Genomic DNA, 112206 nt, shown 5'->3' on the forward strand with positions numbered 1-112206 from the left:
GCCTTCTCCGAGACGATGGACGTCCTCTCGCTCTTGGCCGAAGAAGCGGGTGCCCACATCGAGAACGTCGAGACGTGGGGCGTCAACGGCGACGGGACGGGGACCGAGGGAGCCGAGGGCGACCGTGGTATCGTCGGTATCGCCACCATCCGAGAGGGTGCCTACCTCGAATCCGACGACAACCACATCATCGTCGGCACCGCCGGCCACGTCGACCACGGCAAGAGCACGCTCGTCGGCTCGCTCGTCACGGGGCAGGCCGACGACGGCAACGGCGGGACGCGCGGCTTCCTCGACGTCCAGCCCCACGAGGTCGAACGCGGCCTCTCGGCGGACCTCTCCTACGCCGTCTACGGCTTCGACGACGACGGCCCGGTCCACATGGACAACCCCCACCGCCGGACCGACCGGGCGCGAGTCGTCGAGACCGCAGACCGGCTCGTCTCCTTCGTCGACACCGTCGGCCACGAGCCGTGGCTCCGCACGACCATCCGGGGACTGGTCGGCCAGAAACTCGACTACGGAATGCTCGTCGTCGCCGCCGACGACGGCCCGACGCGGACGACCCGCGAACATCTCGGTATCCTGCTCGCGACGGAACTCCCCACCGTGGTCGCGCTGACGAAGGTCGACGCCGTCAGCGAGGAGCGCGTCCTCGAGGTCGAACGCGAGGTCGAACGGCTCCTGCGTGACGTCGGTAAGACGCCGCTGCTCGTCGAACGCCACGGCGTCGAGGCCGCCGTCGACGAGATCAGCTCCTCGGTGGTCCCCGTCGTCCGCACGAGTGCCGTGACGATGCAGGGGCTGGACACGCTCGACCAGCTGTTCGAGCGACTCCCGAAGACGAGTGCCGAAGGCGGCCATTTCCGACTGTACATCGACCGGACCTACTCGGTCACGGGCGTCGGCGCGGTCGCGTCGGGAACCGTCACCTCGGGGTCCGTCGAGGCGGGCGACACGCTCCTCCTCGGGCCGATGTCGAACGGCGAGTTCCGCGAGGTGGAGGTCCGCTCCATCGAAATGCACTACCACCGCGTCGACCGCGCCGCAGCGGGCCGAATCGTCGGCATCGCGCTCAAGGGCGTGAAGGAGGCCGAAATCGACCGCGGGATGGTGCTCGTCGAACCCGACGCCGAACCAGCGTCGGTCCGGTCGTTCGAGGCCGACGTGATGGTGCTCAACCATCCCACACGCATCGGCGACGGCTACGAACCCGTCATCCATCTCGAGACCGTGAGCGAGGCCGCCGTCTTCTACCCGGAGGGAGGCCAGCTGCTCCCGGGCGACACCGGCCACGCCCGCGTCGAGTTCAAGTTCCGGCCGTACCACGTTCAGGAGGGCCAGCGGTTCGTCTTCCGCGAGGGCCAGAGCAAGGGCGTCGGGACTGTGACGAAGGTCTACCGCGACTGAGAGGCAGGGGTTCTCTTTTCGACCCCGAGCCGACTTACCGCGACCGCGAGACTGCGAGCGACTTCCCGACGTCTCTGAGTGCCGTCGCGGCGCGGCTCTCGGGCGTGTGGGTGATGACAGGCTCGCCCGCGTCGGTCGCTTCGGCGACGGCGTCGTCGTCAGGGACCGCCCCGAGAAGTTTGACGCCGACGTAGTTGGCGATGCGTTGTGGCTTCGGATGGTTCCCCGGACCGGTCCGGTTGACCACGATACCGGACGGACGGCTGCCGTACTGCCGCGTCGTCGTCTCCGTCCGGCGAGCGGTGTGGACCGCTGAGAGCCGGGGCGTCGTCACGAGCAGCGTCTCGTCGGCGGCGTCGAACGCCTGAGACGCGCCATATCCCATCGCTGGCGGCGTGTCGAGGAGCACGAGGTCGTACTGCCGCTGGAGCACTTCGACGATCCGCGGGAGCCGGTCGACGTCGCTGACGGCGGCGGCTCGTGGGTCGGAGATGGGGAGGACGCCGTAGCCGTGGGCGGTGGTCGCGATGGCGTCGAACGCGGTCGCCTCCCCGGCGAAGACGTCGTCGAGCGTCGGCCGGTTCGCGACGTCGAGATGGAGACCGTCGGCGACGTCCGGGGCGGCGATACTCGCCTCGACGACGACGACGGAGCGCGACGTGGAGACGAGTGCCGCGGCCAGGTTGAGACTGAGCGTCGTCTTGCCGACGCCGCCTTTGACGCCTGCGATGGCGACCGCGCGGCCACCGGCCACGGTCTCAGCCACCCCCCGCGCTACCGTCGTGTCGCGACGGCCGACAGCCCCGCCAACGGTCCCGCCAACACCCCAGCCGTATCATGTCTACCGTGTTACAAGCTGACAGACATGACTGTTTCGGTGAAATGGGGATGGGCGAGAGAAAATCGGTCGGTACGGGTCAGTCGTCGGCGACGACGTAGCCGTTTTCAGTCTCTTCCGCCAGGTTCACGAGCACCAGCCACTCGAGGATGTCGCCGACGCGCTCGGCCCAGACGCGCTCCCACTCGCCGGGGTTCTTGTAGTGCTCCCAGACGGGGACCCGCTCTTTGAACGCCTCGAAGGCCGCGTCGGCCGTGAGTGAGTCGCCGTGTTCGGTGGCGTCTTCGAGCGCGGCGAGTACGTTCTCGGCCCCGTAGACCCGCCGTTGGATGGCGTCACGCAGATGGTCGGCCGTCGGCTCCGTCCGCAAACGTTTGAACCCCGAGGGGGTCTCCTCGGCGAGTTCCAGCGCGCGGAGGAAGGTGAGCCACGTCCGCGCGACGTCTCTACTCGGTAGGTCGAGCCGCCGCATCAGCCGCGCACAGCAGTCGTCCTCGGTGCCCGGCACGAGCGGGACGGCCCGCTGGGCGTCGGCGACGAAGTCGAGCGAATCGGGCGCGGTCGGGACGAGTTTGAACTTCACGGCGTCAGAGACCGAACGAGTCGGCCAGGAGGTCCTCGTCGGTCTCGCCGTGGACGTAGGTCGGCCCGTTGGCGACGTCGATGGTGACCTGTGCGGGCGCGAAGACCGTCTCCGGCACGTCGTAGAAGTCCCAGTCGGCGGCCTCGAAGATGTCGTAGAACGACGTCCCGTACTCGTCGGCGGCCGTCGAGACGACCTCGTCGAAGCGGTCGAAGTCCTCGCGGACGTGCAGGTAGACCTGCCCGCCGTAGGCCAGCGCGTCGTTCGTCCGGCCCATGGCGACGCCCTCGTCGTAGCTGACGGGCGCGACCGGCGCGGTACCGGACGCCGAGATGATGTCGAGCGGGTCGTAGCCGAGTTCCATCAGCCGGAAGGCCGCGAGTTCTGCGGCCCGAGCGGCGATAGTGACGCTGCCGACCATGCTGCCCGCGGGGTAGGTCGGCAGGAAGACGGCGGAGGGGTTGACCTCCGCGAGGTCCGCGACGTGTTGGGCCACCTCGTCGTCCGGCAACTGGACGCTCTCGATGGCGAGGACGGTCAGGTCGAACTCGTCGTAGTAGCCGAGTCGCTCGAACTCCGTCTCCTGGCCGACGAGCGCGCGGGCAGGACCGGAGCCGAGCCCGTCGAAGCCCTCGAACTCCAGCTCCCAGCCCGCCTTCTGCGACCCGAGGAGGGCGATTCCGGGGTGGTCGGTCGACAGTTCGACGTGCGGGAGGGGTGCACCGGCGACCTCGTCCATCCGAGTTTGGACGGTGGCAAGGCCGGCGGTCTGGATCTCTGCGAGGAGAAGCCCGGCCTCCATGCCGCCGTCGGCCTCGACGCCGAAGTCGAGGACCGTCGCCTCCGAGTCGAGCTCGTAGGCCGCGATGTTGAGCTCGTCGGCGAAGTCCAGGGCCTCGTCGACGAGTTCGATAGCCATCCGGTTGATGCTGTCCATACCTCCGGTTTCGGCGGTTTGGCGTAAAGGGTTTGGCGGTCTGGCCGTGTGCTGGCGTGGCTGTGGTCGGTCTCACGGCCTGCGTCAGAGAAGCACCGACCCGGCGGACGTGGCTTCGTGTTTCGACGTCCGACCTCGAAGACAGCAGCCGAAGCTGTCAACTACCGACTCCGATCTCGAAGGGAAGTGTTGTAGTGCTGGACTGTGACAGTGTGACTAGCATGATGTTCGTTAACACGAGACTAGCTGCCGGCGTTGCGGATACGCACACGGTACCGACAGCCGTCACGTCGGGGTCTCGGTGACGATGGCGACCCTTCTCGAACTCGACGTTCCGATGAAGAGCTTCGAACTGGGACAGGCGACCGGGTCGCTCCCCGGCAGCCACATCGAACTCGAACAGGTCGTGCCGTTGGACGACGGCGCGATTCCGTACTTCTGGGCCGAAGCGGCCGACTTCGACGCGTTCGAGGCGTCGGTCACGGAGTACGATACCGTCGAGGGACTCGAACTGGTCGCGGCCGTGGACGGCCGTCATCTCTACCGCATCTACTGGAAGACACGCGGCGGGTTCGTCCGCGCACTGTCGGAGTCGAAGGCGACGGTCCTCGAAGGGTCGGGCAGCGACCCGTGGCGGTTCCGACTCCTGTTCCCGGCACGGTCGCACGTCACCGCGTTCCGAGACCGCTGTTCAGAAGCGGGAGTCACGTTCGAAGTCGTCCGTCTCTCACGAGTGAACGAACGGACCGGACAGCGGGAGTTCGACCTCACGGAGGAGCAACACGAGGCACTCCGGTTGGCGATCGAGTACGGCTACTACGCCATCCCCCGCGAGATCTCCACCGCCAGCCTCGCTTCGAAGATCGGCATCTCCCAGCAGGCGATGTCCGAGCGGCTCCGTCGCGGGACGGCGAAGGTCCTCACCGCCGCCGTCGACACCGGCTCTCACTCCTCGAACTGAGCCGTCTCGTCCCGTTCCCGCCGTGCCTCGCGGCCCAATTCCCGCTCGACGGCGTCGACCTTGTCGCGGGCACGCTGCTCACTCGTCCGCTTGTCGTCGATCTTCAGAAACGTGCTCACGCGGTCGCCGTCGACGGCCTTGTGTGCGGCAGCGACGGCAGCAAGGAGGGTGTCGATGTCGTCGGCCTCGATGACGGTTCCCATCGGGTTCGTCTCGTAGGCGACGTCGAAGTCGTCGAGCGCGGCGACGGCCTTGGCGACCTCGCCGGACATACTGCCTTCGACGACCGGTGCGACACTCAACATGGCGATGACTGTCATATCCGTGTGGACGTCGGCCGGAGGCGTAACTGTCGGGGTCGGTGGAAGTCCGGACGGCTGTGCAGGCGAGCGACGTCGGCGACGGCAGTCGGTGTTATCCCTCCGCCTGTCGTATCCGGTGACATGAACCGACGAGCCGAACGCGGACTGGAGGTCGGCCGCGCCATCGTCACCGAGATCCGCGTCGAGAAGATCACTTTCCTCGCGGGCAGCATCGCCTACCACGCCTTCATCTCGCTCTTACCGCTCCTGTTGCTCATCCTCGCGGCCATCTCGGCCGTCGGCAACAGTTCGCTGGAGGCGGGCTTCATCCGCCTGCTCGAAGCCGTCCTGACGCCCGGCGCGCGACAACTGTTGCTCGACGAACTCCAGACCGCCGGGGGGTCGACGAGTCTGACGCTCGTCGGCGGCGTCGTCCTCGTCTGGGGGACGCTGCGCATCTTCCGGGGGCTGGACACCGCCTTCTCGGACATCTACGAGACGGAGGCAGAGAACACGCTCGCCGACCAGCTGTCGGACGGCATCATCGTCCTCGTCACCTTCGGTCTCGCCGTCGTCGCCGCCGTCGTCATCCAGTCGCTCATCCCCGTCGGCAGCGACGGTCTGCTGGCGTGGACGCTCTCGCGACTCGCACTCGTCGTCGGACTCTCGCTGACGTTCTTCCCGATGTACTACATCTTCCCCGACACGGACGTGAGCACCGTCGAAGTCCTGCCGGGGACGCTCTTCGCCGCGGTCGGTCTCGTCACCTTCGAGACGCTCTTCGCCCTCTACACGCAGGGCGGCGACAAGAGCGTCGTCGGCGGGATTCTCGTCCTTCTGACGTGGCTCTACTTCAGCGGGCTGGTCATCCTCCTCGGCGTCGTCATCAACGCGGTCCTCTCGAACCGGAGTGCCGACGTCAACATCCGCCCCGTTATCGGTGGAGTCCGTCCCGTAGCGAAGCGTGAGAAGCCCGAACGGGGGACGGTCGTCGCCGCGCTCACCGACCTGAAGCAACTGCTCGACACCGAGGAGGACGTCGTCGTCACCGTCGGCGACCGCTCGGTCACGCTCCCCGCGCCCCAGCGGTACGAGACGGACACCGAGACCGGACGGTTCGGGCTCCTCGACGGTGGCGTCGGCATCGAACTCCGGTGGTCGCCGCGCGACGACGGGGATTCGGAGACGGTCGCCGCCAGCGACAGCCCGGAGTGACCCACGAGCCGCCGATTCCACGGCTTTTTCCGAGCTGACGGCGATGGCTCGGTATGGCCGAACCCTATCTCTCACATCCCGTCCGTCACATCCGCGACGACCCGATCGCCGACGAGTCGGCGTCGCTCGTGGTCGAACTCGCCGCCGACGAGCACTACGACGACCTCGTCGCGACGGTCGCGAACCTCGATGGCTCCGTCGACCGCGATCTCGGCTTCTCCTCACATCTGGTCACGCTCCCGCAGACGGCCGTCGCCGACCTCTGTTCCCTCGACTTCCTCGACCGCGTCGAGACGGCCGACACCATCTCCCTCGGCGTCGAACCCGATGCCACCGAGGGCGTCGGCGACGACGAGTAGTCTGTCACTCTTCTCTGCACGCGACGAGTGCTAACACGGTCCACGAAACGACGACCTCGTCGTCCTGATTGACGCCCGTGACGTGGACGTCGACGTAGCCGCGCTCGGGATTCGATTCTGAGACCCGCATCTCGCCGAGTTCCACCCAGCCCGAGAGCGTGTCACCGGGATAGACCGGCCGGTGCCAGCGGAAATCTTCGAGACCGCGGCCGCAGAGAAAGGCGATCTCGTGGAAGAACGCCCGCGTCGCCATCGCGTTACAGACGCAGTAGGTGTGCAGCCCGCTGGCGACGAGTTCGCCGAACATCGACCGCTCGGCGGCCGCGTCGTCGACGTGAAACGGCTGGGGGTCGTACCGCTCGGCGAAGTCGACGATGGTCTCGCGGGTCAGCGTCTTCTCGCCGAACGTCCAGACGGCGTCGGGGTCGAGATCTTCGAAGTACAGGGGGTCGTCGGTGACTGCCTGTGCGTCCATTGGCGGCACTGGGTCGAGGTGGTCGAAAGGGATTCCGCTTCTCGCGTGCGCGATCGCTCGCGCACGCGTGGGCAAAGGAAGAAACAGTGCCAGCTGTCGGCTGCCATCTGACCGGGATTCGAGCCACGGTCGCTCTGTTCGCCGTGCTCGCGACGCTCCCTGGTTCAAACCTCAGCGTACCACACTCACTACGGTTCGTCGTGCCGAGACGAGACTCGGCACTCAGAACGTAGTAGATGAGAGAAGTGCACTGACTGGGATTTGAACCCAGGTTGTGACCATGGCAAGGTCACGTGATACCACTACACTATCAGTGCGAGCAAGCGGTGTGGGAGTGCACTGACTGGGATTTGAACCCAGGTTGTGACCATGGCAAGGTCACGTGATACCACTACACTATCAGTGCACGTCCGTACCGCGTCGTGCTACAATAGCAGCTAACACGAGATTACTTATTAAGGGTTCCGAAATCTCGGAGAATCGCGGGCCAGCGTGGGGGTAATTCGCACGAGACAGACACTCACGAAAACCCCACGAAACCCCATGTGACGGCCTCACAACAGCGAATCCCATTCGCTACCCTTTTACGGGAGGCTTCGGTACAATCGCTACAGTCTAGTGGCGAGACGCCAAAGGACGGCCATGACAATCACCGTCTGCGTGCCGTCCTCGCTCGTCCGGGAAGCCGAGGACAAACGCGAGGCAACTCGCAAGCTCGGCTACGTCGCCCGCGCGGCGACCGTGTTCCGGGCGGACAGACTCGTCGTCTTCCCCGACCGGGAAGGCGAAGAACGCTGGGGTGGTGAGTTCGTCACCACCGTACTCCAGTACGCCGTGACGCCCCCCTACCTCAAGCAGGAGGCCTGGGACGTCCGCGACGAGCTGGAGTACGTTGGTGTGCTCCCGCCGCTGCGCGTCTCACCACAGACCGGCTCCGAACCAGACGGTTCGGAGTCGTTAACACAGGGAATCGTGACCGAGGTCGGACCTGAAGGCCGCGTTCGGGTCAATTGCGGAATGCAACACCCGATCTCCCTCCTCACCCCCTCCGGAATGGAGGTCGAGGCGGGGGAGCGCGTCACCGTCAGGATCTCTTCGAGAGAACCGGTCCGTGCGCGAATCGTCGATGAGACCCCTCCGGGGTACGTCGTCGAACGCACGGACCTCGCCGAAGCGCTCGACCGGGACGACGCCGGCGTCAGCATCGCCACGTCGCGACACGGGGAGGAACTCTCCGTCCAGCGACTGTCGACGCTCGTCGGCCGATTACACGACGGGATGACTGTCGTGTTCGGATCCCCCGGACGAGGGCTTCCGGACATCCTCGACATCGATGTCGAGGACCTCCCCACCGAACGTGGGGCGAGCGTCGGACCCGGCAGCGGGTTCGACCTCTGGCTGAATACGATTCCGCGACAGGGCAGCGAGGTGGTGCGAACCGAAGAAGCGATGTTCGCCTCCCTCGCCTGCCTGACACTCACGGAGTGAAACAATGCCACAACCAAGCAGACCACGAAAAGGTTCAATGGGCTTCGGCCCGCGCAAGCGCGCGACGAGCGAAGTCCCTCGTATTCGGTCGTGGCCGGATGACGAGGGCTCGCCCGCGCTGCAGGGCTTCGCTGGCTACAAAGCCGGCATGACCCACGTCGTGATGGTGAACGACGAATCCAACTCCCCGCGCGAGGGGATGGAGGAGTCGGTTCCCGTCACGGTCGTGGAGACGCCCCCGATGCGTGCGGTCGCCCTTCGAGCCTACAAGGAAACGGCGTACGGAAAGAAGCCGGTAACCGAGGTTTGGACGACCGAGTTCCACGAGGAACTCGACCGAACCCTCGACCTCCCGGCGGAGAGTACCTTCGACGAGGACGCAGACGAGCTGCGTTCGCTGCTCGACGACGGCCAGGTGGACGATCTGCGGATGATCACCCACACCGTCCCGAGCGCGCTCAAGAACGTCCCGAAGAAGAAGCCCGACGTGATGGAGACTCGCGTCGGTGGCGGCTCCCTCGAGGAACGTGCGGACTTCGCACTCGAACTCATCGAGGAGGGCGGCGAACACGCGATGGAAGACGTCTTCCGTCCCGGCCAGTACCTCGACGTCAGCGGTGTGACGAAGGGGAAGGGGACGCAGGGTCCCGTCAAGCGCTGGGGCGTCCAGAAGCGGAAGGGCAAGCACGCCCGTCAGGGCTGGCGGCGCCGCATCGGTAACCTCGGCCCGTGGAACCCGAGCCGCGTTCGCTCGACCGTTCCCCAGCAGGGGCAGATGGGCTACCACCAGCGGACGGAGCTCAACAAGCGTCTCATCGACATCGGCGAGGGCGACGACGCCTCCGTCGACGGCGGCTTCGTCAACTACGGCGAAGTCACCGGCAACTACGCGCTGATCAAAGGGTCGGTTCCGGGTCCGAACAAGCGGCTCATCCGCTTCCGCTCGGCCGTCCGACCGAACGACCAGCCGCGCCTCGACCCCGAGGTGCGCTACGTTTCAACCGCATCGAACCAGGGATAAATCATGCAGGCAACAATTCGTGACCTGAACGGCGACGACGCCGGTACGCTCGACCTCCCCGAGGTCTTCGAGACGGTTTACCGTCCGGACCTCATCAAGCGTGCCGTCCTCGCCGCGCAGGCAAACCGGAAACAGGCCTACGGCGCGGACGAGTTCGCTGGAATGCGAACCCCCGCCGAGTCGCTCGGCAGCGGCCGCGGTATGTCGCACGACCCCCGTGAGAACGGTGTCGCGCGACGTGTCCCGCACGCCGTCAGCGGGCGCAAGGCGCACCCGCCGAAGGCCGAGAAGGAACTGGGCAAGAAGATCAACGACAAAGAGCGCAAGCTCGCCGTCCGCTCGGCACTCGCTGCCACGACGGACCCCGAGCTCGTCCGCGAACGCGGACACCGGTTCGACGACGACGTCGAACTGCCGCTCGTCGTCTCCGACGACTTCGAAGACCTGCTGAAGACGCAGGAAGTCGTCGACGTGCTCGAAGCACTCGGTGTCTACGCCGACGTCGAGCACTCCGACGAAGGTCGGAAGGTCAAGGGCGGTCAGGGGAAGACCCGTGGCCGCAAGTACCGCCGTCCCAAGTCGATCCTCTTCGTCACCAGCGAGGAACCGTCGCGCGCAGCGCGCAACCTCGCCGGTGCCGACGTCGCCACCGCGGCGAACGTCGGTGCAGAAGATCTCGCGCCCGGCACGCACGCCGGTCGCCTGACGATCTTCACCGAGAGTGCCCTCGCGGAGGTGGCTGACCGATGAGCGTCATCGAGCATCCGCTCGTGACGGAGAAGGCGATGAACCAGATGGACTTCGACAACAAGCTCCAGTTCATCGTCCACGTCGACGCCACGAAGGGCGACATCGTCGAGGCAATCGAGTCCCGCTACGACGTGACCATCGAGAAGGTCAACACCCAGGTCACGCCGAAGGGGAAGAAGAAAGCAACAGTCAGACTGCACGAGGACGACGACGCGCAGGAAGTCGCCTCGCGAATCGGGGTGTTCTAATCCATGGGACGTCGCATTCAAGGTCAGCGTCGTGGTCGCGGTGGGCCCACGTTCCGGGCACCGTCGCACCGCTACAAGGCCGAACTCTCGCACAAGAAGTCCGAAGAGAAAGACACGATCTCCGGCACGGTCGTCGACATCGAGCACGACCCCGCCCGGAGTGCACCCATCGCCGCCGTCGAGTTCGAAGACGGCGACCAGCGACTCATCCTCGTCCCCGAGGGCGTCGCTGTCGGCGAGACCATCCAGGTCGGTGTCTCCGCAGAGATCAAACAGGGCAACACGCTCCCGCTGTCCGAGATCCCCGAGGGGATCCCGGTCTGTAACGTCGAGCGTCAGCCCGGTGACGGCGGTAAGTTCGCCCGTTCCTCGGGCGTTTCCGCCCAGCTGCTCAGCCACGACCGTCACGTCGCAGTCGTCAAGCTGCCGAGTGGCGAGGTCAAGCGTCTGAGCCCCAACTGCCGCGCAACCATCGGCGTCGTCGCTGGTGGTGGCCGGACGGAGAAGCCGTTCGTCAAGGCAGGGAACAAGTACCACAAGATGAAGGCCCGCGGGACGAAGTGGCCTCGCGTCCGTGGTGTGGCGATGAACGCCGTCGACCACCCGTTCGGTGGCGGTGGCCGCCAGCACCCCGGCAAGCCGAAGTCCGTCTCGCGAAACGCACCGCCGGGCCGCAAGGTCGGTGACATCGCATCGAAGCGCACCGGTCGCGGTGGCAAGGCAGGGAACAAATAATGAGCTCGGAATACCGAACCGGCCGTGAAGGTGAGTTCACCTACCGCGGTCACACGCTCGACGAGCTGCAGGACATGGAGCTTGACGAGGTAGCAGAACTGCTCCCCGCACGGATGCGGCGAACTATCAAACGAGGACTCGGCGTCGAGCACGAGAAGCTGCTCGAGAAGGTCCACAACAAGACCGAAGAGGAGACGGCAAACAATCCGATCCGCACGCATCTGCGTGACATGCCCGTCCTTCCCTCGTTCGTTGGTCTGACCTTCGCCGTCTACACCGGCCAGGAGTTCGAGCGCGTCAAGATTCAGCCCGAGATGATCGGCCATTACCTTGGCGAGTTCCAGCTCACCCGTAGTTCGGTCACCCACGGCCAGGCCGGTATCGGCGCGACCCGGTCCTCGAAGTTCGTGCCACTCAAGTAAGCCATGGGTATCAACTACAGCGTCGAGGCCGACCCGGAGACCACGGCCAAGGGTATGCTCCGAGAGCGGCCCATCAGTATCAAGCACAGCAAGGCCATCGCCCGCGAGATCAAGGGCATGACCGTTGCCGAAGCAGAGGAGTACCTCAACGCGGTCATCAACGAGGAGCGCTCCGTCCCGTTCAAGCAGCACAACACCGGTGTCGGACACCGTTCCGACATCGACGGCTGGGACGCAGGGCGCTACCCGAACAAGGCCAGCAAGGACTTCCTCAAACTGCTCGAGAACGTTCGCAACAACGCAAACGAGCAGGGCTTCGACGGCGAGGCCATGGAGATCATGCACGTCGCAGCACACAAGGTCGGCGAGCGACAGGGACGCAAAGCCCGCGCGATGGGCCGCGCAGACCCGTGGAACACGCCGATCTGTGACGTCGAACTCATCATCGAGGAGGCCGAATAATGGCAGACGAACACCAATTCATCGAAGACGGACTCCAGAAGTCCCAGATCGACGAGTTCTTCGCAGAAGAGCTCGGTCGAGCGGGCTACGGCGGCATGGACGTCGCCAAGACCCCGATGGGGACACAGATCGTCCTGAAGGCCGAGAAGCCCGGGATGGTCATCGGCAAGGGCGGGAAGAACATCCGCAAGATCACGCGGCAGCTCGAGGAGAAGTTCAACCTCGACGACCCGCAGATCGACGTGCAGGAGGTCGACGAACCCGACCTGAACGCACGCATCGTCGCGGACCGACTGGCCAACGCACTCGAGCGTGGCTGGTACTTCCGGAAGGCGGGTCACACGACCATCGACCGGATCATGGACTCCGGCGCCCTCGGTGCCGAGATCGTCCTGTCCGGCAAGGTCACGGGTGCCCGCTCGCGCGTTGAGAAGTTCAACCGCGGCTACATCAAGCACAACGGCGAACCCGCCCAGGAAGTCGTCGACGAAGGCCAGGGCGTCGCCGTCATGAAGCTCGGCACCATCGGTGTCACGGTGAAGATCATCCCGCCGGGCGCGGAGCTGCCCGACGACTTCACCATCGCCGAGGACGCCGACATCGAAGCCGTCGAGCAGGACCTCGCCGAGCCCGAGGAGGGCGTCGAGGGGCTGCTCGAGGAGCCTGAGGAAGCCGACGTCGAGGACTCCGAGACCGACGAGGTCTCCGAGACCGACGCCGAGCCTGAGGACGTCATCGACGAGGAAGTCGTCGAAGAGGTCATCGAGGAGACCGACGAGGAGCCGGTCGCCACGGGTGACGTCGACGACGACGAGGACGTCGAGGACATCGAAGAGGAACTCGACGCACTGGACGAGGAGGTCGAGGCGGAAGCCGCCGACCTCGTCGCCGAGATGGAAGACGACGAAGAGGAGGAGGATAACTGATGGCGATTCTCTACCCCGACGAGATCCGTGACATGACCCCCGCCGAGCGTGAGGCCGAAGTCGAGGAGCTCGAGACCGAGCTGCTCAACACGAAGGCCGTGCAGGCAGCGGGTGGCGCGCCGGAGAACCCCGGCCGAGTCAAGGAGCTCAAGAAGACCATCGCTCGGATCAAGACGATCCAGCAAGAAGAAGGCGACAACGAGTAACCAATGGCACTGACACCCGAGACCCTGCTGCGACACGAACTCAACGGCCTCCCGGTGCGGGTCGTTGACGCCGCTAACCCCGACCTCGTCGGGATAGCCGGCCGTGTCGTCGTCGAGACGATGCAGACGCTGCACGTCGACGACGGGACTCGGGTGCGTCAGGTGCCGAAGCGAGGGGCGACCCTCGAATTCGCGCTCACCCAGGGTGAGCCAGCGTCCGTCGACACCCTATCGACGGACCGAACACGCACAGATGAAGCCGCTGTGGGCCGCAAGGCCTCAGGGTCCACGTCCAAACGGGAGTCGGAAACTGCCGGGGTATTACCCGGTCAGTCTGGTTCGACCCGAGAGGGCTCGCCGGAGGTCGACGAACACCCTAGTTCGTCGCACGCCGGTGACTGCCAGGACGTGGTCTACGTTACGGTGGATGGCGTACGACTGCTCTCACGACCCGCCAACCGCACCGAAGTCACAGGTGATTCGAAATGGCGTTAGGATTGAACGTACCAGAACCGGAGGAAGCCTGCTCCGACGAGAACTGCCCGTTCCACGGAACCCTTTCCGTGCGCGGTCAGACGCTCGAGGGCACCGTTGCCTCCACAGACATGGACAAAACCGTCGTTGTTGAACGCGAATACGACGTTCGCGTTCCCAAGTACGACCGCTACATGAAGCGGCGTAGTCGCGTTCCGGCCCACGCACCCCCGTGCATGGACCTCGAGGAAGGCGACACGGTTCGTATCGCAGAGACCCGACCACTGTCGAAGACGAAGTCGCACGTGGTCGTCGCAACGCTCGCTGATGAGGGTGATGCCTGATGGAAGCACTGAAGGCTGACGTCACGCAGGGCCTGGAGAAAGGCTCCCTCATCACGTGCGCAGACAACACCGGAGCCCGCCAGCTGAAGGTTATCAGCGTCTCGGGCTACTCCGGAACGAAGAATCGACACCCCAAAGCGGGAATCGCCGACAAGGTGACCGTCTCGGTCACCAAGGGCACGCCGGAGATGCGGCGTCAGGTGCTGGAGGCCGTCGTGGTCCGCCAGCGCAAGCCCATCCGGCGTCCCGACGGCACGCGCCTGAAGTTCGAGGACAATGCAGCCGTCATCATCGACGAGATGGAAGAGCCTCGCGGGACCGAAATCAAGGGTCCCATCGCGCGTGAAGTCGCAGAGCGCTTCGGGAGCATCGCCAGCACGGCAACCATGATCGTATAGACCATGAGTAAACAGCCACGCAAACAGCGAACCCAGAAGCGAGACGCGCCGCTCCACAAGCGGCAGAATCAGGTTCGTGCGACGCTGTCCGACGACCTCCGCGAGGAGTACGGCCAGCGAAACGTGCGCGTCAACGCCGGAGACACCGTCGAGGTGCTCCGCGGTGACCACGCGGGTACGGAAGGTGAAGTCCTCAAGGTTGACCTCAAAGACGAGGTCATCCACGTCGAGGACGTCACCGTCGAGAAGGCAGACGGCGAGGAGACGCCTCGTCCGCTCGTCGCCTCGAACGTCCGCGTCACGGAGCTCGACCTGGAAGACGACCGCCGGGAGGCGCGTCTCGAGGAGGGTAACGAATGAGTAACCACCAGAAGCGACTCTCGGTTCCGAAGTCTTGGCCGATCGAGCGGAAGGAATCGACGTTCACCGTCAAAGCCGATGCCGGACCGCACGGTGAGGCTGGCGTCCCGCTAGTCATCATCCTGCGCGACGTCCTCGGCTACGTCGACTCCGTGAAGGAGGCGCGCTACGCGCTCAACCAGGGGACGGTTCTCGTCAACGGCGAGAAGTCCGTCGACCACCGTCGCCCCATCGGCATGTTCGACATCCTCGCGTTCACGCAACGCGAAGAGTACTACCGCGTCTTCCCCGGCGAGGGCGGTCGGCTCAGCCTGACCCCCATCGACGCCGACGCGGCCTCCAGCCGACTCGGCAAGGTCGTCGGCAAGCGCCAGGTCAAAGGTGGCGACTTCCAGCTGCAGCTCCACGACGGGACGAACGTCCGCGTCGAGGACGGCAGCGAATACGGCACCAACGACTCGGTCGTCGTCGACAACGAGTCCAAGGAGATCGTCGCCCACTTCACCTACGAAGAGGGCGCGCTCGTGACCGCCGTCGCCGGCGGCCACGCGGGCAACATCGGCACGCTCGACGAGATCGTCGTCACGGCCGGCAGTGGTCCGAACACGGTCCACGTCGAGACCGACGACGGCGAGTTCGAGACGGTCGAAGACTACGTCGTCGTCATCGACGAGAACTTCACGGGTGATGACGAATGAGCGAGGCAGAGTTCCACGAGATGCGCCAGCCGCGCATCGAGAAGGTCGTCGTCCACATGGGCGTCGGCGAAGGTGGGCGTACCCTCGCGAAGGCAGAGGACATCCTCGAGGACATCACAGGCCAGGAGAGCGTCCGGACGCAGTCCGGCCGCGCCGGCCAAGACTTCGGTGTCCGCCGTGGGACCCCCGTCGGCGCGAAGGTCACCCTTCGTGACGACGCGGCCCACGAGTTCCTCGAGACGGCGCTCCCGATCACCGACCTGAAGACGAAGCAGTTCGACGAGAACGGCAACTTCAGCTTCGGTGTCGACGAGCACACCGACTTCCCGAGCCAAGAGTACGACCCGCAGATCGGTATCTACGGGCTGGACGTCACGGTCAACATGGTCCGCCCCGGCTACCGTATCAAGAAGCGTGACAAGGTGACGCGCTCGATCCCGTCGAGCCACCGCCTCACGCCCGAGGACGCGGTTGCGTTCCTCGAGCAGACCTTCGACGTTGAGGTGAACGAATGAGCGAAACCGAAAGCGAAGCCACGGGCGAGCACGCGACACGCCGCACGGGCCAGCAGAACGAGTGTCGTCGATGTGGCCGTAAGCAGGGCCTCGTCGGCAAGTACGACATCAATCTCTGCCGCCAGTGCTTCCGCGAAGTCGCCCGCAGTATGGGCTTCAAGAAGTACCGATAACAATGGCAGGCAACGACCCACTCAGCAACGCCCTCTCCGGTGTGAACAACGCCGAGAGTGTTGGGCATCTGTCGCACACTGTTGAGCCCGCCTCGAACATCATCGGCTCCGTCCTCGAGGTCTTCTACGACCGCGGGTACGTCGACGGCTTCGAGTTCGTCGACGACGGTAAATCGGGCCGATTCGAGGTCGAACTGAAAGGCGCTATCAACGAATGTGGCGTCGTCAAGCCCCGCTACTCCGCGGGCGCAGACGAGTTCGAGAAGTGGGAGAAGCGGTTCCTCCCCGCCCGTGACTACGGGACGCTCATCGTCACGACGAGCCACGGCGTCATGAGCCACTACGACGCCCGCGAACAGGGCATCGGTGGCCAAGTCATCGCATACGTCTACTAACATGAACCGAGTCGAAATCGAAATCCCAGAAGACGTCTCGGCCGAGGTCGACCATCTCGACCTGACCGTGGAGGGACCGAACGGAAGCGTCACGCGACGCCTCTGGTTCCCCGCGGTGACTGTGAGCGTCGAAGACGACCACGTCGTCATCGAGTCCGACGAAGAGGACGCGAAGACGAACGCCACCATCGGTACGTTCGAGAGCCATGTGACGAACATGCTCCACGGCGTCACCGACGGGTGGGAGTACAAGATGGAAGTCTACTACGCTCACTTCCCGATGCAGGTCAAAGTCGAGGGCGACGAAGTCGTCATCTCGAACTTCCTCGGCGAGAAGGCGCCGCGACGCGCACAGATTCGCGGCGACACACAGGTACAGGTCGACGGTGAAGAGCTCTCCCTGACGGGCCCCAACAAGGAGGACGTCGGGCAGACTGCCGCCGACATCGAACAGCTGACGCGCGTCTCGGACAAGGACACTCGTGTCTTCCAGGACGGCGTCTACATCGTAGAGAAGCCCACGGCAGGAGGTGCCTAAATGGCCGACGACATTCAGGAACTCGAAGACATCAGCGGTGTCGGTCCGTCGAAGGCCGACGCACTCCGTGCGGCCGGTTACGAGACGGTCGAAGACGTAAAGGCCGCGAGCCAGTCGGAACTGGCGGAGGTCGAGGGCATCGGTAACGCCCTTGCCGCCCGTATCAAGGCCGACGTTGGCGGTCTCGAAGTCAAAGAAGAAGAGGAGACCGAGGCAGAGGTCGAAGACGAGACCGAAGCCGAGGAAGAAGTCGAAGAGGACGTCGAGACGGAGCTGCGCCCGCGCGGCCACGTCGACAAGACGCCCAACCTGGACGCGGACACGGCTCGCGCACTCGCACAGAAGCACCGCGAGGGCAAGCCGCAGTTCAACCGCCAGGACTACCACAAGAAGAAGCGCACCCCCACCTCGTGGCGCAAGCCCCGCGGCAACCTCTCGAAGCAGCGCCGTGGCATCAAGGGCAAGGGCCCGATGGTCGAGGCGGGCTACCGCACGCCGAAGGCCGCCCGCGGTCTGCACCCGAGCGGCTTCGAGGAAGTCTACGTGCACAACGTGGACGACCTCGAGGGTGTCGACGGCGACACCCAGGCCGTCCGCATCGCCAGCAAGGTGGGCGCTCGCAAGCGCGAGCGCATCGAAGAGGTCGCCGAGGACGAGGAGATTCGCGTCCTCAACCCGACCTACGTCGAAGTGGAGGTTGACGAATGAGCAACCTGAGAGCGCAGAAGCGACTCGCCGCGGACGAACTCGACGTCGGCAAGAGCCGCGTCTGGTTCGACCCCGAGGCACAGGAAGAGATCGCCGACGCCATCACGCGCGAGGACATCCGCGAGCTCATCGAGCAGGGCACCATCAGTGCCAAGGACGCGAAGGGTAACTCCCGCGGCCGCGCTCGCGAGCGAGCCGACAAGCGCGCCTACGGTCACCGCAAGGGACCGGGCACCCGCAAGGGGAAGAAGGGCGGTCGGAAGAGCTCGAAAGACGAATGGATCAGCCGGATTCGCGCCCAGCGAAGCCGACTGAAGGAACTCCGCGACGACGGTCCGCTGAACCGGACGCAGTACCGCACGCTCTACAACAAGGCGAGCGGTGGCGAGTTCGACAGCGTCGACCGTCTCGAGGCGTTCATCCAGAACAACTACGATATCGAACTGGAGGAGAAGTAAATGGCAACTGGACCACGATACAAGGTGCCCATGCGGCGCCGCCGTGAGGTCCGAACGGATTACCACCAGAGGTTGCGCCTGTTGAAATCGGGCAAGCCCCGCCTTGTCGCTCGCGTGAGCAACAAGCACGTCAGGGCGCAGCTGGCCACCCCCGGAACGGAGGGTGACGAAATCCACGCCGCCGCATCCAGTGAGGACCTCGCTGAGTACGGCTGGGAAGCCCCGACGGGCAACATCCCCAGCGCGTACCTGACAGGGTATCTCGCCGGTCTGCGCGCGGTGGACGCTGGTCTCGAGGAAGCGGTCCTCGACATCGGTCTGAACACGGCGACGCCGGGCAACAAGGTGTTCGCAGTACAGGAAGGAGCAATCGACGCAGGGCTCGAAATCCCGCACAACGAGAGCGTCATGGCGGACTGGTCGCGTAACCGCGGCGAGCACATCGCCGAATACGCCGAGCAGCTCGACGAGCCGCTCTACGGTCGGGACTTCGACGCCACTGAACTGCCCGGGCACTTCGACGACGTGCTCGAGCGACTTCAGGAGGACGCATGAGCAGACGCAACAACAACGACGGCTGGGAGCCGCGTACGCGACTCGGCCGCAAGGTACAGAACGGTGACATCACCTCGATGGACCAGGCACTCGAATCGGGTCTTCCCCTCAAGGAGCCCGAGATCGTCGACCAGCTCCTCGGTGGACTGGACGACGAGGTGCTCGACATCAACATGGTGCAGCGCATGACCGACTCCGGTCGGCGTGTCAAGTTCCGCTGTGTCTGTGCGGTCGGGAACCGCGACGGCTATCTCGGCTACGCGGAGGCACGCGACGACCAGGTCGGTGGCGCCATCCAGAAGGCCATCGAAGTGGCGAAGCTGAACATCATCAGCGTCGACCGCGGCTCGGGCTCGTGGGAGGACCGCCCCGGCGGTACCCACTCGCTCACGCGGAAGGCGAAGGGCAAGGCCGGCTCGGTCACGGTCGAGATCATCCCCGCACCGATGGGTCTCGGCCTCGCGGCCGCAGAGACCGTCCGGAAGATCCTCGAACTCGCCGGCGTGCAGGACGCCTGGACGAAGTGTGACGGGAACACCCGGACGACGGTCAACCTCGCGAAGGCGACCTACAACGCCCTGCAGAACGCCTCGCAGTCGCGGACGCCACAGCGCGCCCGCGAGAAGCAGCGTGAGGTGAGCGACTGATGAAAGCAGTCGTCCAGATCCGTGGTGAGGTCGACCAGAGTGCCAAGGTGAACGACACCCTGGGTATGCTCAACCTCCACCGCGTCAACCACTGTACGCTCGTCCCGTGGACGGACACGTACCGTGGCATGGTGACGAAGGTCAACGACTGGGTCGCCTACGGCGAACCCAGCGTCGACGTCGTCGAGACGCTCCTCGAGAAGCGTGCCGAACCCTTCCAGGGTAAGGAAGACGTCGACGAGGAGTGGCTCTCGGAGAACACCGACTACGACGACTTCGGCTCGCTCGCCGAGGCACTCGTCGACGAGGAGACCACGCTGAAGGAGCAGGGTCTCTCGCCGGTGCTCCGTCTGCACCCGCCCCGTGGCGGCCACGATGGCATCAAGCATCCGACGAAGGAAGGCGGTCAGCTCGGCAAGCACACGTCCGAGCAGATCGACGACCTCCTGGAGGCGATGCGATAATGACGAGCAAGAAACGACGCCAGCGCGGCTCGCGCACGCACGGCGGCGGTACCCACAAGAACCGGCGTGGTGCCGGACACCGTGGTGGCCGTGGCCGCGCCGGCCGCTCCAAGCACGAGAAGCACAACTACGCGCCGCTCGGCAAGTACGGCTTCAAGCGTCCCGAGGACGCCCAGACGACGGTGCTCGAAGTCACCGTCCAGAAGCTCGACGAGGACGCCGCGCTGCTCGCCGCAGACGGTCTCGCCGAGAAAGAGGGCGACGCGTACCACATCGACGCACGCGACGTCGTCGAGGACGGCTACGACGCCGACGCCGTGAAGGTGCTCGGCAGCGGGCAGGTCCGTCAGGAACTGCACGTCGTCGCCGACGCGTTCACCGCGGGCGCAGTCGAACTCATCGAAGAGGCCGGCGGTAGCGCCGAACTCTCGGAGCGTGCCGAGGAAGAGGCCGACGAGGCCGACGCCGAAGACGACGAGTAACTCGTCGCACGCCGAACGATACCGCTTCGCACACTTTTCGATTTTTCGACAGCTACCGAGCGACAGCACTCCGCAGCGGTAGACGTGACAGGGGACAGTTCGTTTCAACGAACGAGTAAACGCAGTTCTCAAACCCCGAAAAGGGCTAAAGCGAAGCACCTACAAAGCACGGTGTTGAGTATGTCCGTATATGGGATGGAAAGAAGCCGCTGAACCAGTGCTGACGCGAATGCCGTCAGTCGTCCGTCCGGAGGGTCACGTACCCTTCCGGCGGAAACTCGGCTGGACGGCGGGCATTCTGGTGTTGTATTTCTTCCTGACGAACGTCACCCTCTTCGGGCTGGCATCGGGTCAGAGCAGCGACCTGTTCGGCCAGTTCCGGTCGATTCTCGCCGGGTCGCAGGGTTCGATTCTCCAGTTGGGTATCGGCCCGATCGTCACGGCGAGCATTGTCTTGCAGTTGCTCGGCGGCGCGGACCTCCTCGGGCTGGACACGAACGACCCGCGTGACCAGATCCTCTATCAGGGCCTCCAGAAGGTGCTGGTGCTCGTGATGATCTGTCTGACGGGCCTGCCGATGGTCTTCGCCGGTGGCTTCCTGCCCGCGAGCCAGCAGCTCGCCGGCTCGTTCCCCGGCGGTGAGTTCGGCGTCCAGTCGCTCATCTTCGCGCAGATCGCGGTGGGCGGCATCCTCATCCTGTTCATGGACGAGATCGTGAGCAAGTGGGGCGTCGGCTCCGGGATCGGGCTGTTCATTATCGCCGGTGTGAGCCAGCAGCTCGTCGCCGGGCTGTTCAGCTGGCAGGCACTGGGCAACGTCTCGGGCTTCTTCCCGACGTGGTTCGGCATCCTGTTCGGTGACGGTCTCGGTGTACCCGTGCTCTCCACCGAGGGCATCCAGGCGCTGTTCATCGGCCAGGGCCAGCTGCTCGGTCTCGTCACGACGGTGCTCATCTTCGCCGTCGTCGTCTACGCCGAGTCGGTCCGCGTCGAGATTCCGCTCAGCCACGCCCGCGTCAAGGGCGCCCGCGGCCGCTTCCCCGTGAAGCTCATCTACGCCTCCGTCCTGCCGATGATCCTCGTTCGCGCGCTGCAGGCGAACATCCAGTTCCTCGGCCGTATCCTCGCGAGCCAGCTGGGCGACGGAATGCCCGCGTGGCTCGGGGCCTACGGCCCGAACGGCAACCCGACCGGCGGGCTGTTCTACTACTTCGCGCCGATCCAGAGTCCGGCCGACTGGATGTGGTTCACCGCGCAGACGACCGCCGAAGCGTGGCAGGTGCTCATCCGCGTCGGCATCGACCTGACGTTCATGATCATCGGTGGCGCCATCTTCGCCATCTTCTGGGTCGAGACGACGGGCATGGGTCCCGAGGCGACGGCGAAGCAGATCCAGAACTCCGGGATGCAGATCCCCGGCTTCCGTCGTAACCCGCAGGTCATCGAGAAGGTCATGGAGCGCTACATCCCGCAGGTGACGGTCATCGGCGGCGCGCTCGTCGGCCTGCTCGCTGTCGCGGCGAACATGCTCGGCACCATCGGTGCGGTCTCCGGAACGGGCCTGCTGCTGACGGTCTCCATCACGTACAAGCTGTACGAGGAGATCGCCGAGGAGCAGCTCATGGAGATGCATCCGATGATGCGCAACATGTTCGGCGGCGGCAACTGAACACGCGACCGGTTTCGTTTTCTCGCGGACTATCCCCCCAGTGGCGAGCCGCGCGAGTCGGCCGTACTTACCTGTCTTGCCCACACAAGCGGAACGCTATAACCGCTGGCCGGTGTCGGCTCGGATACGCCATACGGCCAACCGACGATGGTCAGACGAAAGACACTCTCTCCAACCGGGGCGACAGACGACGACGGCCAGTACCGCAACGTCACGATCAACCTCCACGTCGACGAACTCACCGTCGCAGGCATGGACGTCGGCGACGAGGTCTTCGTCCGCGTCCGCGACAACAGGATCGTCATCCAACCGGCGACGAACGCCGTGATCGAACACGACGTCTGACGTGGAACCGACGCTGTTTCTCGCGACCGACGTATGCTGCCGACCGATACCGTCTCAGCGCGCCGACATTGTTACTTCCACCCATGATAGTAGTTACCATACACTTATATGCCTCCAGTTCCGAAGGAACGGTAGGGTGTTGGAACCGCTGGACGGAGCCGAGACGGTCGGCAGCCTGTGGGAAGGGGTCGAGACGCGCGAACGGCACAGAGTCGCGCGCGCTCGACAACGCGGGTTGTCCCGGTCGCGGCGACTTCACCGGCCGCCCTGGACGTGACTACCGATGAGTGCTATCGAACACGCAGACGCAAATGGCAGTAGCGCGCTCGACGAACTCCCCGAATTCGAGCTGACCTATCGGTTCGACGACGAGGCGAACCCCCAGGAGGTCACACTGTTCGTGGAGGACGACGAGGATCTCGCGACCCGGTGGCTGACGATGGACCGCGGCCACGCCGTCTCGCTGGAGACGGTCCAGTAACGACGGCGACCCGTCCGGCGGCCACCGAACCGCGATTTTCCGCTCTACCGACCGCCCGAGAGCCGTGCCGCCGCGGCAAGGGTTTAGCCCCCCGCGGCTGTACGAGGTGGTATGACTGCCGACATGACTGATCTGGAGGCGGAGCTCCGGAGCAACGGGATCAGCGTCGAGTCCGTCGACGTCGACGAGACCGTCCAGCTCGTCTATCTGACCTCGTTTCCCGGCCCGACCGTCCACCACATGGAGATGGGCCGCGCGCTCAACGTCTTCATCGACCTCGCCGAGGACGACGAGTGGGACCCTGCGCCCGTCGAGGCGACGGTCCTCCGGTCGGACGACGACGTCCAGGGGACCTGGCGCGCCGAGCCGGAGTGGTTCGCCGGTCTCTTAGAGTACCGCCTGAGCGAGGAGGATTTCTCCGAGCGCGTCATCGGGACGGTCACGAACTACGACGTCGACGAGCAGGCCGGGGAGGTCGCATGAGTCCGAGTCCCCAGTCGGCGTGGCGGTCGCGACGGGAGAGCGAGCGCGACGACTCCCCGCGTCGCCCCTCCCGGGAGGCGTTCTCGAAGGTCAGCGTCCGCTTCGACAGCGACGGCGACGACTGCGCCGGCTGGCTCTACCGTCCCGACAGCGCGGAGAACCCGCCGGTCGTCGTGATGGCGCCCGGCCTCGGGGCCGAGCGGACCTTCGGCTACCCCCTCGTCGCCGAGCGGCTCGCCGAGGCGGGCTACGCCGTCCTGCTCTTCGACTACCGCCACTTCGGCGACAGCGAGGGCGAGCCGAGAAACCTCGTCGACCCGGCGAAACAGGTCGCCGACTGGCGAGCAGCCGTCTCGAAAGTGCGGGACCTCGACCGCGTCGACGGGAGTCGGGTGATTCTTTGGGGTTACTCCTTCGCCGGGGGGCACGCGCTGAGCGTCGCCGCCGAGGACCCCCGACTCGCCGCCGTCGTCGCCGTCGCGCCCTTCGTCGACGGTAAGGTCGCCGCGAAAGCCCGCGGGCTGAAAGGCGGCGCGAAGGCCGTCGCCGCCGGGTTCCGTGACAAACTCCAGTCACTCGTCGGCCGGCCCTACACGGTGCCTATCGTCGGCGACCCCGAGGAGTTCGCCGTCGTCGACGCTCCCGGCGCGAAGGCCAGCCTCTTCCGCCTGATTCCGAAGGGCAGCGACTGGGAGAACGCCTGTCCCGCGCGGGTGTTCCTGTCGATTCGGGGCTACCGCCCGGTCGAGTCGGCCGAGGACGTCCGGTGTCCGACGCTGTTCCTCGGCGGAGCCGACGACGACGTGGTCTCCTTGGACGCCATCGAGTCGGCGTCGGAGGCCGTCCCCAATGCGACCTTCGTCCGGCTGCCGACGGACCACTTCGGCTACTTCGACGACGCGTTCGAGTCGACGTTCGGCCACCAACTCGCCTTCCTCGACGAGGCCGTCGGGTGGTAGCTGACGGACCTCACTCCCGTTGGGAGATAGGTCGTCGCACGCGCTGTGCTGGCACATTCATTTCAAACGACACTCTCCGGAAAGCTTATATTCTCATAAAGTATACATAGGTCGCTTATGATTCACATAACTTACACACGCGTTGCGTCAGTCGCGCTCGCACTCCTCTTGGTGTTTAGCAGCGTCGGCGGCGTCGCCGCCCAGACCAGCGACTCCGAGTGGAGGCAACAAATAGTCGAGGACACGCGCTCGATGGCGGGCACCTACAATGCAAACATCGACAACGTGGACCTCGGACCCGTCAGTCTCGCGGGCATTTCGAACGTCTACATCACCGATGCGTCTACCGGCGAGGTGGCGGAGCTCCACATCAGGATGGACGAACGTAACCATATAGTCGGTGCAAGTTGGGGGCCCAACTCCGAGGCGACCCGTAAGATTACGACCGACCGTGAGACGTACAACAACGTCATCAACGCGGACAACCCTGCCGCCGCGTTCCGTAATGCAATCGCCGACGACAAGATCGTCATCTCCGGCGACAACGGCAACATCGTCGAAGGCGTGAAGTGGAGAATCATCAACCTCCTGAAGGGCTTCGTGCTCAACTGAGCGTCCACGATATCCGTCTTTTCGCGTACTGATTTCCGAGTACCGTCCACACGTCTGCTACCGACTACCCGGCGTTCGTCACGGACGACCGCGAGGGCTACGACGCCCCACAGAATCACACAGTCGTTCGCCGACAGATGTGGTTCTGATTAGCTCGGACTTCCGCGAACGTTTATATATCGACCGAGCATGTATGGAGTATCATGTTCACTCTCAAGCGGTCACAGTTCGCAGCACTCGCCGTCGCGTTCGTCGTGCTCTTTTCGAGCGTCGGCGGCGTCGCGGCCCAGAGCGACAACCCTGAGTGGGGCCAAGAGCTGTACGAGCAAGTCGAGGGGATGCAAGAGGAGTACAACGCGAACGCCGACCAAGTCGACCTCGGGCCAGTCAACCTCGCCGGGACGATGAACGTCTACGTCAACGACGGCGACGAGCAGGCGACGTACTCGTTCACGATGAACGAAGACAACGAGATCACCAGCATGCAACAGGGTCTCGACCCGGACGCGCCGCGCAAGATCACGACCACCCGTGCGACGCTTGAGGACATCGCCGACTCCGACAACCCTGCCGCAGCGTTCCGTAATGCGGTCATGTCCGGCGAAATCGACATCAGCGGTGAAGACGGCGAACTCATCGAGACCATCAAGTGGGAAGTCGCAAAATTCCTGCTGGACTACATCTGAGCGGCTGACGACGCGGTTCGGACGTTTTGCTGACTCACTTCCAGAGCAGCGACGGCGTTCGCCCGGCACGTCGCACGCTCGTGGACCCGCCTGCACCGGCATACTCACGCAGTCCACAACTCTGATACCCTTCTCCCGCGTGCTCTCGACAATGACTCACTCACGCACCGTCGAGTTGGAGGGCCACATCATCGACTCCGGGATGCTCCAGCAGGCGATGGGACTCGTGATGGACCTCGAGGGGAACTTCGACATCGAGCAGTTCGACGTCGGGACCCACAAGGAGGCCGAGTCCTACTGCCGGATGGACGTCATGGCCGACGACGAGGCCACGTTGCAGGAGATCCTCCACGAACTCCACCAGATCGGCGCGAACCTGACCGACCCCGTCGACGCCGAGCTGGTGGCCGCCCCGGCCGACCAGGTCGTCCCGACGGGCTTCTACTCGACGACGAACCACCCGACGCAGGTCCGCTACGAGGGCCAGTGGGTCGACGTCGAGAACATGGAGATGGACTGTGCCATCGTCGTGGAAGACGGCGACTCCCCGCGGGCGTACACGAAGGTCCTCAACGCCATCGAGGAGGGCGACCTCGTCGTCACCGACGAGGCGGGCATCCGCGTCGACCCGCCGGAACGCCCCCGCGACAACTCCGGTCCGTTCGGCTTCATGCAGGGCGGCGTCTCCTCGGAGCGACCCTCCGAGTCGCTCATCCGGCAGGTCGCCGATGCACTGGAGCAGACGAAAGAAGACGGCGGCAACGTCCTCGTCGTCGCCGGACCGGCGGTCATCCACGCCGGCGCGGGCGACGACCTCGCTCGCCTCGTCCGCGAGGGCTACATCGACATGCTCTCGGCGGGCAACGGCTTCGCCACCCACGACATCGAGCGCGGTCTCTACGGCACCTCGCTGGGGATGGACATGGAGACGATGGAACATCCCCGCAAGGGCCACAAACACCACATCTACACCATCAGCGAGGTCATCCGTGCGGGCGGCATCAGCGAGGCCGTCGACGAGGGACTCATCAAATCCGGCGTGATGTACGAGTGTATCCAAAACGACGTCTCCTACGTGCTGGCGGGGTCCATCCGTGACGACGGCCCACTGCCGGAAACCATCACTGACGCCGTCGAGGCACAGAACGCCATCCGCGAGCAGGCACACGAGGCGGACATGGTGCTCATGCTGTCGACGCTCTTGCACTCGGTCGCCGTCGGCAACTGTCTCCCGTCGACGACGAAGGTGGTCTGCGTCGACATCAACCCCGCGACCGTCACCCAACTGCTCGACCGCGGCAGCTCGCAGGCCATCGGCATGGTCACCGACATCGGGACGTTCGTCCCGTCGCTCGCGGACAAGGTCCTCGACGACGCATAAGCCGACCCCACCCTCTCAGGTTCGAGACTGTCCGGGTGGGTGACGGTCCGGCCAACTATTCACTACACCCGTACGATTCCTCGACATGATATGTCACCAACTAGTCTGTCGGTTTTATACTTCTGTCAACGAATTATCTAGCATGGCCGTGCACTCCTCCACATCCGACACCGCACACGACCAAGGCGTCGCCCGAGAAGCCAAAGAGCTGGTCCGTGCGGGCTGGTCAGTGACCGCGACCGTCGAGGGCTGGGACGACCCCGAACCGGTCGGGCCGGCCGTCCCCGACATCGTCGCGACGAAACGCGGGACGGTCCGCGTCGTCGAAGTGGAGACCGACGACGGCTGCGACCACGAGCGGATGCGGCGGGCCGTGAGCCGTCGCCGGAACGCGGTCTTCTACGCCGTCATCGTCGACGACAACGGTCGGCGAATCCGCTACACGGACGCGGCGTAGTCAGACCTGTTCGCGCGGGACGACCGCCATCGGACGGTTCGAATGCAGGAGGATGTCCTGTGCGACGCTGCCGAAGACGACCTTCGAGGTCGGGTTCCGCTTTCTGATGCCGATGACGATCTCGTCGGCGTCGACCTCGTCGGCGTACTCCAGCACGTCCTCGGCCGGACTCTGCTCGCGGACGAACTGATGCGTCTCCACGTCGGCCACGCCGGAAAGCCGCGACGCCACGGCGTTGAGCGCGTCCTCGCCGTCGCGAATGTCCTCGGCGGAGGTGTCGTCGCCCCCGCGGTGGGAGTTGACGGCGTGGACCGCATCGCCCTCTCCGAGTCGGTCGTCGAGGTAATCACACAGCACGGCACTCGTGTGGACGGAGTTCGTCGCCAGTACGAACGTTGTCATATCACACAACGCGACGCCGAGATACATAAATGACTCCACAAAGTACTTGCCACGGACGCATCTTTTGCGTGACATGAACCGCGAAACTGCCCTGACGGCGGGTGCCGTCGGCATCGTCGCGGTCGCCCTCCTCGTCGCCGGAGTCGTCCCCGGCGTCCTGGCGGACCCGACCGACCGCGGCCCGCTCCCGCCGGGCCGCGTCGACATCGCCGACGGACTCGCCATCCAGCCGAACGAGGTGAGTGGAGAGACCACGACCCTCCGCGTCGAGACCAGACTCAGCCACCGCGGCAACACCGCGGAGAACGTGACCGTCCGCTTCCGCGCGGTCGACGCGGAGTCCGGTTTCGTCGAGACGACGGAGACCGTCGCGCTCGGCAATCTGACCGAGGACGGTGAGATACCCGTCCGGGCCGACCTGACCGTCGAACGCGAGGGCGGCTACCGCATCGAGACCACCGTCTTCCGCGACAGCGAGCGCGTCGACTCCGGGCGGACGACCGTCAGCGGTCTCGACGCGTTGACTCCCGCGTACGCGCGGACGAGCGTCGGCTTCACCGACTCGGACGTCCTGCCGCCCGTCGCCGTCTCCGTCGCCGACGCGGGCGACGAGCGGACGACGCTCAGACTCGGTGCCTCGCTGACCAACCGTGGCGACGAACCCTCCGAGGACCTGCGCGTGACGGTCGTCCTCCGTCAGGCCGAGTCGAACCTCGTCGCCGGCCGGACGACGGTCGACGTCGGGACCATCCGCCCCGGGCGGACCGCCACCGTCGACGCCGAGGTCGCCGTTCCCTCCGACTACAACTACTACGTCGACGCCGTCCTCTGGAAGGACGACGTAATGGTCGACACCGCACGGACGACGGCCAACCTCGACCCCCAGCGACGCATCTCGGTCGACGAGACGACCGAGGACGTCGAACTCCGCGTCGAGGACTTCGAGTCCGACGACGGCCGTCCACAGCCGACCAGCGAACCCGAAGCCACCACCGATACCTCCTCACCCGGTCTCGGCGTCGCCGTCGCCGTCGTCGCCCTGCTCGTGAGCGCGCTGGTCGCCCGGAGGCGGTCGCGATGAACGACACTGACCCGAACGACCCGAACGACCCGAACGACCCGAGCGACGAGACGCAGAACGACCCCGACACCGAAGCTATGCCCACAGACTCCACCCCCACGACCGACGACCGACAGACCACGGCCGACAGCCAGCCGACCACCGACGGCGGCGAGACGGCGAGCACGTCGACACCGTCGACGGCCGAGTCCGGCGAGACCGGTCGCAACGTCGCCCGATACGTCAACTACGCCGTCCTCGGTGGACTCTGCCTTCTGGCGTTCATCGCGGCGATACAGTTCTACCTCAGCACGTCGCAGGCGATCAACACCTGGGTGACCCGCGAGTACCGCTCGCTGTTCCAGGCGGCGTTCAATCTCGTCGTCGTCCTCCTCGCCGGGACGGGCATCGCGTTCCAACTCCGGCGGCTCTACGGCGAGTAGGCCGAGGGCCGTGTTGTCACGGCTCTCCAAGCGTTTATTGGGCTGCTGGCCGGGATTGGTATATGGCTAATTTCTTGTTCGTCTCCGCCGACGCCGCGCTGATTACGGACCTCGCGTGGCAGGTCCACCGCGAGGGTCACGACGTCAAGTACCACATCGAGGCCGAGAGCGACAAAGAGATCGGCGACGGCTTCGTCCCCAAGACCGATGACTGGGAGGCCGAGGTCGACTGGGCCGACGTGATCATCTTCGACGACATCTGGGTGGGTTCGGACGTCGGGACGGGCCAGTTGGCGCAGGACCTCCGCGCGGAGGGGAAGGCCGTCGTCGGCGGCACGCCGAACACCGACCGCCTCGAAGAGGACCGCGGCTACGCGATGGAGATTCTCGAAGACCACGGCGTCAACACCATCGAACACCACGTCTTCTCGGACTTCGACGCGGGCATCCGCCACGTCGAGGAACATCCCGCCCCGTACGTCATCAAGCCGCTCGGCGAGGTTCAGAACGTCAAACGGCTGCTCTACGTCGGCAACGAGAACGACGGCAGCGACGTCGTCGACGTCCTCCGGGCGTACAAGAAGGCGTGGGGCCACCGGATGAAGGGCTTTCAGCTCCAGCGGAAGGTCGAGGGGGTCGAGATCGCCGTCTGTGGCTTCTTCAACGGCGAGGAGTTCATCGACCAAGTCAACTTCAACTTCGAGCACAAGAAGCTCTTCCCGGGCAACATCGGCCCGTCGACGGGCGAGATGGGGACTTCGATGTTCTGGGCGGGACACAACCAGCTGTTCGAGGAGACGCTCGGCAAACTGGAGGGCTGGCTCGCCAACGAGGGCTACGTCGGCAGCATCGACATCAACTGCATCGTCAACGCCAACGGCATCTATCCGCTGGAGTTCACCCCGCGGTTCGGCTATCCGACCATCGCGCTACAGGAGGAATCCTTCGAGTCCGGCACGGGGCAGTTCTTCTCCGACCTCGCGCACGGCAAGGACCCGGAACTCGAGGTCCACAGCGGCTACCAGGTGGCAGTCCGCGTCGTCCTCCCGCCGTTCCCGTTCGACGACGACAAGACCTACGCCGAGAACTCCCGGAACGCCGCGGTCGTCTTCGAGACGGAGAGCCGCGAGGGCATCCATCTCGAAGACGCGAAGAAGGTCGACGGACAGTGGCGCGTCGCCGGGGAGAACGGGATGCCGCTCGTCGTCACCGGGAAGGGCGAGACGATGCAGGAGGCCAGAGAACAGTGTTACGGCCGCATCGACGACATCGTCATCCCGAATATGTACTACCGCGACGACATCGGCGAGCGGTGGGTCGACGGCGACGGCGACCGCTTGCTGGCGTGGGGATATCTCGGACCGCAAGCAGAGTAAAAATCAGGCGACGAAGACCCAGGCGACGAAGACAGCGAATCCGCCGAGGGCCGTGCTGGCGACGGCGTGGAGCCGGAGTCGGTCGAGCAGCTGGTGGGCGTCGCCCTCGACTTTCAGCACGTCGTGAATCTCGCTGCCGATCTCACAGCGCGGGAGGAAGTCCATCGCGACGTGGAGGAAAACGCCCGCGGCGAAGCCGAAGACGACACCGCGAACCGCGCCGGACGCGGGAATCGCGACCAAACTGGAGAGGATGGCGGCGATGCCGACACCGGCCGCCGGGAGAAGGAGGACGCTCCACCCGCGGCCGTTGCGAGCGAGGCGGTTGGCGGCGGCGTAGCCCGCGGGACCTTTGTGCGAGATGATGGCGAGTCCGAGCGTCAGCCCGACGTCCATGTTGCCGTAGATAAGACCGATGATAGCCCCCGCCGAGAGCGCGTGCGCGGAGAGTTCCGCGACGGTCCGGTCGAGCGGGAGGTCCATATGCGCCAGTCGGTGGCCGATGGTGTGTGACCCGAAGCCGACGACGAGACCGAGCGCGATGCCGAAGCCGCCGTACTGTGGGGTCCCACCGGAGACGCCGATGGCCTGCGGGACGAGGAAGACGGCCGCGCTCGTGATCATCGCGCCGCTGGCAAGTCCGTAGCCCCAGACGAGCGACTGGGCGTGTTCTCGGTGGGTGTAGACCGCGAGGACGCCCGCGCCCGCCATCGCGGCGAACGCTGCCCACGAGATGACGAGCAGGTCCCACGTCTCCGACTGGAGGAGGGTCGCCGAGAGAACGACCAGGGCGACCAGGCTCACGACGCCGACCGTCGACAGCCCGCGGAGGCTGTCGAACGGTCCGGCGACACTGTTTCGGCTCATGTTATTAATCCATTTGCTGAGGTTAATAGGGCTGTCGATGCGCCCGATTCGGTTGGCTCGACGGGGTCGTCGCTGGATTCGGGATATCAAGGGATACCAAAAGAGACCAAGGTGTGGACATCATGCCACGCGAGTCCGGTCAGGTGCCGTTCAGGGCGTCGGGGCGGCCTTCTGCAGGGCGGTCTCGGCGATGTTGCCGCCGTAGTCGGCGCTGCGGGAGATGGAGTCGACGATGAGTCCGAGCATCTGTGCGCGCGCCGGGTCGAGATCGCGGAGGAGTTCGTCGATGGCGCGGGCGTGCTCGTCGATCTCCTGGACGGCCTCGCGGGCCTTGTTCGCGAGCTGGCTCGCCTCGACGGAGTCCTCGGTGAAGAGCGCGTCCATCCCGTCGTCGATGACGGCGGCGGCGTCCTCGTGGAGTTCCGACAGTGCCCGGACCACGTCGTCGGGGACCGGCTCTTCCATCGTCAGCGTGAGATGGGCGATCTTCGTCGCGTGGTCGCCGATGCGCTCCATCTGGCGGGCACTGGAGTGGTAGTCGAAGCAGATCTCGCGGGGCAGTCCGAGCTCTTCGGCGGCCTTCGGCGTGCGGAGGGTCGCGCGGAAGATGCGGGAGACGACCATCCAGAGGCGGTCGACGTCGTCGTCGCGCTGGATGACGTCGCGGGCGATGTCGTCGTCGTTCTCTTCGAGGGCGACGATGGCGTCTTCGAGCATCGACAGCGCGATGAGCCGCATTCGGGTGACCGCGTTGTGAATCGACAGCTCCGAGGAGTCGAGGAGGTCGCGGATGACGACGCGGTCGCGGGTTTCTTCGAGCACTTCGAGGCCGACGAGTCCCTGCGTCGCCTTCCGAATCGTCCGCCGCTGGTCGTTCGTGATGCGGGTGTTCTCCAGGGCGATGATGTCGAAGCCGCTGACGTACATCGTCATCACCGCGCGCGTGAGTTCGTCGCCTTCGAGGTTCGAGATGTCGAGCGTTCCTTCGGTCCGCTCTTCCTCGGTGCGTGGGGTGAGAAAGAGGGAGTCACCCTCGGGGTAGAACTCGACTTCGCTCCCGGCACTGACACCGTTCTCGGTGGCCCAGTCTTTCGGAATCGACACCGTGTACGTCGACCCACCCGTGACTTGCACCTTGCGTGTCTCCACCATATCACACGATGATACACTAGATACTATAAATCTGCCCCTCTCTATATACGGCGTCAAGATACTCTGGTGTCGAACCGCGTTCGAGCCATGAAAGCGTGTCAACGACGAAACCGTTTCTTGTTTTCGGTACTCTCCAGAGAGTCACGGAGAAACCCGGGAAACAAGCGTTAGAACCCGAAAGGCGGCGACAGAGGCCAGTTTAATTGTGTCGTGAGAGACCGTCGAGAGCCCACTCAGGGGAGCAGTAGGTACGAGATGCGTACGCAAACGTAGAACTATATATTTGTCATAGTAGCGTATTTATGGATATCTCGGCTCGATACAGGTGATGACGCGAAAGACGCTGACGGACGCTGTCTCCCGGCGCAAGTTCATGATGACAACCGGTGCCGCAGGCTCCATCGCCATCGCTGGCTGTACGAGCGAGTCGAGCGACGGTGGCTCCGGCGACGGCGGCAGTTCCGACGGCGGCTCCGGTGACGGCGGTTCGGGCGGCGACGGGCTCTCGGGAACCATTGAGATTTCGGGTTCGTCGACGGTCTACCCGCTCGCGACGGCCGTCTCCGAACTGTTCCGTCAGGAGCATCCCGACGTCTCCATCAACGTGCGCTCGACGGGGTCCGGCGGTGGCTTCAACAACTTCTTCTGCGAGGGGCAGACCTCGTTCAACAACGCCTCCCGTCCAATCAAGGAGGAAGAGACGCAGCTCTGTAGCGACAACGACGTCACGCCAGTCGAGCTCAAGGTCGCGACCGACGCGCTGACCATCGTCGCCAACCCCGAGAACGACTTCCTCGACTGTCTCACCGTCGAAGAAATCTCGATGATCTTCAGCGGCGACGCCGTCCAGCAGTGGAGCGACGTCCGCAGCGAGTGGCCCGACGAGGACATCGAGCGCTACGGTGCCGCCGAGACCTCCGGAACCTTCGACTACCTTACCGAGGTTATGGGCGAGGACGCCGGCCACACCGACGACTACCAGGCGACCGAGGACGACAACATCATCGTCGAAGGTGTCTCCGGCTCCGAGTACGCCATCGGGTACCTCGGCTTCGCGTACTACACGAACAACGAGGAGGCCGTCAAGGCGGTCAGCATCGACAACGGTGACGGCTGTATCGCTCCGACGCTGGAGACGGCCAAGGGCGGCCAGTACACGCCGCTGGCCCGACCGCTCTTCACCTACCCCGCGCAGTCGGCACTCGCTCAGGAGCACATCGCCGAGTTCGCCCGCTTCTTCGTCGAGCAGTCGACGAACGAGGAACTCGTCGCCAACACCATCGGCTACGTCCCGAACAGTGACGAGGAACAAGAAGAGATGATGTCGCGGCTCGAAGAGGCCATCTCGAACGCACAGTAGAATCTGACGCTCTACTGAGACCTCCCGAATCTATATCCGGGTGTTTTTGTCTATGAACGACAGACACCGGATATGGTCTGGAGCGTCGCACGATCACCACTCATTCATACTACATACCCATGACAGAACAGTCCCAGCCCCCAGACTTGTCGGGCAACCGGGGAGCGCAACAGGTTCGTGAGAAGATCTATCACGGTCTCTTCTTTACGGCCGCCGCGCTCTCGGTGCTCACCACACTCGGCATCATCGCGGCGTTGCTCGGTGACGCGCTGTCGTTCTTCGGCGCGTACTCCATCGGCTCGTTCCTCACCGGGACCCAGTGGTCGGTCCTGTCGAACAACTACGGCGTGCTCCCGTTGGTGTACGGGACGCTCATCGTCACCTTCGGCTCGGCACTCATCGCCATGCCGCTCGGCCTCCTCACGGCCATCTACCTCAGCGAGTACGCCTCGAAACGGATGCGCTCGATCCTGAAGCCGATGCTCGAAGTGCTGGCCGGCGTCCCGACGGTCGTCTACGGCTTCTTCGCCATCGTCTACATCACGCCGTTCCTCGAAGGGACGCTCTTCCCGAGCATCAGTACCTTCAACGCGCTGTCGGCGTCCATCGTCGTCGGCATCATGATCATCCCGATGGTCGCGTCCATCAGTGAGGACGCGATGAGTGCCGTCCCCGACTCGCTGCGACAGGCGGGCTACGGCCTCGGCGCGACGAAGTTCAACGTCTCGACGCGCATCGTCGTCCCGGCGGCCATCTCGGGTATCGCCTCGTCGTTCATCCTCGCGCTCTCGCGCGCAATCGGCGAGACGATGGCCGTCACGCTGGCGATGGGGAGTAAGCCGAGTCTCCCGGACGTCTCGATGGCCTCGCTGGCTGGGATTCCGATTCCGTTCGTCCACCCCGGCGACATGTTCCTGCGACCCTACTCGTCGATGACCGCCCAGATGGTCAACACCATCAACGGCGAGCTCTCCGGTGGGTCGCTGGCCTACGAGGCCGTCTTCGCCGTCGGGCTCGTCCTGTTCGTCATCACGCTCGTCATGAACGTCATCAGCGACGCGATCGCCAGCCGCTACCGGGAGGAGTACTGAGATGGCGACAGAAACACAGGATTCCGGCTTCGGCGAAGTCAGCCAACTGAAGGGGAAGGTCTTCGAGTATCTGTCGCTCGGTGCCTCCTTCGTCGGCATCTTCATGCTGGCTGTCCTCTTGGTCTACGTCACCGTCGACGCCTTCGGCCTCGACCAGGCTGGGCCGCTGTGGTGGCTCATCTACTTCGCGACGCTCGTCGTCCCGACGCTCGGCTTCACCGCCTACGCGGTTCGGAACCGTACCGTCGGCCGCGTGGCTGGTGGCGCGCTCTTACGCATCTTCGGTGGACTCGCCGCGACGACGGCTATCTCCATCGTCTTCATCATCTTCGACGTCCAGCAGTGGCTGCTGGTCTACACGGTGGGTCTCCTGCCCGCAGGTCTCGTCTTCTTCTACGGCCGTCTCAAGGAGTGGCCGCAGGCGAACCTGCTCGCGCCCGTCGTCCTCGTGGTCGGCTCGGCGCTCGGCGTCTTCCTCAAGGGACCGCTGTCGGCGTTCCCGCAGAACTGGCTCATCTATCTCTGGACGCTCGCCGTCCCGATGGCCGCCTACATGGCGTCGAACGAATTCGACCGCTCGGGCCGCGACGGCGCGCTCGCCGTCGGCGGGGGCGTCGTCGGCATCGCGGTCGCCGCGGCGTTCATCGGTCCCGCACTCGCCGGTCTCAACAGTGATCTCGCGCTACTCCTCGGCGTGCTGTTCGTCGCGCCGACGGTCGCCTTCGTCGTCCGCACGGTGCAGTCCCGCGAGGGCCTCGTCGGGCTGGCGTTCCCGGTCGTCCTCTTCGGCGGCGCGCTGCTCGGTGCGTTCCTCGTCGGGCAGCTCGGAGCCGCCCAGCCGGACTCGTGGCTCACCTGGTCGTACGTCACCAACCCGCCGTCGCAGCTCGACGCGCGCGAAGCCGGACTGTTCCCGGCCATCGTCGGCTCGGTGTTCGTCATCACGAACGTCGCCGTGTTGACGCTCGTGCTCGGCGTCGCGACCTCCATCTACCTCGAGGAGTACGCCGCGAGTTCGGGCACGCTCGGCAAGGTTACGAACCTGATTCAGGTCAACATTTCCAACCTCGCAGGCGTCCCCTCGGTCGTCTACGGGCTGCTCGGACTCGGGCTGTTCATCAATCTGCTCGGCTTCGGCATCGGCATCGTCCTCGTGGCCTCGATCACGCTGGCGTTGCTCATCCTGCCCATCGTCATCATCTCCTCGCAGGAGGCCATCCGGTCGGTCCCGACGGATCTCCGGCAGGCCTCCTACGGGATGGGGGCGACGCGCTGGCAGACGATTCGGAACGTCGTCCTGCCCGAGGCACTGCCCGGTATCCTGACCGGGACCATCCTCGCGCTGGGGCGAGCCATCGGTGAGACGGCTCCGCTCCTGATGATCGGTGCGGCGACGACGACGTTCGCCGCCCCGACGGGCTACTTCGACAGCGTCACCGTGATGCCGCTGCAGATCTACGCCTGGTCGTCCCAGCCGAGTGATGCCTTCCGATACGGTGTCGTCGCCGCGGGTGTCGTGACGTTGCTCATCGTCCTCCTGACGATGAACTCCATCGCGATCTACGTGCGCAACAAATATGAGAACGAGAACTAATACATGAGCCAAGACAACATGACCACGAACGACCCGACGACTGAGGCCGCGGACGCGGACCAGCTCATCACCACCGACCCGGGTCGGAGTGGACTGGACGAATCGAACGAGCGGGGCAGCGTCACCGACGCACAGACCGTCATCGAGGCACGGAACGTCAACGTCTGGTACAACGACGACCAGGCACTGAACGACATCAACATGAAGATTCCCGAGAACCAGGTGACGGCGATGATCGGTCCCTCGGGCTGTGGGAAGTCGACGTTCCTCCGGTGTATCAACCGGATGAACGACCTCGTCGACGCCGCCCGCATCGAGGGCGACCTGCTGTTCAAGGGCAAGAACGTCTACGACAAGGACGTCGACCCCGTCGCGCTCCGTCGCCGCATCGGGATGGTCTTCCAGCATCCCAACCCGTTCCCGAAGAGCATCTACGACAACGTCGCCTACGGCCTGCGCCTGCAGGGCAAGACCGACAACCTCGACCAGAAGGTCGAACAGGCCCTGAAGAGCGCGGCACTCTGGGACGAGGTCAAAGACCGCCTCGACAAGTCCGGCACGGACCTCTCCGGTGGTCAGCAACAGCGGCTCTGTATCGCCCGCGCCATCGCGCCCGACCCGGAAGTCCTGCTCATGGACGAGCCCGCCTCGGCACTCGACCCCGTGGCGACCTCGCAGGTCGAAGACCTCATCGACGACCTCTCACAGGAGTATACGGTCGTCATCGTCACGCACAACATGCAGCAGGCGGCCCGCATCTCCGACAAGACGGCCGTCTTCCTCACCGGTGGCGAACTCGTCGAGTTCAACGACACCGCGACTATCTTCGAGAACCCCGACAGCCAGCGCGTCGAAGACTACATCACCGGCAAGTTCGGATAGCCGGCTGCGACCTTTCTCAGTTCTCCGCCGTCGCGAGCGGCGACATTCCACCCGTCTCACCCGTCCAGCGTCGACAGCGCGGCACGGGACGACAGGACCAATGTTGCATCCACGAGCAGCGACGGAACGTCTCCGGAAGTCGCTCCCTCGGGACAGATATCCGGGCAAATTGTCATACTACTATTGCTATTGTTGGCAATATATAACACAGTATATTTAAAAACGAAGCGAGCAAAGCCTCAGACATGCCCAGAGTCGAATATCAGAAGCGATTGGAGAACCTGCGCGAGGACGTTCTCTACATGAGCGAGGTCGTCGGAGAACGGCTTCGCATGGGTCTCGACGCCCTCGAACAGAAAGACGCACAGCTCGCCGAAGAGGTCATCGAAGGCGACGGCGAGATCAACCGGATGTATCTCGACCTCGAACAGGACTGCGTCGACCTCGTCGCCCTCCAGCAGCCGGTCGCCGGCGACCTCCGCTTTATCGCCGCCTCGTTCAAGATCATCACCGACCTCGAACGGATCGCCGACCTCGCGACCAACCTCGGCCAGTACGCCCAGAACGCCGAACAGGACGTCTTCCCCGACGTCGACATCCAGCGGCTCGGCGAAGTCACCCTGGAGATGCTAGACAAGGCGATGGAGGCCTACAGCAACGAGGAGCCGGACCTCTGTTACGAGGTCGCCGCCCGCGACGACGACCTCGACGAGATGTGCGAGGCCGCGAGCGAAGTCGTCGTCCGCGACCTGCTGGAGAACGACCCGCTGGACGAGAACACGGACACGGAAGCCCTCATGGGCGAGGTCTCGCGGCTGTTCCTGACCGTCCGCGACATCGAGCGCGTCGGCGACCACACGGTCAACATCGCCGCGCGGACGCTCTACATGCTCGAGAACAACGACGAACTGCTCTACTAATCCGACCTTTTTCTGCGTCGGGTCGCCTTCGGCGACCACTCCTTGAAAAACGTCGTCTTCGCGGTTTCACCGCGAGGCCTGACAGACGCGACGCGTCTGTCCCTGATGAAAAAAGGCCGCTCGTTCGGGCCGATAGGCCCGAGCCTCGCGGCCTTTTTTGACCTACATTTTTTGGCGGGGGTTGAGCGGGTACCGGAGGTACCCGCGATGCCTCCGTGAAAAAAGGTGGTTCTTTATTGGAACCCGATCCGGCCGTCGCGGCGCTCGGCGAACTGCTCGCGAGAGCCGCCCTTGAACTGCTCTTCCATCTGTTCGTAGTAGTTGAGCAGGTCCTCGGAGATGGTCGGCCGCACGGACTCCATCGCCTTGCGGAAGTGCCGCATCTCGACCTCTTGGGCGTCGCCGTCTTCTCGAAGTGCCTCGATGGCGGCCTCGCGACCGATGGATTCGAGGTCCGAGCCGACGTAGCCCTCGGTGATCTCGGCGATTTCGCGGAGGCTGACGTCGGGCGCGAGCGGCATCCCGGCCGTGTGAATGTTGAGGATCTGTTCGCGACCCTCCTCGCCGGGCGAGCCGATCATGACGAGCCGGTCGAACCGCCCCGAGCGGATGAGCGCGGGGTCGATCATATCTGGTCTATTAGTCGCGCCGATGACCATCACGTTGCCGCGCTCTTCGAGACCGTCCAGTTCGGTGAGGAGCTGGTTGACGACGCGCTCGGAGACGTTGTTGCCCATCTCCTGGCCCCGGCTGGGCGCGAGGCTGTCGAGTTCGTCGAAGAAGATGATACACGGCGACACCTGCCGCGCCTTGCGGAAGGTCTGCCGGATGGCCTTCTCCGATTCGCCGACCCACTTCGAGAGCAGCTGCGGGCCACGCACCGAGATGAAGTTGGCGTTCGTCTCGTTGGCGACGGCCTTCGCCATCAGGGTCTTGCCCGTGCCGGGCGGGCCGTAGAGCAGCACGCCCGCCGGGGGTTCAATGCCCATCCGGCTGAACTTCTCGCGGTCGGTCAACGGCCACTCGACGCTCTCTTTGACCTTCTGTTTGGCCCCTTCGAGCCCACCGACGTCGTTCCAGGTGATCTTCGGCAGTTCGACGAGCACCTCGCGCATCGCGCTCGGTTCGACCTCGCCGAGGGCACCGTCGAAGTCGTCGCGTTTGACGATCATCCGGTCGATGAGACTCGGCGGGATGTCCTCCTCGTCGAGGTCGATCTCGGGGAGGTACCGCCGGAGTGCCTTCATCGCCGCCTCCTTCGTCAGGCTCTCGATGTCGGCACCCACGAAGCCGTGGGTCTCGTCGGCGAGGTAGTCCAGGCTGACGTCGTCCGACAGCGGCATCCCGCGGGTGTGGACCTGCAGGATCTCCTTGCGGCCCACCTCGTCCGGCACACCGATCTCGATCTCGCGGTCGAACCGGCCCGGACGACGGAGTGCGGGGTCGACGGAGTCGACACGGTTCGTCGCCGCGATGACGATGACCTGCCCCCGGGCTTCGAGCCCGTCCATCATCGTCAACAGCTGGGCGACGACACGGCGTTCGACTTCGCCGGTGACGTCCTCACGCTTGGGCGCGATGGAGTCCAGTTCGTCGATGAAGATGATGGCCGGCGACTCTTCTTTCGCGTCCTCGAAGATTTCGCGGAGCTGTTGTTCGGACTCACCGTAGTACTTCGAGATGATCTCCGGCCCGGCGATGGAGAAGAAACTCGCCGAGGTCTCGTTGGCGACCGCCTTCGCCAAGAGGGTCTTCCCGGTGCCCGGCGGACCGTGGAGCAGGACACCCTGCGGCGGCTCGATGCCGAGCTTCTTGAAGATCTGCGGATGCTTCATCGGTAGCTCGACCATCTCGCGGACGCGCTGAATCTCGCCCTGGAGTCCACCGATGTCCTCGTACGTGATGCCGCCGCTGGCCTTTTCGAAGCCCGAGATGGGCTCCTCGCGGAGTTCGACTTCCGTATCTTCGGTGACGAGGACGACCCCTTCGGGTTCGGTCTCGACCGCGATGAGCGGGATGGCCTGGCCGGGCGACCGCATGAAGGGATGGTTCGTGCTCGACATCACGGGGACGATGTCGCGCTCGACGACCGGCCGCTTCAGAATCTGGCGTTTGACCATGCCGGCGGCGTCGGAGCCGAACTGGACGCTCGCCTCTTCGGGCGGTGCGAGGACCAGTGTATCGGCCTTCTTCGCCTCCGCCTTCCGGATGGTCACGCGCTCGCCGATACCGACGTCCGCGTTCTGACGGGTGAAGCCGTCGATGCGGACCGTGTCCGTGTTCCAGTCTTGCCGGTCGGCACGCCAGACCTTGGCGGCCGTCGTCTCGGCACCCTCGATCTCGATGATATCTCCCGGTGAGAGTTTGAGATGCAGCAGGGTATCCGGGTCAAGACGGGCGATACCGCGACCCGAATCGTTCGGGTACGCCTTCGCCACTTCGAGTTGCACTTCGTTCATAATTGACTCGCGGGGATACGTTCACCTCCGCCTCGGCACCGGTTAAGTGCTTTGCTAGCCCCAGTTTGCGGGTGGTTGTATGACATCTGTTAGCACATAGGACAGGGTCCTACAAATCCCTACCGGGTTCGGCAGACGAGGACGCGATACGCCTGCCGTCAGACGGGGACGCTTTTGGCCTTGCACCCGCCTTCTCCTGTATGCACACACTCGCGTTCGACGGCCGGATGGGTGCCAGCGGCGACATGCTGCTCGCCGCTCTCATCGCGGCCGGTGCGGACCCCGACGCCCTCGCCCCCGTCGAGGACGCACTCGACGTCCGCTACGAGGTCGGCGAGACCGACAAGAACGGTATCCGAGCGGCGACCGTCGACGTGCTGTTGACGGGTGACAGTGGCGACGGCGACGACGAGGGAGACGCCGGTAGCGACGAGCACGGTCACGACGACGGCTCTCAGGAGAGCCACAACCACGACCACCACGAGCATTCTCACGACGAGAGTGACCACACGCACGACGGCCACGACGACCACGACCACACCCACGCCGAGGGGCACGGCCCCCACCGAACCTACGCAGAAGTGGTCGAACTGGTCGAAGACATGGCCCTCCCGACCAACGTCGAGCGCGACGCCCGCGCCGTCTTCGAGATTCTGGGCGAAGCCGAGTCGTCGGTCCACGGCACGAACTTGGAAGAAACCCACTTCCACGAGGTCGGCGCGGACGACGCCATCGCCGACATCGTCGGTGCCTGCCTCCTCGTCGACGACCTCGGCGTCGAACGCGTCGTGACGACGCCGCTCGCGACGGGCGGCGGCGAGGTCGACATCGCCCACGGCGTCTACCCCGTCCCGACGCCCGCCGTCGTCGAGATCGCCCAGCGCGCCGACTGGTCGCTGCAGGGCGGTCCCGTCGAGGCGGAACTCCTGACACCCACCGGTGCGGCCATCCTCGCGCATTTCGCGGAGGGTGTCGAGAGTCTGCCTCCGCTGAAACTTGAGGAGTCAGGCTACGGCGCGGGCGGCTACACCTTCCCCGACCATCCGAACGTCCTCCGGACGCTCGTCGGCGACGGCGGCGGCCGACTCAGCCGCGACGAGATCACAGTCTTGGAGACGAATCTCGACGACGCAGCCCCGGAAGTGCTCGGCAGTCTGCAGGAGACCTTGACGGCTGTCGGCGCGCGCGACGTCTCGATTCTCCCGGCGACGATGAAGAAGTCCCGACCCGGCCATCTCGTGAAGGTCATCGTCAAACCCGAGGACGCCGAGCGCGTCGCCCGCAAGCTGGCCGAAGAGACGGGAACGCTGGGCATCCGCGAACACGGCGCGGGCCACCGCTGGGTCGCCTCGCGCGCCTTCGAGACGGCGACGCTCGAAATCGAGGGCGAGCACTACGACGTGGTGGTCAAAGTCGCCAGCGACGCAGCCGGTGATGTCTACGACTACAGCGCGGAGTACGACGACGCGCTGGCCGTCGCGCTCGACACGGACCTGTCGGTGCGTGAAGTGATGCGACGGGCAGAAGAAGCCGTGCGGCCGACCAACTAGTCCAACTAGTCCAGTTTCTCCTCGTCCGACCCGTCGCGGTGCGTCGCCAACGCCTCCTCGATAGTCAACTCGCCCGCGGCGACCCGGCGGGCCAGCGCCTCGTCGATGGTGCGGTTGTCCGCGGACTGCTCGCGCGACTCGTTTTTGATACGCTGGAGTTCTCCCCGCGTCGGTTCGATCTCGCGGCGGTCGACGGGGTCACCCTCAAGCCGCGCGATGTTGACCGCGGCGAGCACGTCACCCATCCCGCGAGCACCGGTCCCGAGGTAGGGCGTCGTCCCCGTCTCGTCGACCATCTCGACGCGCACGTCCTGCAGTTCGTTGATGAGTTTGGCACTCTGGAGCCGGTCGCCGTCGCCGACGCGGACGACGGCGTCGGGCGTGTCCTCGATCTCGCGGTGGACGACCTCGACGGCGTCCGTAATGGGCACGTGGAAGGCCGCGACGACGACGTCGCCGACGAGCACCGCGATGCCGGGGCGGGGCCCGGGGTCGACGCCGACGACGGTTCGGCCCTCGCTGCCGCGGAGGGACGCGAGTGCCTCCTCGACGCCGTGGCGGGCCGCGTCGGCGTGGACGACGACGTGGTCGACTCCGTCGACGCTGAGCTTGTCCGTCGGCGCGGAGATGACGACGCGGGTCCCGTCCGGCAGCTCCTCGTCCGGGCGAACCGTCGTGAAAGAGACTCCGCGTTCGCGGAGTTCACCCACGGCCTCGTGGTAGAGTTCGAAGTCATCGGTGGCGACGACGATCACAGGCGGGATTGGCCGGGTGACAGAAAAAGGCTACCGGGAGTGACCCCGCCGCGCGTCCGGGCGGATACGTCACGCCGGAGTCGGTTTTCTCGACGGGCCAGTTCTCGAAATCGAGAACCGGAGACGAAACTATATGGGGGCGGTATGGCTCGAAAAACCCAATGGAATTGCCGCTACTCTCCGACCGCCAGCTCTCGGGGTTCGTCCCGCGGGCGGTCAGACGGAGTGTGCTTCGGAAGTTCCTCGTCGTTCTCGCCGTCGTCACCGTCGTCATCGGCGGTGTCGGTCTCTACACTGTCGACCGGACGGCGGCGGAACTCGACGAGGACGTACAGACGGACCTGACAAGCGTCGCCGAACTCCAGGCCACGGAGATCGCCGAGTGGCACGACGAACGCAGCCAACTCGTGCGGATGCTCTCACAGTACCAGGTGTTCCGCCAGGACGACACCGACAGCGTCGAGGCGTTCCTCGTCGCCGAGCGGGCGAAACTGCCCATCGATATCCGGGCGGTCCACTACGTCGAGCGCGACACGGGACTCGTCCTCGGGTCGACGGGGCAGTCGGTCGTGAGCGACCCGCCGTGGGCCAACGGCTTCAGCGTCGGCACCGACGACTCGGTGTACGTCTCCTCGGTCTACCAGCGCGGCGGGATGCCCGTCATCGCCTTCGCCAGTGCCGTCCCCGGCTCGGACCGCGGGGTCGTCGTCGTCTCCGACGTCGCCCAGGTCGCCGACTCCTTCGAGCAGTCGACGGGCCGGTTCACACAGGTCGTCGCCGACGACGGCACCATCACGTTCTCCGCGGAGTCGAGCGACGTCCTCCTGGGATACAGCGGAGCCGAATCGTCCGCGTTTGCCAGCGCGGTCGACGGCGACACCGCCTTCGCGTCGGACGTCGACCTCGGCGCGACCGTCGAGGAGGCGCACGTCGCCGCCTACGCGCCCGTCGACGGCACCGACTGGGTCGTCGCGGTCCACACACCGACGGCCGTCGCCTACTCGCTGGAGACGTCGATCACCCGCAACATCGGCGCGCTCATCGCCGTCGCGCTCGCGGGCTTTCTCGCCGTCGGACTCGTCGTCGCCCGGCCGACGGCCCGAGCACTCGACCGGCTGAGCGAGCGGGCCAGGGCGCTGGAGGCGGGCGACCTCGACACGGACCTCGACACCGAACGGATCGACGAGGTCGGCACGCTCTACGCCGCCTTCGACGGGATGCGCACGTCGCTGAAGGCCCGCATCGTCGAGGCCGACCGCGCGACCGCGGAGGCGACCGAGCAGGCCGAACTCGCGGCCGCCGAGCGCGAGCAGGCGACCCGACGGAAGCGGAACCTCGAAGCGCGGGCCGCCGAGTTCGGCCGGGCGATGGGCCGGTGTGCGCAGGGCGACCTCACCGTCCGACTCGACGAAGAGACCGACAACGACGCGCTCGCGACCGTCGCGACCGCGTTCAACGAGATGGTCGACGACCTCGAAGCGACGGTTCGGGAGGTTCGGACCTTCGCCGACGGCGTCACCGACCTGAGCGAGCAGACCGCGACGAGCACCGACGAGATCGCCCGCGTCGGCGAGGACGTCAGTGACTCGGTGCAGGCCATCGCCGACGGTGCCGACCGCCAGCACGAGAACGTCGACGAGGTGACGAGCGAGATGACCGGCCTGTCGGCGACGGTCCAGGAGATCGCCGCCTCGGCCGACGAACTCGCGACGCTCTCGGCGCGGGCGGTCGACCGAGGGACCGAGGCGAACGAGTTGGCGACCGCCGCGGTCGACGAGATGGACGACGTCGAGTCGAGCACCGAACGGACGGCCGCGGAGATCGGTCGGCTCGAAGCCGAGATGGGAGAGGTCGGCGAGGTCGCGGAACTCATCGACGACATCGCCGCTCAGACGAACCTCCTCGCGCTCAACGCTTCCATCGAGGCGGCGCGGGCGGGCGAAGCGGGTGACGGCTTCGCCGTCGTCGCCACCGAGATCAAGGCACTCGCCGAGCAGACCGCGACGGCGACGGGCGAGATCGAGACGCTCGTCGAGGGGTTGCAGGCGACGACGACGGACGCGGCCGAGGATATGCGCGAGACGCGCGAGCGGGTCGCCGAGGGCATCGACACGGTCGAGGCGGCACTCGGGGCACTGGACGACGTCGTCGACCATCTGGAGGACGCCGACGCCGGTGCGCGCTCCATCGACGACGCGACCGACGAACAGGCGAGTGCCAGCCAGCAGGTCGTCGTCATGGCCGAGGAAGTCGCCGACATCAGCGAGGCGACGGCCGACGAGTCCTCGACCGTCGCGGCCGCCGCCGAGGAGCAGGCGGCCTCTCTCAGTGAGGTGTCCGATGGCATCGACACGCTGTCGCGCCGCGCCAGCGACCTCCGTGAGCTGCTCTCGCGGTTCGAGGTGTCGGCGGTCGGCGACGGTGAGGTCGGCCGGAGCCGGACCCCTGTCGCCCGAACGACACACACCGACGGCGGCCACGACGGCGACGGCTTCGTCTTCGGTAGGGAGTGAACGCACACACCGGGGGCTTTTTGCGGAGAACGCGCGAACTCCGGCCGTGAGCGAGTCCCTCTCTACCGGCTGCGCGCCGCTCGACGACCTCTTGGAAGGCGGCTTCGAACGCGGCACCGTGACACAGGTGTACGGCCCGCCGGCGGCTGGCAAGACGAACCTCGCGCTCTCGGCGGCCGTCGAGGTCGCCACGGCCGGTGGCACCGTCGTATACATCGACAGCGAAGGGCTCTCTATCGACCGGTTCCGCCAGCTCGTCGAGGCCCGCACCGACGACGCAACGGAATTCGAGGAGATCGCCTCCCGGCTCATCATCACCGAGGTCTACGACTTCGACGAACAGGAGGAGGCCGTCCGCGACGCCGCCGAGTTCGCCGAACAGGCGGACCTCATCGTCCTCGACAGCGCGACGGGCTTCTACCGGCTGGAACGGACGGGCGGCGGCGGCGACGACGGCGAGTCGCTCCGTCGAGTCGCCCGCCAGGTGACGCATCTGCTGTCGCTGGCGCGGAAGCACGATTTGGCCGTGGTCCTCACCAACCAGGTCTACTCGGACCCCGACAGCGACATGACGCGGGCACTCGGCGGCCACACGCTGGAGCACTGGACCGGGGCGGTCGTCCGCCTCGACCGCTTCCGCGGCGGCAACCGCCGGGCGACGCTGGAGAAACACCGCGCGAAACCCGCCGGTGAGTCGGTCACGTTCAAGATCACCGACGGTGGGATGGCGGCGACGGACCAGCGCTGAGCACTCCTACCTGCTGCTCAACGCGCTCGCTCGTCGGCTGTGAAAAAAGCGAAAATCGAAACCGGCTGTCGTCCTGTGCTCAGAGTTCGCCGAGCTTGCGGAGCAGCTGGCCGCGGTACTCCTCGTCGGCGTTCAGTCCCTTGAGTTCGAGGACGTTCCGCTCCAGCTTGTCGAGCGCGACGCGGAAGGCGTGTTCGGCACCGTAGCCCTCGCCCGAGCCAGCGACCTGTCCGTGGCTGGTCCGGAGGCGGACCTGCGCCTGGATGAGCGGCGTGCCGCGGAGCTTCTCCTTGTGCTCGTGGAAGCGGACGTGGGCGTGGTGGACCTGCATCTCCTGGTATTTGTCGACGACGTCGGTGATCGACTGGACGAGTGCCTCGCGGCTCATCGTGTCCACGAGGTCGATGTTCGTCACCTGCACGTCCATCTGCTCCTCTTCGGTGTAGGTCAGCGCGCGAAGGACGTCGGTCTTGGTCAGGACGCCGATGACCTCCGAATCGCTGTCGGTCGGCGTGACGACGAGACCGGCGACGTTGCGCTCGAACATCTTCGCGACGGCGTCGTCGACCTTCTCGCCGGGGGTCGTCGTGAACACCGGACTCGACATCAGGTCGTAGACCGGCAGGTCGAGCATCCGGTCGATGTCGCCGCGACGGTCGCCCTTGCCCTGGCGGTTCATCTTGCGGACGACGAAGTCGACGATGTCGTGGGTCGTCACGACGCCGGTCAGCCTGCCGTTCTCGTTGACGACGGGGAGCCGCGAGATGCCGTGTTCGCGCAGGAGGTTGATGACCTTGCCCACGCGGTCCTCCTCGCTGACGGTGACGACGTCGTCCGTGTAGATCTGGTCGACGGTCAGCGCGTCGAGGTTGTCGATGACGGCTTCGAGGATGGCGTCACCCGTGATGATGCCCCAGAGCTTCTCACCCTCGTAGACGGGCGCAATCTGCGTGTTGCCCTCGACGAGCATCCGTGCGGCCTCACGGACGTCTTCGCGCCGGTCGATCTTCGGGGCCGACTGCATCAGTGCCGCCGCCTTCGTGTCGTCGTCGATGTGCGACTGGACGAGCTGCTTCTCGCCGATGACGCCCGCGTATCCCTCGCCGTCGACGACGATGAGGCCGCGGGGGTTCTCGCGCTCGAAGATGGAGCGAATCTTTCCCAGTCGTTCGTCCGACTCGACTTCGATGTAGTCCGGAACCGCAATATCAATAATATTCATGGAGCAATCTCCTGCTACTGCGCGTGGAGGCGTGAAAGGTCTTCCGCCGCCACCAACGCGCGGTCGGTTTTCCACTCGCTGCGGCCGGGTCGGTGGGCCCGCAGACACCGCGCGAACCGGCCGGTGGACGTCCGCCGGACGCTCCGCTCGATGTCTCGGGTCACAGTCGGTAGTTGACCCCTCGGAAACGTATATCTTCTGGCTGCGGAACCGTGGGACGGGACCGCTTTCGAGCGGGCTGTCTCAGCGCGTCGACGCCGGCGCGGGTCGCCCGCAACTCGTCGACGTCGCTGTCGCCGCTGACGTCGTCGCGTCCGGAACGCGGATACGTGAGTGCGCTCGCTGCTCCGGCGGTGACGGGACGGTGCGGTCGTTGCCTCGAACCACGGTCCGGAAGTCGGTCAGCTATAGAGCCCGGTTTCGACGAGGAAGACCGTAACGAACCCGAACAACGCCTGTACGACGGGACCGAGGAGTAGCGTGGCGATAGCAGTACGACCGGTGCGTCGGGCCGCGAGCACGTAGACGGCCGAGAGTCCGAGCACGAACCACAGGAACATCCCGAAGTCGTAGAGGACCATCTCCGTCGGGGTCAGTGGCCGGGGAAGGTAGTAGCCGACGACGCGGAGGTAGACGCCGAGGACGGCGAGCCCCGAACCGACGACACCCCACCCGAGGAGCGCGAGCACCTGCTGTCGGGTGGTGGCTCGCAGCCGGACGTAGAGCAGCGTCGCCACTACCGGCGCGGTCAGGAGGAGTGGAATCGGGCCGGCACGGACGAAAAGCATCTGGTCGACCGCATGCGCAAGCGTTCCCAGGAGGAACGCCACGACGACCGAGGCGAGCGAAATTTGCGGCCGAAACCGTCGACCGGTATCGGTAGCCATTGCAGTATCTACGGTAACGAGTCACAAAAGAATGCGGCCGTCGGCCCTATCGCACCGAGGGGTTGGGGCAGATTTGAACCACGGTCGCTCACTGGCGTTCGCTCCCTGGTTCAAACTGCCGTCTCCATTTTCGATTCCACGGACTCCTCGCTCTGCTCGCGGCTACGCCGCTCGCTCCGCTCGTCGTTGCGAGGAATCAGAAAATGGGTTGGGGCAGATTTGAACTGCCGGTCTCCTCCATGTCAAGGAGGTGTCATAACCAGACTAGACTACCAACCCGGTGTTGCGTACTCGCTCGACGGTTCGTGAAGAAGCAGTGGGTTGGGGCAGATTTGAACTGCCGGCCTCCTCCATGTCAAGGAGGTGTCATAACCAGACTAGACCACCAACCCGGTCTGTGCTTACATCGCGCCCGTCTGAGCGCATCCATTGCTACCGCCGATTGGTAATTGAACCTTTCGGAATCCCCTCTCGCCGGGCGATTTCAGCGATGCGGATGGGTTGGCCCTCCCGTACACCGGATTCGGGAACTATCCGCGTCGAGGCGTGCGCCGCGCCGACAGTCCCCGTGTGCGGATGGTCCTCTCGCACGGACCTCCCCCGACGACAGCCTTAAGTTGATGTACGAATTTGTACATCGTAAGACGAACTCGTACAACGGTGACTACAATGCAGGATTACATCGAGCGGGTGACGGACGGTAACGACCTGGACCTCGACGAGGCACGCGACGCGGCGCGGCTCGTCTTCGAAGAGGCCACAGAAGCACAGATCGGCGCGCTGCTGGCGGCACTGCGAGCCAAGGGCGAGACGGAGGCCGAGATCGCGGGCTTCGCACAGGGGATGCGCGACGCCGCGCGGACCATCGACCCCGACCGGACGCCGCTCGTCGACACCTGCGGCACCGGCGGCGACGACTACGACACCATCAATGTCTCGACGACGAGTGCCATCGTCGCCGCGGGCGCAGGCGCGGCGGTCGCCAAGCACGGCAACTACTCCGTCTCTTCTTCCTCCGGGAGTGCCGACGTGCTTGAGGTCGCTGGCGTCGACGTCGAGGCCGAGCCGCCCGCCGTCGAGAAGGCCATCGAACGCGACGGCATCGGCTTCATGCTCGCGCCGGTGTTCCACCCGGCGATGAAGGCCGTCATCGGCCCACGCAAGGAGCTGGGGATGCGGACCGTCTTCAACATCCTCGGCCCGCTGACCAACCCCGCCGGTGCGGAGGCGCAGGTCCTCGGCGTCTACGACCCGGACCTCGTCCCCGTCATCGCTCGCGCGCTCGCTCACATGCCCGTCGAGCACGCGCTGGTCGTCCACGGCTCCGGCATGGACGAGATCTGTATCCACGACGAGACGGTCGTCGCCGAGGTCGAAGGCGAGGACATCACCGAGTACACGCTCACTCCCTCCGACCTCGGGCTGGAGCAGGCCCCCGTCTCGGCCGTCGCCGGTGGCACGCCCCAGGAGAACGCCGCGGACCTGCGAGGAATCGTCACGGGCGACGTGACGGGCGCGAAGCGCGACATCATCCTCGCGAACGCGGGGGCGGCGGTCTACGTCGCCGGGCTCGCAGACTCGCTGGAGGGTGGGGTCGACCAGGCGCGTGCGGCCATCGACTCCGGAGCCGCCGCCGAGAAACTCGAAGACCTCTGTGGGGGAACGCTCGAAGCCCCCCAGAGCGACTGATGACCCGCGTCAAAGTCTGCGGGATCACCCGCGAGACCGACCTCCGAGCGGCCGTCGACGCCGGAGCCGACGCGGTCGGTCTCATCAGCGACGTCCCGGTCGACACGCCCCGCGATATCGACCCGAGCGTCGCTGCCGACCTCGCCGCCGCGGCCCCGCCGTTCGTCTCGACGACGCTCGTCTTGATGCCCGACTCCCCCGAGCACGCGGTCGGTCTCGCACAGGTCGTCAAGCCCGACGTCGTCCAACTGCACGGCGTCTTCGACCCCGAAGAACTCCAGTACGTCCGCGCCGAGTCGGGCTGTAAGGTCGTCCCCGTCGTCGACTGCGACGACGAAGCCCTCGCCCACGAGTACGACGACGTCGCCGACGCGATTCTCGTCGACTCGACCTCGGAGGACGGCGCGGGCGGCACCGGCGAGACCCACGACTGGGAACGGACCCGCGACCTCGCGCGCGAGCTCGACTCGCCGGTCGTCCTCGCCGGCGGCCTCACGCCAGAGAACGTCGCCGAAGCCGTCGCGACCGTCGACCCCTTCGCCGTCGACGTCGCCAGCGGCGTCGAGAGCACCGGCGGAATCAAGGACCCGACAGCGGTGGAAACCTTCGTCGCCAATGCTGTCCGGTCTCCGGAGGTTGCCCGATGAGCCAACAGCCGAAACCGCGGGCGACCGACGTGACGCTCGACCGCTCGCAGGCCGAGGTCGCAGAGCTGCTCGGCGACGCCGACGGTCCCGCCGTCGTCCGCATCGAGGCCAGCCTCGACGTCGACATCGCGCCGCTCACCGCCTACGCCGCGCTCGGCGACGAGTCGGAGTACAGCTTCCTCTTGGAGAGTGCCGAGAAGGTCGCCTCCAGCGACCCGGCGGGCGCGTTCTCGCCGAGCGATTCGACCGGGTCGGCGGACCGCCACGCCCGTTTCTCCTTCGTCGGCTACGACCCCGAGGCCGTCGTGACGGTCACGCCCGAAGGGACCGAGGTCGACGCCTTCGACGACCGCGTCGCCGACCTCCTCGCACCCGGCGAGGGCGACGTGCTCGACCAACTCCGCGGGACGCTTCCGGACGTCGAACGGCTCGGCTTCCCCGCCTCTGACCGCCAACATCTCGACGGCGGGCTCGTCGGCTTTCTCGCCTACGACGCCGTCTACGACCTGTGGCTGGACGAGGTCGGCGTGGAGCGGCCCGAAGCAATATTACCGGACGCCCAGTTCGTCCTCACCACCAAGACGCTCGTCTTCGACGAGGCCGAAGAGTCGCTGTCGCTCGTCTGCACGCCCATCGTCCGCCCGGACGACGACCCCGAGGCAGTCTACGACGACGTGCTGGCCGAGGCGACCCGCGTCGCCGACGCCCTCGCCGACGCCGAACCGCCCGAGACGGGGGGCTTCCGTCGGACCGACGAGACCGCCGGCCCGCAGGAGGAGTACGAGGAGGCCGTCAGGACGGCCAAACAGCACGTCCTCGACGGCGACATCTACCAAGGCGTCATCTCCCGCAAGCGCGAGCTCTACGGCGACGTCGACACGCTCGGCTTCTACGAGGCACTGCGGGCGGTCAACCCCTCGCCGTACATGTATCTCCTGAAGCACGGTGACCGCTCTATCGTCGGTGCCAGTCCCGAGACCCTCGTCTCGGTGCAGGGCCGCCGCATCGTCTCGAACCCCATCGCGGGCACCTGCTCTCGTGGTACCAGCCCCGTCGAAGACCGTCGGCTGGCGGGCGAGATGCTCGCCGACGACAAGGAACGCTCCGAGCACACGATGCTCGTCGACCTCGCGCGCAACGACGTTCGCCGGGTCTCCGAGGCCGGGAGCGTCCGCGTCGAGGAGTTCATGAACGTCCTGAAATACTCCCACGTCCAGCACATCGAGTCGACCGTGACGGGCACGATGGCCGACGAGTACGACGCCTTCGACGCGACGCGCGTGACGTTCCCCGCGGGGACGCTCTCGGGCGCGCCGAAGGTCCGGGCGATGGAGATCATCGACGACCTCGAATTGAGTCCGCGCGGCGTCTACGGCGGCGGCGTCGGCTACTACTCGTGGACCGGCGACGCCGACTTCGCCATCGTCATCCGGACGGCGACCATCGACCACGGGGTCGAGACGGAGCGCGGTCGGGAGGACAGAATAACCGTCCAGGCGGGCGCAGGCATCGTCGCCGACAGCGACCCCACGAGCGAGTACGAGGAGACCGAGAAGAAGATGGGCGGCGTGTTGGCCGCCATCAAGGAGATCGAGGAGGAGCCATGAAGCTGACCGTCGTCGACAACTTCGACTCGTTCACGTACAACCTCGTCGAGTATCTCTCCGAACAGCGCGTGAACGGCGCGCCCCTCGACATCGAGGTGCTGAAGAACACCGCTACGCTCGACGAGGTCCGTGCGACCGAGCCGGACGCACTCGTCATCAGCCCCGGTCCCGGCCATCCGGCCAACGACCGCGACGTGGGCGTCACGGCCGACGTGCTTCAAGAGCTGAGCCCCGAGATTCCGACGCTCGGCGTCTGTCTCGGGCTCGAAGCCGCCGTCTACGAGTACGGCGGCTCCGTCGGCCACGCGCCCGAACCCATCCACGGCAAGGCGTTCCCCGTCGACCACGACGGGAAGGGCGTCTTCACCGGCTTGGAGCAGGGCTTTCAGGCGGGTCGCTACCACTCGCTCGTCGCCACCGAGGTTCCCGACTGCTTCGAGATTTCGGCGACGACCGACCACAAAGGGACGGAGTTAGTGATGGGCGTCCGCCACCGCGAGTATCCCATCGAGGCGGTCCAGTTCCATCCCGAGAGCGTGCTGACTGCCGTCGGCCACGACGTCGTCCGGAACTTCCTGACCGAGTGTGTCGGGAGCCGACGGTCCACGACTGCCTCTCGCTGACGCTGTAGCTACGCTTTTTGACACGGGTTCGTCACGCACGGCGAGACGGCCGTCAAACGGTTCGTTGCGACACGCCGAGCACACGACAGCCTCGGCTGTCGGTGTCGGCTGTCTTCACAGAAAGTCGGCTCGTCGACTGGTTCGCCGGACGCTCACAACAGGCCGGGGACGAACATCGACACGAGAAGCAGGATGCCGACGATGACGGCCGCGATGGTGACGAGTCGCCACGCCACGCGGAGCACGAGCCGACCGATCAGGACGACCGCGCCGATGCCGACGATGACGACGAGCAGCTGGCCGAGCGGCGAGTCGAGTAGCCCACCGAGCTGTAGGATGGGGACGAGCATGCTCACGAGTGCGGGGTCGAACATACCTCACAGAAGTCCCACCGAGGAGATAAGTCTGTGGGCAGATGGGGTTCACTTTCCCGCAGTTTTGATGGATGTCATACCCACTGCACGGCTAGTAACGAGCGAAGCGACTCCGCCGCGCTCCGGGCGCGACAAGTTGCCTATCCACTGCTTTGTTCAAGTGGATTTGTGGTAGCACAAGTAAAAACGCGCAAACCCGCACCGTTTATGAGGGTGGCTCAGCATGAGTATTTCGACGCAAGCCCAGACAGAACAACCGGGTACACCGGTTTTGGAAGCTGGTCCTCCGGTTGTTCCATCCGGCAGTGGCGACTCTGTCTCTGCCATCTGAGGTCTTGCTCAGGAGGTGAGAAATGGATCTTAATATCGAAATCAAGCACATCACTATCACCGTGAAAATGCGAATCGCGGTCGCGACGGCGGTTGCTATCGCGCTCGTGACAGTGGTGGCTCAAGCCGCTCTGTAGCGGTATAACCACCGCTAGAAGTATCAAAGTCGAGTGTGTCCAACCTATCAGACGGCCGGGCACACCGGTTTTGGAAGCAGTCATTGGTCAACAGCGTGCGGTCTTAAAGGTAGCGTTGGTGAACCATTTGGAGCAATGCATTGAGAACACCAGTTTAGGAGACGGTACCGAGTACACCTGAGAGTGTAGGTGTGAGTATGGACCCACCAGAGAGAAATCTGTAGGCAGACGCGTCCACTTTCGCTGGCACGGACGACACTTTGGGTCGAGAGACGAGGTGCGGTAACACGGTCTCTCGTCCCGAAGTCGAAAATCACTTTCACCCCGGTCTAAATACTATTATACCCACTGCACGGCTAGTAACGAGCGAAGCGACTGCGCCCCCACGCTCCGGCCGCGAGAAAACTGCCGAGCCACTGCTTTGTCCAAGTGAGTTTGTAGTAGCACAAGTAGACACGCGCAAACCCGCACCGTTTATGAGGGTGGCTTCGTATGAGTATCCCGTTACAAATGAGCGCAGAGCAGACCACAGCAGACTACGGAATCCGACGGTATACGGGGCGTACCGGCGAGGAGGAGCAGTAGATGAGTAACGCGGACCTCTCTGCGGAAGAACTGGTACTTCCGATCAAACGGACCGACGGGGAGACGCTCGAAGAGCGCATGACCGGCAACGCGTACAACAACATCCTGCCGGCGCGCTACCTGCGGAAGAACGCCGACGGCGAACTCGTCGAGACGCAGGAGGACCTGTTCAAGCGCGTCGCGAAGAACATCGCGCTCGCCGAGGCCGTCTTCGCCGCCGAAGGGCGCGACATCGAGATCACGGTCACCCCCGACCAGCTGAAGCCGGGCCACCCGCGCCGCGACGAACTCGCCGCGGAGGTCTTCGGCACGGGGACGACCGCCGAGGACGACGCCGAGACGACGCTCTCGGTCTACAACGTCAACAAGTTCGCCTACGACACCATCGTCCCGGAACTCCCGGCCGACATCCGCGCGGTCGTCGAGGAGAAGCGCGAGACGTTCCAGGACCTGATGGAGAACCTCTCGTTCATCCCGAACTCGCCGACGCTGATGAACGCGGGCGACGAACTCCAGCAGCTCTCGGCCTGTTTCGTCGACTCCCCGGACGACGACATCACGGACATCCACCAGACGGCCAAGGAAGCCGCAGAGGTCTTCCAGTCCGGCGGTGGGATGGGCTACGCCTTCTGGCGGCTCCGCCCGTACGGTGACGCGGTCGGCTCGACCGGCGGAATCGCTTCGGGTCCCATCACGTTCATGCGGACGTTCGACCAGATGTGTGAGACCATCGCACAGGGCGGCGCGCGACGCGGTGCCCAGATGGGCGTCATGCGCGTCAGCCACCCCGACGTCATCCAGTTCATCCACGCGAAGAACAAGGACGTCTCGCTGGCCAACACGCTGCGACTGAACGACCCCGACGACTTCACGCACACGAAGTTCGCCGACGCGCTCGACGAGGCGCGCGAACTCATCGACGACGAGGGGAAGGTCCCGAAGCATCTCCGTAACGCCGTCGAGGGCCACCTCTCGAACTTCAACATCTCCGTCGGCGTCACCGACGACTTCATGGAGGCACTCTACAACGACGAGGAGTTCACCTTCACCAACCCGCGGACCGAAGAGCCGCACGTCGCCACGCCGCAGACGAAGGAGCTCTACGACATGTTCGGTCTCGGCGAGCACGTCGAGGTCGGCGAGGTCCTCTCCATCCCGGCGAAGAAGCTCTGGGACCAGATCGTCGACGGTGCCCACGAGAACGGCGAACCGGGCATCATCTACCTCGAGCGTGTCAACAAGCAGCACTCCTTCGACGTCGAGGAGCATCCCGACCACCGCATCCTCGCGACGAACCCCTGTGGCGAGCAGCCCCTGGAGGAGTACGAGGCGTGTAACCTCGGCCACATCAACCTCTCGACGGTCGCCGCCGAGGACGCCCCCGACTGGCGTGTCTGGTCCGAGGAGCATCTCGACGAGTACGACTCCCACGAGGCGGCCGTCGAGGCCTTCCTCGACGACGCGCTCGACTGGGACGAGTTCGACCACCGCATCGAGAACGGGACGCGCTTCCTCGAGAACGTCGTCACGATGTCGGACTTCCCGGTCCCCGAAATCGAAGAGAAGGTGCGGGACATGCGGAAGATCGGTCTCGGCATCATGGGACTGGCCCAGCTCTACATCCAGCTCGGCATCCGCTACGGTTCGGACGCGGGTAACGAGGTCGCAGAGCAGGTCATGACCCACATCAACTACGGCTCGAAGTGGGCCTCCCACGAACTGGCCGAGGAGCGCGGCCCGTTCAACGACTGGGACGACTCGAAGTACGCGAACCCGACCGAGTACCGCGAGTGGTTCGAGCACTACACCGGTCTCGACGCCGACGAGTGGGAAGACGGCTTCACCGTCCGCAACCACAACACGACCACCATCGCCCCGACGGGCACGACCTCGATGGTCGGCAACACGACGGGTGGCTGTGAGCCCATCTACAACGTCGCCTACTACAAGAACGTCTCCGACGACGTGCAGGGCGACGAGATGCTCGTCGAGTTCGACGACTACTTCCTCCGTGTCTTGGAGGCCAACGACATCGACGTCGAGGCCGTCAAGCTCGAGGCCCAAGAGCAGATGTCCAACAACGAGTTCGACGGCGTCTCCTCGCTGCCGTCGGTTCCGGACGCCATCGGCGAGCTGTTCGTCGTCACCTCGGACCTGAGCGGCATCGACCACGCGGCGGTCCAGTGTGCCTGCCAGCAGGGCGTCGACTCCGCCATCTCGAAGACCTGTAACTTCCCGAACTCCGCGACGAAGGAGGACATGGACGAGGTCTACCGCTACATCTACGACAACGGCGGCAAGGGCGTCACCGTCTACCGCGACGGGACCCGCTCGAAGCAGGTCCTGACGACGCGTGCGAAGAACGCCGAGTTCTCCGACGACGCCGAAGCAGCCGAGACGCTCGTCGGCCAGATTCAGGAGGTCTTCGGCGGTCTCGAAGGCTTCCTCGACAACGAGGAGGTCCGCGCCGCGCTCGGCGAGGAGTTCAGCCTCGAGGACCGCACCGGTGCGGCATACGCCCAGGAGCGGCCGCGGCCGGACGTGCTCCACGGCGTCACCCAGCGCATCGACACCGGCTACGGGAAGATGTACGTCAACATCAACGAGGACGACGAGGGCGAACCGTTCGAGCTGTTCGCCACCATCGGCAACTCCGGTGGCTTCACTAACTCCTTCACCGAAGCACTCGCGAAGGTCATCAGCTACGCTCTGCGCTCGGGCGTCGACCCCAACGAGATCGCAGGCGACCTGCAGGGCATCCGGAGCCCGAAGGTCGCGTGGGACAAGGGCGAGCAGATCAACTCCATCCCGGACGCCATCGGCGTCGCCATGCGCCGCTATCTCGACGGCGAGATCGACAAGCCGTATCCGAAACAGCAGAACCTGACCGAGATCGAGAGCGAGTCCGTGGGCATCGACGCGCCCGAACCGGACGGCGGTGCGACGACGGCACCCGCTCCCGAGGACGACACCTCGGCGGCTCCCGGTGTCTCGGACGACGCGACACAGGACCTGCTCGACGCGGGCGAAAGCCCCGAGTGTCCCGAGTGTGGCAACATGACGCTGTACTTCTCGGAAGGCTGCAAGACGTGTGAGTCCTGTGGCTGGTCCGAGTGCTAAGTCGGCGACGTAACTGACGACTCGACGCTCACGACGGCGTCACTCTCTGTGCTCTCTCACGTTCTTTCTCTCTCAGTGCTTTTTGGCTCTCTCTGTGCTCTCTATCTCGCTTTCGACCGATGAGCGACGGCCGTCCACGGACTGCTGAGACGACCTGAGAGAGCAACACTCAACAGCGTTGCCCCGAAGAAGTAGCCATGGCCGACGAGAGCGAACCGAAGGGGCGGCCGTGTCCGTTCTGCGGGGCGTCGATGATGCACCGCCACTGCAAGTACGTCTGTCCGCAACACGGCGTCGTCTACGACTGTGCGGACACCTTTTACTGACTGTCGGGAATCTAGAAGAACCGCCCGACTGCCCCCGTCCGGTTGCCGATTTCCGGTTCGCCGTGGCGCGAAACGTTATGTCGGAGCCACCCTTAGGATGGTCATACGATATGTGCGGACTTGACATGACTCGGCGAACGAGAGTGCCGCTCATCTCCACCCCCCCATGGTAGACGACGACCAAATCGAACAGAGCAAGTCGATTCAACAGCGGACCGGGAAGACCTTCCATCTCGCGACCCGTGTACTCCCGAAGCGGGTCCGAGAGGCGACGTACGTCCTCTACGCCTTCTTCCGGGTCGCCGACGAGGTCGTCGACGACGCTGACCGCGATACCCCCGAACAGCAGCGCGCAACCCTCGAACGGCTCCGTGCGGAGGCACTCGGCGAGCAGCCGACTGACGACCCCGTCCTCGCCGCCTTCTCCGAGATGCGCGAGCAGTACGGCATCGCCGATGAGGACGTGAACGTCTTCATCGACGCCATGCTGACGGACATCACGAAGAGCCGCTACGAGACCTACGACGAACTCGAAGCCTACATGGACGGCTCGGCGGCCGCCGTCGGCCGGATGATGACCGCCGTCATGGACCCCGGCGAGGCCGACAAGGCACTGCCGCACGCGACCGCCCTCGGCGAGGCGTTCCAGCTCTCGAACTTCCTCCGTGACGTCCGCGAGGACGTCGTCGAGCGCGACCGCATCTACCTGCCGCAGACGACGCTCGACGAGTACGGTGTCACCGACGAGCAGATCCGAAACTTCGAGATGGACGAGCAGTTCGCGGCCGTCATGCGCGCGGAACTCCACCGCGCCGAACATCTCTACAAGAAGGGCGTCGCGGGCATCAAGTTCCTCCCCGACGACTGCCAGTTCGCCGTCCTCCTCGCGGCCGTGCTCTACGCCGAGCACCACCGGCTGATCCGACGGCGGAACTACGACGTGCTCTCGAAGACGCCGCAGCTGAGCGGTCCCCGAAAGGCACTGCTCGGTGCGAAGACGTGGCTCCGCTGGCAGTTCACGAAGGACCCCGAAGTCGTGTTCAAGAAGGTGAGCACCGTCTCGTACCACGACTCGCGGTCGAGCACGCCCGAACCGGCAGAACGGCTGCCGACGCGCTGATCAGTTCTCTTCTCGACGGCGGCGCAGGGCAGGAATCCGGAACAGCCGCGAGTCGAACCGCTCGGTCCGGAGCAGCCCAACACCGAACGCGACGGCGACGGCGACGGCCGCCCAGTTGCCGAACCAGGCGTTGATGCCGCCCCACAGGATGACGAAGCTCACGAGGTCGTCAAGCATGAACTCACACGACGAGAGCCGCGCGAGCAGGTCGCCACGGTCGAACGCCCAGTCCATGACGACGACGGCCACAGTGGCGGAGAGCACCCAGCCCGCGTAGTTCGACAGCGGAACGCCGTAGAACGCCCCACCCTCGGGGTAGACCCAGAAGCCGAGCGCGACCGCGCCGGGGTCGAGCACCACGTCCATGAGCAGGACGGTCCCGATGACGACAGGCAGCCGGACGAGGAGCCGCTCGGCCCGTGGGCCCAAGAGGAGCAAGCAGAGGAGATAGGCGTTCATCACGAGCGGGAGGAAGAACACCGGGAGGGCGGCCGGGATGCCCGCGACCGTCGGGCCGAGGTCGACGCCGTAGAAGAACTCGCCGTAGGGCCAGCCGGTGTGGACGCCGACGTACTCGATAGTGTAGGCGTAGGCCGCGAGCGCGGCGACGCCAGCGAGTGCCTTCCTGCCCATCGTCGGGACCACCCCTGCGATGAGCGGCGCGCGCATCACGAGCGTCCCGAAGAGGACGAGGAAGGGGTTGAACGCCAGCGGCTCGGGCAGCCAACCCATCGCGCTGGCGACGAGCAGGATTGCGCCATTGAGCGGGAAGAACACCGAGATGGTGAAGCGGTTCTCCCGGATGAGGTGGTCGAGCCGTGCCTCGGCCTCCTTGCGCGTCGACGGGACCGAGCCGAACGCCGAGAGATCGACGTCAGCCATAGACGACCTCCCAGAGGCCACCGAGCGTCATGACCATTCCAACCACCGTGTTGAGCGCGGGATACCACCAGTAGGCGCGGGCGACGTCGACCGACGAGCGGACGATAGCGAAGACGGCGACCGGGTAGGCCAAGAGGAGCGCGCCCGCCCGCCAGTCGAGCGTTCCGAAGGCGACCGCGGCCGCGAGCCAGCAGGCCGCACAGTACCAGTACGTGCGGGACTCGCCGAGATAGGTCGCCGTCGTCCGGATGCCCGCCTCGCGGTCGGGTTCGATGTCGGGGATGGCCGAGAAGGTGTGCATCCCCATCGTCCAGAGCCAGCCGCCCGCGACGGCCGCGAGTGGGGGGTTCGTCCCGGCCAGCGCGGCGTAGGCGGCGACGCCCGGCAGGATGTAGAGGCCGTTCGACACCGAGTCGAGGAAAGGCGTCGTCTTGAACCGTAGCGGCGGCGCGCTGTACTGGACGCCGAGGACGAAGAAGCCGGCCAGCCACGGCCACGCGACGGGCGGCGTGATGGCGAACGTCGCAAGCCCGAGCAGGCCGCTGGCGACGACGGCCGCGGGAACGAGCAGCCCGCCGCCGTAGCGGACCTCCTTCTCGTCTTTCTTCGGGTTCGCCTCGTCGACGTCGGCGTCGAAGACGTCGTTGACGCCGTAGAGCAGCACGTTCGCTGGGAGCAGGAAGTAGGCGAAGAGCGCGACGGCGACGGGCGCGAAGAGGTCACTGGGCGTCTCGGCCGCGAACGCGACGCCGACGACGACAGGCCCCGCCAGATAGAGCCAGAACCGCGGCCGCGAGAGCTTCAGCAGATACCGGAGTCCAGTCATCCTCCGGTCCTCACTCTGCCGGGGTGGTCTTGCCCACCGCTTCGGCGGTCAGCCGCCCGCTGATGAGACACATCGGGACGCCGATGCCGGGCGTCGTGAACGAGCCGGTGAAGTACAGCCCGTCGACGGTCTGCGAGACGTGCGGCGGCCGGAGCAGGGCGGTCTGCGTCAGGGTGTGAGCGAGACCGAGGGCGGTCCCCTGCTCGCTGTTGTAGCGGTCGGCGAAGTCGTTGACACAGAAGCTCTCTTCGAGGACGATTCGGTCGCGGAGGTCGACGCCGGTGTTCTCGGCGATGTCGTCGAGGACGAGGTCGCGGTACTCCTGGCGAATTTCAGGGGTGTCCTCCAGCCCGGCGGCGATGGGGACGAGCGCGAACAGGTTCGAATGTCCCTCGGGGGCGACGGTGTCGTCGGTCTTCGAGGGGACACAGAGGTAGTACGCGGGGTCGTCGGGCCACTCGGGGTTCTCGAAGATACGGTCGAAATGGTCGTCCCAGTCGGTCGGCAACACGAGCGTGTGGTGTTCCAACTCCTCGACGTCGCCCTCGACGCCGAGATACAGCAGGAAGGCCGAAGGGGCGTAGGTTCGCGAATCCCAGTAGTCGGCACTATACTGGCGTTTCTCCGGGGGCAGCAGTTCCTGTTCGGTGTGGGCGTAGTCGGCGTCGCTAACGACGAGGTCCGCGAGATACTCCTCCTCGTCGGTGCGGACGACGAAGCCGCCACGACGGCCTCTGATCTGCTGCACTTCGGCGTCGGTGTGGAACGTCACGCCGAGTTCTTCCGCGAGGTCGACCATGCCGTCGACGACGGCCCCGAGTCCGCCCTCGGGGTAGTAGACGCCGAGGTTGAAGTCGACGTGGCTCATGAGGTTGTAGAGCGCGGGGGTGTTGGTCGGCGCGCCGCCGAGGAAAACCAGCGTGTACTGCATGATCTGCTGGAGCTTCGGATGGTCGAAGTACTGCTCGACGTGCCGTTGCATCGAGCCGACGAGCGACAGCCCCCAGGCGTGGCGCATCACGTCGGTGTCGATGTAGTCGGTCAGCTTCGGCCGGTCGGTGTAGACGAAGTGGTCCATCCCGATCTGGTAGTTGCGCTTCGACTTCACCAGATAGTCGTCGAAGGCGTCGGCCGCGCCGGGTTCGTACGCCTCGAACGTTTTCCGGTTCTCGTCGAGGTCTTGGACCATGTCGACGCGGTCGCCGTCTTTGAAGAAGATTCGGTAGTGGGGGTCGAGCCGGGTGAGTCCGTAGTACTCGGAGGGGTGTTTGCCGAAGTCGGCGAAGAAGTGCTCGAAGACGTCGGGCATCAGATACCACGACGGGCCCATGTCGAACCGGAAGCCGTCGCGTTCCAGGCGGCTGGCCCGGCCGCCGAGCTGTTCGTTCTTCTCCAGGACCGTGACGTCGGCCCCGGCCTGTGCGAGATAGCAGGCCGTCGACAGCCCGCCGAAGCCGCTGCCGACGACGACGACGGATTTCCCGTCGACGCCGCCGAGGTCGGCCGTGAGATGACGCTTCTCGGGGTCGAGTCCCGAGGTACCGTCGAAGTCGTACCGCCGAGAAGTGTCAGCAGAGACTGACGAAGAGCTACTCTCGTAGCCAGAGACCGAATCCATGGCACCTCCTTAGGCCGTGGGAAGCATAAAACGACTGACCTACCCACGGGGCTGCCGCCACCGACGTTGCGGGCGGCCGAAGCCGGGAGCCGGAGTCCCACACGGACACAACGCTCATGCGTCCGACCCGAGTCGGTAGGAGACGTGCTCGAAATCGACGGCGGCGACGGCGGCGGCCAGATCCTCCGAACGGCACTCGCGCTGTCGATGGTGACCGACACGCCCGTCGAAGTCACCGACATCCGGGGGTCGCGGTCGACGCCCGGTCTCCGGCCACAGCATCTCGCGGGCGTCCGCGTCGCCGAGGCGGTCAGCGACGCCGACGTGTCGGCTGTCGAGGTCGGCGCGACCGACCTCACCTTCGTCCCCGACGAACCCAGCGGCGGCGACTACCACGCCGACATCGGCACGGCGGGCAGCGTCACCCTCCTCTTCGAGACCGTCCTCCCGCTCGCGACGACGCTCGACGAGCCGCTGACGCTGGCCGCGACGGGTGGCACCGACGTCAAGTGGTCGCCGACGGCCGCGTACTACGAGCGAGTGAAGCTCCCGTTGCTCGCACGGTTCGGTCTCGATGCGGCCGTTACGCTCCACCACAGCGGCTTCTATCCGGCCGGTGGGGGCGAGGCGACGCTCCGGCTCGCGCCCTCGTCGCTCTCGGCTCTCGACCTGACGGCACGCGGTCCGCTGGAGCGGGTCGTCGTTCACTCGAAGGCCAGCACGTCGCTGGAGAACAAGTCCGTGGCAGTGCGGCAGGCGGCGGCCGCCGAGAAACGACTGTCGAGTCTCGGCGTCGACTACGCCGTTGAGCAGCCTGTTTACGTTCCGGCAACGTCGCCGGGGTCGGCACTGTTACTCGAAGCGCGGTACGCCGAGAGTGTCGTCGGCTTCGACGCGCTCGGCGAACGCGGGAAATCCTCCGAACAGGTGGCCGACGAGGCCGTGGACGCGTTCGAGGCGTTCACGGCCACCGACGCCGCCGTCGACGAGCAGCTGGCCGACCAAGTGATGCTCCCGCTGGCGCTCGCGGGGGGCGAGGTGCGGATTCCGCGCGTCACGGCCCACGTACGGACGAACCTCGCCGCCGTCCAGGCGTTCGGACTCGACCTCTCGCTGTCGGAAGCGAGCGACGGGACCGCGCTCCTGACTGCTCCCGGCTACGATTCATGAGTCTGGTCACGATTCCTGACTCCCAGTGACGACGAGTGAGCGCGCGAGACGGCCGCCCGGACGCTCCCAGAATGTGTGACAGACTACCAACTCGTTCTTGTCCGTCGGCTGCGTATCCCCTGTCATGGCTCTCTCCGACGAAGTCGCCCTCATCGACGCCGCCCGGACTCCCCACGGCAGCTTTCTTGGGTCGCTCACCGACCACTCGGCGGTCGACCTCGGAGCCGTCGCTTTGGAGGGGCTGTTCGAGCGAACCGACGTCGACCCGGACCTCGTCGACTGGGTCGGGCTCGGCCACGCGATTCAGGCAGGTCTCGGCCAGGCACCCGCCAGACAGGCCGTCCTGAACGCCGGGCTGCCGAAGACGGTGCCCGCGACGACGATCAACGAGGCGTCCGGCTCGGGACTGCGGGCCATCGCGCTCGGCGCGGACAGACTCGTCGCCGGGAGTCGCGAATTCGTCGTCGCCGGGGGGATGGAGTCGATGTCGAACGCGCCGTTCGTCCTCGGTGGGATGCGCGCGGGGCGACGGTACGGCGACGCGGAACTCGTGGACTCGATGATTCGCGACGGGCTGTGGGACCTCACGAACGACGCCCACATGGGCGAGTTGACCGAGGCACTGGTCGACCGCGTCGGGATGTCTCGGGAGGCCCAAGACGAGTACGCCCTCCAGAGCCACCAGCGCGCCGCAGCGGCCGTCGAACGCGGGACCTTCGACGACGAGCTCGTCGCCGTCCCGCTGGGCCACGACGACGTCCTCGACCGCGACGAGGGACCACGCGCGGACACGACGCTGGAGGGGCTGGCGAAGCTCTCGCCCGCGTTCGCAAAGGACGGGACCATCACCGCGGGCAACGCCTCCGACCTGAGCGACGGCGCGGGCGTCGTCCTCCTCGGGTCGGAGACGGCGACGCTCGATGCGGGATTCGACCCGCTGGCGTGGGTCGTCGACTACCACGTCTCCTACCGGAGTCCGAAGTGGTTCGGGATGGCCGTCGCCGACGCGGTGCAGGGACTCCTCCGGGCGAACGGGCTAACCGTCGACGACGTCGACCTCTTCGAGCTGAACGAGGCGTTCGCGGCCCAGATGGTCTACGTCCGCGAACGGCTCGGCGTGCCGAACGAGAAGCTGAACGTCAACGGCGGAGCCATCGCGCTCGGCCACCCCATCGGCGCGAGCGGCGGGATGCTCACCACGTCGCTGGCGCACGCGATGGCCGACCGCGTGGCGACCTACGGCGTCGTCGGCATGAGTATCGGTGGCGGCGGCGGAATCGCGATGCTGTTGCGCCGGTGAACGAAGGGGATGGCGACGCTGTCGTATCGATGAACGCCAGTGGCACCGAGACGCTCTCGTGTCGGCGAGGAGCCGGAACGCGGCGTAAGACCTCCGAACGCGCCGAAGAGCTATGTCGATTCGGCCGGTCCACACGGTATGGTCCACGCGTTCGACGACGGCGAGCCGACTCCTATCGAATCCGTCGAAGACATCGACCTCGAACTGCTCCAGCAGGGGACGATCAGACTCGACAGGTCGCCGCAGCTGCCGCCGCCGACCGAGTGGGGGTTCGGTCTCGAACCGTCGACACTCGGCTTTCCCGACGGTGCGAACCGGATGTACCGCGACGGCCGGAGCGACGACAGCCTCCAGGTCCGCGAGTACGACGACTACTATCTGATCCAACTCGACCACGCGAACCCGACGGTCGGGGGCGTGGACAACCTCGTCGCCCACTACGAACTCGACGTCCCGCCGAAGCAGCGACGGCTGTTGGTCGTCGCCGCCGTCGCCGTGGTTCTCGTCGCACTCCTCCTCGTCTGGCTCCTGTTCGGGTAGTCGAGAGTGGGACGGGAGCCGGAGGGCGACCCCGACGCTCTCGCTGTCCCGTTCGGCCGAACCGCACGAACGGCTTTGGCACTCGCCGTGGTACGTGTATGGGTACCATGAACTCAGTCGCGCTCGCGTCCGGTCTCTTCCACGCGAACCGTCGTCCGGACCGGCGGTTCGGTGGGTGGACGCCGCTATGACCCAGAAGCCGTTGCTCGCGCGGCTCGCTGCCCAGCGCCAACGGCTTCGCGGCGGTCTCGTCGCGACGGTCGGCTTCATCCTCTCGCCGCTATCGTGGTGGAACGACCTGCTCGTGAACGTCCCGCTGGCAGTCGCGTTCGCGTGGGTCGTCGCGCTCGTCGACTCGCGGCTGTTCGTCCCCGGCGTCGTCGTCGGCTACTGGCTGACGAACGTCCTCGGGTTCGTCATGCTCCACGTCGGCGCGGAGGGCGCGCTCACGGGGTCGACACCGGCCTACACCCGACGACGGCTCGCGCGCGATCTCCTCCTGTCCGTGGGCTACACGCTGCTCGTCGTCCTGCTGCTGTCGCTCGGAATCGTCTCGCTTCCCGCGGGCATCTTCGGGTAGTTCACCGCTCGCCCGTCGAGAGGTCCGAGACCAGCACTTCCAGATCCGCCGACTGGCGCGCGTCGACGACGGCGGCCAGAAGCGAGAAGAAGCCACCGGCCGCGAGCACGCCGAGGACGAGCCAGCCGTCGACGGTGGCGACCCCGAGCCCGAGCGCGCTCGACAGGAACGCGAGACCGACGACGACCCCCATCAGGACGCCGACGCCGCCGAGCGCGTAGTAGAGCACGGTGGGGTGGAACCGCGGGACGACGTACTTCACCTTCAGCCGGTAGAGGAAGTTCCAGAGCAAGAGCAGCGAGACGGTTCGGATGAAGTTGGGGTAGCTGATGCCGCTTCGCTCGCCGCCGTAGCGCGCCGGATGCGGGACGTCGGCGACGCGGAGGTCGTGGACGTTCAGCTCCGTCAGGAGGTCGTTGAGGAAGCCGTAGCGTTCGTAGAGACCGTCGAGGTCGATGGTTTCGAGCGCGTGTCGCGAGATCGCGGTGTAGCCGTTCTGGGAGTCCGAGACGTGCCAGTAGCCGCTGGAGACTCTGGTCAGGAACGTCAGCGTCCAGTTGCCGAACAGCCGCCACGCGCTCATCCCGAGTCGCTCCGGACTGTCGCGGAGGCGGTTACCCTTCGCGTAGTCAGCCCGACCGTCGACGATGGGGTCGAGGATGCGCGGGAGCACGTCGGGGTCCATCTGGCCGTCGCCGTTGAGGACCGCGACGACGTCCGCGCCGTCCGCGAGTGCTCGTCGGTAGCCCGTCGTGATGGAGTAGCCGACGCCGCGGTTCTCGGGGTTGCGGATCGCCGTGACGAACTCGTCGTCGGGCCCGCGCGGACCGTCCATCCCAGCCGAGTCGCCCTCGACGAGCAGTCGGCGGGCCGTGTTGGCTGCGGCCGCGTGGCGTTGCATCTCCTCGAAGGTGCTGTCGGTCGAACAGTCGTCGACGACGTAGGCACGGTCAACGAACGAGGGGAGCGTGTCGACGACGCCGCCGACGAAGCCCGCCTCGTTGTACGCCGGGACGACCACCGCGACGGTCTGTCCGCGGTACATCGTCAGGTCCTCCCGGTAGCGTCACTCGTCGTGGGCGGTTCGCTCGTCGGCCGGGAGAGTAATGTCGTCATTGGTGGACGTACGCTTCGTCGTGACGGAGCGTTGGTATGCGTGAACAGAGCAGTGTCCGTTGCTTTGTTATACGGCCACTTCTGCGGAACAGCCGGTCCCTACGCGCCGTCGGGGCGTCTACGAGCCGGTCTGTCGCCCGCCGGGGCCACCACTCGCGCCGTCGAACGCGGCGGCGAGCAGGACCGAGCGATGGGCGGGCATCTCCGGCTCCTGTCGGTTCGACGTGTCAATCAGCGTTGAGAAGACGAGCGAATCCGTACCAGTTATGTGGGGGAGTCACAAACCAGCAGCCAACCGCGACGAGCGACGACCGAAAACGGTCGGTCTGTGCAGACTGACTGGCCGAGGAGAGTTTTTTCGGATCCGTCCACAGTCGCCCGCGTCGCTCCGGGCGCACGGAACACACCACGACACCCCCGCTACGTCGTGCGTAATCCTCGGGTTTATGGCGATTAATCATAACCTTATTTTCTGTTTCTGATTCTGACTGTTCAGCCGAAAGAACTGTCTGTTCTTCCAGATAGTCTGGATATTTATGTTATTTTCGAGCCACTATCGTGTAATCTGATACACGTTATTATCAGAACATTTATTGAGTGTTTCCCGTAACGGTGGGGTATGGCACGCGAACCGGTAAGCAGAGAAGACCAGAGAGAGGCGTCGATGAGCAAGGATTCGCTCCTTGCCCGTCGTGACTATCTTCGGCTCGGTGCGGCGACCGCCGCCGTCGTGACCAGCGGTGCAGCACTCACGGGCGTTGCGGGCGCGGCGAACGAACACCGCGGCATCGGTTTCGACCGCGTCGTCGATGCGGTCGACGACCTCGGGATGGACGCGTCCGGCTCGGACCCCATCGACAGCGCGCTCGGGTCGGCCCTCGAATCGGGGACGCTGATTCGCTTCCCCGAAGGCGAGTTCCGGGTGACGGACGACTTCTACATCGGCGACACGTCGAACGTCGGCATCCTGGGCGCGGGCTCGGGGTCGACCACGTTCGTCTTCGATAGCGGCTACAACGCCGAGTTCTTCAAAGCGTCGGGCGGGACGGACGTCCTGCTCGAAGGCTTCGCGCTCGACACGACGGCCTCACACAACACGGCAGTGAACCTCACCGTCCGCGTCGACGACGGGCTCGAGATCCACGACATCGAGTGGCTCGGCTTCACGCCGAACGCCGCGAACTTCGTCGCGAACCTCGTCCCCTACGTCGAGACGGTCGACGGCGTCGGCCACGCCAGCGGCGTCAAGATGGCTGGCGGCGGCGTCGAAGGCACGTATCCCGACCGGACGAGCGGGGTGTTCATCGGCACCGCCCATCTCGGCGAGATCATCTGTACCGACTTCCACATCGAGGAGATGGGGTCGACGGCCTTCTCCGCACGCGGTCGCAAAGGGGCCATCAAGATCGAAGACAGCTACTTCGCCAACAACGACAACAGCTCCATCCGCATCGGCGGGAACCAACACCCCTCGAAGGAGTCGTGGGCGAAGAACTGTACCGTGGTCGCCGACGCCGACCTCGTCGACCATCTCGACTCCGACGAGGAGTACGGCAACACCGACCTCATCCGCGTCGGTGGCGGCCAGGAGGAGGTCCACGGCGTCATCATCGAGGATTGTACCCTCGAATACCGCTCGCATCCGCGCGGTGCCTTCTCCCGCGCTGCAATCGCGCGCCCCTCGTTCAGCGAGAACGGCGCGTTCACCGTCCGCGGCTGTACCATCGCCATCGACGCCGACGGCGTCCCCGCCATCAAGGCGACTGACGCGACGTCGAGCGTCCCGGCGGACGTCACCGTCACCGACACGCACATCACCGGCTCGGTGTCGCAGACGAACGCCGACGCGGCGATCTACGCCGAGGACAGCGACGGGACGACCATCGAGAACATCTGCATGAGCCTGCCGAACCTCGATACGGGTGTCCTCATCGAGAACTCCACGGACTGTGAAATCACGTCCTCGGACATCTACACCGCTGGCGAGGCAACCAAGTTCGTCGACAGCAACGTCGCCACCTCGGACATCACGAACGACGGTGCTTGTCGGGTTCCGGGCGAGTCCGACGATTCGACGGACGACTCGACCGACGACAGTACGACTGACGACAGTACGACCGACGACAGCACTACGGACGGGTCGACCGACGGCTCCACGGACGACAGCACGACTGACGACAGTACGACCGACGACACCACGTCCGACACCGAGGGGCTTCCCAACTCGCTCCGTCTCACTGGAAAGGGGACGTCGACCAACTACCGCTTTACCGTCTCCGAGCAGCTCAAGGCCGACCCGCAGGTCTCGGACCTCGAATCCTGGGACGACATCTCCGGCTCGACCGCCGACGGCTGGGTGACCAGCGAGTCGAACGTCGACAGCTACGCCTTCTCCGGCTCCGTTACCGACTTCGAGTTCGTCGAAGGCGACGCGACCGTCGAGCTGAACGGTAAGGTCGTCGACCCGTCGACGCTCGGCAGTACCGACGACAGCACGTCCGATGGGTCGACCGACGATTCGACTGATGGCTCCACGGACGGGTCGACCGACGACACCACCGACGGTTCCACGGACGGCTCGACCGACGACAGTACGACCGACGGTTCCACTGACGACACCACCGACGGTTCCACTGACGGCTCGACCGACGACACCACCGACGGCTCCACCGACGACACTCACACGGTTTCGATCTCCGGAACGGGCACGAGCACGAACTACCGCTTCACCGTCTCCGGCGACCTCGCTGCCGAGTCCGACGCGAACGACCTCGAATCGTGGGACGACATCACCGAGTCGACCGCGGACGGCTGGGTCACGACGGCGTCGAACGTCGACACCTACGAGTTCACCGGCGACATCGTCGAGTTCGAGTTCGTCGAGGGCGAGGGCACGGTCGAAGTCGACGGCGAGGTCGTCGACCCCTCGGCTCTCGGTCTCAGCCGGACGCTCCGTATCGTCGGCTACGACGGAGGGACGACGGCGACCTACGAGGTCACGACGAGTGGGTCGATTCGCGCCACCTCGGACGGCGACGCTGCCGCGACCTCGACCGTCGAGGACGCGATCATCGACGGCAGCCACAGCTACGAGTTCGGTGGCGACATCTCCTACTTCTCGCTCGACGGCGACGCGGAGGTCTACGTCGACGGCCGCCAGGTCGACCCCGACGCGCTGGCCAACGGCGAGCTCGTCGCCTACGAGAACCTGCTCGTCGTCGACGGCTCGGCGAACAACGGCAAGACGAAATACCAGTTCGCGGTCACGGGCGAGGTTGCCCGCAGCCCCGACCTCGGCTCCGCGGAGACCGAGGACGTCATCTCGGGCGGAACCGTCGTCGGCTCCGTCAAGGGCGACGTCGACGGCTACCGCTTCACCGGTAACATCGTCACCCTCGACGTGAACGGCTCTGCCAGCGTCGAGTTCGGCACCGCCGAAGACGGGAACTAACGAACTGACACCGGCTGAATCCGCTGGGGCGTCGTGCCGACCCGTTCTACCCCTCCACCGCTCTTTTCTCGTCAGAAGGTGCCGCTGAACCGCCGTTTGACCCGTCGGCCGTAGCGGTTCGTGAGCGGGCCGCCGAGTGCGACCGCGAGAAAGAGATACGTCCGTGTCTGTGTCGGGTCCGCCCGGAGGGATTTGAACAGATACCGGACGGCATCCCGGTAGCGACCGGCGTGGAGTGCCGACGTCCCGAGCGTCCGGGTGAGGAGTGCCACGAACTGCCGCTCGCCCCGTCGCCCCCGCTCGGCGGCGACGTACTCACGGTGAGCCTCCAAGAGACGCGGATACGAGACGTCGCGTCGCTCCTCGAAGTCGTCGGTGATCTGCTCGTGGTCGCCCTCGGTCCTGACCACGAGCGGCTCCGGAACCGAGGCGAACCGACAGTGGCGCGCGAGTCTAAACTGCCACTCCCAGTCCTGCCACGACGGCAGCCCCTCGTCCGGTAGCCCGGCCGCCTCGACGACCTCCCGCGTGACGGCGAACCGCGAGAACGAGCCGACGAGCGAGCCACCGAGGAGGACGTCGAGTGCGTCGCCGCTGAACCGCGGGAGGTTGAGACCGATCTGCGCGCCCGAACTGTCCTCGATGCGGACGCCGACCGAGACGAGACCGACGTCGGACGGCGACTCGCGGAACGTCTCGACGTACCGTTCGACGGCTGTCGGTTCCCACCGGTCGTCGTCGTCGAGGAAGGCCACGATGTCGCCGCGGCTCTCGCGGATACCCGTGTTGCGGGCGGCGTTTGCCCCGCGATTTACCTCGTGGCGACGACAGACCGTCCGCACGAGCGCGCTCGTGTCGACCTGTTCGAGTGCCGGCGCGACCGCTTCCGGCGAGTGGTCGTCGACGACGAAGAGTTCGATTCGCTTGTACGTCTGGGCAGCGACGCTCTCGACCGCTCGGACGACGAACTCCGGGCGACCGTACGTCGGGATGACGACACTCACGAGCGGATCCATTGTCCGACTGTTCTCCTCCGACGGGCTTGGTTAGGTCGTCCTTTACGCGCGTCCGTGCCTGGAGAGCGACTCCTCCGGGCCGGGCGGCGGCGGTTCCTGCGTTCCCTTCCGAAGCATCCCGCGGGTCCGTCCGACGAACCGCGCGACGTTGCCGCCGCCGCGAGCGAGGGCGTGCTCCGGCGAGAAGCCGAGATAGTTCGCCGGATTGAGCAGGGGGAAGACGACGTTCATCCACTGTCGCGTCGTCGACAGCCCCGCCTTGTCCCAGAGATACGGCGTCTGTAGCTCCAGTTGGTACTGTTTCCGCCAGTAGTCCCGAACCGAGTCGGCGTAGGAGTGAGTGATCGCCAGCTCCGGGTCGTAGTAGATGGGATACTTCAGCAGTATCCGCTCGGCGAGTTCTTTCTCCTCGTGTCCCCAGGAGATGCGCTCGTCCCAGAGACCGACCTCGTCGAATACCTCGCGGCGACACGCGACGTTACAGCCCCAGAAGCGCGTCACGTACTTCGGCACGTCGCCGCGGTCGTAGTGGCCCGTAAACCGCTTGATGACGTCGTTTCGAGGGTGGTGGATGCGGCCGGTGACGACCGGATGCTCGTCCAAGAGTGCCGCGGCTCGTTCGAGGTAGTCCGCGACGGGATGGGAGTCGTCGTCGAGGAAGACGAGCTTGTCCGCCTTCGCTCGCCTGATGCCCGCGTTGCGGGCTTTCGTCGCCGAGTCCTCGCTCTGGATGAGGACCTCGTAGTCGTCGTACGTCCCCGCTTCGAGGGCTGCGACCGATTCGACCTCGGCAGGGGGCTTGAGTGTTGGAATGATTACGCTGAGTTCGACCATCTGTTTCGTTGTCTCCGTGTTCGTCGTCGGTACGCCGTCGTCGCCGCGCGGGAGCGCGAGTCAGTCACTCGCCTCCACCTTGCGGGGAGCGAGCGAGCGGATCGCGTCGACCATCTCCCGGTCGGTGCCGGTCTCTCCCCAGTTGGACTTCCGCGGGACCAGTGCGCGGTGGGTTCCGACGGTCTCGAACAGCTCGGCGAACACCCGGTTCTCCGCCTCGACGACGTACTCGAGATGTTTGACGGCCGAGCCGCCGGGGACGAGCGCGTCGTACGCCCGGAAATACTCCTCGAGGCGTTCGTTCCACTCGTAGAAGCTGATGGCCCGCATCGCGTCCAGTGCCGCCTCGTCGGTGAGTTCCTCGATGGTCACCCGGTCTGCCGAGGGGGCGGCCATCAGGAACACCAGATCGTCGACGGTCGAGTCGTCGATATACTTCGCCGTCGGAAACAGCCTCGAAACCTTGGTGAAGCTCCGACTCCGCTCTTTGATGTAGTAGCGGTTGAGGAACGTCACCGCCTTCCCGACGAACGAGCCGCTGGGGTCGACCTTGTCCTCGATGAGCCGGCTTACCCGCCGACGCAGGTTCTTGTCGGAGTCGTCGAACTGCGCCTGTACCGCCGGGAACGATTCGATGTTGTACGGCTGGAGGTTGACCGACAGCGGGAACCCCCGGACGCTGCCGTCGGCACCGACCCACAGCCGGTCGTCGGCGAGGAAGTTCCCGCCCGCTTCCAGCAGCGAGATGAGCGTGTTCGTCTTGCCGCCGCCGCGCCACGCGGGGAACAGGACCGTCCGGCCGTCGAGTTCCACCCCGGAGGCGTGGATCAGTGCCTGTCGGTCCTCGACCAGCGCGCTCCGCAGCTGGAACTCGATGGGGTAGATGGCGTAGAACGGCTCCCAGTTGGGCGTCACGTAGATGTGTTTCCACCCCGGCTCGACCGCCATATACTCCGAGCCCTTCCGCACGACGAACCGGCTTCCGGTCCAGCCGAAGTGGTCGTCGGGGTTGCCGAGCACGGTCTGCACCGAGAGCGGCTCTGTCGTCCGTTCGACGACGACGTCGGGTTCTCTATCGGGATTGACCACCTCGTAGTGGTCGTACATCGTGCGGAACTGGCCGGTCGACCGTCCGCCTTCGCCTCTGACCTCCAGCAACAGTTTGCCGAAGAAGTCGTAGTAGTTCGTTTTCATTGTCTTGAGTTGGTTTCTGTGGTGTCTGGTGTCGGTTCGGTTACTTGGTCCGCCGGAGGGCGATGAGGCTGACGAGGAGCAACGCCACGATGACAGCTATGACGCCGAACCCCGGCGCGCTGCCGCCGGAGATTCCCCCGGCTTGTGGCCCGTCGTCGTCGACCGTCGTCGCGACGGCTTCGAGCGACGAAACCGGTGTCCCCGTGGTCTGTGTCGCCGTCGGCTCGGTCATCGGCACGGCCGTCGCCTCCGAGGTCGGCGAGGGGGTCGGCTCCGGCGTCGGTGGCTCGCTCACCACCAGTTGGCCGACGACCTCCGTCTCACCCAGTGTGAGATTGTACGTGCCAGCAGTGCCAGCGGCGTAGGTGACCTCGAACTCGGCCGTCTTACCGGCGGCCACCGTCGCGGTCAGCGTCTCGAGGAGCTCGTCGCCGACGGACAGCGTCTCCTCGTACGTCCCTTTCGCGTCACCCTCGTTTGCGACGACGACCAGTACGGTGGTCGTGTCCCCCGGTTCGAGGGCCGCAGCCGTCACGGTCACGTTGCGGACGACGAACGCCGGTTCGGGCGAGTCGGTCGTCTTGGAGTCACCGCCGCTGCTCCCGCCGCTGCTTCCGCCGCTGCTACCTCCGCCACTGCTACCGCCGCCACCCGAACCGCTTGGCGTCGCGGTTGGTGTCGCGGTCGGTGTTGCCGTCGGCGTCGCGGTCGGTGTTGCCGTCGGCGTGGGGGTGGCCGTCGGCGTTGCGGTGGGCGTCGCTGTCGGAGTGGCCGTCGGCGTTGGCGTCGGCGTCGGCGTCACGGTCGGTGTCGCTGTTGGCGTCGCTGTCGGAGTGGCCGTCGGCGTTGGCGTCGGCGTCGGCGTCACGGTCGGTGTCGCTGTTGGCGTCGCGGTTGGTGTTGCTGTCGGCGTCGGCGTCGGCGTCGCGGTCGGCGTTGGCGTTGGCGTCACGGTCGGCGTTGGCGTCGGCGTCGGGGTTGGCGTCACGGTCGGTGTCGGGGTTGGCGTCGGCGTTGGCGTCGGCGTTGGCGTTGGCGTCGGCGTCGGCGTTGGCGTCGGCGTCGGCGTTGGCGTCGGCGTTGGCGTTGGCGTCGCGGTCGGGGTTGGCGTCGGCGTCGGCGTCACGGTCGGCGTCGGGGTTGGCGTCGGGGTTGGCGTCGGCGTCGGGTCCGCGGCGATACTGACTGTGACGCCCTCGAACGCGCTGGGAGCGACGGACTCCCCGCTCGCGCTGGACAGGACCGTGTCGCCCTCGACGAACGCGAGACTGGTCTCTTGGCCGCTCGTCCCCACCAGTTCGAGCGTCAGTTCGGCGAGCACCGGCCCGTCGACGCCGCCGACCCGCAGCTGATTGAACGTGACCCATCCCGTCTCGTTGTCGATGGTCTGGACAGGGTCTGCGAAGTCCGCACTCCCGTCGACAGCCGTGACCTGCACGACGCTGGGGTCGAACGTCAGCTTGGCCTGGTAGCCAGCGACGTTTCGCGCGTCCGTCCAGACCTGGACCGTGACCACGTCGTTCGCCGCCCCCGAGACCGGGGTGCCGTCGCCGACGTGAACCGAGACTGCATCCGAGAACGCGAAGCCGGGGATGCTCAGGCCGACCGCCGCAGTGAGCAGCACGGCCACGAGTATCGCGGCCTGCAGCCGCGTGCGGGTGGGGGCGGTCACGGTTAGCTCCCTCCGAGGTAGTTGTTCAGCGAGACGGCGTCGGCGATGTCGACGCGGCCGTCACCGTTGACGTCCGCCATCGACTGGTCGACGGAGCCGCCGCGCCCGGCGAGATGGTTCTGAATCCGAGCGACGTCGTCGCCGTCCAGATCGCCGTCGCCGTCGACGTCACCCACCCACGAGGCGGGATCGAACCGTTCGTCGAAGCGGAGGTCGAAGCTGAACTGGCTGTCGGCGTCGGTTTGGTATTCGTCGAGACTCGGCGAGTAGGTGACGAAGCTGATTCGGTCGGTTCCGCCCGCCCCGCCGCCGGGGACGAACTGGACGAGCCGCATCCAGCCGTTGCCGCCGTTCGGGTAGTCCTGGTAGTCCGCGAGTGCCTCGAAGACGGGGAGTCCCGCGTCGTTCTCGAACACCTGGTGGTACTCACCATCCGGCCTGTGGTCGTGCCCACAGCAGACGAGGAAGACCTGTGGGTTCCGCCTAATGAGCTTCTCCCAGACCTGCTCCCCGGTGTTGCCGATTCCGTTTTTTTCGAAGAGCTCGGTCGAACGTTCCCCTTTCTCCTGACGTTTTTCCTCCAGGTAGTAGTGGGTCGTCAGAATCGTGGGCAGGAACCGGTTGCTGTCGAGCACCCGCTGGGCCCAGCCGAGCGACGTCGACGCTTGGTCGGTTTCACCCGGCGGCTCCAGTTCCAGTGCCAGATGCAGGAACTCGTAGTCGCCGCCGGAGAAGTACTGATAGAAGTTCAGCGGCTTCTCCCGCGGCCCGGACCCCCCGAACCAGTCGTAGCCGTCGTACCGGCTGGCACCGAAGTACGTCTGGAAGTTCTCGATGGACGACGTTCTGTCGCCCTGGACCGCCCAGTCGTGGTTCCCCGGAATCGCCGAGTACGGCACGACGCCGTCGAGTCTCGACATCACCGCGTCGATGCGGTCCCACTCCCCGACGTCGTCACCGTTCTCGACGAGGTCGCCCTCGTGGGTGACGAACCTGATGTTCTCGGCGTCGCGGTTGTCGACGACCCACTGTGTCTGGTCGTGGGCGTACGGGATCAGTTCGTCCGTCTCGGTGTAGAACTGGGTATCCGGCATCACGGCGACGGTCCAGTAGCCCGGGTCGGCACTGACCGGGCCGCTCGTCATCGGCAGGGCGGAGAGTCCGATACCGGCACCGACGGTGCGGATGACGTCGCGGCGAGTGAGCCCGGACGACGGCGGCTCGCTCTCGCTGGACGGCAGGGTAGTGTCCTCTGTGGCCGTGAGGCGGGGACGATGCTTCGGCTGGTGTCTGTACTTCATACTCGTCTGTCACCGACATAAGGGGGAAGAATTCCCAAAGTAATGGAGTAGATAACCGATGGCGGCCGGATTCGGCGGCTCCGACCACCGCTGGTAGCTGTCGAATACCGCCGACGGCTGTGTCGCCCCCGTCGTTCACATCTCCCCCCGCGCCGACGGTTCGACTGGCGCGACTGGCGCGACTGGCGACGGGCGACACGCCTCGTGCAACGACGGGAATGCGATGGAGGCACTGCCGTCGCTGTCACGGGAGAGCGCGGTGGTCGAAAGGAAACAGAACAGTCGAAAAGAAGCGAGACAGTCGAAACAGAGTGTGGTGGTCGAAAGGAAACGAGACGGTCCGACGGGTCGAGGGGGTGCGGCTACTCGAACTGTTCGTCGTACCGCTCTTTGACCGCCTGTTTCTGGTCGGCGTTCAGCGAGTCGAAGTCGGTGCCGTACATCGACTGAGCCAGCTCCTCCCACGACTCGTAGCGGTCGCCGTCGTCGCTGGTGAACTGGGCGTCGAAGTCGGCTTCGATCTGCTGTTGGAGTTCGACGTCCAGCGAACCGAAGTCGAAGTGCCGAGTCGGCGTCTCGACGCCGTACGTCTGGCGGGCGATCTCCTCGCGAGTCAGGACATCGGTCACGGTGTATCCCGGTGCGAACGGCTGTCGGCTGTACAGTTCGTCGACCTGGGCGATGGTCTCGCCGCTGAGATCCTCGTAGTAGATGCCGTACTTCGACTGAGTGATTTCGCTGAGCGTTGCAATCCGGCTCGGCTCGGTGTCGTCGTCGGCAGTGTCGTCGCCGCCGTCACTCCCGCCCGACGAACTGCTCCGGTCCGGGTCGCCTTCGACCGCGAACGCGTCGGTCTCACCCTCGTAGTCGGTGAAGATACCGTAGACGTACGTCCCGACCGGGAGCTTGAGCGGGGTGTCTCCGGACTTCATCTCCGTGGCGAGTTCGAACGAGACCCACTCCTGTTCGCCGACGCCCAGTTTCAGCGACTCGTTGAGCCCGATCCGCTCGGGTCTGTCGTCGCCGTCGAGGTCGAGCTGTAGCCACACCGTCTGGCGGTCTTCGACGTCACCGGTGTTGGTGATTCGAGCCTCGATCTCGACCGAGAGGTCGTCGCCGTTGTAACTCCTCTTGTCGTGTCTGAGCCGCGAGACCTCGAACTGGCTGTCCTTCACGTAGACGGTCGCTGCGTCGTTCACGTCGGCAACGGTCGCCACCACCGTGGTGTTCCCGCGCGACTCGTTGGCCGTGGCGAGACTCACGTTTCGAACCAGCTGCTCACCGGCCGCGAGCGTGACGTTCTCGGTGGGGTTCTGGTGTCCGTCTTCGAATCCGACGGCGAACGTCGTCGTCCCGGCGACCTCGCCGGTGTTCGTGAGCATGACCGTCGCGTTGAGCGGCTCACCTCTGGTCACGTTGTCCGGTACCGAGGCGAACTCGACGCCGAACGTCGCTGGCTGCAGGACGGTCAACTGTCCGTCTCTGGCGTCCGTCTCCGTCTGGACCCGGTACGCGTGCGTGCCGAGCGGCAACGTCTCCGTCGAGGCCGACAGCGAGACCGTCTTCGTCTGGTTCGCCCCGAGTTCGAGGACCGTCACGTTGAGTGCCTCGCTGGTGTCGAAGCTGCCGTCGCCGTCCGTATCCACCACGAGGCTCACGAGGCGGCTTCGCGCCTCGTCGCCGAGGTTCGTCACGTCGAACGAGACGGTCAACGTGTCACCGCTGACGACGTCGGGGTCCGTCGGCACCGCCGAGAGCTGGAACCGGGGCGGCTGTTGGATGTCCACGGTTACGGCGTGGTGCTGTTCGCCCGTCTCCTCGTTACCGTCCGCGAAGACGGCGTAGCGGTACTGGCCGCTGCTCATGCGCTCGGTGCCCTGCTCGAACGTCACGAGCAGTCGCTCGGCTCCGTTGAAAGTGACCTCTCGACGTTCGGAGGTCGTCTCGAACGTCCCGTCGCCGTCGGCGTCGAACCGGAGCGAGACAGTGCCCGTCCGGGCGTCCGGCGTGGGATTCGTGACCTCCGCTGAGACACGTAACAGGCCGTCCTCGTGGCTCGTGCTGACGTTTCCGATCTCGAATGACTGGGCGGCGTCGGCCGTGGCAGCGTCGTCCGACTGTGTGCCGAAGAACACCCCACCGACCAGGACGCCGATTACGATGATGCCGAGCAGGCCGAGTCCTGCCAGACCACTCTGTGTAGACATGTGGGAGAAATAACAGCGAAAACAGACTTTGTTATACTCTCTGAAACCACACTGACCAGCCGATGCGACGTTCCGACGTCCGGCGAGCCACGCTCCGCCGCCGATGAATGGCCGACTGCATCGGTTCGTCGGCGTCAACCCGCCGGGACAGCGCGGCCGGTAGCCACTGGATACCCGTGAGCGATGAGTAGTAAGCAGCGAACAATGGGCAGTGAACGGTGAGCGACGAGCGGCGAGCAGTGAACAGCGAACAGCGAACAATGAGTGGTGAGAGGAGGCAGCGAACAATGAGCAGTGAACAGCGAACAATGAGTGGTGAGAGGAGGCAGCGAGCAGCGAACGGTGTGGCCCGCTCAGGAGAGACGGTTGTGCCAGACGTCGACGGTCCGGTGTGCGTAGCCCTTTCCGACGATGTCCATCGCCCCGTCGCCGTCGAGGTCGACCAGTTTCGCCTCGTGCGTCGGGACGCCGCGTTCGACGACTTCCGGTTCGAAGCGGCCGTCGCCCTCGTTCCAGAAGACGAACTGCCGCGGGACGTGGCCGGTTTCGAGACCCATCTCCGCGACGTAGATGTCCGGCCGCCCGTCGCCGTCGAGGTCGGCGACCTGCAACGAGTGTGGGTTCGAGAGGTCGTCGTGGAGGACCGTCAGCTCCCACGTCGGCGGGTCGAAGACCCCGAGACGGGCGCGTCGGTTCCCCTGATACGGCAGGTCGCCCTCGGTGACGACGATCTCCAGGTCGCCGTCGCCGTCGACGTCGGCCGTCGCGAGCCGCGTCCAGTTCCAGCCCTCCGCGAGCGGTTCGCGCTTCCACCCGCCGTCGTCGGCGCGGTGAAAGAGGTTCGTCCCGGCGAGGATTTCCGTGCGGCCGTCGCCGTCGATGTCGCCGACTTGGACGCCCTCGACGTTGAGGTTCTCCGCGACGACGTGGCGGTTCTCGACCGGCCACGGCTCCTGTCGCGGGTTGGTCGGGATGTCGTAGTAGAACACCGTCGCACTCTCCTGGGAGAGCGCGAGCACTTCGAGTTCGCCGTCGTCGTCGACGTCCGCGACCGCGACGTCGTGATACTTCTCGAAGTCGCTGGTGATGACGCGGCGCGTCCACTCGTCTCTCGGGTTCGCGGGCTGTTCGAACCAGTAGAGGTCGTTCCGGCCGAGGTTCTGCCCCGCAACGAGGTCGACCCGGCCGTTCCCCGTGATGTCGCCCAGCGCGCCGCCGACGGAGAGTTCCGGAGCCTTGGCGACGTCGTGACGCTTCCAGCCGGGGTTCTCGTACCAGAAGACGTTCCACTCCAGTCGCTCGATGACGTCGCCGACGAGCGGGAGCTTCCGCAGGAAGAGCCGTTTGCCCAGGACCGGCACCGTGACGGGATACGTCCCGCCGACGGCACCGACGAGGATGTCGGGCCGACCGTTTCCGGTCAGATCCGTCGGGAGACAGAAGCTCATCTGTCCCGCGGGTGGTCGGCCGTCGATACGTTCGTGTCGGAGGTTCAGCCGTCGGTCGAGTGATGCAGTGGTCATTGGTTGTAATGAAGGATGCCGATTTGGCGTCGGTTGGTCTGTCAGGCGCGAGCCAGTGGCTTTGTTATGCGTCGGTGAGCAGCCGGTAACGACTACTTAAGCCCCGGTCGGTTGCCGGGCGGAACGGCGTCAGTGAGCCGGCGCGCGATGGCGACGAAGACGGCCGCCCGGTCACTCCGAGGGGTCGGGCGAGAGGCTCTCGAGCATCCGTCCGAAGTTCCGGCGGATCTCCCACCCGAAGAGCGACTCCAGTACGACGACGGCAATCGCGTAGAGAACGGTGCCCGCGCCGACGAGCAGCACGAAGTTGAGAAGCGACCCGAACGGCAGCTGCGTCTGGACGTACCAGACGCCAACGCCCATGAAGATGCTCGCGAGACCGGGGTAGAGGAACTCGTAGAGGATGTCCGTCACGCGCATCTCCAGCTCCCGTGCGGTGATGAGGATGTCGAGCGGCATCATCGGGAAGACGAAGATGATCGTGATGGCGAGTGCCGTTCCCGTGATGCCGTAGCGCGCCGTCAGGGGGTAGATGATGATCGCCATGAGGACGACGCGGAGCGCCGAGAGCTTCGTGATGTAGTCGGGGCGGCCGACGGCCTTCCAGACCGGGCTGAAGGTCCGGCCGATAGCCCGGAGCAGCCCGTAGATGGCGAGTACCTGCATCGCCGGGACGGCGACCATCCACTCCTCGCCGAAGAACGCCATGATGAACGTGGGAGTGACGACGGCGATCCCGACCGACGCCGGGAACGCGAAGAGTGCGGTCATCCGGAGCGTCTTCAGATACGCCCGCCGGAAACTGGGCATATTGCCCTGGAGTTTCGAGAACGCGGGGAACATGACGCTCTCGACGATGCCGGAGATCTCCGTCGCTGGCGCGTTCGCAAACCGGTAGGTGTACTGGTAGAACGCCAGCATGGTCGGGTTCAGGAACCAGCCGACGAACGCGTCGTCGCCCTCGCTGTAGAGGAAGTAGAGGATCGACGAGCCAGTCAGCCACTTGCCGTAGCCGACGAGCTCCTTCGCGATCTCCAGGTCGAACTCGGGCCACGGCCGGTAGTCGTGGATGAGATACGAGATGAACAGCCGGAGGACGTCCGCGGCGAGGAAGCCCGCGACGAACGACCACGCGTCCGGCGACACCAGTGCCCAGCCGACGCTGACGGCGAACTGCGCCCCGTCGCCGACGATCTTGTAGGCGAACTCCTTGTGGAAGTCGAGGTTCTTCTGGAAGTAGACGAGACCGGGGTTCTGGAAGGCGAGGATGACCGGCGAGAGCGCGATTGCCCGGATGGGCCACGTCGCCGCCGGCTCGCCGAACACCGTCGTCGCCAACACCGGCGCGGCGAGGAACAACACGACGCCGATGAGGAGTCCGCGGGCGATTTCGAGCACCCACGTCGTGTTCAGGTGGGAGTCGACGTCCGCCTGCTCCTTTTGAATCAATGCTGCGTTCAGTCCGATGTTGGTGAACTTCCGCATCGCGCTCAGTCCGAGGAGACCGATGCCGACGATGCCAAGTTCACGGGGACCGATGAGACGGGCCAAAATCACCAGCATGGAGAGTTGGAGCACTCGGCTGGTCACGTTCTGTCCCGCCAGCCAGACGATACTCTTCGCGACCCGCTCTCCGACCGACCCGGAGGGGCTCAGTCTGCTGATAAGTGCCCGGACTCTCTCGATGGGGCTCATCTGCCCTGTAGTGTCTTCGGTGGGGGACGGGGTCGGTTGCTGTTCATATCAAGAATCATATCTGTATCGCGTAAGAGTACGATTGCGCTCTGTGGTCCATTGTTATGACTCGATTATCCTCAGCCGGTCGACATCGGCGGGGGTTAGCAGCCGTATACCCGGCGGACTGCACGGTGGTACGCACGGGATACCACCCCGGACGTCGGTCGGCGGAAACGCCGGAGACGGGCGATTCGCACAAACCGGTCAGCGGTCTGTCAGCCGACACGGGGAGTCTGTCCCCGCTGTCGGCGACGGGCCGGTCGTTCACTCGGCGTCCCGGCGGAGATAGTGGGCCAGCCCGTGGGCCATCGTCGCCTCACACCACCGCATGAGCGTGATCCGCTTCGTGTAATATCGTCGCCGCTCGTAATAGAAGCGACCCTTGCCGTTCGAGAGGTTTTCGACGGCCCACCTGATCACCGGCTGGGCGAACTCGTCGCCGAGCATCGAGAAGACGACGGCCCCCTGTGCCGAGGAGTGGACGTCGCGGGGATACTCGTGTCGCTCGTCGTTGTGCGGCGCGCCCGCGTCGGTGAACAGCCCCCGGTAGAACGGAAGTGCCGTGTCGAGCGTGCTCGCGTACCGCTCCGAGCCGGTGACGTCACCGTACCGGAGGAACGACTCGACGATGAAGCCGTTGTGGAAGTTGTCCTTCGAGAGATGCGACGACTCCGGCGGGTCGCGGTAGAGCCAGCCGCCCTCGGGTGTCTGTTGGGCGGCGACGTAGTCGAGGATGTTCGTCGCCGCCTCGCGGAGCCGGGAATCGCCCGACGCCTCGTAGAGGTTTATCAGGAGCCGCGCGCCCAGCGCGTTGGCGTTGAGCGTGTAGTTCTCCCCCGTGTCGAGGGGTTTGTACTTGATGCGCGCGCCGTCGGGATGCGTCGCGTACTCCAGATCCTCGAAGACGAAGTCGGCGGCGGTGAGCGCGACCTCGCGGTACCGGTCGTCAACGTGGGCCGCCGCCAAGAGCAGTGCCTCGACGGCGTACGCCGTGCCGACGATGCCGGGGACGTTCGGCTCGTTGCGGTAGTCGAGACCCTGCAGCGGATGTTTGTGGCCGCCGCAGAAGCCGCTGTAGCCCGTGCTCCGGTTGTCGACGAGCCACTCGACCAGCTCCCGGCCGTCGTCGAGGAACCGTCGCTGGCCGGTCAGCTCGTAGGCCCGGAAGTTCGCGATAGCGAAGAGCGCGATGCCCATGAAGTTCCGCCGCTGTTCGACGCGGAGCAGCGGGCGGACGTTGACCGGGGCGCGGCGGACGGCCTGCTGAAACACGAGGTTCAGCCACTTGTTGTCGACAGGCAGTGCTCGGAGAAGCCGGCTGCTCTCGCCGTCGTACAGGTCCCAGCCGCGGTAATCCCGCGCTCGGGCGTAGTCGAGGACGTTGACGAGCTGGTGGAGTACCCACTCGTCGTGGAGGTGGTCGGTGGCGTCGGAAAGAGTGCCGTAGTCGAGGCTCATTCGAGGTAGCCGAGGTCTTCGAGTCGCCGTTCGAGTTCGTCGGTGTCTTTGGTCTCTCGGCCGCCGTATGCCTCGAGTGGCTCTCGGGTACCCGTCTCGGGGAGCCCGTCGCGGAACGGTTCGGCGAACGCGACGCCGTCCATGTCGGTCGGAACCGGACAGTCCAGATAGCGAAGGACCGTCGGCGCGACGTCGAGAATCGACTGCATCGGAAGCTCGCCCGCCGTCACGTCGGGACCGTGGACGAGGAGGACGCCAACGGGATGGTTGCCCGAGGTCCACGAGGTGACCTGCCGCTCGACGACCGAGGGGGTCACCCCGCCGTAGATCTCCCAGGAGTCGGCGGCGGTGAGCAGCAGGTCCGGTGCCTCGTCGAGATGCGGGCCTTCGTAGACGTCTTCGGCGTAGTTGACCGCAGCGAACGGACACGCGCCGTCGACTCTGATTGCTTCGAGTTCAGCCTTCAGCTCGTCGCGGAACCGCTCGTAGTCGTCGCCGAGGCGGTCGCGGTTGATGTAGAGGGGACCCTGGCTGAGGGCGACGGCGTCCGACTCGTCCCACTGGACGCGGTTGGCGAGTTCGAACGTCGGAATCGGATAGCCGGACGCGACGAGTCGCTCGTAGAGTGCCGTCGGGAGCACCGTCCGGGCGACGGCACCGACTGTCCGCGGCGAGAGGCCGACTCGCTTCAACAGCGTGTAGAGACCGCCGGAGATGTCGTCCCCGGTCCGCCGTTCGATGGAGAGATGGCCCTCGTCGAGCAGATACTTGTTCAGCACGAAGGTGTGCTCGATGTGCGAGTGGCCGTGGTCGGAGTAGACGATCTTCGTCAGGTCGTCCGGCAGCTTGCCGAGATACTCGTCGATGAGCATCCAGCCGCGTTCGGTCTCCGGGCCGTCGCCGAACTGGTGCTGGAGGACGTTGATGTAGAACACCGTCAGGTGGATGTAGTCGTAGCCCTCCTCGAGCAGGTCGAGCAGGAGGTCGAACCGCGAACGGATCAGGTCGAGCGCGTCGTCGACGCCGCTGGACGCGTGGACGTCGTCGACGCCGACCTGCCAGCCGTACTGCTCTTCGAGGAGCGACTGGACTTCGGGCGGATACGTCATCGGCTCGTCGTCGAGAGCGACCTCGAAGGGCGCGCCGAAGCCCGAGACCATCGTCCCGTTCAGCGGCGAGGGGGGATACGTCATCGGGACGTTGAGGACGGCACACCGCTTGCCCGCCTCCGAGAGGTAGTCCCAGGTATCCGCGGTGTCGAACGACCGCGCGTCGGGCGCGGTGATACGGCCGGATTCGCGGTCGAGGTTCAGCCACCAGTAGACGCCGAGCTTGCCGGGGTTCTTCCCCGAGGTCGAACACCGCCAGGCGGGACAGGTCACGGGCGGGACGACGGTCTGCAGCGGTGCGCGGCTGCCCTCCGCGACGAGTCGCGAGAGGTTCGGCAGCTTCCCCTCGTCCATCATGCGGTCCAGCTTGTGCCAGGCGGCCCCGTCGAGTCCGAGCGTGAGCAGTCGCGTCATCGGAACCTGCGGTAGAGGTCGGAGACGACGTTCATCGTCCGCGTGCCGCGTTCGATCTCGAAGTAGAGGTTCGTCTCCGGGTTGAACTTCGCCTTGTACTTGCTGATGTGGGGGGTGTTCGCCCCGACGAAGCTGTACGTGGTCTTGCCCGCCTCGATGCCGTCGACGATGGACTCCCAGACGAGAATGTCGTTGACGTTCAGGTCGGTCTCGACGGTCGGCTTCGGCGACCCCTGCCAGAGCATCACGCTGTCCGTATCGTGAAGCATCAGGTTGCCGCTGACGGGCTCGCCGTCGATATCCAGCACGTAGACGAGGAGGCTATCCTCGGGCAGGGCGTGATAGAGGTCTTCGATGTACGCCGAGTCGAGGACGAGACCGCCGTCACCCTCGTCGTACCGGGAGTTGACGCGGCCGAGGACGTACTCGAGGCCTTCCAAGCCTCGCTCTTCGACGACGTAGGCGTCCTCCGGCGTGTTCGTCACTGCCGTTCGGGCGTCGCGTGCGAAGCCCTCCAACAGGGCCTCCTCGCCGACGGTGATGTCGAGGTCGTAGGTGTACTTCGGCATCGTCTTGAAGTCGTTCCACTGGAAGGGCCGGACGTCGTCGTAGCCGGTCTGCGTGACCGTGTGGACGTACTTCGGGTTGAGGTTCGACTCGATCCACTTCAGACAGCTCTCGATGAAGCCGAGATTGCGCTTCTCGAAGCGACGCTGTTTGAGATGCTCGTAGTTGAACAGCACCGGGCCGAGATGCGGCACACCCAGGCCGGGCGGCGGCGAGAAGACCGTCGTCACCGGCCCCTTCGTGACCTCGAAGACGGGGAAGATGCCGACCGGCTCCTGGCCCTTGTAGCCGACGAGGGGGTGGAGCGTGGCGTCGCTGTGTTCCTCGATGACGCGGAGGACCTCGTAGCGGTGGAACAGCGACCCCATCGGCGACCGCTCGACGAGGTCGTTCCACTCGCCGTGGAGTCCATCGAGTGTCGCGTCGTGCCGTGGTTCGACGGTGATACTCATCGCTCCACCTCGGACGGTGAAGACGGCTGGAGGCGGTCGGTGTCGCAAGTGGTCTGGGGGGACGTACGCATGGGTAACACGATGGGCTGAACCAACGGTACCGTCCAATATCGTTATACGTTGCATACCCCCCTCTCGGCGGGTTTCGGTCCCGGAAGCTTCGGACGGCAATGGCAGCCAGAGCGGGTCACGCTGCCGTACGCGGCCGTTCAGTGGCACCGACGAGTTCTGCTCCCTCGACCGCGTCGCCAGCGGGCTGGCCGTCGTCCGTGGTCGCCGAGACGCGCCGGTAGCACCGTCGGGAGACCCGGGTATCTGCTGCTTAACGAGGATGGTAGGGGACGTACTCGGCGACAGCCATGAGATACGTGTTCTTCACAAACACGCCCGCACACGTCCATCTGTACAAGCACGCGGTCCGCGCGCTCGAAGCCGAGGGCCACGACGTCCTCGTCCTCGGGCGGGACTACGGCTGCACCGAAGCACTGCTTGCGTACTACGACCTCCCGTACGAGATCTACGGCAAAGTAGAGACGACCAAGTATTCGCTGGCCCGCGAGTTGCCGAAACACTACGCGTCGATTCTGCGGAAGGTTCGCGCGTTCGACCCCGACCTCATCTTCGGGATGGGCGGCTATGCGGCGCACGCGGGCGCGCTCACCCGGACGCCCGTCGTCCTGATTCTCGACTCCGAACCCACCTCCCTCGACCATCTCGTCTCGCGGCCCTTCGCCGACCTCATCATGACGCCGTACACGTTCGGCAAAGACCTCGGCCCCAAACACTACCGCTTCGCCGGGTTCAAAGAGACCGCGTATCTCCACCCCGACGTGTTCGAACCGGCTCCCGACGTCCGCGAGCAGCTCGGCGTCGCGCCGGACGAACCGTTCGCGCTCGTCCGGTTCAACGCCTTCGGCTCCCACCACGACGTCGGCCACCGCGGGTTCAGCCCCGCCCAGCGCGTCGAGTTGATCGAACGGCTCGCCGAGCACGTCACGGTGTTCGTCACCGACGAGGGCGACGACCTCGACCTCACCGACCTCCCCGCCCGGCCGTACGACGTCCACCCCGCGCTCCTCCACGACGTCCTCGCGGAGGCGCGCGTGCTCGTCGCCGACACCCAGACGATGGTGACGGAGGCGGCACTCCTCGGAACTCCGGCGATCCGCTCGAACTCCTTCGTCGGCGACGACGACATGGGCAACTTCGTCGAACTCGAAAAGCGGGGACTCGTCCGGAACCTCCGGTCGTTCGACGACGTCCTGACGACCGCGGTCGCGTTCGCCAGCGACCCCGAGATAGAACGCGAATGGGCGGCCCGCCGAGACGAGTACGTGGGTGGGCTGATCAACCTCACCGACCTGATTACGGCCGTAGCGACGGATACGTACAGACGCGGACACGTCGAACGCCCAACCGACGAGTTCGCCCGACAGCTCGGCGTCTGAGCGACGACTCTCTTTCTCTCCTCATTCTCTCGGCTACTGTCCAGACCGTCGCCGATTCCCGCCCCGGTCCATCGCCGCTGCCCATCCGGACCGTCACCGCTTCCCAGCCCGGGCCATAACCACTGCCCGCCCAGACCGTCGCCGCTTCCCAGCCCGGGCTGTCACCGATTCCCGCCCGGACCGTCTCTGTGTTACTCCTGCCGTCCGAGCGGCAGCCGCTCGTGCTGGACCAGCCACTCGTAGAGTTCGCCGGGGGGACCGACCCAGCCGTCGCTCGCGAGCGCGTACTCGACGAGATGGCGGTAGAGCCGTCGGTAGCCGGGGAACTCTGCCTCGTTGAAGTAGCGTGGATGCCAGAGGACGGTCCCGACGGCCTCGTTGGCGGCCGCTTCGTCGACCAGTGCCTCGCAGGCCGCCGCGGCCGCCGAGAAGTCGGTTCCGGGGTCGGGGAACGCGACCTCCATCCCCGTCAGGGGGAAGACCACAAACTCGTCGTCGAAGGGGACGATCGGATCGTAGCCGTGGAGGAAGCCGACCGACGACCGGGAGCCGAGACTCGCGTCGTAGCGAAAGCCGAGGTCACGCTGGACACGCCACGTCGACGGCCCCAGCTTGAGATGGTGTTGCCGACAGCCAGCCACCTCGTGGCCCAGGAGCGACTCCAGCGTCGCCTTCTCTACTGCCAGCCGGTCGGGGTCGCTGTCGGTGTGAAACGAACCGTGGACGCCGATCTCCCAGCCGCCCTCGTCGAGCGTCCGGAGCACGCCGACCAGCTCGTCGTCGGTCACGTCGTACCGTCCGGCGTGTTCGACGAGGTTCTCGACGGACGCCCACTCGCCCGGCGGCCGCGTGGCGAACAGACTCGGCTCGTTCAGGACGTAGAACGCCGAGCGGACGCCGAGATCAGCCTCCAGCTCCGCGATTGACTCGAACTGCCAGTAGGGGTTCGCCCCCGGCAGGAGCGCGCGCAGATGGGACGGCGACCGCTCACTGAGCGCGAAAGCCAGGCTCTGATACGTCTTGTACGGCCGGTCGACGTCGTGAGTCAGACAGAGCGCGAACGGCGCGTCGGCTGGGAGCATACTCAGCCGCCTCCAAGCGACGGCTGCGGACCCCGCTGGGCGACCGCTTCGCCCGGTGCTCTCCGGACCGCGGCGCGTCTCGCCCCGGCCGGACGGGACGCTACGAAGGGATACATACGAATATCGACGGCCGACGCGCACGTAGCTATAGCCAGCCTAAACGCCCGGAGGAACGCTGGTGCGAGCCGCTCCGCGGCCAGCACCGCCCGGAGTCCATACCCCGCGCGGAACCGGTGGGAAGCCGGAGACGTCGCCCCGTCGCGTCGGCTACTCGCCCGCTCGTCGCCGGCCCTGTGGTTACACGGCTTATAACAATACTGAACGGTCGCGCACTTCCAGAGGATTGATGACCACACATCCACCGAGCCGCCGGGTCGACGACGTCGTCGACATCGTCTGGCCGGTCCTCGTGCTTTCGGGCCTCCTCGCCGCAGCGACGATGCTCGCTGGAGGGTCGGCGGCGCGGCTCTTACTCACCCTGCTCGCCGTCCTCCTGTTTCCGGGCTACGTACTGTCGTTGTTCGTGTTCCCGCTAGCGAAGACGCCCGGAGACGACCCCACTGAACGCGTCGGCGACGGGAGCGGGCTTGGTCTGGCAGCTCTCGGGACGACCGAGCGGTGGGCCGTCGCACTCGGGTTCAGTATCTGTCTGATGCCGCTCTACGGCCTGCTCATCACGCTCGCCGAACTCCCGTTCGCGCTGCGTTCGGTGATGGGGGTCGTCGTGGGCGTCGTGACGGTGCTCACGGTACTCGCGCTCGTCAGGCGGCTGCGGCTCCGAGTGGACGCGCCCGTCTTGCTCCCTGGCAGGCCGACGCCGCTTGCGTCGCTGCGCGCGGCGACCGCCTCCCGGTCGACGGGGCGGGTGGTCTCCAACGCCGTAATCGTCGTGACGCTGTTGGCCGCCGTCTCGGCACTGGCCGTCGGTATCACACTCCCACCCGCGGGATCGCAGTACACGACGGCGTCGCTGTTGACAGTCGGAGAGAACGGGTCGTTGGTCGCTGCGGGCTACCCGCACGACCTCGCACCCGAGGAGACCGCCGAACTCGTGTTGGTGCTCTCCAACAACGAAGGGACCGCGACCGACTACACGGTCGTCGTCCAGTCACAGCGGGTCGCACTCGACGGGACGGTCACGGAGACGCGGTATCTCGACGAGTTCTCGACCCAGCTACGGAACGGAGAGACCTGGGAGCGTCCACACGAGGTCGCACCGCTGCTCGACGGCGACCGCGTCCGGCTCGCCTACCTGGTCTACCGTGGGTCGCCACCGGCCGACCCGACGGTAGAGAACGCGTACCGGAGCCTGACGCTGTGGGTCCGCGAACCGATGCCGGGTGCGACGTCGGAGACTGAGGCGGCGGCTGTCGTCGCCGTCGACGTCCAGCACGACGTGGCGGGCGGGTTCGACGCCGCCCGCGTCGAGACGGGATGGACGAGTGCGACGACCCTACCGCCGGTCGTCGTCCGATAGCCGATGCGTAACCAAGCGACTAGCGGTACTACCTGAGGAAAGACAGATGTTACAGACGATTACGACGGCGATGAAGCGACAGACGGGACGGTACTCGTTCCAGACGGGGCTGTCCCTGCAGACCCTGAACACGGTCGCGTTGGTGCTCGGCAACCTCGTGTTCATCGTGGGGATCTACGCGGCTCGGTCGGTGCCCGCAAGCGGATACGAGGTCGACATCTACCGGGCGACGCCGCTGCTCTTCTGGGGCAGCGTCGCGTTCGCGCTCGTCGCCGCGCTCTGGGTGCTGACGCATCCCTCCGACCGGCTCTCGTGGGCCGCCGCGCTCACGCTCGCAGCCGTCGCCGGACTCTCGATACCGGCGGTGCCGCTCCTGCGCGGCTACTTCTTCTACGGGCTGACCGACGCGCTCCACCATCTCGGCTGGGCACGCGAGCTGCTGGCAGGGGCGACGACGTTCTTCGGCGACCTCTATCCGGCAACACACGTCTTCTCGGCGGTCATCGCGGTCCTCAGCGGGGCGTCTATCGAGCGGAGTATGCTCCTCGTCGTCCTGCTTCTGATCTCGGGATACGTCGTCTTCACGACGCTCGTAGTCCGTGAGATACTGCCGGGGCGAACCGCGACGGTCGTCGCGGTTTTCGTCGGCCTGCTGTTTCTCCCCATCAACCACGTCGCGTTCGGCCCGCACTTCCACACGTACTCTCTCGCGACGTTCTTCTTCCCGTTCCTGCTGTATCTCGTGGTCAAACACGTGACGGCGACGCGGCCGGACCCGACGCTCCCCGGCCGTCTCTCGGCGACGGACCTCGGCTTCCTCTTCGCCGGGGCGACGATCGTCGTCCTCCATCCACAGGTGGCTGCCAACGTCGTCGTCCTGCTCGGGACGTTCGCCGTCGTCCAGTTCGTCGCCCGGTGGCGCGCTCCCGACAGCCGGTTCGGCCGGTCGAAGCCCGTCTACGGCCAGTTCGTCTTCCTCTCGGCCGTCTTCCTGGCGTGGAACGTCCAGTACGACGCGCTGTTCGGGCTCTCGACGTCACTCGCCGACTCGCTTGTCGGCGTCGCCACCGGGACGGGACAGGAGAGTCCACAGCTCATCGCCGACCGTGCAGCGTCGGCGGAGGGTGCCGGGACGAGCGTGACCGCACTGTTCGGGAAGATCTTCCTCCTCAAGCTGGTGTTCGTCGCCATCGCGGGCACCGTCGTGGCGAGAGACGTCGTCGGCTACCTGAAGAGCCGCGGGCGTGCGACAGCCGCCCGGTCTGACGGTGGTGACGGCAGTGCACTCGGCGACCGCCTCGCACTCGAAGCTGGCCGGTCGCCCGAAGTTGGCCGTTCACTCGGCGTCGACATCGTCGTCGGTCTCCTCACGGTCTCCGGGCTGGCACTCGCGGTGTTCTTCGCCGCCCACTATCTCGGGGGCGTCCAGGGCTACTTCTTCCGTCACGTCGGGTTCGGGATGGTCCTCGTCTCGTTCCTGGCCGTGGTCGGAATCGTCCGGTTTATCGAGGCGAGCAGGCACACCAGTCCGACCCGGCGGAGAGCCCTCCGGTCGACCGCCTTCGCGCTGACCGTCGCCGTCCTCGTCGTCTCGATGGCTGCGTTCTTCGCCTCGCCGTACATCTCGCTGCCCAGCAACCACGTCTCCGAACAGCAGTACGCTGGCCACGCGACGACGTTCGAATACGGCGTGGACAACGCCGCCTACGCCGCCCTCCGGACCGGGCCGGAACGGTACTACGACGCCCGCGGTGCCAACCTCGACAACCGACTCAGCTGGGGTATCGGTCCAGAAGACATGGGAGCGTCGCTCCGAGACGTCCGCGACCACGACTATCCACAGGAGGACTTCTACTATCTGTTCATGACGGAGACCGACCGGCAGAAGGAGCTTGTCGCCTACAACGGGCTTCGGTTCTCCGCCGATGACTTCGAGACGGTCTCCCACCAAGAGGGCGTCAGCCGCGTCGTCACCAACGGCGAGGTCGACGCCTATCAGGTGCTGTACTCGACCGTCGAGGACGACGGTCCCGGCGAGTAGTCGTAGTAGTCACCGTCTTACAAGCTGCTAGACAGCCTGCGAACGGCCGACTCGTGGCCGATTCGTCGCTGACTCGTGGCCGGTTCGTCGCCGACCTATCGCCGACTCCTCGCTGACTCCGTGGCCGAACGCAACGGTTACGCATACAATTACTTTGCCGTCTCTGAGTCTGTACAGAGATACGATGGAAAAGCTCCGTGTCCTCGTCGTCGGCCCGGCAAAGCGGCAGTCGGGCGGCATCGCACGCTACATCTCCGAGCAACGCCGACAGCTGGCAGGACACGTCACCGTGGACCTCTTCGACACCGACACTGGGCCGGTCGACGGTCCGCTCGACCTCCTCCGCGGCGGTCTCACCGCCCTCTCGGGATGGGCGCAGTTCACCCGCTGCCGACGGCCGGACGTCGTTCACGTCCACAGCTCTCACTACCGCTCGTTCTATCTCTCGTCGTTCTACGTGCTCTACGCGGCCCACGTCTGGAAGCGGCCGGTGATCCTCCACGTCCACGGCTCGTCGTTCGACGAGTTCGTCCGCGACGCCTCGGGCCCCGTCGCCGCGTTCCAGTCGCTCGTCTTCGACGCCGCCGACACCGTCGTCGTCCTCTCCGACTACTGGAAGGACATCCTCGCGGCCCGCGTCGACGAGCACAAGCTGGCCGTGCTCCCGAACGCGGTCGTCCACGACGAGTACGACCCCGTCGAGACGTTCTCAGCCACCGACGACTCGTCGGTCCCGCACGTCGCGTTCGTCTCCAACCACGTCGAGCGGAAGGGCATCAGGGAGACGGTCGAGGCGGTCGCGGCCCTCTACGACCGCGGCTTCGAGTTCCGGACGACCATCGCTGGCGCGGGACCGCTCTCGGCACACGCGGAGGAACTCGCGGCGCGCTACGAGGACGTGGAGTACGTTGGCTTCGTCTCGGAGGCCGACAAACGGCGACTCCTCTGTGAGAGTTCGATCTACGTCCTCCCGACGTACGCCGAGGGACTCCCCATCGCGATTCTCGAAGCGATGGCCGGAGGGAACGCCATCGTCTCGACGACCGTGGGGAGCATCCCGACCATCGTCGACGACGAGAACGGCGTGCTCGTCCCACCGGGTGACGCCGACGCGCTCACCGACGGACTCGCACGGCTGCTCACGGACGCCGAGGCGACCCGGCAGATGGGCCGCACGAGTCGGCGGCGGGTCGTCGCCGACTACTCGTGGGACGGGATGACGGACGAACTCGTCGCGCTCTACGAGCGTCTCGCGGCCGTCGCTCCCCCCGATGTCCGCCCGGAGTCCGACCCGGTGGCGAACGACTGAGAAGGCTCTGTTGAAATCATTCGAAAGTGACACATTCTGACCAGGTGTGGTCAGTACGGGGGAAGAGCCAAGAAAAAGCGGCTTGTTACACCCCACATGAACCAGAGGCGAATCGGGGATATCCTTCTCGGGGTGACGATGGTCTTGATAGGTATTGCCCCGCTGGGACTCGCCCTAACAGGACGGGGAAACCTGATTGTAGGCTACGGATTCGATGGTATCTCGGGTACTCTCACTACAGTACTTGTCGTGGTTTTCATAGTCTGTGGATCCGTTTTAGCCGTAGCAGGAGCCAACGTCGTCAAAAATGGCCGCTCCGAGTCAGAGCGTTCTTCACTTTACTAAGTGGAGAGTCCTTTTGTGACCCCACTAAGATGGCTCTGTTGAAATTCTTAGGAAGTTACAGGTTCGCCCGGTAGTCTAACCGGATGGAAGCCCTCCCGAAGTCGCGGTTACTCCGATTCGTTGAGATTAGCTCACGAGGAAGATGTTCGTCCGGTTATCAGGCATCGAGAGTTCTCGTCACTTCACAGGGCGTGGAACGCTCGGCTGGACGCGGACCTCTACGGGCAACGTAGTCAGAACGAGACGGCGAACTCTCGCCTCAAACCGAAATATGGCGCGTTCGTCCGCTCAAGACTCTGGTGGAAGCAGTTCCGTGAACTCACTGTCGGCTGTCTCGCTCACAACATCAACAAGACACTCTGAAGGTTAAATGGAGAGTAGCTACACATCGAGCCTGTCTCTACTCCCCCGTGTCCTTCCAGATAATAAGGGCGATCCCGAGAAACATAATACCCAATCCGAATAGCTGTAGCCAGCTCAGATTGATGCCCGTTGAATAGCTGGTCGCAGGAAGTACATAGCTTGCGAGAACGGCTATTCCAATACCCAAGAGAACTACCAGACCTTCGGGATAACGGAACGAGAGATTCATACTTCGGAATCGATGGATTGAGTCTTAACTACTTCGTCGGAGACATCTTTGCTCACCTGTCTAAGGCTGTTTCAGCGGGACAGATGTCGATACAACAGGATTTCAACAGGGCAAAAAACAGTACTCGATGCCGATGCGTCACCGAAGCCGGACTAGTCGTCGAGGACCTGCTGCATGAACAGCTCGACCGTCGTGACCTGTGCGAGGAAGCCGAGCCGGTCCGCCTTCTTGGCCATGTGTTCGGCTCTGAGCGTCGTGAGCGCGTCGGCGTCGAACACGTCGCGGCTGGCGGCCGACCGGAGCACGTCGTCGAGATACCCCTGGAACGCGTCGTTCTCGCGGTACCAGTTGCCGATGTCGCTCGAAGACAGCCCCCGCTGGACGACGTTCTTCGCGACGAAGCCGACGCCGTGGGCGAGGTAGGGAGACGACGTCGGGAGCTGCGTGCCCTCGTACGGGATGTGCGAGAGCCGCCCGTCGCGGTCGAGTGCCCGCATCAGCTTCAGCTTCATCGGCGACGGCACGTGCGGAATCGGCATCCGTCGGTGCAAGAACGGCTCCGTCCGGTACTCGACCGGGAGCTGGCCCGCGAGTTCGAGCAGGCGGTTGTTCGGCAGCTGCTCGCGGGTCCCGACGCGGGCGCGGGCGATCTTGTTCGAGAGGAAATGCTTCCGCGGGGTGTAGTTGGCGTGGGTGATGCCGAGGATCTGCGCGTCGCGGCCGGTGAAGGGACTCGCGCGCACCTCGTCGATGAACGTGTCCTTCGGCTCGATATTGCTCGCCAGCACGTCCGTCACTAGCTTTCCGTCCCAGAGCGCGTGCATATCGTACAGCACGTCGCCGGGATACGCGGTCCCGCCGAGTCGCGTCGACCAGACGTGTTCCCCGCAGAGGATGGCCGACCCGGAGCCTTCGCACATGACGCCGACGTCAGTCGGGTCGACGTCGAAGACGGCCGAGAGGTTCACCATCGTGTTCCAGCCGACCAGCCCGTCGCTGATGTCGACGAGTTCGCCGATCCGGTCGGCGACGACGTCGGGCGTGTGCGAGAAGACCTTGTGCTCGACGCCCAGTGCCTCGGAGACCTCGCTCGCGATGTCGACGTCGGTGCGGAACGGGCCGAAGTCAGACCCCAGCGGGCGGTTGTACGTGTACGTCTTGAACGGTTTTCCGGCGGTGTGCAACGAGGCGGCGAGCATCCGGCTGTCGAGTCCTCCCGAGAGCCAGAGCCCGGTCGGTCCCTCAATGCTCCGTGCGATGTCGCCGACGGCGTCGTCGTACGCGTTCGCGAAGTCACCGACGAAGTCGAGACCGCGGTACGTGCCGAACGGGAACGACCAGTAGCGTCGTTCCTCCCAGTGGCCGTCCTGATACAGGACGTAACAGCCCGGCCGGAGCGACTTGACCTCGCGAACGAGCGTCTTGTCGCCCCAGACGTGCGCCATCAGCAGCATATCGGAGACGGCCTGTTCGTCGAGCGTCGGGTTATCGACTGCCCGGACGACCGCCGAGAGTTCCGACCCGAAGGTAAAGGGGTCGTCGGCGGTGTAGTACATCGGTCTCGTGGCGGTCTTGTCGGTCGCGATGACGATGCGTCCCGAGGCGGTGTCGATACAGGCCATCGAGAAAGGACCGTTCAGTTGGGGGAGCACGTCGTCCGGCGTGTCGAGAATCCGGCGGACGAGCTCGGGCGTGAAGTCGATATCCTTGTTGGAGACGACACCGTAGACGACGCCAGCGACCGACCCGTCGTCGACGATGGTGTGGCCCGTGGGATCCCGCTCACCGTGGTGAATGATCCCAAACGGAACGTCGGTCGACAACCGCTCGTCGACGTGGAACGTCCGTTGATACGTCCCATTAGAGAGAACACTTGCATCAGGCGCGTCTTCGCTTCCGCCAAACAGCCCCGGCATACACCTCTCTAGTCTTACTCGGGGGATTGTTATATACGAGCTACTGCCGGCCGGGTCTCCATACCGGCTCGGTACCAGCTCGGACGCCCGCCGTCTGCGGCGGTGCTCTCGTGTTCCGACGACTCCCCCCAAGACTCATACGACACTGACACGTCAGTGGATTTTGATGAATCTCCGTGCAGTGCTGGCCGCCGTGGCTGTGTACACCGGACTCGCTGGCGCGGTCACTGTTGCGAGTGTTTACTATGCGACCCACTCCGGGCTGTTTCTCTTGGTCACGGGAGCCGTCGGCTTACTTCTCGTAGTGCTTGGTGCCGCCGACAGTAGCGCGGTGTCCACGACGAACCCCGCCGGAGGTATGGGCGAGGTAAGCACCGAGGAGATGGGTCTCCAAGACCTCCCCGTCGGCCCAACCCTGGGGACGCAGAACACGTATCTCGTCCTCGTCTCGTACGGAGTCGGCCTGTTTCTCTGGTCCGGCGTGGCCGTCGCGTTCTTCAGATCGGGCCTACACTGAGGCCAAACAAAGCTGTCGCCGCCGACCCCGGCACCGACGGGACCGACGAACCGTTCAAGACGACGTGTGGCGAATCCCTCGACGTCATGGAACCCACGGGACGCTATGGACTGGTCGCCTGCGGAATCGGACTGGGCGGGGTTTTGTTCTTGCTCTACCGAGGGACGCCACTGCTCTCTCTCCAGAACGTCAGTCGTTTCAGCTACTATCCCGCAGCGTTGGCATACGTCTTTTTCCTCGTCGTCTTCGCGGGTGGACTCGTGCTGGTCCGTCTGCAGCGTGAAGCTACTCGGGGGGCGGTCTCGGGAAGGACGAACGGAGAAAAGTAGGCACAAGCGATAGTAGACACAAGCGATAGAGACAAGCGACAGGAGAGAACAGTACCGCGCTCGACGTCAGCCGACGTAGCCGAGCTGTTCGAGCCGTTCGGTGACGACGCTGTCGTCGACGGTGTCGCGTTCGAACGTCGGCTCGTCGGCGACGATGCGTTTGCGCTTCCCGTTCGTGTACTCGTGCCAGGGCACCCGGGTCAACGACTCGTTGTAGACGCCCGGCGGGTGGCCGTAGCCGGGGACCGGGATGGGGAAGCCGCGTTCGCCCAGCATCTGTCCGTGGTCCGACGTGACGACGGTCTTCCCCCGCAGGTCGGAGAGGAGTTCCTCGACGTGTGGGAGCACGACGTCGAGGTTCTCGCGGTAGGCGGTCCGGACGAGTTCCGGGTCGGTCGTCAGCGTGCCGGTCGTCAGATCCATCCACTGGAAGTTGAGCCGGTCGCCAGCGAAGTGTTCGCGGCCGGTCGGGCCGAGGAACGGATAATGCGGCTGGAGATAGTGGACCAAGAGCCGTTTGTCGGGATACCGCGCTGCCGCCTGGCGGGCGGCCTCGGTGACGGTCTCGGGGAGGACGGTCCGGTACGTCTCGTCCCAGCCCGCCTCCTTCCAGATGTCGACGACGGCGTGGAACTCGACGTCGACGGTATCGCGGTTCCGGTAGAGCATCGGGCTGGCCGAGACGTAGACGGTGTCGTGGAGCGTCTGGCCGTGGAAGTTCGCTCGAATCCACTCGCTTGTCGCCGAGCCGCGGGACGTCCGACTCGTGAGCGTTCCGGGGAGCGTCGAGTGCTCCGCGAACGTGTCGTACCGGCAGGCGTCGAGAATCAGGAGGTTGTCCCAGTCGGCCGCAAAGAGGTCGATGCCGTCGGTGTTGTGGGGGCGAGTGCCGAGCCGACGGTAGTAGAGCCGATTCAGCTCCCACCAGAGCCGTCGCGGCTCCGCCACGGCTTTCTTCAGTTGAGAACGCGAGTACATGGGTACCGTGAGTACCGATTGGGGGGCTATTGTTATTCCGCGCTTACCCGCCTGTGAGGGCCTGCGACGGCTGCTCGGGCCGTGGCAGCGACGGAGTAGCCGACGCGTACTTAATCGGCTCCCGGGAGTCCTCTCAGTGTAATGCATACCCGCGACATCGTTTGGATTACGCTCGAGAGCGTCAGGCGCGACCACACGTCACTCTCGGCACACCGTCGCGACACGACGCCGTTCCTCCGACGCCTCGCCGACGACGGCGGCACCTGGTTCCCGAACTGCGTCTCGCACGCTCTGTGGACGAGACCATCGAGTGCCTCGATTCTGACGGGACGGGCCGCCTCCGACCACCGCGTCTGGTCGTACGACGCCGCGCTCTCAGAGGAGATCACGACGATTCCCGAACAGCTCCGCGAGCGTGGCTACCGAACCGCCGCCGTCTCACCCATCGCACAGGTGAGTCCCGCGACCGGGCTGGACAAGGGCTTCGACGACTTCCACTATCTCGGCAAGAAGCAGCTCCTCGGTGAGGCTGGCCCGCTCACGATGCTCCGGTATCTCGCGAACATCGACGAGCACTCCGCCGGCTTCACGAGAAACTCCGCGAAACACAGCCGCGGCTTCTTCACGCAGTCGGTCGCCACCCGTCACATCGACCGGGCGGCGACGGAGCGCGACCCGCTCTTTCTCTACATCCACCTCGGCGACACGCACCACGCGTACTACCCGCCCAAACAGTGGCAGTCGACGTTCGCCGACGACCTCGATCTCCCCATCGAGGACGCACTCGCCGTCGTGCTCGATATGTCCGACCGGCTCCACGAGCATATCGCGCAGGGGCTCCCGTTCGACGAATCGGAGTGGAACGCCATCGAAGTGCTGTACGACACCTGTTTGGCGTACGTCGACTCGATTCTCGGCGGCATCGTCGAACGGGCACAGGAGAAACTCGACGACCCGCTGATCGTTGTCACCGCCGACCACGGCGAGTTCTTCGGCGAGCGCGGGCTCCTGGCGCACATGCTCGTGCCCCATCCGGCCGTCACGGACGTCCCGCTCGTCGTCTCCGGACTCGACGTCCCCGCGGGAACCGAAGACGGGATGATTCAGCCCGCGGACGTGATGGCGATGCTCTCGGCGGAGTGTGGGCTGGACCTCGACGTCCCGGTCGGCCAGGACATCCGTGACACCCCGCGGGAGTTCGCGGTGACACAACGCGGGGCCGCCCGCGCACAGAACAACCTCGCGAAGCTCCGCGAGTACGTCCCCGAGTTCGACGTCGCCCGCTATCCCGCGGGAGAGGTAAACAGCCTCCGGACGCTGGACTACCGCTACCAGCGGAGCGACGACGGTGCGGTACTGTTCGAGCACGGTGACGAGCTGACCTCCGTGGCCGACAGCCAGCCGGACGTCGTCGCGTCGCTGGACGCTGCCCTCGACGAGTGGCTCGACGTGTACGGCCGTCCCAGCGGTGCCGACGACCGCACGGCGACGTTCTCCGACGATATGCACGCACAGCTCCGTGACCTCGGCTACCTGTGAGCGTCTGAGTCGTCGCAGTCTGAGCCGTCGCATCGACGTTGCGATGAACACCGCGCTGCCGGGACCGTACTAGCTGTCAGTGACGCCAGCAGCGTGTCGGCGGGCCGATAGGTAGGCGTCGCTACGGGGTGTAATTCTGAGCATAACTAATCCCCTCTCCCGTCTATACTCACGCACATGATGAGGCGCCGGGATTTCATTCGCGCGAGCGCGGCGGTCGGCACAGCCGCCGCTCTCGCCGGATGCTCCTCACTCCTTGACGGTGCCGACGCCCGTGGCAGCCCGGGCAGCCCCTCTTCTCACGACCCTCCAAAACCGACTCCGGACGACGACAGGACGAGACCGGTCCCCGGAGAGCCAGCGGTCGTCCGCGGCATCACGTTCGACACGGTCTTGGACGCCGTCGACGACCTCGGGATGGACCCGACCGGCGGGACGGCCATCGACGAGGCGTTGGACGCCGCCCACGGCGACGGCGTGCTTATCGTCTTCCCGCCGGGTGACTATCTCGCGACCGACGAACATCTGTACGACACGCCGACCCGCCGGTTCGGACTGCTCGGTCTCGGCGAGTCACACCGCGACGTGCAGTTCGTCTTCCCCGAGGGCAACGCGGGCGCGCCCAACCCCAACAACTTCCGGTTCCTCTCGTTTCTGGCCGGGTCGGACGTCGTCATCGAGAACCTGACGTTCCAGATGACCGACGACATGGTGACGGGCGTCGAGACGGTGTTCACGCTCGAGGACGGCTTCTGGATGGTCGACGTCGAGTTCGCGGGCTTCATGCCGAAAGAGGAGTTCGCTCCGGCCAACAACGTCATCGCCCACATCACCGACGTCGACGGGGTCGGTGTCATCAGACGCTTCACCAGTACGGGCGGCGGCGTCGTCGACAGATATCCACAGCGCGGCACCCCAATCGGCGTGTTCAGAGGCCACCGTGGCGAGCTCAGAATCGAGGACGCACACATAGAAGAGAGCGGGTCGCACTCCATCTACGCCTCTCGGCCGCAGGGCTGTGTCCGGGTCGAAGGCGGTCTCTTCCGGAACAACGACAACACGAACCTCCGCATCTCCGGCGGCGGTCATCCGACGAAACGGTCGTGGATCAAGGGCGCGCGGATCGAGGTCGACGTCGACAACGCGACGAAACTCCCCCCGGGAGAGCACTACCAGGGCATCCGCGGCATCTGGGTCGAGGCGGGCGGGTCACACAGTCCGGGCTACAGCGGACTCCTCATCGAGGACGTCGACGCGGTCGTCCGCTCGAACGGACAGGCGAACGAGCTGCCGCTGTTACTCATCGATACGACCCACGGGTCGGTGACGGTCCGCAACTGCCGTTTCCGCAGCTTCGTCGAGAACGTCGAACCGATCGACGCACGGGCACCCGACCCGAGCATCGTCACTGGACCGAAAGAGGTCATCATCGAGGACACAGAAATCGTGACGACCGCGACGCGGGTGCTCGACGAGGGGGCGGCACTGAGCATCACCAACCGCCCCGGCTCGCGCGTCTCGGGGACGACCATCAGGCTCCACGACGGCTGGGTGGACGGTATCAGCGTCGAGGGCTGCGACCAGTTCGCCGCCCACGACTCGGAGATCACGAGCACCGCCCGCGGCCGCTCGTCGGTCGCCGGGAGCGTCGGAGGCAACGCCTTCGGCTGGAACAAGGGAGTCGTCATCCGGAACTCGCTCGACTGTGACCTCCGCCGGCTGGTCATCGGCGTCCCCGGCGCGCCGACCGAGTTCGAGGAGTCACAGGTGCGGACGGAGCAGATATCGCTGTCGCGCCGGGTCGACTTGTGATGGCGACCGAGCAGCCGAACCAGCCGACAACCACTAACGCTCCGGCGACCCATCCTACCGATAGATGACGTGTCCCCGTCTGTCCCGCCGTGTCGTTCGAAGCGGTCAGCGAGCGTGGTCCTGAATGTGGCCGTGGGAGCATCTCGCCGTCGGCTATATCCTCGTCAGCCTCCTCGCCCGCGTGTTCGACTGGACGCTCGACGACGTCGCCGTGCTCGCCCTCGCAGTGGGGACGCAGTTCCCCGACCTCGTCGACAAGCCGCTCGCGTGGACGTTCGCGGCACTGCCCTCGGGGACGTCGCTCGCACACTCGGTGTTCGTCGCCGTCCCGGTTGCACTGGCGGTCTGGTTCACGCTCGCCCGACTGTCTCACGGCGTCGTCGGCGTCAGCTTCGCGGTCGGCTATCTCGCACATCTCCCCGCAGACATCCTGTACGGCCCGCTCACCCGCGGTGGCGCGGTCTCGGTCGACCCGCTGCTCTGGCCGCTCGTCGAGCAGACCGTGTCGAACGGGGGTGGGCTGCTGGCGACCGTCGCCTACTACGTCGCCGCGTATCAGGAGTTTCTCACCACCCCGCGCGTGGTCGGCTATCTCGTCTTCGAGCTGTTACTGCTCGGTGTCGCGCTGTGGCTGTGGGTCGCCGACGGCACGCCCGGTCTCGGGCCGTTCCGCCGACGTCCCGATCCGGAGCGCGAGCACTGACCGGCCGCCCGCGCGCGTCGTCCACTGACGGCCGCTTCGCGGAGCGACGGGCGATTATCCGGTCACTACCTTTGAGACACGCCGTCCATAGAATCCAGCAAGATGGTCTATCACGTCGCAATCATCGGCACGGGTGCGAACCCCGACAATCCGAGTTCGACCGGCTACGCGATGGCGTACCGACACGCCGAGGCGTACCAGCGGCTCGACTCGTGTAAACTCGTCGCGTGTGCCGACATCGTCCCGGAAAACGCCAGACAGTTCGCGGCCACGTTCGACATTCCCGAGGAGCACGTCTACGAGGACTACGAGCGGCTGCTCCGCGAGGTCGAACCCGACATCGTCAGCGTCTGCGTCCCGCCCGCCGTCCACGCGCCAATCGTAATCGGCTGTGCGGAGAGCGGTATCCCCGCCGCCATCCACTGCGAGAAGCCGATGGCGATGACGTGGGGCGAGGCGCGGCGGATGGCCGCGGTCGCCGAAGCCAACGGCGTCCAGCTGACGTTCAACCACCAGCGTCGCTTCGCTGGCCCGTTCCGGGTGGCGAAACGGCTCCTCGACGAGGGGCGTATCGGCACGCTCGAACGCGTCGAAATCGGCGGCGAGAACCTCTACGACTACGGGACGCATCTGTTCGACCTCGCGGGCTACATGACCGACCAGACGCCCGTCGAGTGGGTGCTCGCGCAGATCGACTACCGGACCGAGAACGTCCTGTTCGGCGCGCACAACGAGAACCAGGCGGTCGCCCACTGGCACTACGAGAACAGCGTCGACGGGCTCGCCTCGACCGGTGACGGCAGTATGCTGAACTGTCAGTTCCGGCTCGTCGGCAGCGACGGCATCATCGAAGTCGGCCACGAGGACGGGCCGCCGCTGCGGCTGTTGGCAGCCGATACGAACGGCTGGAAAGCGGTCGACACCGGTGGCGAGACCGTCCACGGCCCGACTCCCGCGCGGACGACGCGGCTCGCGCGGTCGGTGGCGCGACGCCTCCCCGTCGTCTCCCCGGAGTGGTTCGGGACCGACGCGCCGACGTACATCGACCGGGCCATCGCAGACGTCGTCGACGCGCTGGCGACCTCCCGAACGTCGGAGTTGGACGTCAGGAACGCGCTGCAGGCGACGGAACTCATCTTCGCCTGCTGGGAGTCCGCCAACAAGCGACAGCGTGTCGACCTCCCGCTGGAAATCGAGACCAACCCACTGGCGGAGCTGGTGGCGTCCGGTGAACTCCCCGTCTCGGCCGACTGACCGCCGCTCGCGACGGTTTCTCTTTTCTCTCCGGGGGGTAGTAAGCCACTAACCGACTGCAGTCACCCATCAGCCCGATGATAACTATGTGGCTCCCTCCGCACCTAGTACGGCATGAGAACGAGCGGCAGGCGTCACGGACGGCCGTGTGAGTCGAAGCGAGAGAATCGGGTCCGAGGACGCACCGGTATCGGTCGACAGCGACGGGGAGAGCGGTCCACGGGCGACCGTGAGGAGCGCTGAGCCGTGTCGCTCGTCGCTCCCTCGCAGTTGCTCTCACTCCTCGAACCGGTGTTGTCCGTCATCGTCCCGGCGTTCGTCGTCGGCTTCTTTCTGGTCTCGCTGGTCGCAATCGCGCTGAACAGCAACCGGACGGTGCGAAACGTCTACATCGCGGGCTTCTTCGCGCTGTTGCTCGTGGTCAACCTGGCCGCGCCGGTGACGCCAGCACCGCTCGTCAAGTGGCACAAGTTCTCGGAGGTCCGCGACACCGAGCAGACGGAGTACGTCTTCCGCGTCGTCGACGCCGACGGCGCGGAGTTGGGCTACGACGACGACGCGACCCTCGAGATGGGCAGCGTCGCACTCACGTCCATCCAGTTGCGGATGCGTACCGAGTTCACTCCCGAAAAGAACGTCGAGGTCGCCCAGTGGATGTTAGACCGGGCGGCTGTCCACCGTGCCGACGTGGAGGCGAACTCCTGGACCCGGTATCTCGCCTTCCCGAGACACGGGCTGTCGAACAGCTGGACGCCCGCGACACTCGAGGACTACGGCGAGTTCACCACGCTCCGGCTCTACCGGGTCGACTTCACGATGTCCGAAGACGGCAGCGAGGTGACGTCGTACAGCGAGACGCTCGTCTACGAGTACGACGAGACTCGCGGCGTCGTCGTCGACAACACCGGAGCGCGCGAGAGCCGACTCGACGCGGCTCCTGTCCCGCGTGTCGGCACTGACGTCGCCGCGCGTGTCGGCACGGCCGTCGCCGCGCGCGTCGCCACGGCCCCTGTCGCATCCGCCCTCGGAATCCACGGAGGTGTCGCAGCGTGATCGCCGCCCGACTGCGGTCGCTCCTCTCGGCGTGCGTCAACTACGTCGCCGACCCGAAGCGGAATTCGCCGGTCAACCTCGCGGCCGCCCGGTTCGTGCTCGCGACGTACGTCGTCTGGAAGACCGTCTGGGTCGACTGGGGCGTCTTCATGGAGGTCCCCTTCATCGTGTTCGACGAGTACGCCTTCCTCGTCCCGTACGGCTTCCCGCAGCTGCTCGTCGTCGAGAAGTATCTCCTGCTCGTCACCGTCGTGCTCTTCGCGGTCGGCTACCGTATCCGGGCGACCGGCTTCATCTCGGGGCTTCTCTTGGGCCATCTCGGGCTGCTCCTGTTCGCGATGAACGGCTCGGGCGTGACGACTGCCATGTTCATCGCGGTCTACTTCTTGTTCTTCTTCGCGCTGTTCGCCTCGCAGGACGAGCTCTCGGCCGACGGCGTCCGGCGGACGGGCACGCGGTCGCTGGGGTCGTTGGTCTCGCGGCTCAAGTCGTCGAGCACGCCTGTGTACCGGATGGACGCGCTGAAGTACAGCCTGCTCGCCCTCGGGATCATCTACTTCGGCTCGGCGTTCGACAAGCTGTTTCCCGACCTCCAGCAGTTCCAGCCCGAGTGGGTCATGCCGTACAACCTGGCCCGCATCGTCACCATCTTCCACTCGACGCGCGACCAGCTGTTCCCCGTCGCCCAGGAGGTCGTGAACTATCCGGCGTTGCTCTTCGTCATGTCGGCGACGGTGCTCGTGCTCGAGGCCGGGCTGCTCGTCGCGATACTGGCAAAGCGACCCGTGACGCCATTTCTCGTCGGTCTCGCCGGGTTCAAGTTCTCCTCTATCGTCCTCCTCGGCATCTTCTTCGGCGACGCCATCCTCTTCTTCGCGATGTTCGTCGCGTGGGACACCGCCTACCGGGCACTCGTCCGGAGCCGCCAGCTGGACGTGGTGTTCGACGAGCAGTGTTACTTCTGCGCGCGGAGTCTGTATCCGATCAAACTCCTCGACATCGGCGACACCATCACGTTCTACTCGCAGTCGGACCTCCCGGCGACGTATCTGGACCGGCCGGGTGTCGACTACACGACCGCGATGTACGTCTTCGACGCCGACGGAACGCCGTACCGTGGCTACTGGGCGTTCCGCGAACTGCTCCGGCAGTTCCGCGTCTTCGACCCGGTCGTCTGGGCCATGGGGACGCGGCCGGTCGCGGCGGTCGGCGAGCGCGTCTACGAGTACGTCGCCGCCAACCGGAGCCGCCACTTCGTCTGCAGCGTCGACCTCGACACCGAGACCGAACTGTGAGCTGACGGCCGGAAGCAACAGTGAGAGGTCGTTTCTCGCCCCCGGTACTGACCGCGTGAGCGGTGGTCGTGGCTGTCCGGAGTGCGTTATGTCAACCGGCTAAGCGACCGCTGCTCGCACAGGTCACGATACGGCAAAACCGAACGACTGGAGCCGAATCGTAGGCTGTCGTTACCGGCTGCAACAGGGGCAAGCGGTGTTCTAAGACGGCCATAGGCGGTCGGCCGGTCGCGCTTACCTATCCCCCACGCTGTCGGTGTAGAGGATGTCCTCTGTTCGGAAAGACAGGTCACACTCGGCCGTCCTGCGAGGCAGACTCGCGGGCGCGGCCGTGACCACCGAGTCGAGGTATTCAAACCATGAGTAACGACAAATCGTTCCGCATCTCCCGCCGTAGCGTCCTCGCAGGTCTCGGCACCATCGGTGTCGCATCCGCGGGCGCAGGTCTCGGGACGACCGCCTTCTTCAGCGACACAGAATCGGTCGAAGCCAGCATCGAAGCTGGCCGACTCGACCTCCTCGTCGACTTCCGTGCGACGTACAAGACCTGGCTCGGCGAGGCCAGCACGGACCTCATCGTCGACGGTCCCGTCTATCCCGTCCCGGGCGACGAGATGACCTACGTCGTCGGCCAGGCACCCGACTGGCGCGACAGCGAGGGCAACGTCCTCACCGGCGCGGCGTGGGCCGCCGCGACCAGCGCGATCGACGCCTGCCAGTACGAGAACACGACCGACATCCGGAGTGAACTCGACCAGGACCAGTACGTCGACGGCACCCCGGACGACGACAGCGACTCGTTCTACACGGGCTACGTCGACGGCGACGAGGGCCTCATGTTCTCGCTCAACGACGTGAAGCCGAAGGACGAGGGCGAGGCGACAATCAGCCTCCACCTCTGTGACAACCCCGGCTACATCGGCGTGACCGCGAACGTCCTCGAAAACAGCGAAAACGGCATCGTCGAACCGGAAGACAGCGCGGGCGACGTGAGCAGCGACGACGGCGAACTCGCCAACTACATCTACGTTCGCGTGTGGATGGACGACGACTGCTCGAACACCCTCAACGGCGAGGAGACGGCCCTCTACCAGGGCTCGCTCGCCGGACTGGTCGAAGCGGTCAACGAGTCCGCATCGTCCCAGACGCCCGTCGACGGGCTCCAGCTCATGGGTGCCGGAAACAACGGCTGTTTCGCCCCCGGCGTCCACTGTGTCGCCTTCGACTGGTACTTCATCTGCGAGCCGGAGGACTTCGATCTCCCCTCGGACGCCATCGCGCAAGGCACCATCGGCGACGAACTCGACGCAGCAGGCATCCCCCGCGACGTCAACGTCGCCCAGACCGACCGCCTGTCGTTCGAACTCGGCTTCAACGCGGTCCAGTGCCGCCACAACACCCCGCCCGCCTTCCGCCACGTCGTCGGTGAGGGCTTCGGCAAGAACGACGCCGGCGCGGACGGTCTCGTCGAACCCGTCGCGCTCGAAGGCAAGATCCGGAAGGGCCAGTCGCCCCAGAAGGGGACGTTCGCCTACACGCTCCAGAACAACGTGACCAACGTCTCTAACCCCCTGAACGGCACGAACGTCCCGAACGGGACGAGCCAGTCGTTCACGCTGAGCTACGACGGTACCACGGCGAACCTGAGCGTCGACGACGTCGACGACACGGTCGACATCGACGTGGCCTCCGACATCACCGACGCGGTCGGTGTGACGGTCCGCGGTCGCGGCACCGTCTCCAATGCCGTCGTCGAGAACCTGCGCCTGCAGGTCCCCTCCAGCGGCATCGACACCACGGTCCCGACACTCAGCGCGTTCGACAACGCGAGCTACCCGGCAGACAACGAGCCGGAACGCTACTGCGCGTTCCTCGACGTCGACGGGCTCGACCAGGGCTTCACCCTCACGGGCGATGCGACCCTGACGTGGGACGCGAACAGCTCGCAGGAACAGCCCGCAGTGTACTTCTTCGCCGGCGCGACCGGGGCATAAGCCCCTCGCGAGCGAGGACCCCCTTCGGCATCTCGGCGTCCCGCAACCCCGCTTTCGGCGTCCCACACCCGACCGGGTGAGTCGCTACCGACGGCAGCCTGCTGTCGTCCGTCCGTAACTGTTCGGCCGATTTCCCGCTTTTGTCACCCGCTCGTGACTGTTCAGCCGATTTCCCGCATTCGTTACCCGCTTGCCGACACCTAAACGACGTATTCACACGATTCCAATCACTAGTATGTGATTGTTTGTATTTTTGGACAGTTACCAACCATACGTTGTTCTAGGTAAGATTTTAGTACCTACTCCCAAATCGCGGAATGTGGGAGCAACAGCGACCGGGAGTGCCTGGAAGCGACCACGCGGCCAGCGGCGTGAGAGCGTCACAGTGAGGCATACGTGCCACCACACCAATCAGAGCCGATACGACGGAGTATCGAAGTAGAGTACTGGGTTGTCGACGACCGTGGGAAACTCGTCGAGCCCGGTGAGATCATCGATGCAGCCGAGGGTGTCGAACGCGAGTTCGTCGAACCGATGGTCGAGATCAAGACGACACCGTGCGAGACGACGGCCGAGTTGCGGGCGGAGCTGTTCGACCGGGTCGGGACGGCGGTCGAGCGGGCCGACGGCCTCGGGAAGCGGCTCGTCCCGCTCGCGACGCCGGTGAACCACGAGGAGATCCGAGAGATCGAGAGCGACCGGACACGGATTCAGAACCAAGTCGTCGGCGACGCGTTCCAGTACGTTCGCCACTGCGCCGGGACACACATCCACGTCGAGCAGCAGCCGGGCCGTGCGGCCGACCAGTTGAACACGCTCGTCGCGCTCGACCCGGCACTGGCACTCGTCAACTCGTCGCGCTACTTCCGCGGCGGGCGGCTGGCGGCCGGTGCCCGCTCGAAACTCTACCGGTGGATGGCCTACGACGACGTGCCTCACCAGGGACGCCTCTGGCCGTACATCGACGACACCGAGGAGTGGACCCGCCGACTCGAACGGCGGTACGAGGACTTCACCACGGCCGCGCTGGACGCCGGTGTCGGTCGGCGTGCACTGCAGTCGGCGTTCGACGCGGAGAGTGCCGTGTGGACCCCGGTCCAGCTCCGGTCGGAGTTCGGGACCGTCGAGTGGCGTTCGCCCGATACGGCCCTGCCGAGTCAAGTCGCCCAACTCGCCGACGACGTAGTGGACGTCGTCGAACACGCCTGCGACACGAGCGTGCGTATCGACGGACAGACCGGCGGGCGCGTCAACGACGAGGTCGTACTCCCCGAGTTCGCGACGGTGGTCGACCACGTCGACAGCGCCATCCGTGATGGCCTGTCCTCGGAACAGGTCCGGGCGTATCTCGACCGGATGGGATTCGACGTCGACGCCTACAGCCCCCTCGCACCCGAGATCGACCGCGAGGGACGGGTCTCGGCCGAGGAGGCCAGAGAGATCCGGCTCGAATACGCCGACCGACTGTCGGCCGAGGTGCGGCAGAAGGAGCCACTCGCGGCCGACTGACGGCGCTCGGGCTGACTGGTCGACAGAAGACCGACAGTCAAGTCAGACACCGAGTGCCTCGGCCAGGTCGTCGAAGGTCTCGACCGTCAGGTCCGGGTCGTCGCCGAACGTCTCGTAGGGCGTCCCCTTCCGATCGACCCAGACGGCCTGCATTCCGGCGTGTTGAGCACCCATGACGTCGAACCAGCCCGCGGTGACGTGGGCGATCTCGCCGATGGGGGTTCCCGTCCGCGCGGCGGCGTGGCGGTACAGTTCCGCGTCGGGTTTGAACGTCTCCACCTCGTCGGCACTGATCGTATCCTCTATGAGGTCGCCGATGTCGGCGTGGTCAACCATCGACGCCAGCATCTCGGGATTGCCGTTCGAGACGACGTAGCAGTCGTAGCCAGCGTCGCGCAGGCGTTCGATGCCGTCACGCACGTCGTCGAAGACGTCGAGTTCGTGGTAGACGGCCAGAATCTCGTCGCGTTCCTCCTCGCTGATGTCGACTCCGTGAACGTCCAGCGCGTACTGGAGCGCGTCGCGGTTGATCTCGTAGAACGGCTGATAGCGGTCGATCTGGTTGCCGACGAAGGTGTACTCCAAGGAGCGCGCCCGCCACAGTTTCGAGACGGGTTCGGGGTCGTCGACGCGCGCCGCGAGTGCCTGTTCGGCGGCGTCGACGTCGACGAGCGTGCTGTAGGAGTCGAACGTGAGCGTCGAGACGGCGTCGGGGGTGAACGGCATGGTCGCCCTTCGGACGGCAGGGGGTTAACCGCTCGGCGGCCGCGGGGGCGTCAGTCGGAGCGGCCGCCCGGTGGCGTTCGAGCCGAGGCCGGATACGATTCGGGGACGGTGAAGCCGTGTTCGCGGAGCCGGTCGGTGTCGGAGACCAGCGCGTCGAGCCACGACTCGCCCGCGTCGGTCAACGCCGTCGCCCCGTAGCGGATCGGCGCGCCGCGGACCGTCCGGCCGGGAAGGTCGAGACTCGCCTGCGCGTACTCGTCGGCGAACGCAGGGTCCGAGAAGTCGAGTTCCGGCGGAAGCTCGACGAAGGGGAGGTCGTGTTCGACGGCCATGTTGCGGTAGACGAACGCGGCGTCGAGTTTGCCGGTCTCCAGCGTCTGCATCAGTGCCGTCTCCGGGAATATCGAGGAGTGTTCGAGGAGATCCGGCCGGTCGGCGAGGTCCAGCGCGAAGACGGTGCGGTAGCCGAGCGGGTCGGCTTTCGGGTCCGTGCGGCCGATGCGGACGTCGTCGCGGGCGAGTGCCTCGCGCCAGTCCGTCGCGATGGCGTCGGCGGCGGCGGAGTCGGGATTGTAGGCGATGACGAGCGCGTTCGTCGCGAAGAGCGTCACCTCGTCGGCGATGCCCTCGAAGAGCGTCGGGTCGGCGAGCGCGAGCACGTCGGGGTCGCGCGCGCCGTCGACGACGAGGTTGCGGACGGTCAGACTGCCGTGGGCCTCGACGGTCGCGCCGGGGACGCTGTCGGCGAGGACGAGCAGGCTCCCGGCGACGAGCGCGTCGACGTCGTCGGCAGCGGTATCGCCGGTCGCGTCGCCACGAGTCGCCCGGAATCCCACGGCTCCGGCCGCGGTGAGGCCGAGACCGCCGCCTGCGACCCGGAGGATCTGTCGTCTCGTTCGCGCCACTAAACGAAACCAGTGGTGACGACAGTAAAGAGATTTCGTAACCGACACTGGTTACCTCAGGCGGGCGGTCGCGGCGTCACCAGTTGCCGGGGCTGTACTCGAACTCGTAGCCGTCGACGGCGTCGGGCGGTAAGCCGACCGTCTCGAACAGCTCGCGGAAGGTCGCCCGGTAGTTCGCCTCGTCGATTTCCTCGCCCGGCGGCAGGCGGATTTCGAGGCGGACGCCGCCCAGTTGGTCCACGTAGGCGATATACCGGACGTCGCCGTCGCGGAGCGTCACGGCCGCGTTCGGAACGAGGTAGGTGACGGTGCCGACGTTCTCGCCGACGACGTAGGTCTCGCGGAACGTCCCTTCGCCGACCGACGGCTCGAAGCCCGTCGTCTCGCTCTCGGCTCGGAGGAACGCGCGCGCGCCGGTCGGGTCGGGGCGGGCGTCGACCTCGAAGGTCGGAAGGTCCGGGTTCGTCTCGGCGACCCGCATCTCGAACCGGGCAGCGTGTTCGGCGGCGGTGGCCTCGTCCATCTCGAAGGAGGCGGCGAGTCGTGTCGCGACCCACTCGCGGGGCGGGAGGTCCGCGACAGTGTAACGGTCGCCGGTCCGCGACCAGTTCGAGAAGACGACCCGCGAGGGTTCGTCGGGGGCCGTCGGATAGGTGAGTTCTACCGTCGACAGATTGCCGTACTGGTAGGTGACGTACCAGACGCGCACGTCGTCGCCGTACAGGGCTTCCAGTTCGGGCGTGTCGCCGTCGTAAGCCCGCGGCGACCGCGCGTTGACGTACCGGGGTTCCTCGACCCGGTAGCCCGCCGCGCGGGCGTCGCCGACGACGGCGTCGTAGTCGACGTCGCCGAGGTTCTGTCCCGGCGCGTAGTACGTCGCGTGGTCGGACACGACGAGCAGGGCACCGAAGCCCACGTAGACCGCACCGACGACGAGGAGGAGGGCGAGGACGACG

At 65.6% G+C, this 112206-nt stretch carries 109 protein-coding genes, 4 tRNA genes and 1 pseudogene (2 of these 114 cut by a window edge); 74 read left to right on the forward strand and 40 right to left on the reverse strand.

The genetic code is table 11. The annotated features are described in order from the left end of the window. A protein-coding gene (locus BLR57_RS10440; protein WP_089697455.1) for a GTPBP1 family GTP-binding protein crosses the window boundary here: on the forward strand, positions 1-1410 show its 3' portion. Its footprint begins 225 nt before the window's first position; only the last 1410 of its 1635 coding nucleotides appear in the window; the start codon falls outside the window, past its left edge; its stop codon occupies positions 1408-1410. 34 nt (positions 1411-1444) lie between these two features. Here BLR57_RS10440 and BLR57_RS10445 read toward each other — a convergent pair whose 3' ends face one another. From BLR57_RS10445 to mch, 3 genes are all read right to left on the reverse strand, one after another. Continuing rightward, positions 1445-2176: a P-loop NTPase gene (locus BLR57_RS10445; RefSeq protein WP_089697456.1), complete on the reverse strand. Its 732-nt coding sequence runs from the start codon at positions 2174-2176 to the stop codon at positions 1445-1447. 151 nt (positions 2177-2327) lie between these two features. Beyond that, a complete protein-coding gene (locus BLR57_RS10450) occupies positions 2328-2831 on the reverse strand; it encodes a double winged helix-containing putative transcriptional regulator (RefSeq protein ID WP_089697457.1) in 504 nt (167 codons plus the stop codon). 4 nt (positions 2832-2835) lie between these two features. Beyond that, on the reverse strand, positions 2836-3768 hold the full coding sequence (gene mch, locus BLR57_RS10455) for a methenyltetrahydromethanopterin cyclohydrolase (protein WP_089697458.1): 933 nt from the start codon (positions 3766-3768) through the stop codon (positions 2836-2838). Between the two features lie 307 nt (positions 3769-4075). Between mch and BLR57_RS10460 the strand changes: the two genes are divergently transcribed. Continuing rightward, entirely contained in the window at positions 4076-4729 is a 654-nt protein-coding gene (locus tag BLR57_RS10460; RefSeq protein ID WP_089697459.1) for a helix-turn-helix domain-containing protein, read from the forward strand. Here BLR57_RS10460 and BLR57_RS10465 read toward each other — a convergent pair. Continuing rightward, positions 4714-5049, reverse strand: coding sequence for an MTH1187 family thiamine-binding protein (locus BLR57_RS10465; RefSeq protein WP_089697460.1), 336 nt, complete (start codon positions 5047-5049; stop codon positions 4714-4716). The genes BLR57_RS10460 and BLR57_RS10465 overlap by 16 nt on opposite strands. A gap of 123 nt (positions 5050-5172) precedes the next feature. On the opposite strand from BLR57_RS10465, the gene BLR57_RS10470 reads away from it, so the two are divergent. Together BLR57_RS10470 and BLR57_RS10475 are read left to right on the forward strand one after the other, a co-directional pair. Next, positions 5173-6246: a YhjD/YihY/BrkB family envelope integrity protein gene (locus tag BLR57_RS10470; RefSeq protein ID WP_089697461.1), complete on the forward strand. Its 1074-nt coding sequence runs from the start codon at positions 5173-5175 to the stop codon at positions 6244-6246. A gap of 53 nt (positions 6247-6299) precedes the next feature. After that, the gene (locus tag BLR57_RS10475) at positions 6300-6605 is read left to right on the forward strand and encodes a hypothetical protein (protein WP_089697462.1); all 306 of its coding nucleotides are present in this window, start codon (positions 6300-6302) and stop codon (positions 6603-6605) included. Positions 6606-6609: 4 nt separating this feature from the next. Here BLR57_RS10475 and BLR57_RS10480 read toward each other — a convergent pair whose 3' ends face one another. The 3 genes from BLR57_RS10480 to BLR57_RS10490 form a co-directional block, all read right to left on the reverse strand. Continuing rightward, positions 6610-7080, reverse strand: a complete 471-nt coding sequence (locus BLR57_RS10480) for a MaoC/PaaZ C-terminal domain-containing protein (RefSeq protein ID WP_089697463.1) — start codon at positions 7078-7080, stop codon at positions 6610-6612. Positions 7081-7326: 246 nt separating this feature from the next. Next, positions 7327-7397: transfer RNA gene (locus tag BLR57_RS10485), tRNA-Gly, on the reverse strand. Positions 7398-7415: 18 nt separating this feature from the next. Beyond that, positions 7416-7486, reverse strand: a tRNA-Gly gene (locus tag BLR57_RS10490). Between the two features lie 236 nt (positions 7487-7722). On the opposite strand from BLR57_RS10490, the gene BLR57_RS10495 reads away from it, so the two are divergent. The 33 genes from BLR57_RS10495 to BLR57_RS10655 all read left to right on the forward strand — a co-directional run bounded on the left by BLR57_RS10495 (position 7723) and on the right by BLR57_RS10655 (position 27620). Then, on the forward strand, positions 7723-8568 hold the full coding sequence (locus BLR57_RS10495) for a putative RNA uridine N3 methyltransferase (protein WP_089697464.1): 846 nt from the start codon (positions 7723-7725) through the stop codon (positions 8566-8568). Between the two features lie 4 nt (positions 8569-8572). Beyond that, positions 8573-9589, forward strand: a complete 1017-nt coding sequence (locus BLR57_RS10500; RefSeq protein ID WP_089697465.1) for a 50S ribosomal protein L3 — start codon at positions 8573-8575, stop codon at positions 9587-9589. Positions 9590-9592: 3 nt separating this feature from the next. Beyond that, positions 9593-10339: a 50S ribosomal protein L4 gene (rpl4p, locus tag BLR57_RS10505; RefSeq protein ID WP_089697466.1), complete on the forward strand. Its 747-nt coding sequence runs from the start codon at positions 9593-9595 to the stop codon at positions 10337-10339. Next, on the forward strand, positions 10336-10587 hold the full coding sequence (locus BLR57_RS10510) for a 50S ribosomal protein L23 (RefSeq protein ID WP_089697467.1): 252 nt from the start codon (positions 10336-10338) through the stop codon (positions 10585-10587). Before rpl4p ends, BLR57_RS10510 begins: the two co-directional genes overlap by 4 nt. Before the next feature lie 3 nt (positions 10588-10590). Next, positions 10591-11322, forward strand: coding sequence for a 50S ribosomal protein L2 (locus tag BLR57_RS10515; RefSeq protein WP_089697468.1), 732 nt, complete (start codon positions 10591-10593; stop codon positions 11320-11322). Beyond that, the gene (locus BLR57_RS10520) at positions 11322-11744 is read left to right on the forward strand and encodes a 30S ribosomal protein S19 (RefSeq protein WP_089697469.1); all 423 of its coding nucleotides are present in this window, start codon (positions 11322-11324) and stop codon (positions 11742-11744) included. Before BLR57_RS10515 ends, BLR57_RS10520 begins: the two co-directional genes overlap by 1 nt. Positions 11745-11747: 3 nt before the next feature. Continuing rightward, positions 11748-12206: a 50S ribosomal protein L22 gene (locus BLR57_RS10525; RefSeq protein ID WP_089697470.1), complete on the forward strand. Its 459-nt coding sequence runs from the start codon at positions 11748-11750 to the stop codon at positions 12204-12206. Beyond that, positions 12206-13132, forward strand: coding sequence for a 30S ribosomal protein S3 (locus tag BLR57_RS10530; protein ID WP_089697471.1), 927 nt, complete (start codon positions 12206-12208; stop codon positions 13130-13132). Before BLR57_RS10525 ends, BLR57_RS10530 begins: the two co-directional genes overlap by 1 nt. Continuing rightward, positions 13132-13338 (forward strand): 50S ribosomal protein L29, encoded by a 207-nt coding sequence (rpmC, locus tag BLR57_RS10535; protein ID WP_089697472.1) that lies wholly within the window; start codon positions 13132-13134, stop codon positions 13336-13338. Before BLR57_RS10530 ends, rpmC begins: the two co-directional genes overlap by 1 nt. Before the next feature lie 3 nt (positions 13339-13341). Continuing rightward, on the forward strand, positions 13342-13833 hold the full coding sequence (locus tag BLR57_RS10540; protein ID WP_089697473.1) for a ribonuclease P protein component 1: 492 nt from the start codon (positions 13342-13344) through the stop codon (positions 13831-13833). Next, the gene (locus tag BLR57_RS10545) at positions 13824-14156 is read left to right on the forward strand and encodes a 30S ribosomal protein S17 (protein WP_089697474.1); all 333 of its coding nucleotides are present in this window, start codon (positions 13824-13826) and stop codon (positions 14154-14156) included. Before BLR57_RS10540 ends, BLR57_RS10545 begins: the two co-directional genes overlap by 10 nt. Then, complete coding sequence (locus BLR57_RS10550) at positions 14156-14554, forward strand: 50S ribosomal protein L14 (RefSeq protein ID WP_009376111.1); 399 nt, start codon at positions 14156-14158, stop codon at positions 14552-14554. The genes BLR57_RS10545 and BLR57_RS10550 overlap by 1 nt, the downstream gene beginning before the upstream one ends. A 3-nt stretch (positions 14555-14557) precedes the next feature. Further along, complete coding sequence (gene rplX, locus BLR57_RS10555) at positions 14558-14914, forward strand: 50S ribosomal protein L24 (RefSeq protein WP_089697475.1); 357 nt, start codon at positions 14558-14560, stop codon at positions 14912-14914. After that, positions 14911-15612: a 30S ribosomal protein S4e gene (locus BLR57_RS10560; protein WP_089697476.1), complete on the forward strand. Its 702-nt coding sequence runs from the start codon at positions 14911-14913 to the stop codon at positions 15610-15612. The genes rplX and BLR57_RS10560 overlap by 4 nt, the downstream gene beginning before the upstream one ends. Further along, a complete protein-coding gene (locus BLR57_RS10565; RefSeq protein ID WP_089697477.1) occupies positions 15609-16127 on the forward strand; it encodes a 50S ribosomal protein L5 in 519 nt (172 codons plus the stop codon). Before BLR57_RS10560 ends, BLR57_RS10565 begins: the two co-directional genes overlap by 4 nt. Then, positions 16124-16300, forward strand: a complete 177-nt coding sequence (locus BLR57_RS10570; protein WP_089697478.1) for a 30S ribosomal protein S14 — start codon at positions 16124-16126, stop codon at positions 16298-16300. Before BLR57_RS10565 ends, BLR57_RS10570 begins: the two co-directional genes overlap by 4 nt. Before the next feature lie 2 nt (positions 16301-16302). Then, the gene (locus tag BLR57_RS10575; RefSeq protein WP_089697479.1) at positions 16303-16695 is read left to right on the forward strand and encodes a 30S ribosomal protein S8; all 393 of its coding nucleotides are present in this window, start codon (positions 16303-16305) and stop codon (positions 16693-16695) included. A gap of 1 nt (position 16696) precedes the next feature. Further along, the gene (locus BLR57_RS10580; protein WP_089697480.1) at positions 16697-17233 is read left to right on the forward strand and encodes a 50S ribosomal protein L6; all 537 of its coding nucleotides are present in this window, start codon (positions 16697-16699) and stop codon (positions 17231-17233) included. Beyond that, positions 17234-17941 (forward strand): 50S ribosomal protein L32e, encoded by a 708-nt coding sequence (locus BLR57_RS10585; RefSeq protein WP_089697481.1) that lies wholly within the window; start codon positions 17234-17236, stop codon positions 17939-17941. Next, a complete protein-coding gene (locus BLR57_RS10590; RefSeq protein WP_089697482.1) occupies positions 17938-18399 on the forward strand; it encodes a 50S ribosomal protein L19e in 462 nt (153 codons plus the stop codon). The genes BLR57_RS10585 and BLR57_RS10590 overlap by 4 nt, the downstream gene beginning before the upstream one ends. Continuing rightward, a complete protein-coding gene (locus BLR57_RS10595) occupies positions 18400-18954 on the forward strand; it encodes a 50S ribosomal protein L18 (RefSeq protein ID WP_089697483.1) in 555 nt (184 codons plus the stop codon). Continuing rightward, positions 18951-19601: a 30S ribosomal protein S5 gene (locus BLR57_RS10600; RefSeq protein WP_089697484.1), complete on the forward strand. Its 651-nt coding sequence runs from the start codon at positions 18951-18953 to the stop codon at positions 19599-19601. The genes BLR57_RS10595 and BLR57_RS10600 overlap by 4 nt, the downstream gene beginning before the upstream one ends. Then, entirely contained in the window at positions 19601-20065 is a 465-nt protein-coding gene (locus tag BLR57_RS10605) for a 50S ribosomal protein L30 (protein WP_089697485.1), read from the forward strand. Before BLR57_RS10600 ends, BLR57_RS10605 begins: the two co-directional genes overlap by 1 nt. Beyond that, a complete protein-coding gene (locus BLR57_RS10610; RefSeq protein WP_089697486.1) occupies positions 20065-20547 on the forward strand; it encodes an uL15m family ribosomal protein in 483 nt (160 codons plus the stop codon). The genes BLR57_RS10605 and BLR57_RS10610 overlap by 1 nt, the downstream gene beginning before the upstream one ends. A gap of 190 nt (positions 20548-20737) precedes the next feature. Beyond that, the gene (gene secY, locus BLR57_RS10615; protein WP_089697487.1) at positions 20738-22216 is read left to right on the forward strand and encodes a preprotein translocase subunit SecY; all 1479 of its coding nucleotides are present in this window, start codon (positions 20738-20740) and stop codon (positions 22214-22216) included. A 147-nt stretch (positions 22217-22363) separates the two neighbouring features. Next, a complete protein-coding gene (locus BLR57_RS10620; RefSeq protein ID WP_089697488.1) occupies positions 22364-22561 on the forward strand; it encodes a SymE family type I addiction module toxin in 198 nt (65 codons plus the stop codon). 283 nt (positions 22562-22844) lie between these two features. Next, positions 22845-23042 carry a hypothetical protein gene (locus tag BLR57_RS10625; RefSeq protein ID WP_089697489.1) on the forward strand — a complete coding sequence of 66 codons (198 nt, stop codon included), beginning with the start codon at positions 22845-22847 and terminating at the stop codon, positions 23040-23042. 111 nt (positions 23043-23153) lie between these two features. After that, a complete protein-coding gene (locus tag BLR57_RS10630) occupies positions 23154-23525 on the forward strand; it encodes a DUF8159 domain-containing protein (protein ID WP_089697490.1) in 372 nt (123 codons plus the stop codon). Then, positions 23522-24484, forward strand: a complete 963-nt coding sequence (locus tag BLR57_RS10635) for an alpha/beta hydrolase (RefSeq protein WP_089697491.1) — start codon at positions 23522-23524, stop codon at positions 24482-24484. Before BLR57_RS10630 ends, BLR57_RS10635 begins: the two co-directional genes overlap by 4 nt. Before the next feature lie 117 nt (positions 24485-24601). Beyond that, a complete protein-coding gene (locus BLR57_RS10640) occupies positions 24602-25096 on the forward strand; it encodes a hypothetical protein (protein WP_089697492.1) in 495 nt (164 codons plus the stop codon). Positions 25097-25299: 203 nt separating this feature from the next. Next, positions 25300-25782: a hypothetical protein gene (locus tag BLR57_RS10645; protein ID WP_089697493.1), complete on the forward strand. Its 483-nt coding sequence runs from the start codon at positions 25300-25302 to the stop codon at positions 25780-25782. A gap of 151 nt (positions 25783-25933) precedes the next feature. After that, positions 25934-27163 (forward strand): ornithine cyclodeaminase, nickel-pincer nucleotide-dependent, encoded by a 1230-nt coding sequence (locus BLR57_RS10650; RefSeq protein ID WP_089697494.1) that lies wholly within the window; start codon positions 25934-25936, stop codon positions 27161-27163. A gap of 142 nt (positions 27164-27305) precedes the next feature. Continuing rightward, a complete protein-coding gene (locus BLR57_RS10655) occupies positions 27306-27620 on the forward strand; it encodes a hypothetical protein (protein ID WP_089697495.1) in 315 nt (104 codons plus the stop codon). On the opposite strand, the gene BLR57_RS10660 is transcribed toward BLR57_RS10655, so the two are convergent. Beyond that, positions 27621-28022, reverse strand: a complete 402-nt coding sequence (locus BLR57_RS10660) for a universal stress protein (protein ID WP_089697496.1) — start codon at positions 28020-28022, stop codon at positions 27621-27623. It abuts the gene before it with no gap. Positions 28023-28095: 73 nt separating this feature from the next. On the opposite strand from BLR57_RS10660, the gene BLR57_RS10665 reads away from it, so the two are divergent. The 3 genes from BLR57_RS10665 to BLR57_RS10675 all read left to right on the forward strand — a co-directional run bounded on the left by BLR57_RS10665 (position 28096) and on the right by BLR57_RS10675 (position 30901). After that, a complete protein-coding gene (locus BLR57_RS10665) occupies positions 28096-29103 on the forward strand; it encodes a DUF7490 domain-containing protein (RefSeq protein WP_089697497.1) in 1008 nt (335 codons plus the stop codon). Then, on the forward strand, positions 29100-29525 hold the full coding sequence (locus tag BLR57_RS10670) for a DUF8060 family membrane protein (protein ID WP_089697498.1): 426 nt from the start codon (positions 29100-29102) through the stop codon (positions 29523-29525). Before BLR57_RS10665 ends, BLR57_RS10670 begins: the two co-directional genes overlap by 4 nt. A gap of 62 nt (positions 29526-29587) precedes the next feature. Then, entirely contained in the window at positions 29588-30901 is a 1314-nt protein-coding gene (locus BLR57_RS10675; protein ID WP_089697499.1) for a phosphoribosylamine--glycine ligase, read from the forward strand. A 3-nt stretch (positions 30902-30904) separates the two neighbouring features. Here the strand turns inward: BLR57_RS10675 and BLR57_RS10680 are convergent, their stop codons facing one another. Together BLR57_RS10680 and BLR57_RS10685 are read right to left on the reverse strand one after the other, a co-directional pair. Further along, the gene (locus tag BLR57_RS10680) at positions 30905-31768 is read right to left on the reverse strand and encodes a ZIP family metal transporter (RefSeq protein ID WP_089697500.1); all 864 of its coding nucleotides are present in this window, start codon (positions 31766-31768) and stop codon (positions 30905-30907) included. Between the two features lie 150 nt (positions 31769-31918). Then, positions 31919-32920 carry a phosphate signaling complex PhoU family protein gene (locus tag BLR57_RS10685; RefSeq protein WP_089697501.1) on the reverse strand — a complete coding sequence of 334 codons (1002 nt, stop codon included), beginning with the start codon at positions 32918-32920 and terminating at the stop codon, positions 31919-31921. A gap of 328 nt (positions 32921-33248) precedes the next feature. Here BLR57_RS10685 and BLR57_RS10690 point away from each other — a divergent pair, with 328 nt between their 5' ends. The 5 genes from BLR57_RS10690 (at position 33249) to phoU (ending at position 38767) form a co-directional block, all read left to right on the forward strand. Then, positions 33249-34280: a PstS family phosphate ABC transporter substrate-binding protein gene (locus BLR57_RS10690; RefSeq protein WP_089697502.1), complete on the forward strand. Its 1032-nt coding sequence runs from the start codon at positions 33249-33251 to the stop codon at positions 34278-34280. 119 nt (positions 34281-34399) lie between these two features. Next, entirely contained in the window at positions 34400-35371 is a 972-nt protein-coding gene (pstC, locus tag BLR57_RS10695) for a phosphate ABC transporter permease subunit PstC (RefSeq protein ID WP_089697503.1), read from the forward strand. Between the two features lies 1 nt (position 35372). Then, positions 35373-36965, forward strand: a complete 1593-nt coding sequence (gene pstA / locus BLR57_RS10700) for a phosphate ABC transporter permease PstA (RefSeq protein ID WP_089697504.1) — start codon at positions 35373-35375, stop codon at positions 36963-36965. 3 nt (positions 36966-36968) lie between these two features. After that, positions 36969-37847 (forward strand): phosphate ABC transporter ATP-binding protein PstB, encoded by an 879-nt coding sequence (gene pstB, locus BLR57_RS10705; protein WP_089697505.1) that lies wholly within the window; start codon positions 36969-36971, stop codon positions 37845-37847. 245 nt (positions 37848-38092) lie between these two features. Further along, on the forward strand, positions 38093-38767 hold the full coding sequence (gene phoU, locus BLR57_RS10710; protein ID WP_089697506.1) for a phosphate signaling complex protein PhoU: 675 nt from the start codon (positions 38093-38095) through the stop codon (positions 38765-38767). A 233-nt stretch (positions 38768-39000) separates the two neighbouring features. Here phoU and BLR57_RS10715 read toward each other — a convergent pair whose 3' ends face one another. Then, the gene (locus BLR57_RS10715) at positions 39001-41226 is read right to left on the reverse strand and encodes a CDC48 family AAA ATPase (protein ID WP_089697507.1); all 2226 of its coding nucleotides are present in this window, start codon (positions 41224-41226) and stop codon (positions 39001-39003) included. Positions 41227-41426: 200 nt separating this feature from the next. Here BLR57_RS10715 and larC point away from each other — a divergent pair, with 200 nt between their 5' ends. Next, positions 41427-42776, forward strand: a complete 1350-nt coding sequence (larC, locus tag BLR57_RS10720; RefSeq protein WP_089697508.1) for a nickel pincer cofactor biosynthesis protein LarC — start codon at positions 41427-41429, stop codon at positions 42774-42776. Between the two features lie 5 nt (positions 42777-42781). Here the strand turns inward: larC and BLR57_RS10725 are convergent, their stop codons facing one another. Continuing rightward, positions 42782-43531 (reverse strand): hypothetical protein, encoded by a 750-nt coding sequence (locus BLR57_RS10725; RefSeq protein WP_089697509.1) that lies wholly within the window; start codon positions 43529-43531, stop codon positions 42782-42784. A gap of 161 nt (positions 43532-43692) precedes the next feature. Here BLR57_RS10725 and BLR57_RS10730 point away from each other — a divergent pair, with 161 nt between their 5' ends. Together BLR57_RS10730 and radB are read left to right on the forward strand one after the other, a co-directional pair. Further along, on the forward strand, positions 43693-46044 hold the full coding sequence (locus BLR57_RS10730) for a methyl-accepting chemotaxis protein (protein WP_089697510.1): 2352 nt from the start codon (positions 43693-43695) through the stop codon (positions 46042-46044). 46 nt (positions 46045-46090) lie between these two features. Beyond that, positions 46091-46792: a DNA repair and recombination protein RadB gene (gene radB / locus BLR57_RS10735; RefSeq protein WP_089697511.1), complete on the forward strand. Its 702-nt coding sequence runs from the start codon at positions 46091-46093 to the stop codon at positions 46790-46792. A 79-nt stretch (positions 46793-46871) separates the two neighbouring features. Here radB and BLR57_RS10740 read toward each other — a convergent pair whose 3' ends face one another. The 4 genes from BLR57_RS10740 to BLR57_RS10755 all read right to left on the reverse strand — a co-directional run bounded on the left by BLR57_RS10740 (position 46872) and on the right by BLR57_RS10755 (position 49293). After that, on the reverse strand, positions 46872-48014 hold the full coding sequence (locus BLR57_RS10740) for a CBS domain-containing protein (protein WP_089697512.1): 1143 nt from the start codon (positions 48012-48014) through the stop codon (positions 46872-46874). A 401-nt stretch (positions 48015-48415) separates the two neighbouring features. Continuing rightward, positions 48416-48901, reverse strand: a complete 486-nt coding sequence (locus BLR57_RS10745; protein WP_089697513.1) for a hypothetical protein — start codon at positions 48899-48901, stop codon at positions 48416-48418. A gap of 204 nt (positions 48902-49105) precedes the next feature. After that, positions 49106-49180 (reverse strand) — tRNA-Val (locus BLR57_RS10750). A gap of 38 nt (positions 49181-49218) precedes the next feature. After that, positions 49219-49293: transfer RNA gene (locus BLR57_RS10755), tRNA-Val, on the reverse strand. Between the two features lie 277 nt (positions 49294-49570). On the opposite strand from BLR57_RS10755, the gene trpD reads away from it, so the two are divergent. Genes trpD through trpG form a run of 4 tightly spaced genes read left to right on the forward strand, consistent with a single transcriptional unit; the run spans position 49571 to position 53467 of the window. Beyond that, complete coding sequence (gene trpD / locus BLR57_RS10760; protein WP_089697514.1) at positions 49571-50590, forward strand: anthranilate phosphoribosyltransferase; 1020 nt, start codon at positions 49571-49573, stop codon at positions 50588-50590. After that, positions 50590-51237 carry a phosphoribosylanthranilate isomerase gene (locus tag BLR57_RS10765; RefSeq protein ID WP_089697515.1) on the forward strand — a complete coding sequence of 216 codons (648 nt, stop codon included), beginning with the start codon at positions 50590-50592 and terminating at the stop codon, positions 51235-51237. Before trpD ends, BLR57_RS10765 begins: the two co-directional genes overlap by 1 nt. After that, complete coding sequence (gene trpE / locus BLR57_RS10770; RefSeq protein WP_089697516.1) at positions 51234-52844, forward strand: anthranilate synthase component I; 1611 nt, start codon at positions 51234-51236, stop codon at positions 52842-52844. Before BLR57_RS10765 ends, trpE begins: the two co-directional genes overlap by 4 nt. Then, a complete protein-coding gene (gene trpG / locus BLR57_RS10775) occupies positions 52841-53467 on the forward strand; it encodes an anthranilate synthase component II (RefSeq protein ID WP_089697517.1) in 627 nt (208 codons plus the stop codon). Before trpE ends, trpG begins: the two co-directional genes overlap by 4 nt. A gap of 152 nt (positions 53468-53619) precedes the next feature. Here the strand turns inward: trpG and BLR57_RS10780 are convergent, their stop codons facing one another. After that, positions 53620-53841 (reverse strand): DUF8029 family protein, encoded by a 222-nt coding sequence (locus BLR57_RS10780; protein ID WP_089697518.1) that lies wholly within the window; start codon positions 53839-53841, stop codon positions 53620-53622. A gap of 1052 nt (positions 53842-54893) precedes the next feature. Here BLR57_RS10780 and BLR57_RS10785 point away from each other — a divergent pair. From BLR57_RS10785 to BLR57_RS10790, 3 genes are all read left to right on the forward strand, one after another. Continuing rightward, positions 54894-58013, forward strand: a complete 3120-nt coding sequence (locus tag BLR57_RS10785; protein WP_089697519.1) for an adenosylcobalamin-dependent ribonucleoside-diphosphate reductase — start codon at positions 54894-54896, stop codon at positions 58011-58013. A 197-nt stretch (positions 58014-58210) separates the two neighbouring features. Beyond that, entirely contained in the window at positions 58211-58339 is a 129-nt protein-coding gene (locus BLR57_RS19870) for an HVO_2523 family zinc finger protein (RefSeq protein WP_280140450.1), read from the forward strand. A 166-nt stretch (positions 58340-58505) separates the two neighbouring features. After that, positions 58506-59459 (forward strand): phytoene/squalene synthase family protein, encoded by a 954-nt coding sequence (locus BLR57_RS10790; protein ID WP_089697520.1) that lies wholly within the window; start codon positions 58506-58508, stop codon positions 59457-59459. Here the strand turns inward: BLR57_RS10790 and cruF are convergent, their stop codons facing one another. The 3 genes from cruF to BLR57_RS10805 are packed head-to-tail and all read right to left on the reverse strand — an operon-like array spanning position 59460 to position 62785. After that, a complete protein-coding gene (gene cruF / locus BLR57_RS10795) occupies positions 59460-60341 on the reverse strand; it encodes a bisanhydrobacterioruberin hydratase (RefSeq protein WP_089697521.1) in 882 nt (293 codons plus the stop codon). Then, on the reverse strand, positions 60334-61167 hold the full coding sequence (locus BLR57_RS10800) for a prenyltransferase (protein ID WP_089697522.1): 834 nt from the start codon (positions 61165-61167) through the stop codon (positions 60334-60336). Before BLR57_RS10800 ends, cruF begins: the two co-directional genes overlap by 8 nt. Positions 61168-61177: 10 nt before the next feature. Beyond that, entirely contained in the window at positions 61178-62785 is a 1608-nt protein-coding gene (locus BLR57_RS10805; RefSeq protein ID WP_089697523.1) for a phytoene desaturase family protein, read from the reverse strand. Positions 62786-62929: 144 nt separating this feature from the next. Between BLR57_RS10805 and rtcA the strand changes: the two genes are divergently transcribed. From rtcA to BLR57_RS10825, 4 genes are all read left to right on the forward strand, one after another. Continuing rightward, on the forward strand, positions 62930-63955 hold the full coding sequence (rtcA, locus tag BLR57_RS10810; RefSeq protein ID WP_089697524.1) for an RNA 3'-terminal phosphate cyclase: 1026 nt from the start codon (positions 62930-62932) through the stop codon (positions 63953-63955). 124 nt (positions 63956-64079) lie between these two features. After that, the gene (locus BLR57_RS10815; RefSeq protein ID WP_089697525.1) at positions 64080-65255 is read left to right on the forward strand and encodes a thiolase family protein; all 1176 of its coding nucleotides are present in this window, start codon (positions 64080-64082) and stop codon (positions 65253-65255) included. Between the two features lie 138 nt (positions 65256-65393). Further along, complete coding sequence (locus BLR57_RS10820) at positions 65394-65795, forward strand: hypothetical protein (protein WP_089697526.1); 402 nt, start codon at positions 65394-65396, stop codon at positions 65793-65795. A gap of 187 nt (positions 65796-65982) precedes the next feature. Further along, on the forward strand, positions 65983-66375 hold the full coding sequence (locus BLR57_RS10825) for a DUF7980 family protein (protein WP_089697527.1): 393 nt from the start codon (positions 65983-65985) through the stop codon (positions 66373-66375). A gap of 1 nt (position 66376) precedes the next feature. Here the strand turns inward: BLR57_RS10825 and BLR57_RS10830 are convergent, their stop codons facing one another. Then, the gene (locus BLR57_RS10830; protein ID WP_170830609.1) at positions 66377-67420 is read right to left on the reverse strand and encodes a glycosyltransferase family 2 protein; all 1044 of its coding nucleotides are present in this window, start codon (positions 67418-67420) and stop codon (positions 66377-66379) included. Positions 67421-68110: 690 nt separating this feature from the next. Between BLR57_RS10830 and BLR57_RS10840 the strand changes: the two genes are divergently transcribed. After that, positions 68111-70942, forward strand: a complete 2832-nt coding sequence (locus BLR57_RS10840) for a hypothetical protein (RefSeq protein ID WP_089697529.1) — start codon at positions 68111-68113, stop codon at positions 70940-70942. Positions 70943-71013: 71 nt separating this feature from the next. Here the strand turns inward: BLR57_RS10840 and BLR57_RS10845 are convergent, their stop codons facing one another. The 12 genes from BLR57_RS10845 to BLR57_RS10895 all read right to left on the reverse strand — a co-directional run bounded on the left by BLR57_RS10845 (position 71014) and on the right by BLR57_RS10895 (position 86426). Beyond that, the gene (locus BLR57_RS10845; RefSeq protein WP_089697530.1) at positions 71014-71958 is read right to left on the reverse strand and encodes a glycosyltransferase family 2 protein; all 945 of its coding nucleotides are present in this window, start codon (positions 71956-71958) and stop codon (positions 71014-71016) included. A 42-nt stretch (positions 71959-72000) separates the two neighbouring features. Further along, positions 72001-72792: a glycosyltransferase family 2 protein gene (locus BLR57_RS10850; protein ID WP_089697531.1), complete on the reverse strand. Its 792-nt coding sequence runs from the start codon at positions 72790-72792 to the stop codon at positions 72001-72003. Between the two features lie 60 nt (positions 72793-72852). Beyond that, positions 72853-73986, reverse strand: a complete 1134-nt coding sequence (locus BLR57_RS10855) for a hypothetical protein (RefSeq protein ID WP_089697532.1) — start codon at positions 73984-73986, stop codon at positions 72853-72855. Between the two features lie 40 nt (positions 73987-74026). Then, on the reverse strand, positions 74027-74527 hold the full coding sequence (locus tag BLR57_RS19710) for a PGF-CTERM sorting domain-containing protein (RefSeq protein ID WP_244509980.1): 501 nt from the start codon (positions 74525-74527) through the stop codon (positions 74027-74029). 97 nt (positions 74528-74624) lie between these two features. After that, positions 74625-75353, reverse strand: a complete 729-nt coding sequence (locus BLR57_RS19715; RefSeq protein WP_244509982.1) for an MSCRAMM family adhesin SdrC — start codon at positions 75351-75353, stop codon at positions 74625-74627. A 307-nt stretch (positions 75354-75660) separates the two neighbouring features. Beyond that, the gene (locus BLR57_RS10865) at positions 75661-76959 is read right to left on the reverse strand and encodes a dockerin type I domain-containing protein (protein WP_089697533.1); all 1299 of its coding nucleotides are present in this window, start codon (positions 76957-76959) and stop codon (positions 75661-75663) included. A gap of 362 nt (positions 76960-77321) precedes the next feature. After that, positions 77322-79166 carry a COG1361 family protein gene (locus BLR57_RS10870; protein WP_089697534.1) on the reverse strand — a complete coding sequence of 615 codons (1845 nt, stop codon included), beginning with the start codon at positions 79164-79166 and terminating at the stop codon, positions 77322-77324. Between the two features lie 353 nt (positions 79167-79519). Then, positions 79520-80689: an FG-GAP repeat domain-containing protein gene (locus BLR57_RS10875; RefSeq protein ID WP_089697535.1), complete on the reverse strand. Its 1170-nt coding sequence runs from the start codon at positions 80687-80689 to the stop codon at positions 79520-79522. A gap of 171 nt (positions 80690-80860) precedes the next feature. Then, entirely contained in the window at positions 80861-82384 is a 1524-nt protein-coding gene (locus tag BLR57_RS10880; RefSeq protein WP_170830610.1) for a lipopolysaccharide biosynthesis protein, read from the reverse strand. Positions 82385-82690: 306 nt separating this feature from the next. Continuing rightward, positions 82691-83884, reverse strand: coding sequence for a glycoside hydrolase family protein (locus BLR57_RS10885; RefSeq protein ID WP_211603214.1), 1194 nt, complete (start codon positions 83882-83884; stop codon positions 82691-82693). Further along, positions 83881-85407 carry an alkaline phosphatase family protein gene (locus tag BLR57_RS10890; protein ID WP_089697536.1) on the reverse strand — a complete coding sequence of 509 codons (1527 nt, stop codon included), beginning with the start codon at positions 85405-85407 and terminating at the stop codon, positions 83881-83883. Before BLR57_RS10890 ends, BLR57_RS10885 begins: the two co-directional genes overlap by 4 nt. After that, positions 85404-86426, reverse strand: coding sequence for a GNAT family N-acetyltransferase (locus BLR57_RS10895; protein ID WP_170830611.1), 1023 nt, complete (start codon positions 86424-86426; stop codon positions 85404-85406). The genes BLR57_RS10890 and BLR57_RS10895 overlap by 4 nt, the downstream gene beginning before the upstream one ends. 359 nt (positions 86427-86785) lie before the next feature. Here BLR57_RS10895 and BLR57_RS10900 point away from each other — a divergent pair, with 359 nt between their 5' ends. Continuing rightward, positions 86786-87874, forward strand: coding sequence for a DUF354 domain-containing protein (locus tag BLR57_RS10900; protein ID WP_089697538.1), 1089 nt, complete (start codon positions 86786-86788; stop codon positions 87872-87874). 191 nt (positions 87875-88065) lie between these two features. Here the strand turns inward: BLR57_RS10900 and BLR57_RS10905 are convergent, their stop codons facing one another. Then, the gene (locus BLR57_RS10905; RefSeq protein ID WP_211603216.1) at positions 88066-88956 is read right to left on the reverse strand and encodes a polysaccharide deacetylase family protein; all 891 of its coding nucleotides are present in this window, start codon (positions 88954-88956) and stop codon (positions 88066-88068) included. 346 nt (positions 88957-89302) lie between these two features. Between BLR57_RS10905 and BLR57_RS10910 the strand changes: the two genes are divergently transcribed. The 4 genes and pseudogenes from BLR57_RS10910 to BLR57_RS10925 all read left to right on the forward strand — a co-directional run. Further along, positions 89303-90433 carry a DUF1616 domain-containing protein gene (locus BLR57_RS10910; RefSeq protein ID WP_089697539.1) on the forward strand — a complete coding sequence of 377 codons (1131 nt, stop codon included), beginning with the start codon at positions 89303-89305 and terminating at the stop codon, positions 90431-90433. 46 nt (positions 90434-90479) lie between these two features. Then, positions 90480-92474, forward strand: a complete 1995-nt coding sequence (locus BLR57_RS10915; protein WP_089697540.1) for a hypothetical protein — start codon at positions 90480-90482, stop codon at positions 92472-92474. Between the two features lie 184 nt (positions 92475-92658). Beyond that, entirely contained in the window at positions 92659-93783 is a 1125-nt protein-coding gene (locus BLR57_RS10920) for a glycosyltransferase family 4 protein (RefSeq protein ID WP_089697541.1), read from the forward strand. A gap of 447 nt (positions 93784-94230) precedes the next feature. After that, positions 94231-94491, forward strand: a pseudogene (locus tag BLR57_RS10925) (IS5/IS1182 family transposase); the annotation flags it as partial. 37 nt (positions 94492-94528) lie between these two features. Here the strand turns inward: BLR57_RS10925 and BLR57_RS10930 are convergent. Next, positions 94529-94720, reverse strand: coding sequence for a hypothetical protein (locus tag BLR57_RS10930; protein ID WP_089697542.1), 192 nt, complete (start codon positions 94718-94720; stop codon positions 94529-94531). Positions 94721-94872: 152 nt separating this feature from the next. After that, positions 94873-96636, reverse strand: a complete 1764-nt coding sequence (locus tag BLR57_RS10935) for an asparagine synthase-related protein (RefSeq protein WP_089697543.1) — start codon at positions 96634-96636, stop codon at positions 94873-94875. A gap of 166 nt (positions 96637-96802) precedes the next feature. On the opposite strand from BLR57_RS10935, the gene BLR57_RS10940 reads away from it, so the two are divergent. Then, positions 96803-97153: a DUF8070 family membrane protein gene (locus BLR57_RS10940; RefSeq protein ID WP_089697544.1), complete on the forward strand. Its 351-nt coding sequence runs from the start codon at positions 96803-96805 to the stop codon at positions 97151-97153. Between the two features lie 395 nt (positions 97154-97548). Here the strand turns inward: BLR57_RS10940 and BLR57_RS10950 are convergent, their stop codons facing one another. Continuing rightward, on the reverse strand, positions 97549-98460 hold the full coding sequence (locus BLR57_RS10950; protein WP_089697546.1) for an alkaline phosphatase family protein: 912 nt from the start codon (positions 98458-98460) through the stop codon (positions 97549-97551). A 141-nt stretch (positions 98461-98601) separates the two neighbouring features. On the opposite strand from BLR57_RS10950, the gene BLR57_RS10955 reads away from it, so the two are divergent. The 8 genes from BLR57_RS10955 to BLR57_RS10990 all read left to right on the forward strand — a co-directional run bounded on the left by BLR57_RS10955 (position 98602) and on the right by BLR57_RS10990 (position 109619). Next, positions 98602-99999 carry a sulfatase gene (locus BLR57_RS10955; RefSeq protein WP_089697547.1) on the forward strand — a complete coding sequence of 466 codons (1398 nt, stop codon included), beginning with the start codon at positions 98602-98604 and terminating at the stop codon, positions 99997-99999. Positions 100000-100179: 180 nt separating this feature from the next. Then, positions 100180-101811: a twin-arginine translocation signal domain-containing protein gene (locus tag BLR57_RS10960; protein ID WP_170830612.1), complete on the forward strand. Its 1632-nt coding sequence runs from the start codon at positions 100180-100182 to the stop codon at positions 101809-101811. Between the two features lie 124 nt (positions 101812-101935). Next, a complete protein-coding gene (locus BLR57_RS10965; protein WP_089697549.1) occupies positions 101936-102514 on the forward strand; it encodes a metal-dependent hydrolase in 579 nt (192 codons plus the stop codon). A 102-nt stretch (positions 102515-102616) separates the two neighbouring features. Beyond that, on the forward strand, positions 102617-103768 hold the full coding sequence (locus BLR57_RS10970) for a Gfo/Idh/MocA family protein (RefSeq protein WP_089697550.1): 1152 nt from the start codon (positions 102617-102619) through the stop codon (positions 103766-103768). Between the two features lie 246 nt (positions 103769-104014). After that, a complete protein-coding gene (locus BLR57_RS10975) occupies positions 104015-104821 on the forward strand; it encodes a hypothetical protein (protein WP_089697551.1) in 807 nt (268 codons plus the stop codon). Continuing rightward, the gene (locus BLR57_RS10980; RefSeq protein ID WP_089697552.1) at positions 104818-106116 is read left to right on the forward strand and encodes a thiol-disulfide oxidoreductase DCC family protein; all 1299 of its coding nucleotides are present in this window, start codon (positions 104818-104820) and stop codon (positions 106114-106116) included. The genes BLR57_RS10975 and BLR57_RS10980 overlap by 4 nt, the downstream gene beginning before the upstream one ends. A 359-nt stretch (positions 106117-106475) precedes the next feature. Further along, positions 106476-108110: a SipW-dependent-type signal peptide-containing protein gene (locus BLR57_RS10985; RefSeq protein WP_089697553.1), complete on the forward strand. Its 1635-nt coding sequence runs from the start codon at positions 106476-106478 to the stop codon at positions 108108-108110. A gap of 396 nt (positions 108111-108506) precedes the next feature. Further along, a complete protein-coding gene (locus BLR57_RS10990) occupies positions 108507-109619 on the forward strand; it encodes a glutamate-cysteine ligase family protein (RefSeq protein WP_089697554.1) in 1113 nt (370 codons plus the stop codon). Between the two features lie 42 nt (positions 109620-109661). Here BLR57_RS10990 and BLR57_RS10995 read toward each other — a convergent pair whose 3' ends face one another. The 3 genes from BLR57_RS10995 to BLR57_RS11005 form a co-directional block, all read right to left on the reverse strand. Beyond that, on the reverse strand, positions 109662-110345 hold the full coding sequence (locus tag BLR57_RS10995; RefSeq protein ID WP_089697555.1) for a haloacid dehalogenase type II: 684 nt from the start codon (positions 110343-110345) through the stop codon (positions 109662-109664). 50 nt (positions 110346-110395) lie between these two features. Continuing rightward, entirely contained in the window at positions 110396-111250 is an 855-nt protein-coding gene (locus BLR57_RS11000) for an extracellular solute-binding protein (protein ID WP_170830613.1), read from the reverse strand. A gap of 76 nt (positions 111251-111326) precedes the next feature. Then, positions 111327-112206 carry the 3' portion of a hypothetical protein gene (locus tag BLR57_RS11005; RefSeq protein WP_089697557.1) on the reverse strand. Its footprint extends 38 nt past the window's final position, so only the last 880 of its 918 coding nucleotides appear in the window; the start codon falls outside the window, past its right edge; the stop codon is at positions 111327-111329.

Origin of the sequence: Halogranum gelatinilyticum (genome assembly GCF_900103715.1) — an archaeon.
Classification (GTDB): Archaea; Halobacteriota; Halobacteria; order Halobacteriales; family Haloferacaceae; genus Halogranum; species Halogranum gelatinilyticum.

Excerpts from the sequence above, each read along its gene's own strand:
- BLR57_RS10650 (WP_089697494.1), top strand. The coding sequence starts at position 25,934 with ATGACTCACTCACGCACCGTCGAGTTGGAGGGCCACATCATCGACTCC.
- BLR57_RS10470 (WP_089697461.1), top strand. The coding sequence starts at position 5,173 with ATGAACCGACGAGCCGAACGCGGACTGGAGGTCGGCCGCGCCATCGTC.
- BLR57_RS19715 (WP_244509982.1), bottom strand. The coding sequence starts at position 75,353 with ATGGGTCACGTTCAATCAGCTGCGGGTCGGCGGCGTCGACGGGCCGGT.
- BLR57_RS10905 (WP_211603216.1), bottom strand. The coding sequence starts at position 88,956 with ATGCTCCCAGCCGACGCGCCGTTCGCGCTCTGTCTGACTCACGACGTC.
- larC (WP_089697508.1), top strand. The coding sequence starts at position 41,427 with ATGCACACACTCGCGTTCGACGGCCGGATGGGTGCCAGCGGCGACATG.
- rpmC (WP_089697472.1), top strand. The coding sequence starts at position 13,132 with ATGGCGATTCTCTACCCCGACGAGATCCGTGACATGACCCCCGCCGAG.
- BLR57_RS10580 (WP_089697480.1), top strand. The coding sequence starts at position 16,697 with ATGAACCGAGTCGAAATCGAAATCCCAGAAGACGTCTCGGCCGAGGTC.
- BLR57_RS10960 (WP_170830612.1), top strand. The coding sequence starts at position 100,180 with ATGAGGCGCCGGGATTTCATTCGCGCGAGCGCGGCGGTCGGCACAGCC.
- BLR57_RS10585 (WP_089697481.1), top strand. The coding sequence starts at position 17,234 with ATGGCCGACGACATTCAGGAACTCGAAGACATCAGCGGTGTCGGTCCG.
- BLR57_RS10820 (WP_089697526.1), top strand. The coding sequence starts at position 65,394 with ATGGTCCACGCGTTCGACGACGGCGAGCCGACTCCTATCGAATCCGTC.
- BLR57_RS10900 (WP_089697538.1), top strand. The coding sequence starts at position 86,786 with ATGAGATACGTGTTCTTCACAAACACGCCCGCACACGTCCATCTGTAC.
- BLR57_RS10460 (WP_089697459.1), top strand. The coding sequence starts at position 4,076 with ATGGCGACCCTTCTCGAACTCGACGTTCCGATGAAGAGCTTCGAACTG.
- BLR57_RS10465 (WP_089697460.1), bottom strand. The coding sequence starts at position 5,049 with ATGACAGTCATCGCCATGTTGAGTGTCGCACCGGTCGTCGAAGGCAGT.
- BLR57_RS10865 (WP_089697533.1), bottom strand. The coding sequence starts at position 76,959 with ATGAAGTACAGACACCAGCCGAAGCATCGTCCCCGCCTCACGGCCACA.
- trpE (WP_089697516.1), top strand. The coding sequence starts at position 51,234 with ATGAGCCAACAGCCGAAACCGCGGGCGACCGACGTGACGCTCGACCGC.
- BLR57_RS10520 (WP_089697469.1), top strand. The coding sequence starts at position 11,322 with ATGAGCTCGGAATACCGAACCGGCCGTGAAGGTGAGTTCACCTACCGC.
- BLR57_RS10815 (WP_089697525.1), top strand. The coding sequence starts at position 64,080 with ATGGCTCTCTCCGACGAAGTCGCCCTCATCGACGCCGCCCGGACTCCC.
- BLR57_RS10740 (WP_089697512.1), bottom strand. The coding sequence starts at position 48,014 with ATGAATATTATTGATATTGCGGTTCCGGACTACATCGAAGTCGAGTCG.
- BLR57_RS10640 (WP_089697492.1), top strand. The coding sequence starts at position 24,602 with ATGATTCACATAACTTACACACGCGTTGCGTCAGTCGCGCTCGCACTC.
- rplX (WP_089697475.1), top strand. The coding sequence starts at position 14,558 with ATGAGTAAACAGCCACGCAAACAGCGAACCCAGAAGCGAGACGCGCCG.
- BLR57_RS10495 (WP_089697464.1), top strand. The coding sequence starts at position 7,723 with ATGACAATCACCGTCTGCGTGCCGTCCTCGCTCGTCCGGGAAGCCGAG.
- BLR57_RS10800 (WP_089697522.1), bottom strand. The coding sequence starts at position 61,167 with ATGACTGGACTCCGGTATCTGCTGAAGCTCTCGCGGCCGCGGTTCTGG.
- BLR57_RS10540 (WP_089697473.1), top strand. The coding sequence starts at position 13,342 with ATGGCACTGACACCCGAGACCCTGCTGCGACACGAACTCAACGGCCTC.
- BLR57_RS10730 (WP_089697510.1), top strand. The coding sequence starts at position 43,693 with ATGGAATTGCCGCTACTCTCCGACCGCCAGCTCTCGGGGTTCGTCCCG.
- BLR57_RS10630 (WP_089697490.1), top strand. The coding sequence starts at position 23,154 with ATGACTGCCGACATGACTGATCTGGAGGCGGAGCTCCGGAGCAACGGG.
- BLR57_RS10665 (WP_089697497.1), top strand. The coding sequence starts at position 28,096 with ATGAACCGCGAAACTGCCCTGACGGCGGGTGCCGTCGGCATCGTCGCG.
- BLR57_RS10855 (WP_089697532.1), bottom strand. The coding sequence starts at position 73,986 with ATGAAAACGAACTACTACGACTTCTTCGGCAAACTGTTGCTGGAGGTC.
- BLR57_RS10635 (WP_089697491.1), top strand. The coding sequence starts at position 23,522 with ATGAGTCCGAGTCCCCAGTCGGCGTGGCGGTCGCGACGGGAGAGCGAG.
- BLR57_RS10985 (WP_089697553.1), top strand. The coding sequence starts at position 106,476 with ATGAGTAACGACAAATCGTTCCGCATCTCCCGCCGTAGCGTCCTCGCA.
- BLR57_RS10910 (WP_089697539.1), top strand. The coding sequence starts at position 89,303 with ATGACCACACATCCACCGAGCCGCCGGGTCGACGACGTCGTCGACATC.
- rpl4p (WP_089697466.1), top strand. The coding sequence starts at position 9,593 with ATGCAGGCAACAATTCGTGACCTGAACGGCGACGACGCCGGTACGCTC.
- BLR57_RS10565 (WP_089697477.1), top strand. The coding sequence starts at position 15,609 with ATGAGCGAGGCAGAGTTCCACGAGATGCGCCAGCCGCGCATCGAGAAG.
- secY (WP_089697487.1), top strand. The coding sequence starts at position 20,738 with ATGGGATGGAAAGAAGCCGCTGAACCAGTGCTGACGCGAATGCCGTCA.
- BLR57_RS10655 (WP_089697495.1), top strand. The coding sequence starts at position 27,306 with ATGGCCGTGCACTCCTCCACATCCGACACCGCACACGACCAAGGCGTC.
- BLR57_RS10915 (WP_089697540.1), top strand. The coding sequence starts at position 90,480 with ATGTTACAGACGATTACGACGGCGATGAAGCGACAGACGGGACGGTAC.
- BLR57_RS10525 (WP_089697470.1), top strand. The coding sequence starts at position 11,748 with ATGGGTATCAACTACAGCGTCGAGGCCGACCCGGAGACCACGGCCAAG.
- pstC (WP_089697503.1), top strand. The coding sequence starts at position 34,400 with ATGACAGAACAGTCCCAGCCCCCAGACTTGTCGGGCAACCGGGGAGCG.
- BLR57_RS10645 (WP_089697493.1), top strand. The coding sequence starts at position 25,300 with ATGTTCACTCTCAAGCGGTCACAGTTCGCAGCACTCGCCGTCGCGTTC.
- BLR57_RS10660 (WP_089697496.1), bottom strand. The coding sequence starts at position 28,022 with ATGACAACGTTCGTACTGGCGACGAACTCCGTCCACACGAGTGCCGTG.
- BLR57_RS10970 (WP_089697550.1), top strand. The coding sequence starts at position 102,617 with ATGGTCTATCACGTCGCAATCATCGGCACGGGTGCGAACCCCGACAAT.
- BLR57_RS10790 (WP_089697520.1), top strand. The coding sequence starts at position 58,506 with ATGGTAGACGACGACCAAATCGAACAGAGCAAGTCGATTCAACAGCGG.
- trpG (WP_089697517.1), top strand. The coding sequence starts at position 52,841 with ATGAAGCTGACCGTCGTCGACAACTTCGACTCGTTCACGTACAACCTC.
- BLR57_RS10950 (WP_089697546.1), bottom strand. The coding sequence starts at position 98,460 with ATGTACTCGCGTTCTCAACTGAAGAAAGCCGTGGCGGAGCCGCGACGG.
- BLR57_RS10600 (WP_089697484.1), top strand. The coding sequence starts at position 18,951 with ATGAGCAGACGCAACAACAACGACGGCTGGGAGCCGCGTACGCGACTC.
- BLR57_RS10690 (WP_089697502.1), top strand. The coding sequence starts at position 33,249 with ATGACGCGAAAGACGCTGACGGACGCTGTCTCCCGGCGCAAGTTCATG.
- pstA (WP_089697504.1), top strand. The coding sequence starts at position 35,373 with ATGGCGACAGAAACACAGGATTCCGGCTTCGGCGAAGTCAGCCAACTG.
- BLR57_RS10685 (WP_089697501.1), bottom strand. The coding sequence starts at position 32,920 with ATGGTGGAGACACGCAAGGTGCAAGTCACGGGTGGGTCGACGTACACG.
- BLR57_RS10785 (WP_089697519.1), top strand. The coding sequence starts at position 54,894 with ATGAGTAACGCGGACCTCTCTGCGGAAGAACTGGTACTTCCGATCAAA.
- BLR57_RS10875 (WP_089697535.1), bottom strand. The coding sequence starts at position 80,689 with ATGACCACTGCATCACTCGACCGACGGCTGAACCTCCGACACGAACGT.
- BLR57_RS10590 (WP_089697482.1), top strand. The coding sequence starts at position 17,938 with ATGAGCAACCTGAGAGCGCAGAAGCGACTCGCCGCGGACGAACTCGAC.
- BLR57_RS10475 (WP_089697462.1), top strand. The coding sequence starts at position 6,300 with ATGGCCGAACCCTATCTCTCACATCCCGTCCGTCACATCCGCGACGAC.
- BLR57_RS10940 (WP_089697544.1), top strand. The coding sequence starts at position 96,803 with ATGAATCTCCGTGCAGTGCTGGCCGCCGTGGCTGTGTACACCGGACTC.
- mch (WP_089697458.1), bottom strand. The coding sequence starts at position 3,768 with ATGGACAGCATCAACCGGATGGCTATCGAACTCGTCGACGAGGCCCTG.
- BLR57_RS10830 (WP_170830609.1), bottom strand. The coding sequence starts at position 67,420 with ATGTACCGCGGACAGACCGTCGCGGTGGTCGTCCCGGCGTACAACGAG.
- BLR57_RS10805 (WP_089697523.1), bottom strand. The coding sequence starts at position 62,785 with ATGGATTCGGTCTCTGGCTACGAGAGTAGCTCTTCGTCAGTCTCTGCT.
- BLR57_RS10745 (WP_089697513.1), bottom strand. The coding sequence starts at position 48,901 with ATGGCTACCGATACCGGTCGACGGTTTCGGCCGCAAATTTCGCTCGCC.
- BLR57_RS10765 (WP_089697515.1), top strand. The coding sequence starts at position 50,590 with ATGACCCGCGTCAAAGTCTGCGGGATCACCCGCGAGACCGACCTCCGA.
- BLR57_RS10675 (WP_089697499.1), top strand. The coding sequence starts at position 29,588 with ATGGCTAATTTCTTGTTCGTCTCCGCCGACGCCGCGCTGATTACGGAC.
- BLR57_RS10935 (WP_089697543.1), bottom strand. The coding sequence starts at position 96,636 with ATGCCGGGGCTGTTTGGCGGAAGCGAAGACGCGCCTGATGCAAGTGTT.
- BLR57_RS10680 (WP_089697500.1), bottom strand. The coding sequence starts at position 31,768 with ATGAGCCGAAACAGTGTCGCCGGACCGTTCGACAGCCTCCGCGGGCTG.
- BLR57_RS10625 (WP_089697489.1), top strand. The coding sequence starts at position 22,845 with ATGAGTGCTATCGAACACGCAGACGCAAATGGCAGTAGCGCGCTCGAC.
- BLR57_RS10840 (WP_089697529.1), top strand. The coding sequence starts at position 68,111 with ATGGCACGCGAACCGGTAAGCAGAGAAGACCAGAGAGAGGCGTCGATG.
- BLR57_RS10920 (WP_089697541.1), top strand. The coding sequence starts at position 92,659 with ATGGAAAAGCTCCGTGTCCTCGTCGTCGGCCCGGCAAAGCGGCAGTCG.
- BLR57_RS10870 (WP_089697534.1), bottom strand. The coding sequence starts at position 79,166 with ATGTCTACACAGAGTGGTCTGGCAGGACTCGGCCTGCTCGGCATCATC.
- BLR57_RS10510 (WP_089697467.1), top strand. The coding sequence starts at position 10,336 with ATGAGCGTCATCGAGCATCCGCTCGTGACGGAGAAGGCGATGAACCAG.
- BLR57_RS10780 (WP_089697518.1), bottom strand. The coding sequence starts at position 53,841 with ATGTTCGACCCCGCACTCGTGAGCATGCTCGTCCCCATCCTACAGCTC.
- BLR57_RS10670 (WP_089697498.1), top strand. The coding sequence starts at position 29,100 with ATGAACGACACTGACCCGAACGACCCGAACGACCCGAACGACCCGAGC.
- BLR57_RS10850 (WP_089697531.1), bottom strand. The coding sequence starts at position 72,792 with ATGGTCGAACTCAGCGTAATCATTCCAACACTCAAGCCCCCTGCCGAG.
- trpD (WP_089697514.1), top strand. The coding sequence starts at position 49,571 with ATGCAGGATTACATCGAGCGGGTGACGGACGGTAACGACCTGGACCTC.
- BLR57_RS19870 (WP_280140450.1), top strand. The coding sequence starts at position 58,211 with ATGGCCGACGAGAGCGAACCGAAGGGGCGGCCGTGTCCGTTCTGCGGG.
- BLR57_RS10530 (WP_089697471.1), top strand. The coding sequence starts at position 12,206 with ATGGCAGACGAACACCAATTCATCGAAGACGGACTCCAGAAGTCCCAG.
- pstB (WP_089697505.1), top strand. The coding sequence starts at position 36,969 with ATGAGCCAAGACAACATGACCACGAACGACCCGACGACTGAGGCCGCG.
- BLR57_RS10610 (WP_089697486.1), top strand. The coding sequence starts at position 20,065 with ATGACGAGCAAGAAACGACGCCAGCGCGGCTCGCGCACGCACGGCGGC.
- BLR57_RS10890 (WP_089697536.1), bottom strand. The coding sequence starts at position 85,407 with ATGACGCGACTGCTCACGCTCGGACTCGACGGGGCCGCCTGGCACAAG.
- BLR57_RS10605 (WP_089697485.1), top strand. The coding sequence starts at position 19,601 with ATGAAAGCAGTCGTCCAGATCCGTGGTGAGGTCGACCAGAGTGCCAAG.
- BLR57_RS10885 (WP_211603214.1), bottom strand. The coding sequence starts at position 83,884 with ATGAGCCTCGACTACGGCACTCTTTCCGACGCCACCGACCACCTCCAC.
- BLR57_RS10570 (WP_089697478.1), top strand. The coding sequence starts at position 16,124 with ATGAGCGAAACCGAAAGCGAAGCCACGGGCGAGCACGCGACACGCCGC.
- BLR57_RS10825 (WP_089697527.1), top strand. The coding sequence starts at position 65,983 with ATGACCCAGAAGCCGTTGCTCGCGCGGCTCGCTGCCCAGCGCCAACGG.
- BLR57_RS10715 (WP_089697507.1), bottom strand. The coding sequence starts at position 41,226 with ATGAACGAAGTGCAACTCGAAGTGGCGAAGGCGTACCCGAACGATTCG.
- BLR57_RS10880 (WP_170830610.1), bottom strand. The coding sequence starts at position 82,384 with ATGAGCCCCATCGAGAGAGTCCGGGCACTTATCAGCAGACTGAGCCCC.
- phoU (WP_089697506.1), top strand. The coding sequence starts at position 38,093 with ATGCCCAGAGTCGAATATCAGAAGCGATTGGAGAACCTGCGCGAGGAC.
- BLR57_RS10845 (WP_089697530.1), bottom strand. The coding sequence starts at position 71,958 with ATGGATCCGCTCGTGAGTGTCGTCATCCCGACGTACGGTCGCCCGGAG.
- BLR57_RS10575 (WP_089697479.1), top strand. The coding sequence starts at position 16,303 with ATGGCAGGCAACGACCCACTCAGCAACGCCCTCTCCGGTGTGAACAAC.
- BLR57_RS10500 (WP_089697465.1), top strand. The coding sequence starts at position 8,573 with ATGCCACAACCAAGCAGACCACGAAAAGGTTCAATGGGCTTCGGCCCG.
- BLR57_RS10930 (WP_089697542.1), bottom strand. The coding sequence starts at position 94,720 with ATGAATCTCTCGTTCCGTTATCCCGAAGGTCTGGTAGTTCTCTTGGGT.
- BLR57_RS10965 (WP_089697549.1), top strand. The coding sequence starts at position 101,936 with ATGTGGCCGTGGGAGCATCTCGCCGTCGGCTATATCCTCGTCAGCCTC.
- BLR57_RS10515 (WP_089697468.1), top strand. The coding sequence starts at position 10,591 with ATGGGACGTCGCATTCAAGGTCAGCGTCGTGGTCGCGGTGGGCCCACG.
- BLR57_RS10480 (WP_089697463.1), bottom strand. The coding sequence starts at position 7,080 with ATGGACGCACAGGCAGTCACCGACGACCCCCTGTACTTCGAAGATCTC.
- BLR57_RS10560 (WP_089697476.1), top strand. The coding sequence starts at position 14,911 with ATGAGTAACCACCAGAAGCGACTCTCGGTTCCGAAGTCTTGGCCGATC.
- BLR57_RS10545 (WP_089697474.1), top strand. The coding sequence starts at position 13,824 with ATGGCGTTAGGATTGAACGTACCAGAACCGGAGGAAGCCTGCTCCGAC.
- BLR57_RS10550 (WP_009376111.1), top strand. The coding sequence starts at position 14,156 with ATGGAAGCACTGAAGGCTGACGTCACGCAGGGCCTGGAGAAAGGCTCC.
- BLR57_RS10955 (WP_089697547.1), top strand. The coding sequence starts at position 98,602 with ATGCATACCCGCGACATCGTTTGGATTACGCTCGAGAGCGTCAGGCGC.
- BLR57_RS10620 (WP_089697488.1), top strand. The coding sequence starts at position 22,364 with ATGGTCAGACGAAAGACACTCTCTCCAACCGGGGCGACAGACGACGAC.
- BLR57_RS10595 (WP_089697483.1), top strand. The coding sequence starts at position 18,400 with ATGGCAACTGGACCACGATACAAGGTGCCCATGCGGCGCCGCCGTGAG.
- cruF (WP_089697521.1), bottom strand. The coding sequence starts at position 60,341 with ATGGCTGACGTCGATCTCTCGGCGTTCGGCTCGGTCCCGTCGACGCGC.
- BLR57_RS10995 (WP_089697555.1), bottom strand. The coding sequence starts at position 110,345 with ATGCCGTTCACCCCCGACGCCGTCTCGACGCTCACGTTCGACTCCTAC.
- BLR57_RS10895 (WP_170830611.1), bottom strand. The coding sequence starts at position 86,426 with ATGAGTATCACCGTCGAACCACGGCACGACGCGACACTCGATGGACTC.